Origin of the sequence: Hymenobacter properus, assembly GCF_015694735.1 — a bacterium.
GTDB classification, from domain to species: domain Bacteria; phylum Bacteroidota; class Bacteroidia; order Cytophagales; family Hymenobacteraceae; genus Hymenobacter; species Hymenobacter properus.
In genome coordinates this window covers 1,324,919-1,410,877 of the sequence record NZ_JADQDP010000002.1, presented here as the reverse complement: position 1 = coordinate 1,410,877, position 85,959 = coordinate 1,324,919, and the positions used below count along the sequence as shown (strand labels likewise).

The window sequence follows — 85,959 nt, the reverse complement described above, 5'->3', positions numbered from 1 at the left end:
TCCCTACTGCTGCCTCCCGTAGGAGTCGGGCCCGTATCTCAGTGCCCGTGTGGGGGACCAGCCTCTCAGCTCCCCTAAGCATCGTCGCCTTGGTGGGCCGTTACCCCGCCAACTAGCTAATGCTACGCAACCCCATCCTTGACCAATAAATCTTTCCTAAAGAGACGATGCCGCCACCTTAGATTATGCGGTATTAATCCGCCTTTCGGCGGGCTATCCCCCAGTCAAGGGCAGGTTGGTTACGCGTTACGCACCCGTGCGCCACTATGGTATTGCTACCACCGTTCGACTTGCATGTATTAGGCCTGCCGCTAGCGTTCATCCTGAGCCAGGATCAAACTCTCCATTGTATAAATATTCTACACTCACCCGAAGATGAGCTGATGTCGAGTGCTGACCTTGCTCACATTTTGACGTTATGGTCAAATTCGTTTCGCTTGGTTTGTTTCACTGCGCTTCTTCCGAAGAAGAAGGAGCAAGTGGAACACTTACTATTTTGTCTGTTTCCGTCATTCAAAGAACGTGTAATGCTTCCATTTGAGGCATCAGTGCGGGCTGCTAATTTAGCCCGTGGTTGTCGTTGTCAACCTTTGTTCGTTTTGGGATTGCAAAGGTAAAAACTATTTTTGATTTGTCAACTTGTTTTCGAAAATTTTCTGTTTTTCGATTCGTTTTTCAAATCGGCCGCTTTCACTTAAAGTGGCTTTAGGTTTTGCAAGTCAGCTTGTTAAGACTGGCTTTTGGTTACCTCTGTTCGCTTTGGGAGTGCAAAGGTAGAAGTTTTTTTCGACTTTCAAATCTTTTGGCGAAAAATTTTTAATTCTTTTCGCTTCGATTTTTGAAGGCGGCCGGCTTCCGGTTGAAGCGGGTTGCAAAGGTACGGTGGCTTTTTTCGCTGGTGCAAGCTGTTTGAGAAATAAATCTCGACGCTTGCGGCTGGCTGCGGAGGACAGACAAGTTGTCTTCCGTGGGAGTTCCGAACCTTTCAAGTTTGTGCCTGAGCGAGTGCTTTGGGCTTTTCCGTTGGTACGTTTGACGTTTCGGGACTGCAAAGGTAGGAGGACTTTTCGGGGCGGCAAGGGGCCTTTTACGAAATAGTTGATTTGGGGTTGTAAGTAGTTGATTGATGCGGTCAAAAAAATGAATCGGAAGTGAGTTGGGATGGTGGAGTTAGCGTTTAGAACCGGTTCCTAGCATTGGCGGAAAGGTAACAGTAGAGTGAAAATGCCTACTGAATTGCGTCGGGTTACAGGTGCCAGTGGGGTTTGAATGTATGGATTGGGAACAAAGAACGTTTTGCCCCTACCCTACTGCCTAGGTTGCCGGGTTTGAAGTGAAAAGAAGCTTCGAAATGAGCAATGATTTTTTTCTCATACAAGAAGCCCCACAGCCATCTCCAGATTGGGGTTGGAAAGGGCTGCGGGGCTATATGAAGCTCTTAAAATTGCTGGATGGGCAGAATTACTCCGGCAGAGGAGGCGCTTTGACTGTGCTCGGCATGACGTTCTGCTTGTTCCGTTCTTCTAGCGGTGGAGGGTGCTAACGCGGTCGGGGCCGACGCTGACGATGCTGATGGGAACTTGCAACTCCTTTTCGAGGAATTCGAGGTAGGCGGTGAGGTTGGTAGGGAGTTGGGTGGCGTCGGTGATGGCGGTAAGGTTGGTTTTCCAGCCCGGGAGGGTGATGTATTCGGGGGTGACGGCGGTGAGCTCGCCGGGGTCAGGCAGTTGGGGGGTACTGGTGCCGGTGGCGGTGCGGTAGTGGGTGCAGGCTTGGATTTCGGCGAAATTGTCGAGCACGTCGGCTTTCATGAGGTGGAGCTCGGTTACGCCGTTTAGCATGATGGCGTAGCGCAGGGCGGGCAGGTCTATCCAGCCGCAGCGGCGGGGACGGCCGGTGGTGGAGCCGAATTCACGGCCGGCTTGGCGGATTTGCTCGCCTACTTCGTCGTGGAGCTCGGTGGGGAAAGGGCCGCTGCCGACGCGGGTGCAATAGGCTTTGGTGATGCCGTATACCTTATCGATGTGGCGGGGGGCAATGCCGAGGCCAGTGCAGGCGCCGGCAGCGATGGTGCTGGAGGAGGTAACGTAGGGGTAGGAACCGAAGTCGATATCTAGCAAAGAGCCTTGGGCACCTTCGGCGAGGATGCACTTGCCTTGGGTGAGGAGGTCGTTGAGAAGGAACTCGGTATCGGTGAGTTGGAGCGAGCGCAGGAATTCGACGGCGGAGAAGAAGTCGGCCTCGAGGGCTTCGATTTCAAGCTCTTTGTTGTGATGGGCGGCGATAGCGGCGTGCTGGGCGACGGCTTCTTGGTAGCGTTGCTGGAAATCGGGCAGGAGGATGTGGCCGACGCGGAGGCCGACGCGGCCAATTTTATCCGAATAAGTGGGGCCGATGCCTTTGAGGGTGCTGCCGATTTTGGTGTTGCCGCGGGCTTCTTCGCTGATGCGGTCGAGGGCGCGGTGCGAAGGCAGGATGAGTTGGGCTTTTTTGGAGATGTATAGGTTGTGGGACCAATCGATGCCGCGGTCGGTGAGCTTTTGGAGCTCCTGACGGAAGACGATGGGGTCGAGGACAACGCCGTTGCCGACGATGTTGAGGATGTGGGGGTGGAAAATGCCGCTGGGCACCTGGTGAAGGACGTGCTTGACGCCATCGAAATAGAGGGTGTGGCCGGCGTTGGGGCCGCCCTGGAAGCGGGCTACGGCGTCGTAGGTGGGTGCAAGGACGTCTACGATTTTGCCTTTGCCTTCATCGCCCCATTGGAGGCCTACTAATACATCTACTGGCATGGTGGTTTGGGAGTCGCCCTTGTGGGTCACATCTCATCCCCTGGCCTACTCTCCTGCTGGGAGAGGAGCCTGACGAGGGCTGGGTGATTTTGCGAGGGCTATTATTATGGTTTTGGTATTAGGGTTTGAAATGCTGCGTTGATTTTTGCCTGCTATTGTTTTCCGTGAGAAGGTAGGTCCTTCGCTGCACTCAGTATGACGTGGGATTAACCAAACAGGGCAAAAAAACGGCCGCCTAATTGGCGGCCGGGGTGAGTTGCTGGCGGGCGGTGGCTTCGTCGGGCGAAACGGTGAAGATGTTGTTTAGCTTTGTGACGGCCAGCATCTTCTTGGGGTGGTCGGCGGGGTTGATGAGGACCAATTCGCCGCCGCGGCTGCGGAATTTGGTGAGGAGCGAGACAAGAACGCCGATGCCAGTGCTGTTGATGTAGCGGATTTCAGAAAGGTCGACAGCGCACTGGTTGAGGTCTTCGCCGAGGTGCTGGTTGACGGATTGGAGAAGTTGGTCGGTATCGGGGCTGCCGATGAGGTCGCCGTTGAGGCGGACGAAGAGGATGCCGTTGTCGACGGTGCTAGTGGTGGTCATGCGTGGGTATTTCGGGCGGCGGCCTGGGCGCGGCAGTCGCCGCAGATGCCGTAAAGATTCAAAGAATGGTGCAAGATATGGAAGTTCAGCAGGTCGCCGACCATGGTTTGGATGCCGTGGATACGGGGGTCGCAGAATTCCACCACTTTATGACATTCGGTGCAAATGACGTGGTCGTGCTGGCGGTAGCCGTAGCTCTTTTCGTACTGGGCAAGGTTGCGGCCGAATTGGTGCTTGCTGACGAGGCCTTGCTCGACCAGCAAATCGAGGGTATTGTAGACGGTGGCGCGGCTTACTTGCAGGCCCCGCTCTTTCATGCCGGCATAAAGCTCATCGACATCGAAGTGACCGGAGCGGGCATAGATTTCTTCCAGAATGGCGTAGCGCTCGCCGGTTTTGCGCAGGCCTTTGTTTTCGAGGTGAGCGGTGAAGAGCTTGCGGACTTCATCGAGGCGGTCGGTGTTCAGCGAGGCTTCGGAAGCGGGGCTGGGCGTGTGCTTGGCTGCGTAGCCGGTTTCGGAGGAGCCGCCTCCCCCCTGCCCTGCTTCGTTGATTAAGTCGGTCTGGGATTTACTCACAGTGTATATAAGAGATAAGTAGGCGGGACAAAGGTACGTTCTGGCGGGGGCACCTCCCCCCTGTCCCGAGGTCGCTTGAAGCGCGAAGCCTTTAGGAGAGGAAGAACCACCGCGGGACGAGGCAATAAATTACTGCTCGAAATAGAGGTGGTAATGATTGGCGCAGCCGGGGTTGAAGGCGGCCTGGCAGTGAGGACAGGTACTGTTGCTGCTTAAGTAGCTGGCGATGCTTAAGGTTTGGTGGCAGTGGCCGCAGTAGATGGCTTGGGCTTGAAACTCTGTTTTGGGCCAGACTTGGGCGGGGTGGTCAGCGGCTTCGTTGTGGCACCGGATGCAGGCGTAGAATTCGCCGCAGCACTTGTGCTGGATGGCGATGATGTCGCGCTCGGAGTGATAGTGCGCACATTGGGTGCGCGCGTTCACATTGGTGCCGTGGATGGTGATGGATTCGGTGACTTTCACAGATTACGAATCGAACCGCTCGACTTGCAGCACACCCGATACCTTCTTGAGGCGTTGAATGAGCTTGTTGAGATGGTCGGTATCATTGACGAACACCATAATCTGACCTTCGAAAATGCCGTCGTCGGCGGTAAGGGCGATAGAGCGCATGTTGACCTTGAGGCTGGTGCTGATGATGCGCGTGACGTCGTTGACGAGACCCACGCGGTCGGAGCCCCGGAGGCGGACGCCAGCAAGAAAGGCCAGTTCGAGCTGGTCGGTCCACTTGGCGCGCACGATGCGGTTGCCGTAGTTTGACATGAGGTCGACGGCACGGGGGCAGCTGGTGCGGTGAATGATAAGGCCTTGGTCGGTTTCGAAGCCGAACACGTCATCGCCGGGGATGGGGTTACAGCAGCGGGCGATGCTGTAGTTGAACTTGTCGGTGTGCTCACCCACCACCAGCATATCGGGCCGCACGCCGCGTATTTTCTGCACCTCGTCCTCAAAGGTTTTGGGCTCGAGCACGGCCGGCAGGGGCTTCTCGGAACTGAAAAGCGACTCGCGGATGGTACGCCCGTCAATCTGCCCAACAGCCAGGCGGTAGTAAAATTCCTGGGCCGTGGGCGCGTTGAAATAAGCCAGTAGGCGGTTAAAATTGTCTTGCGTGAAGGGCACACCGATGAGTTCCAGCCGCTTTTCGAGGATGAATCGGCCGTCTTCGGCTTTGGCGCGCTTGTCGTCGCGCAGGAAATCCTTGATTTTGGAGCGAGCCTTGGTGGTGATGACGTAGTTGAGCCACTCCGGCGTGGGGCGCTGCTTGTGCGAGGTCAGAATTTCGACCTGGTCGCCGTTGTGCAGCTGATAGCTGAGCGGCTCCAGCTTCTGGTTCACTTTGGCGCCGAGGCAGTGGATGCCGATTTGGGAGTGGATGTCGAAGGCGAAATCCAGCGCGGTGGCCTTATCGGGCAGAATCACCAGCTTGCCTTTGGGCGTGAAGGCGTATACCTCTTTTACGAACAGGTTCTGACGGAACTCGTCCATGAATTCCAGTGCACTGGAATTGTTGGATTCCAGCATCTCGCGCACCTTGTTCACCCAACCCTCGAGCGAGCTTTCGGGCTGAATGCTGCCGGTATCCTTGTATTTCCAGTGCGCGGCATAGCCTTTCTCGGCGATGTCGTCCATGCGGCGCGAGCGAATTTGCACCTCAACCCATTGGCCGGCGCGCGACATAACGGTGGTGTGCAGGCTCTCATAGCCGTTGGCTTTGGGCGTGCTCACCCAATCACGCAGGCGGTCGGGGTTAGGCTGGTAGAAGTCCGTCACGATGCTGTACACCTGCCAGCAGGCCGCTTTTTCCTGCTCCGGCGGCACATCCAGAATCACGCGGATGGCGAACAGGTCATACACCTCGTCGAAGGTGATGTTCTGCTTCTTAATCTTTTTGAGAATGGAATAGATACTCTTGGGCCGGCCTTTTATCTCGTAGTCGAAGCCCTGCGCCTTCAGTTCCTCGTCAATAGGCTGCACAAACTCCTTGATGAAACGGTTACGCGCGGCCTGGCTTTGGCGGACCTTGGCCTTAAGCTCCGTGTACGTCTCCGTATCGGTGAATTTGAGGTACAAATCCTCCAACTCACTCTTTATAGTATAGAGGCCCAGTCGGTGGGCCAGCGGCGCGTACAGATAAAGTGTCTCGGAGGCAATTTTCAGCTGCTTGTGGCGCGGCATCGAGTCGAGCGTCCGCATGTTGTGCAGACGGTCGGCGATTTTGATGAGAATCACGCGCACGTCCTCGCTCAGGGTGAGCAGCATCTTGCGAAAGTTCTCGGCCTGCTCGCTGGTACCGTACTCGAAAACGCCCGAAATCTTGGTCAGTCCATCGATGATGCGGGCCACCTTGGGACCGAACTCGCGCTCGATGTCCGACAGTTCGGTGGGCGTGTCCTCCACCACGTCGTGCAGCAGCGCAGCCACGATGCTGGTGGTGCCCAGGCCGATTTCCTCTACCGCAATCTGGGCCACGGCCAGCGGGTGCAGGATATAGGGCTCGCCCGACTTGCGGCGCATCTCCTTATGCGCTTCGAGGCTTTGGTTGAAGGCTTTTTTAATCAGCTTGGCGTCGCCGTCTTTCAGGTACGGCTTGGCCGTGCGCAGCAGGCGGCGGTAGTGGCGCAGGATTTCCTGGCGCTCAGCTTGAAGGTCGATAACGGGCGGCATAATGGTAAAGTAACAACGCCGGGGCGGAAAAGGTGGCCTTTCTTGGGTAATACGCACACATGAAAAGAACGTCATGCCGAGCGCAGCCGAGGCATCTCGCGTGGGGAGTAAACCTATCGATTGGATTGCTATTGCACGCGAGATGCCTCGGCTGTGCTCGGCATGACGACCAAATTTGGTTCCTCATGCCCTCCCCTATTGTAAACAAAACCTATCCGTTGCGCGCAAACACTTTACCGAGTACCTTTGCGGCCCGTTGCAACTGGCGACGGGTGCCTTATTATGCGGATATGGCGAAATTGGTAGACGTGCCAGACTTAGGATCTGGTGCCGCAAGGCGTGTGGGTTCGAGTCCCTCTATCCGCACTTTTACGTTTGAGTAGGCCTTCGGTCGTTTAGGCTGGAGGCTTTTTTTTCACCCATTCAACCCGCCGGCAGCAGCTGGCTTCCCTGTTTTGAACATTACCCTCGACAAGAACGACGAGCAGCTGACCGGGCTGCTGACGGTGAACCTGACCGAAGCCGACTACGCGCCCACCGTCGAAAAGCAACTCAAAGACTACAGCAAGCGCGCCCAGATAAAGGGCTTCCGCCCCGGCATGGTGCCCATGGGCATGGTGCGCAAGATGTACGGCAAGGGCATTCTGGCCGAGGAAATCAACAAAATGCTGGGCAAAGCAGTGGACTCCTACATCAAGGAGAACAAAATCAACCTGCTGGGCGAGCCCCTGCCCGTGCCGAGCAACGTGGATTTCGACACCGACAAAGACTTCAGCTTCCAGTTTGAGCTGGGCCTGCTGCCCGATTTCCAGCTGCCCGCCGAGCTGACCGCCGAGCTGCACAAGGTGAGCCTCGACGACGATACGCTGGCCCAGACCAACGAGCAGATTGCCCGCCAGTATGGCGAGACGACCAACCCCGACGAGTCGGAAGCTGGCGACTACCTGTTTGGCAAGTTCAAGAAGGCCGGCGAGGAAGGCGAAGGCCGCACCGTGCTGCTGCCCATCAGCAAAGTGACGGGCGACCAAGCTCAGTTCATCGGCAAGAAGGCTGGCGACGTGATTACGTTCGACCTGCAGGCTGCCTTCGGCAATGACGCCATGGCCATTTCGAACTTCACTGGCCTGAGCAAGAAAGAGGCTGAGGAAGCTACCGGCGACTACGAGTTCAGCGTGGAGAAGGTGAACCGCACAGCGGCGCCCGAAATGAACCAGGAGCTGTTCGACAAAGTGTTTGGCCCCGAGGCAGTTTCTTCGCAAGAAGAGTTTGACGCTAAGGTGCGCGAGACCATTCAGCAGAACTACGACCGTGAGGCCGAGGGCTCGCTGAACAACCGCATTGTGCAGCAACTGGTGGAAAACACCGAGATTAAGGTGCCCACGGAGTTCTTCAAGAAGTGGCTGGTGCGCGCCAACGAGGGCAAACTGACGCCCGAGATGGTGGAAGAGCACTACAGCGACTACGAGAAGGAGCTGAAGTGGAGCATGATTCGCAACAAGGTGGTGGAAGAAGCCGGCCTGAAGGTGAGCAACGACGAGATTGTGGAGCGTACGCTCGACAAAATCATGGGTCAGTTCAACATGCCGAACATGCCCGACGAGATGCGCGAGTCGATGCGTCAGTACGCCGACCAATACCTCAAGCAGGAGAACGGCAAGAACTACGTGAACGAGTACGAGGCCATTCTGGCAGAGAAAGTGCTGGAAAACCTGCGCGGCAAAGTTGTTGTTACGGACAAGCCCGTAACGGCCGAAGAATTCCGGACCCTGCACAGCTAAGCTGAGCAGACCCTTTTTCAAAAAGCCCTTACGGTGACGTAGGGGCTTTTTTGTTGGGGTTCCGACAACATTCCTTTACTTCGCCCGTCTTAGAACCATCACCCGCGCAAGCGCAAGCCGGCGCCACATTTCAACCCAATGCTGAATAAACAAGAGTTTCGCAAGTTTGCGGTGAAGCACCAGGGCCTCAGCGGCCTGGGTGTGGACCAGTACATCCAACACGTGGAAGGCCAGACGCGCGGTGGCCTCATCCTGCCCACGGGTATGACCCGCTCGGTGATTGAGGAGCGCCCCACGCGCTTCGCCGAAATCGACGTGTTTTCGCGTCTCATCATGGACCGGATTGTATTCCTGGGCACGGCCGTGGACGATTACATTGCCAACATCCTGACGGCTCAAATGCTGTTCCTGGAGTCGGCCGATGCCAAGAAAGACATTCTGCTGTATATCAACTCGCCCGGCGGCTCGGTGTATGCCGGCCTGGGTATTTATGATACGATGCAGTACGTGAACCCCGACGTGGCAACCATCTGCACCGGCTTGGCCGCCTCGATGGGTGCTGTGCTGCTGGCTGGCGGTGCGGCCAACAAACGTTCGGCCCTCCCCCACGCCCGGGTGATGATTCACCAGCCCAGCGGCGGCGCGCAAGGCCAGTCGACGGACATTGAAATCACGGCCCGTGAAATCCTGAAGCTGAAGAAGGAATTGTATGACATTCTGGCGCAGCACACCGGCAAAACTTACCAGGAAATCTACGACAACTCGGAGCGCGACTACTGGATGCGTGCCGACGAGGCCAAAGAGTACGGCCTGATTGACGAGGTGCTGGAGAAGAAGAAAGCTTAATCTTCACGGTAGCCTCGCGCTGAAAAGCAAAAAGCCTCTGCTGGAAACAGCAGAGGCTTTTTTGTGGCTTAAGGCGGAGGCGTATTGCCACTGGCTGGTCAGCGCAGGTGCAGCAATTTGGTAATGACCTCGGCGCGTAGGTTAACCAATATCACGCTCCTGAGGCAACTACAGGCATCTGGGGAGAGGTAGCGGACTTTATTTGCGGCGTCTTTAAGCGTGTCTTTGAGAATGCCGTGAAGCGCCTCGGGAGCGGGTGGGAAGAGCTACTTCTGCGCCTGGGCATCCTGACCGAGCAGGCGGGCCAACTGGGTTTGCAGGCCCAGCAGGGCGGCGTGGTCGTTCTGGGCTTGGGCAGCCTGCGTCTGCAGGCGGGCATTTTGTGCCTTCAGGGCTTCCACTTCGGCGCTGAGTTCCTGCACGGAGCGCACCAGCGGTACCACAAACTGGGCATAATTAAGCCCGTATGGGTCGCGGGCAGTAGCTGGGGTGTGCACGCCATCGAAGTCGAAGTCCAAGGCTTGGGCGGTGGCAGCCACTTCCTGGGCCAAGAAGCCCGTGTGCACGGCGGCAGTGGCCGAATCGGCAGCGAGGCGGGGCCCCAACCGGCCAGTGCGCTCGAAGGCCGTCTGCCGTGCCGCGTCGAGGAGGTAGGTTACCGGACGCAGGCGGTTGACGAAGGCCAGTCCGGGCACGTTGGCTTGCACCTGATACTTGAAACGGGCATCGGAAGTGACAGTGAGCCCCACTTGGCAGCGCAGGCTGGTGATGCTGGCGTTGCCGAGCTGGATGGTGTTGCTGGCCGCTGCAGTGGCCCCGCTGCCTAGGCTGAGGGTGTTGTTCAGGTTGGCGGTGGCGGGGCCGCTGAGGTTGCCCAGGGCGGTATTATCGTTGCCACCGGTGTTGAAATAGCCGGCCTGGCTGCCCACAAACACGTTCTGGTCGCCGCCCACGTTGCTGTAACCAGCCGCTTCGCCCAGAAACGCGTTGCGGGCCCCGTCCGTCGTGCTAAAGCCCGCGCTTCGCCCAAAAAAGGCATTGCGAAAGCCGGTGGTATTGGCTACGCCCGCCTGATGGCCTACGAAGGCGTTGTTGGCCCCGCTGGTATTGGCATAGCCCGCCCGGTAACCCATGAACGCATTGTAGCCCCCAGTCTGGTTGGCGTAGCCGGCCTGGCTGCCGCCGAACACGTTCTGGTCACCGGTGGTGTTGCGATAGCCGGCCTGATAGCCTTGAAACACGTTGTCGTCGCCGGTGGTGTTGGATGTACCGCTCTGGTAGCCTGCAAACACATTGTTGCTGCCGGCCGTGTTGGCGTAGCCGCTTCTGCTGCCGCTGAACACGTTGGCGGTGCCGGTGGTGTTCGAATAGCCGCTGATGTCGCCCACGAATACGTTGTTGTCGGCGGTATTGAGCGAACTCGAACCGCTGGAATTTCCAATGAACACGTTGCCCGAAATGGTAGAAGCGCCGTAGCCACTGCCGTTGCCCAAAAACACGTTGCCCACGCCGGTGGTATTGTTGTAACCGCTGCTGGCGCCGGCAAACAGATTGAGCACACCGGTGGTGTTGCTCGAGCCGCTCTGAGCTCCCACGAACACGTTGGCGGTGCCGTTGGTGTTGGCGTAGCCGGCTAAAAAGCCCAGGTACACGTTGGAGCGGCCCGTGCTGTTCGTGAAGCCACTCTGGTAGCCCCCGAATACATTGGAAAAACCGGAGGTGGTGCGGGTGCCAGCCTGGTAGCCCACAAACAGGTTGCCGGTGGTGGTATTGGCCGCACCGGCCTGATAGCCCAGGCTCACACTGTTGCCGGTGGTGTTTTGCCCCAGGTTCAGGCCCCCGTCGGCCCGAATGCCCACGCCCACCGTGGTTCCGATGCTGGCCCCGGTGCCGGTGAGGGCATTGCCCTGCAGGTTGAGGTCCTGCGTGGCGGTGTGGTTGCCTAGATTGTCGCCATTGGGGTTTAGATACACCCAAGTGGCGGGGGCGCCAGCGTAGTACCAAAAGCCGGTTTGGACCCCACCCGAGGCCGAGCCATCGGTTTGGTAGACCATTAGGCCTTGGGGCGGGTTGGTGATGCCCGTGCGCTGGGCAGCGGTGAGGCGCGGGATGAGCAGGCCCTTGTCCGTGGCCCGGATGTCGAGCGCCGACTTAGCGTCGGGCGTGGTGGTGCCCACCCCTACCTGGGCCTGGGCAGTGCTGAACGAACCGCCCAGCAAAGCAGCCGCGAGGTATAGATGCTTCATGATAAACAATGAAAAATCGGGCGCTGCCCGGGGTGGTGCGTTGGGTTAAAAGATGGAGCTGCTGTAGGCAGCATGACTCACATTTTCACCAGCTCGACGCGGCGATTCCTGGCCTTACCGGCATCGGTGGCGTTGTCGGACAGGGGCTTGGTCTGGCCGAAACCGGCGGCTTTGAGGCGGTCGGCGGCAATGCCCTGGGCGGTGAGGGTAGCTACTACGGTGCGGGCGCGGGCCTCGCTGAGCTGCTGGTTGTGCGGGGCGGTGCCGGCGTTGTCGGTGTGGCCCTCCACGCTCAGTTTGAGGTCGGGATTTTGCGATAGCAGGCTGATGATTTGGGCAATGGTGGCCTGGGCGTCGGGCTTGAGGGTGGCCTGGTCGGTGTCGAAGTTGAGGTAGAGGGCCACGTGGCCGGTGGCGTCGAGGGCCTTTTTCATTTCGGCAGCGGGCAGCACGGAAGCCTGCATGGGCAGGGCCTTTTTTTCTGCCACGGTCAGCCAGTAGCCGGCGGGGTCGTTGTAGCGCTGGTACACTTCCACCCAGATTTCGCGGTCAGACGTGCGCACCATGTACACGCCGGCCTTCTCGCTGGTCCACATGCTGTACTGGCCGCGGTGGCGCTCCTCGTCCATCTTCAGCTTGGTGTCCTTGAATTTCTCCATCGGGCCTTCCCACACCGTCACGCCGCCCAGGTCGTGTACCAGCTTCTCGTAGGTTTTCTGCACTTGAAAGAATGAAGCACCCTTGCCAATAGCTTCGAATGTGGTGAGGCGGCCCTCGACGGGAATGAGCTTGACGCCATCGAAAAACTCGTAACGGTCAAAAGCCACGTCTTTGAACAAGTCGTTAAACTTGTCGTGGCTGATTTCGGGGTCTTTGATGGTGCCCTTGTGGTAGCCCTCCAGCAAAGAGAAATAGGGCCAGGCCCCCAACTTGGGGTTGGCGACCGGCGCCGAAGCTGGGTCGAAACCGGCTGGGTCCGCCGGGGCATGGGCCGTATCGACCGGAGCCGCGGGGGCTGGGGCGGGCGCGGTGGGCTCAGCCGGCTTGGCGGGCACTGCTGCCACAGTCGCAGCCGGTGCTTCGTGCGCCATCTCGGTTGTGGTGTCTTTGCGGGATGAGCAGGCAAGGGCGCTGAGGACTAGTGCCAGCAGCGGAATGCGAAGAAATTGCATGATATAAGCGTTGAAAGAGCGAAAAAGCAGTTAGCGGCGGGCGCTGATTTCGGGGGTGCGCGCCGACTCCTGCGCGGCACCCAAGGCCGAAAGCGAGTAGATATAGAGCGTGCCGGGCTTGGCGGTCTGGTCCACGTAGCGCGTTTGGGCCGGGGCGAGGGTGGCCAGGCGGAGCGGCTTGGCTTCCTGGCGGGCGCGGCGGTAGAGGGCGTAGCCCTTGGGCACGGCCACGGCCGGGTGCGTCCAGCTCAGTTCCAGGCCAGTGGACACGGGGCGGGCATTCACACGCGAAGGGGGCAGCAGCGGCGCGGCCGGCACCCGCACTGTGGCCACCGGCGACCAGGCGCTTTCGTTGCCCAGCGCATCCACGGCAGCCACGGCGTATTGATAGGCCTCGCCGGGCTGGCCTTCGTCTTCATAGGAAGTACCACGTACTGCGTTATCGGTCAATGGCTTGAAGCCAGCCTTACCAGTGGCGTCGGCCGAAGCTGGGCGGCGGTAGAGGCGGTAGGCCACCACAGCGGCGTCGCGGCGGGCGGCATCGTCCCAGCTCAGGCGCAGGGCGGTGCCATCGGCGTAGGCTTGCAGGCCTAGGGGGGACACCACCGTCATCGGGCGCCGGGGCTGCACGTCCACCGGCTCGGAAAAAGGGCTGGCCTGGTTGTTCTTATTCACGGCCTGCACCACGTAGGTGTACTGGCGGCGACCGTTGGCGGCGGCGGTGTCGAGGAAGGTGGTGATGTTGCCATGCAGGGCCGGCGAAACCACTACCAATGAGTCCTGCCGCGAGGTGCCCCGGTATACGAAGTAGGCGTCGTGGTTGAGGTCGGGCGCGCCGGGCTGCCAGCGCAGGCGCACATGCCGGCCTTCGGGCTCGCCTGTGAGGGCCACCGGGGCCAGCGGCGGCCGGCCCGCGGTGGGCCGGTGCGAGGCCATGGCTGTGGCCGAGGCCACGTCGGGCGTGCGGCCGCCCAGCAGCAGGGCGCGCAGGCGGTAATGGTAGGCCACGTTGGGCAGCAGGCGGGTATCGAGGTAGCTGGTGGCGCTGGCCGGGATGGTGTCGAAGCGCACGTAACTGCCGCGGGCGTCGCGCGAGCGTTGGATTTCGATGCCGGCCCAATAGCCCTTGGCGGGCAGCGCGGGCCAGGCCAGGGCAATGCCGGCGGCCGTGTCGCGGGCCGAAACGCCAGTCACCAGGGCCGTGCGGCGCGGGTCTACCGACAAGGCGTAAGTGGTATCGGATGCCGGGCCGGGGTTGCCCACGAAGTCGAGCGGCTGCAGGTAGTAGCGGTAGAGGCTTTCGGGCCGCACCCGCTCATCGAAGTTGAAATACAGCGAGTCGCGCTCCCGGCTGGCCAACAGGCGGTCGGCGGCCAGGGTGAAGCCCCGCTCGCCGGGTCCCTGCCGCCACACCCGCCCGTACACGGTGGTAAGCGGGTCGGAAGCGGGCTGGGCGCGGGCCACCCAGCGCACGGTCATCACCGAATCGAGGCCACGCACGTAGCTGGTGCGGGGCCGGGGCAGCGGCGAGAGCCGGCCCATTTCCACTGTTTTTTCGAAGAACTTGCCCTCGGCCGCGCGGTTCAGTTCGGCGGTGGCGTAGAGGGGCTGCACGCGGTAGGCGTAGCGGGTGCCGGGCTTGGCGTCCTTGGCCGAGGCATCCAGAAAAGCCGTGCCCAGGGCCTGCCGGAAGGGCATGTCGAGGGCTTGCAGGCCGTAGTCGCGCACGTTGGGGTGAGCCTGGATGAAGGCCCAGGCTGCTTCATCAGAAGCCAGTTTCTGCGTCGCCTTAAGCGCATCGATGGCCTGCGGGCCGGCAATGGCGCGGAAGTCGGCCAGGGTGGCAGCTTCCCGAATCTGGCCTAATTCTTTATAGCTGTTGCTACCGGCATCGGCCCGGAAAACGCGGGCGCCCACCAAGCGGCCTGAGGGCTTGTCGGGGTTCAGGGCCGAGCCGCTGATGACCACCCACACGCCTTCGGGCGCGGGGTAGATGGGCGGCTCGGGCGCGGGGCCTTTGCTGGCAGCCGGTTTGGTTTGTGCTTGGGCGACTACTGGCAAAGCCAATAGGGCGGCGAAGAGGAAGTATGTGAGTTTCATATTGAAATGCAGAAAGGTGGATGGGCGCGGCTCCAAAACCTCACCTCCTGACCCCCTCTTCATCGGGAGAGGGGGCACCGGTTATGCACCTGACGGAAGTTGCAGCTGGCGTCAGGCTCCCCTCTCTTGAGGAGAGGGGCCGGAGTGAGGTTTAGGATGTCAGTCGAAGTCAGGGATTACAAATCCAGCCCCACGTCCACGGCGCCGGTTTTCGACTTGTAGCTCATGGTGATGCCGGGGTGCACGCACACCTTGCCGCCCACCGGGATGGGGCACACGTCGCAGGCGTCGGCGAAGGGAATGGGCCAGCAGGGGTCGAAGCAGCCGCCCCAGCAGATTTTGTTGGCGCAGGCGTCGCTGCAGCTGCCAAACCAGGCGGTGAGGTGGGCGCCGGCCTTGCCGTCGAAGTTCCAGCCGTCGGTGGTGTTGTAGCCGCCGTGTACGGCGTAGTCGGCGCCCACATCGGCCCCGGCAATGCTCTTGCCGGCGATGCTGATGTCGGCCCCGCCGCCCCAGCCGCTGGCGATGCCCAGGCCGTAGGCGTTGCTCTTGAAGTTGGCGTCGAGGTTCACGCTGGCCTGGTTGTAGAACCACACCTTGCCACTGGCGATGTCGGCAAAGCTGCGGCTCCAGGCATTGTCCTTAGTGCGGCCGTAGAAGGTGCTGCCCAGCAGGTGGGCGCCGTTCACCGTGTTGCCATTGGTGAGGTAGGCGGGGTTGATGAAGTTGGTGTAGGCAGTGTGCTCGGGGTGTTTGTCGCGGTTCAGATTCCAGGCCGTCAGCACGTTGGCGTTTACGTCGAGCAGGCCCAGCATTTTGGCATTTGCATACACGCCCATCATCCAGTAGGTGTCGTTCTGCCGGCCGCTGATGACGACTTTAGCTCCGGCCGTGGCCGTGCTCACCAAGGGCACGGGGCTGTAGTTGGCCTTGATTTCGACGGCGGCCAGTTGGTTGGGAAAGTCAAGCAACAGGCTGGCGTTGGCAAATTTCTGCTGGGCCACCGTCAGGTTGGCCGTGCCACTGATGACCGGGCCGCTGGCCACCGTCACGCTCAGCGGGTTCAGGGCCAGGCCGGCGTCGCCACCCAAGCCGATAATGCCGCTCATCGTCACGGAAGTCACTTTCTTGTACTTGTACTCGAACCCGCCGCCCAGGCCGGTGAGCAGCACGCCCGGCCCGATGGGAATGGGCGGGGTGCTGGCCAGCAGGTAGGTGCTGAACTGCGTGTCGCCCGACACCTTCTGGTACTTGAACTGCGCGTCGGCCTTGAGGGCACCCACCACGTTGAAGCCCAGCTGCCCGGCAAAGCCGCTGTTTAGAAACTCAATCTTGCCGCCCAGCTCGCCGATGCCGGCCAGCGGGAAGTGCAACCCGATTTTATCAACCGAAGGCGACTTGCCGGGGCGGTACTTGATGCCGCCGGCCTCGGCTTTCACCAAGGGCAAATCGAGCTGAATGCCGCCGCCCACGTCGATGCCCAGCTCGCCGATGGTGTTGAACTTGAGGGTGCTGAGCTTTAGAGTGGCGATGCCGGCAAAGCTTACGTCGTAGTCCAGCGGTACCTCGGCCGAGAATTTGCCGGCCGTCGTCACGGCGAAGCTCTTGATGGTTAGCTCCTTTTTCAGCAGCTCCAGGCTGGTTACGGCCCCACCCGAGAGGATGTAGGCCCCGCCGCCAGGCTCCTGCCCGAAGCTGATGGGCGAGCCGGCCACCGGCTTGAACTTGGCCAGCTTCAGTACATCAAGCCCGCCGCTAGGCAGCGTGAATGAGCCGCCGTAGAGCATGCTGGCCCCGATGGAGAGCTTGCTGAACGTCACCTCGGAAGGCGCCGAGCCCGGCACCGCCAGCTTGAGCTTACCGCCCAGGCTGAAGCCCTGCTCCGACAGCGAGCCCGACGAAAGCGTGAGCCCCCACGGCCCCAGCGACACGCTGGGCGCCGGGCTGAAGCTGAGGTCGGCCTTCTTGATTTCGCCACTCGTGGACAGCCACAGCTCGGGCATTCCCACCTTGGTGGTGCCCAGGCCGGGGATGCCGCTGAGCTGCACATCGCCGCTCAGATGCAGGCCATCGGTGCCGACGCTGCTTTTTTGCAGGTCGATGGTGGCCTTGAAGCCGTAGAGCGTGAGGCTGGCCGAGCTGCCCGCCGCCCGCAGGCGCAGGCTGGTGGGCAGCGTGGGCGTGCCCGCAAACAGGGCGGGCATATCGGGCACCGGACCGGTGCCGGCTGCGTCGCTCAGGTACTGCGTGGTGCCGGCCGGGAAGGCCCAGCCCAGGGCGCCATTCAGCGGACCGAAGTCGATTTCGGGCTGGCCCACCAACTGGCCCAGGCTGGGATTATCGGCCAGCATCTGTACGCGCAGGCCGGTGGCGGCTTTCAGGCGGATGGGCAGAAACTTGAAGGCTTTGAATGACAGCTCCGGCGCATCGGTTTGTACGAAGGTTTGGCCCTTGGGCCGCAGCACGCCCGACTTATCGAGTCGCACCGCCACTTTGGTGAAGGCCAGCGTGGCGCCCGGCGCGGCCTCAAATACGGGGTTGCCGGGCAAGGTCACAAAGGCGCCGGTGAGGGTGGTGTCGGCCCCCATTTTCAGCCCGCCCTCTTTGATTTCAATGGGGAAGCCCAGCAGTTTGTCGATGGCGAAGCCCGCGCCGGTGAGGGCGAAGTCGACGGTGGCGTTGGCGCCGGCCTTAAATTTCTGGGTTTTGCTCTGGCCCACGAGGCCCGACTTGGTTGCTTCGAGCGTCCACTGGCCGGCGGGCACGCCCACCAGCTCGTAAGTACCGGCCGCGCCGGTGGTGGCTTCCAGCTCGGGGCGGCCCTGCACCCGGATTTTGGCGCCGGCCACGGCTGTGCCGCCGCTCGTCACGCTGCCGGCCACGCGGGTGCCGCTGGCCAGCTTCACGCTCAGGCGGGTGGTGTCGCCGTTGGTGGCCACGGTCACGTCGGTCAGGCTGGGCACATAGGCCACGGCGCTGCCAGCGGCGCCAGCCACGCGCACCGTCACAGGTCCGCCCGGCGCTTTGCCGAAGAAGGCCCGCCCGCTGGCATTGGCCGTGGCACTCACAGCCGGCGAAGCATCCATAAAGCTCACCTCCGCGCCCGCCAGGGGCTTTTTCGAAGCCGAATCGAGGACGGTCACCAGCAGGCGGCCCACCGATTTGGTGAGGGTGATGAGGCCAAGGTCTTGCCCCTCCCCCACCGGCACGCCCTGGCCTATGCCCGCGCTTTGCAGCAGGTCGACGTAGCTGTTGGTGATGTCGCCGCCGATGCCCAGGCCCGGCATGGGGTTGTAAAGCGTGCCGCCGGTCGTGCCCGTGCCGGGCGCGCTGCTGCCTGCGTCGTTGCCCTTCTTGCCTTTTTTGCCGCTGCCCGCGCCACTTCCACTACCGGAGCTGCTTCCACTGCCCAGGCCGCCCGGCTGCATGCTCGGGAAGCCCTGCACGGTGGTAGCCACGCTATTGGCGGCTTGTGCCATGCCACCAGGAATGCCTAGGTCGATACTGGTAACGCCTTTGCCTTTCTTGCCGGGCTTGGTTTTGCCGTCGCCTTCTACAAATACGGGCACTTTGCGGGGCTGGTAGCCTAGCTTGCTCACGAGCAGTGTGTCGGGGCCCGACTGGTGCAGGGTGAGGAAGCGGCCCTGGTCGTCGGCAGTGAAGGGGGCGCCGCCGGAGCGCCACTGCAGGGCCGCTGCGGCCACGCCGGCGCCGCCCTCGTCGCTCACCACGCGGCCAGCCAGCGGGTACTGAGTGGCATCAATCAGGATGGGGTCGCGGTTGATGATGCCGGCGGGGCCGGTTTTATTCACTTTAATGTGTTTCTCCTCGTAGTTGGAAGCCACGCCGGTGCCAGTCACGAGCAGCGTCCATTCGTATAGGTTCGAGGTTTTCAGGGCGATGCTGAAGTGGCCTTTGGCGTCGGTTTCGGTATTGAACTGCCAGTCGGGCTTGTCCATCGGCCCGCGGTATAGGCGCACGGTGGCGCCCTGAATGGGGCTGTTGTCCTGCTTGCGGAGCACGCGGCCCTGCACCACCGGCGGCATGGGCGTCAGGGTATAGGTTTTGGTCACGGTGAGCACGCCGTTGCTGGGCGGGCCGGCGGGCGGTTGCACCTGTAGCGTCGTCATCGATGCCTGGTAGCCCTCGCCACTGATGCGCACGAGGTAGGTATCATCGGGATTGGCGACGTTGGCCAGCAGGCGCGTCAGGTCGAGGCCCACGCTGGATGTTTCAGTCACCTTGGTCAGGTTCACGAAGAAGTCTTCGGTGGGCCGCTTGCCTTCGGGCAGCTGGCCTTCGGGGCGGGCGTAGGCATTGGTAGCGTACCAGTTGGTGGGGCGCAGCAGCTCGATTTTTACGCCTTTGGTGATGGGGTTCTTGCCATCAGTCAAGTTCACTTTCAGGCGGTAGGAATTGGCCATGCAGGCCACCTCGCCGAGGTCGTACTCACCATTTTTGGGCTCGGGCACGTCGAAGGCCACCGGCTCGGAGTAGAAGCGCGGGTTGTCGACTTCAACCCGGATGGCCGTGATGGTTTTCGCTTTGGAACCCGCCAGCACAGCTAGCCCGCCGGCCTCGTCAAACTGGCCGGGGTTCATGTAGCTAATGTTGAACTCGCCCTCGGCGTTGGTGGTGCCCAGGCCCAGCACAATGCTTTTGGTGGCGTTCAGAATTTGGTCGCTATAGCCCGGCTGGTTGGGCGCAATGGGCTTGTAGTCGAATACCAGCCGCACTTTGGTTTTGCCCAGGGGGTAGCGCTGGCTGCCCATAAACTGGGGCAGCACCTGCTTGGGCGCCGCGCCGAGCGTCACTTGCCCGGGCGTGCTGTAGCTGCCGCTGCCCGAAGCCCCGCCGAAACCCACGCCCGAGGTGACGCCGCCCCCCAGCACCGAGGCCACGCCCCCGGCCGAACCGCCGTTGTTCAGGGCATTCTGCGGGTTGGGAAGGGTAGCCGACAGCAGCCCACCACCGCCCGCGCTGCTGCCGGAGCTACTGCCACCAGAGCCGCCGCTACCCGAGCCGCCGCCGAAAGTGCCAAACGCGCTGTTGCCCATGCCCCCGCCGCTGAAGCCGCCAGTGCCAGTGTTGCCGCTGCTCACCCCACTGCTCACACTACCGCCGCTAACGCCGCTTGCGCCGCCGGACGAGGTGCCCGAGCCGGCCGGACCGTGGCTGCCGGCCTTAGCGTGCGAGGCGCCGCCGGTCAGAATGCCGGCCCCGCCCGGTCCGTAGCTGGGGTCGGCCAGTACGGTAGCAATGGCTCCGTTGCTTTCATCGAAAACGGGCGTGGGCGTCAAATTGGCCCAGGCCCCTCCTGCTTTTTCCTCGCTGGAGCGGAAGCCCCACACCAGCCGACCCTTGATGGTGGTCATCGGCAGCGTCGTTTTCACGTCGACGGGCTTGACGGTTTTCGTCGGTTTGGTGGGGGTGCTGGCCGTGGCGGGCGCGCCGGCCGGCACCGTGCCGTATACAAACGTCTGTACCTCCGAGCGTCCGTTGTTGCGGAACACAGTGCGGTTGCGCGGGTCGCGGGCCGTCACGGCAAAGGCGTAGCGGCGGCCCTGAATAAGGGCGGGTTCGCCCGGGCCGTAGAGCAGCACGGTGGCCCCGCTCACGGTGCGCTCGAACAGCGGCGGCACGGTGCCGGCCAGGAAAGCGTCGTTAGGGTTGCGGCGCGGGTCCGACATTTCCACAATGCGCAGCTCATACTCCGTGGTGACGGGCGCGCCCGCCGGCCGGCTCCAAGTAAACACAATGTTCTGCGGGGCGTTGGGCCGAATGTTCTCATCGGCCAGCGGCCTAATGATGTAGGGCGCCTCCAGGCTGCGCAGCGAGAACGGCCGCGAGCAGCCCACCGGCGCCTCAGCCGACAGCAGCCGGCCCGTGGCGTAGTCCATGGCCTTCACGCAGATGGTGTAGGTGCCCTCGGGCAGCCCGTTGCCGCGCACAATCTCCTGCACCGACACGCCGGTGTAGGTCAGCATGTTCTCATCGAATAGCTGACCCAGCTCGTCGGCGTCGAGCTGCCGGGTTTGCAGGGCGGCCAGGTTCACCGGCCGGGGCGAGCGGGCGTCGGGTTTGGTGCGGGCGCTCACGCCGTTGTCGCCCGTGAGAGTGGCTGCCAACTGCAGGCTCACCGCCTGCCGGCTGGTGTTGCTGAGCGTAATGAGCAGGCGGTTGGGCTGGTCAGCGTAGTCGGACAAATGCGTCGAGTACGGGGGCAGCGGCACCACCGTCACGCGCACCACCGGCGTCTGGGCCCGGGCGCCGACGGCCAGTAGCAGCAGCGGCAGCAGCCAGAGCAGCCCGCGGAAGTTGAGGAGTTGTAGTTTCATATAGTGAAAGGGTTAGGGATTTTGCAGAAGGTGCTGGAAGGCATTTTCAGAGAGGAGCCGAACTATGTAGCGTGGACTCTGCGAGTCCGCGCCTGGGCGAACGCATTGCGAATGCGCGGACTCGCAGAGTCCACGCTACATCGTCCACGCCGCGTCAGAATGTGAAGCCGTAGCCGATTTCGGCCCGGGCTTCGGTGTAGCGGGGGCTGATGGGGGTGTCGCGGTTGGGTTGGTGGGCGGTGTAGGCGGCGTCGAGGCGAAAGCTGTGGTGCTGGCCGGCCCGGTAGGTGGTGCGCAGGCCCGCCCCCGTGATGCGGCCGGGCTCGCCGAAGCGGCGCGCCGCCAGCCAGGAGCCGCGCAAGCCCACGCGCAGGGCATCACGCTTCAGGAAAGGCCGGTCGGCCGAAAGCTGCAGGCCCTGATTAAGGTCGGTGCCCTGCGAGAGGTCCAGCTCGGTGTAGTTGTAGGTGGCGCCGAGGGTGAGGCGCGGGGCCACCAGCGTGAGCTGGTAGTTGAGGAAGGCGTTGAGGGCCGTGAACTCGCCCAGCTTGTCGAGCACGTTGCTGCCCAGGGCGCGCAGTGTCGAGCGGTCCACGCTCAGCAGCACGGCGTGGCCGTAGTGCTCGCCCATCAGCACGTAGCGCGGGGCCACGGAGAAGCTCTGCGTGGTTTGAGCCAGCCGGAACGAGTCGGCCACCTGCACGGCGCCGGCCTGCTGCTGGTCGGTGGTGAAGTTGGTGTAGTTCAAGTCAACTCCGAACCGCTCGGTAAAATCAGCCGAAGCCGAGGCGGAGCCGATGAGGCGCTTGCTGGTAAGCTGCTTCTGGCCACGCAGGTTGTCCTGCTGCACGCCGAAGCTGCCGCTCAGCCGCAGCTTCTGCTTGAACAGCGCGAAGCTGGGCGATACCGTGAGGTTGGCCACGTCGTCCTGGAAAAAGTAGGCGCCCATGCTCTGGTAGCCGGGCGAGATGCGGCGGTAGCGCACCTTCAGGCCGCGGCCGTTTTTCCAGTAGCCGGCCCCGGCCTGCCAGGCGGTGTAGGCCTCCGTCGAGCCGTTTAGGGAGATAAGACGGCCTAGGGTGTTATCCACGGCGCTGGGCAACGTGCTTTCGCCCAGCACCAAGCGGCTGCCCAGGCGGCGGGTGAATAGGCTCACGGCCGCGTCGCCATCGATAAACCAGTACTTGTTTTTGCCGAAGCCCAGGCGCGTGCCCACGCCTAGGGCCAGGTTTTCGGCGGGCTGCACCAGGGTGCCGTTGGCACCGGCGGCCAGGCGGTCTTGGCGGCTCACGCTGCTGCTGTCGTCGCGGCCCTTCACGATGGTGAAGTCGATGAAGGATTTATCGACGGTGCCCACACCCAGCCGGGCGGCAAAGCCCCGGCGCGAAAACGCAAACGGCGCCGTAAGGCCCGTGGTGGCGTCCACGGCGGTGGCGCGGGCAAAGCGGCCCACCATCAGGCCGAAGTGGAACTTGCCGGGGTTCAGCTCCAGGCCGGCGCCCAGCATGGTGTGGCCCGCCAGCGTGAACGGCGACCACGTGAGGTTGCGGTAGCCCAGGTGAGCCGTTGCCCACTTGTAAGTCGGGCTCAGGCCGAACTGGTTGAAGGGCTGGCGCACGGCGCGGTCCTGCTCGCTCACCACGAATTCCAGCGGCACGGCCACGCCGTAAATATTGAGCTTGGGGCGCCCGGCCAGCACGTAGCTCACCGGCTTGCGCCGGGCCGTGATGCTGCCCGAGTACCCGTAAAGCACGGTGCGCAGGTCGAGGGTGCCAGTCAGTGTCACGGGCTTCTGCTGGGCCAGGGTGGCCAGGTCCTGGGCCCCGGCGGCAGGGCTGCCGGCCACCAAGGCAGCGAGCAGCAACGGGCGTAGCAAGTGTTTCATGGTCGGTTGCAGAGAAAAAGGGAGTTGCCGCGACCGAACAGCTCAGCCACTGGTTATCAGCCCGAAAACGATGTAAAACAAGCCCAGCGCCCTGCCGGAGCGCGTTTGTTTTTGCTGCATTTACATTTGATTTTGTACCCGGCCTTGCGGGTTTGTTGCAAATGCGTGCGTCTTTGTGCGGGGACCGTCGCACCAGCTTTGGCAGGTGCCGGCATCGCCTCATTTGTCGCCGGCGATGCCCCGCCCAAGCCGGCGTTGCCGCGCGTCGCCTCCGCCCCTACAGCGTCACGCTGACGTCGAAAGCGCCGTCGGTGAGCTGGCGCGTGTGGCTGGCCGACAGGTTCTGCGGGTTCACGTCGCTGCCCGTGAAACTGAAGGTGCCCTTCACGCGGCGGGTGGTTTCGTCGTAGCCCGTCACCACCACTTGGCCTTGCGACACGCCGCTGCCGGGCATGTAGGCCGAGCGGTAGGTACTAGTACCGTCGGCGTAGGTGCCGGTGTTGTTGGTGGCGAGGGTCGCGCTGTAGTCCGATTTCAGCACGTAGGTGCCGGCGCCGGTGAACTTGGCCAGCGTGAGGGCCACGCCCTGGCCGTTAACGTTGGCAACGATGCGCAGCAGGTAGGGGCCGTAGTTGGGGTCGTTGGATGCAATGCGCGCGGCCGACACCGCCGTGTTCAGCGCCCCGGTGGGCGAGGTGTAGGCCACGGCCGGGTAGCCCGTCACGTTGGCCGACAGCGTGGAAACGGTACCCGGACCAGACGGATTAGACGGACTCGAGGGAACGGCGTCGTCGCTTTTTTTGGAGCAGCCGGCCAGCATCAGCCAACCGGCGCTCAGGCACATAACCAGGGTTTTCATGGGCTTGTACTCAACAGGTTAATGAATCTGTACCTTCTGCCTTTTAGCTTCTAGTGAAACTTGTGAATGCTGAAGCTGCCGTTGGTCACGCTTTGGGTGCCGCTGCCATTGCCCAGGGGCACGGCCCCGGCCGTGAAGGAGAACGTACCGCTGAGTTTCTGGGCGTTTTTGTCAAACTCCGTGACCGTGACGGTGCCATTGCTGGCACTGGGGCCGTAGAGGGTGCTGTAAGTCGCCCCAGACTTGTTGTCGGCCCCGTTCAGGGTAATGGAACCGATGGAATAGTCGTCGAGCACGGAGCCTCTGCGTAGGTCGTACACGCCTTTGCCCTTGGCGTTGATGCCCAGCAGCGGTATCGACAGCACGTTGTTGCGGTCTTTGGAAGAGGCGACAATGAAGATTTTATCGCCGGGGTCCACAATGGCGCCCGCATAGAAATTGTCGGTATAAGTAACGCCGTTGTGCGTCCAGGTGACGGTGCCGTCGCCACTGGGCGAAGGGTCGTCGCCGGCTGTATCTTTTTTACAAGCCGACAGGGCAAGGGTCGCGCCGCAGAGCAGCAACAGGGAGTAGCGGGTGAGCGAAGGGAGCGTTTTCATGGAAAATGAGGAGTGGAAAGGAAGAAAAAATGTGCGCCAGACCAGCCTGCTACTGACAGGATAAGCCTGGCCTGCAATGCTTTATTTGGGGACGTAATTGACCTGGTATTGCACCGTGTTCACGTTCTGCCAGTTCACGCTGCTGCTGCCGGCCACGATGAGCGCCAGCTCGAAGTCGGCCCCGGAGGCACTGGTGAGCACTTTCTGAATAGCAGCCTTGTCGAAGCTGCGGCCAATGGACAGTTTCTGCCCAGTTAGCTCAAACACCTTGCGGGTTTGGGCGGCGCTGCTGCCGTCTTTCAGCACGATTTCGGAGTCGCTGTTCTGCAGTTGCCAGGTGCCGGGACCCGTCGAGCCGTCGCTGTAGGTCACCACCGATTTGCCATCGGTATTGAACTTGTACCCGATTTGGTTGGAAGACGCAATGGCCGCGGTATTGCTCTGGGCATCAACGGCCAGCGTGCTGCTGCTGCCCTTCCAGGTCACGGCCGTGAGCAGGGCCGTTTTGGAGGGCGCGGGGGCGTCTTCTTTGTCTTTTTTGCAGCTGACGGCCACGGCTAGCAAGGTGGGCAGGAGCAGGTAGCGGAAGGTTTTCATGGGGGAAAAGGAAATGTGAAAAGGAAGGGGTTCAATGAAATCAGGCAGGCAAAGCCGGGCTAGCGGGCGGCCTGGGCCACGGGGGCCGGTGCGGCCGGGCGGGTGGCTTGCTCCAGGGCAGCCAGGCGGCTTTCGAGGGTGCTCTGGCCCGTTTGGAGGGCTTGCAGCTGCTGGCGGAGGGCGGTGTTTTCGGCCTCCAGGGCGTCGTTTTGCCGGGCCAGCTCCTGCACGCCCACCAGGGCCACACCGGCGGGGTCGATGGAGCTGATGCTGGTGTTGTTGACGCCGAGATGGAACAGGCGGTAGAAATCCTGCGCCATGGGGCCGAGGTGGGTTTCGCCGGGCACGTTTTTGTACTGCCAGCGCGTGAGGGACAGCTGGCGAATGAGGCCCAGCACCTGGGCGCCTTCCACGGGCTGGATGTTTTCCTTGAGGTTGACGTCGGAGGCGTTGGTCCACACGCCGCCGGTGCTCAGGTAGGCCCCGTTGCCGGCCGTGGGCAGGGTGCCGCCGGTGCCCACGGTGAGCACACCGGGCCCGGGTACCTGGCGGCCAAACATCCAGTGCTCCACGTCATCGTTGCCGAAAACCATGACGTTGCTGTAAGACGATTGCGCGCCGTAGCCAATGAAGGTGCAGTTGGTGAGGCCCGGCTGGCCAAGCGACGTGCCGGCTCCGCTGCCAATGGCCGTGATGCGGCTGCCGGTGAAGTTGCTGCCGCCGGCCCCGGTACCCACGAAGGTGTTGTCGGTACCAGTGGTGGTGGTGTTGCCGGCCTGGTAGCCCACGAAGGTGTTGTTGGCGCCGCTGTTGATGCCGCCGGCCTGGTAGCCCAGGGCGGTAAGCCCATTGCCGCTGTTGCGGTAGCCAGCCTGGTAGCCCACGGCCGTGGTGTTGGCGGCGGCCGTGCTGGGGGCGCTGTTGTTGAAGCCAATGCCGGCCCCGGCCTGGTAGCCCAGCGCCACGTTGCGGCTGCCAGTGGCGCCCTGCCCGGCCTGGCGGCCCACGTACACGCTGGCCGTTCCATTCACATTGTATAGAGCGGCCTCGCTGCCCACAAAGGTGTTGTCGTCGGCCTTGTTGCTGTAGCCAGCGTTGAAGCCCACCACGGTGTTGTCTTCGCTGCTGATGGCGTCGCGGCCGGCGGTGCTGCCCACGGCCACGTTGCGCCGGCCGGTGGTGTTGTAGAGGCCGGCCCCATCGCCCACGTACACGTTGCCCCCGCCAGTGGTGGTAGTGAGGCCGGCCTGCGCCCCCACAAAGGTGTTGTAGCCAGCCGTGGTGCTGGCAGCCCCGGCGTTGTAGCCCAGCAGCGTCACGCTGTTGGCGTTCCGGAAATTCTGGCCGGCGTGGTAGCCCACGGCCGTGTTGCTGCTGCCGCTGCCGCTGCCGTCGCTCTGGCCGGCCGCAATGCCCACGAAGGTGTTGTAGAAACCGGTATTTTTCTGGCCGGCCTGGTAGCCCACGGCCACCAGCCCGTCGCCGGTGTTGAGCTGGCCGGCCTGGGTGCCCACCAGCGTCACATTGTCGGTGCTCACGGTGGTTTGGTAGTTGGTGCTACCCTGGCCGGCCTGAAAGCCCAGGCTCACGTTGTTGCTACCGCTGAGCTGCTTGCCGGCCTCGGCGCCCACGCTCAGGTTGCCGTCGCCGGTGGTGTTTTTCTGGCCCGTGAGGTAGCCCAGCTGCACGTTGTTGTCGCCCGTGGTATTGCCCGAGCCCGCACTGTAGCCGGCCAGGTAGTTGCGGCTGCCGCTGGTGTTGGCCAGGCCCGCTTGGTAGCCCTCAAACTGGTCGTAGATGCCGTTGGTCGACGCCTTGCCGGCCTCGTAGCCTACGAAGTGGTTGCCGCCGGCCGTTGTCACGCTGGAACCCGCATTAAGCCCAATGAACAGGTTGGCCCCGCCCGTGGTATTTCTCACCCCCGCAAACGGCCCGATGAACAGGTTGGAAGGCCCCGTCGTGTTGGCGTATCCCGCGTTGTAGCCGATGAACTGGCTGAAGTTGGTGTTGTTGTGGTAGCCGGCTTGGTAGCCCAGCAGCAGGTTGTAGCTGCCGGTGGTGGTGCCGGCGCCCGCCTGGTAACCGCTGAACTGGTTGTCGGTGCCCGTGGTGAGGGCCCGCCCGGCTTGGTAGCCCACGAGGTGGTTGCCGGAACTCGTGGCGTTCAGCCCGGCCTCGTAGCCTACCATCAGGTTATTGACGGCGGTGGTGAGGCGAAAGCCCGCCGTGAACCCAATGGCCAGGTTGTTGCTGCCCGTAGTGGTGCTAAAGCCGCTTTGGTAGCCGCTGTATTGGTTGTCGCTGCCCGAGGTGGTTTTGTAGCCGCTCTGAAAGCCTTCGTACTGGTTGCCGCTGCCAATGGTGGTGCCGATGCCCGCCTGGTAGCCAATGTACTGGTTGAGGTTGGCGCCATTGGCGGCCGTTTTCTTGCCGGCCTGGTAGCCCACCAGCACGTTTTTAGCGCCGTTGGGGTCGCCCAGCCAGAAGGCGCCGTCCACGTGCAGGCGGGCCTGCTCCCGGCCGGCAATGCCAAAGCGAATGGGCTTGTTGTCGGTAGTGCCGAGGTAGTTGGTCGTGGAATCGGTGGCGGCATTGCCGGTCAGGCTCCAGCCCGCCCCGGCTGGGGCAGTGCCGGTGTTGAGCTTGGTCCAGCTGGGGGCGGCGGCGGTACCGGCGTTGTAGTAGAAACCCACCCCGCCGCTAACTGCGGCGTTGCGGTTGAAGACAAGAAGACCAGTTCCAGGCGTTGGTATGGTGGCTGCATCGCTGAGAGAGGTTAAAGTGACCTGTGGAATGAGCAAACCTTTGTTGGTGGCCCGGATGTCGAGCGCGGCCGACGCATCGGGCGTGGTGGTGCCGATGCCGACCTGCGCGGCCGCCTGGTGCGCGGCCGCTCCCAAGAGCAGGAGAATACTGTAGAAAGCAACTTTCATAAGGCAACTGAATGGAATGGATGGGCTGGACTTGACACGGACGGCGCTCAGACTGCGGCCGCCGGCAGCGGGCCGGTTTAGAACTTGGCCGCAAGGCCCACTTTGAGATAAGTCTGGTCGTAGCCCAGCTCGGCAAAGGCCCCGATGCTTTCGGTGAAGAAGTAGCGCCCGCCCACGAAGAAGCCCGGGATGAATTCGGTGCCGCTGGCCGAGCCCAGCGAGCCGTAGATGCTGCCGCCCGAGTACGACACGCCCGCGCGGCGCACGCCCAGGCCCAGGCCGCCATAGGCATCAAACTTCTCATTGACAGGGTAGTGAAACGCCCCGCGTACCATCACCACGATGTCGGTGTACTTCCACTTGTCGCCTCCGCCGAAGTCGTAGCTGGCGCTCTGGTAGCCCACCAGACCGCCCACGCCCAACACGCCCGGCCCCAGCGGCAGAATGCCCCGCTCGTAGGACAAGCTCAGGGCCGGCGACACCGACGAGCTACCGCCAAAAAAGCCCGCGCCGTAGCTGTAGCGGCTGCCCACGCCAATGCCCAGGTTCACTGCGTTGGTGCCCACACCAAAGGGCCCGACCACTGCGGCGGCCGCAGCCGGTGCGGGTGCAGGCACGGGAGCGGGCGCAGGGGCCGGGGCGGGCTGGGCGGCCACGCGGGGCGCGGGCGCCGGTTTGGGGGCGGGCTTGGCAGCAGGTTTGGCAGCGGGTCTGGCCGCTGGCTTGGCCAGGGTTTTGGGCGCCGGCTTGGCAGCGGGCTTGGCGGCCTGGGCCAGCGCATTAGTAAAAGGCAGGGCTGAGAGGCAGCCGGCAGCGAACAGGAAGCGGAAGGAAGTAGTCATTTTTTTATCAGAAAAAGTGAGAGGTGTTTCTTAAAAGGGGCGGTTTATTGCGGCGGCGCGGCCCGCATGAGGCCCCAGGTGGTGAGCCAGGGTGCACCAGGCCCCGCTGGGCACTGCCCCGTGAGCTGGAAGCCCAGCCGCTGGTAAAAGGGCAGCTGCTCGGGCACCTGGGTTTCGGCGTAGCAGGCGGTGGCGGCCGTGGCTTGGCTGAGGGCCAGAGTGGCGTGCAGCAGGCGGCGCCCCAGGCCCCGGCCGCGCTGGCTGGGCCGCACAGCCAGGGCCAGCAGGTAGTGGTGGCCGGGGCTGGCCATGCTTTGGTGGCGCAGCCAGGCCGTGGCGGCCAGGTAGTGCTGCACCCGCCGCCAGCAGCTCCAGCTTAGGCGCCATAAGGCACTGGGCAGCACACCGACCCGTAGCAATTGCCACCAGCTGGCCGCCAGCTGGCCCGGGCCCAGCCACACGGCCAGGGCTGTGCGCTCGGCGTTGGCATACACGCGGCCGTAGCGCAGGCCAAAGCGCAGCAGCCGGCCCAGCAGCCAAGCTTTTTGCCCTGCAGCCGCCGGCTCCGGGCAGCAGTGGCGCAGCACCGGGTGGTCGACGCAGGCCTCGGCCAGCAAGGCAGTCGCCCAGCCGAGGTCGCCAACGCCCAGTCGATAAGCCGGCGCAGTGAGAGTAGGAACCATGAGAATGGCGGAATTAGACCGAATGGTTGGCGTTGGAAATGCAGATTGGCGCGGCGGCGCGCTACTCGCGCACCAGCTTCAGCACCTGGCTGGTGCCAGCGGTGGTCACGCGCAGCAGGTACACACCGCTGCTCAAGGCCCCGGTTTCGGTGCCCAGCACCTCCTCGCTCACACGGTCGGTGGTGCGGAACTCGGCCAGGCGGCGGCCGGCGGCATCGGTGAGGGTGGCGGTGAGCGGCCCGGCCGAGGGCTGCTCGATGCGGATGTGCGGCCCGGCCCCGGCCGAGGGGTTGGGCCAGGCGCTCACGAGCAGGGCCGTGGCGCTTTCTACCGCCACCGTGCGCACCGGCGAGTACCGCACCGTGCCGTCCACGTCTACCTGCCGCAGGCGGTAGTAGAGCGTGGGCACTCCGTATTGCGCCACCTTGGCATCGGTTAATTGATAGTCGTGTGCCTGCGTGCTATTGCCCTGCCCGGCTACCCGGCCAGCGCGCTCAAACAGCAGCCCGTCGAGGCTGCGCTCCACATCGAAGTAGGCGTTGTTTTTCTCCGAAGCCGTGCGCCAGTCCAGGCGCGCATCGGGCCCTTGGCGGCGGGCCATGAAATCGACCAGTTCCACCGGCAGCGGGGTGTTGAGGTCCGAGATGGTGAAGCGGCCCGTCACGTCCTCCGTATTGGACGCGGCCGGGTTGTATTGCCGCAGGTTGCTGCCCGACACGTCGGTGGTAGGGCCGGCCGCGCGCCGCCAGATGGCGTAGGGTGCGTCGCTGCGCCAGGGCGTGGCCTGTGCCATGTTGCGGCCGTTATCGAGGGCGCTCAGCCAGCTGAAATACATCCTGCGCTTGGGGTTGCCGTTGGCCGAAGACGCCACCTCCCAGTACACCGCCACCGAAGCGTTGCCGCCCACCGTGGTGGTACCCGCGGGTCCGGTCACGCGCGTCAGCGTGATGTTGCCCACGTTGCCGCCCCCGGCGGGCATGGTCAGGCCCAAAAAGGGCCCGAAGGCGCCCGCCCCCACGCTTCGGGCGGCCATGCTCACGGGCCCCACTAGGCGGGCACTGGCGGTTTCGAGAGGGTCGGCGGCGGTGGGCAGCAGCACTAGCGGCGTGGCCGTGGCAATGGTCACGAGGCCGTTGGTGAGGGTGAGGGTGCCGGCCAGGGTGGCGTTCAGGTTCAGGGCCACGCCGGCGGCATTGTTTACCGTCAGGTTTTGCAGGGGCAGGGTGCCGGTGCCGCTCAGGGTTTGGATGGACGTGCCGTTGGCGCGCAGCAGGGCTGCGGCGGCCGTGGGCGTGCTCACGGTACCGTTGTTGGTGAGGTCGCCGCCCACTTCCAGTTGGCCTTCGTTAGTGAGTGTGGTGCCGGTGCCCACGTTCAGGTAGCCCGGCGTCGTCAGCACGCCCCCGGTCCCGATGTACAAAGTGGAAGTGCCCGTGAGCGACACTTGCGCCCGCACGGCCCCCAGCGGCGAACCGGCCAGCAGGCCCACGGGCAACAGCAGAAAGTAGATGTTTTTCATGGCACGAACCGGGGGTTGGAGGAGTGGCTGATTGACAAGGCCAAAGCAAGCCTATCCCCCTTCCGAACCCCGTTCGGCTGCGTTGCAAATGCGTTGGTGGCCGTTGCACCGCTTTGGCATTTGTTGCAAATGCGTTCGCATTCGTGCCAAAGCCTTAAAATCCTCCCAGAAAATCCACAAAAAACCCGGTGAGCGACGCGCCGCACCGGGTCTTGAATGAGGGAGTATTCGGGTGAGCTTCCCCTTTGCGTCGAGCGCACCCGCAGCCTGTCGTGTCCTTCGTTGAAGCGTGAGACCTTTCCGCTTCTACTCCTCCCCTGCCTGCCGCGCCGCCGCGCTGGGCGGGTAGCCAAACTGCCGCGAGAAAGCCGTGGAGAAAGCGGCCGGGCTGCCGAATCCCACTTGGTACGATACCTCCGCCACCGTGCCCACCCGCGCTTGTAGCAGCGCGTGCGCCCGCTGCAGGCGCGTGCCACGGATGTACTCGCCCGGCGACTGCCCAGTCAGGGCCTTGAGCTTGCGGTGCACCTGCGTGCGGCTCATGCCAATGTCGTTGCCCATCTCATCCACGCCAAAGTTTTCGTCGCCCAGGTGCTGCAGCACCGAGTCGTTCACCCGGCGCAAAAACTCCTGGTCGAGCGAGGGCAGCCCGGCCACGGCCGCTGCGTGCTCGGCCGCTGCCACGCCGCTGGCCGGGCGCACCGTTGGGGCCGGAGAGGTTGGTGCCACGGCGGGCGCCTCCACCGGCGAAGCTTCGGGCCGGGTGGCAAAATGCGTGCGCACGCGCTGGCGCAGAGCCAGCAGGTTGCGCACCTGGGCGCGCAGCTCGCGCGGGTTGAAGGGCTTGGCCAGGAAGGCATCGGCGCCGGTTTCGAGGCCCTCGAGCTTGGCATCGGGCTCCGACTTGGCCGTGAGCAGCACCACCGGCACATGGCTGGTTACGGGGTCGGTTTTGAGCTGCTCGCACACCTGGTAGCCGTTCAGGCCGGGCATCATCACGTCGCTCACCACCAGGTCGGGCACTTCGGCCTGGGCCAGGGCCACGCCGGCCCGGCCGTCGGGGGCCAGCAGCACGCGGTAGCCCGCCGGGGCCAGGGTGGCCCGCACAAATTCGCGCACCTCGTCGTTGTCTTCAATCACCAGCACTACCTCGGCCTCGGCCGGAGGCGGCGTTGGTTCTTCTGCCAGCTCCTCAGCCGCAGCGGGTACTGGCGCTACAGCCGGGGGGCTGGGAGCATCACCTCCCAGCGCCACGGCCACGGGCCGCAGGCCGCGCGGCAGCTGCACCGTGAATGTGGCACCCGCGCCGGGCTCGCTGGCCACCGCCACGCTGCCGCCGTGCAGGGCCGTGAGTTCGCGCACCAGCGCCAGGCCAATGCCTGTGCCCGTGCGCAGGTGCTCGGCGGCAGGGTTGCTGGCCTGATAAAAGCGGTCGAACAAGTGCGGCAGGTCCTCGGCGGCAATGCCGGGGCCACTGTCGCGCACCTCGATGACAACGCTCCCGGCAACGGCAGCGGCTGTAGGCGGCGCTTCAGCTACCGTCACGGCCACGGTGCCGCCAGGCGGGGTAAAGCGCAAGGCATTGGCCAGCAGATTGGTTAGAATTTCTTCGAGCTTGGCGGCATCGAACACCAACGGCACCGGGCCGGGCGGCGTGTGGCAGGTTAGGGCAATCTGCCGGCTGTCGGCCAAGGACGAAAACGAGGCTACCAGTTGGCGCACCGCGGCGGCCGCATCGCCGGAGGTGGGCAGCAGGCGCAGGGCACCGGCTTCGAGCTTGCTCAAATCGAGCAGCTGGTTGATGAGGCTGAGCAGCTTGCGAGCGTTGCGCAGCACCAGGCCGCCCTGCTGGCGCACGGCCGCGTCGGCCGGCTCGGTGGCCAGCACTTCGGCCGGCCCCAAAATGAGGGTGAGCGGGGTGCGCAGCTCGTGGCTGACGTTGGTGAAGAAATCGGTCTTGACCCGGTCCATCTCCTGCAGGTGGGCCAGCGCCTGGTATTCGAGTCGGCGGTTGGCCCGGTCCCGCTCGCGGGCCTTGGTGTAGGCTCGCACCCCATAAAGCATCAAGCCGAAGCCGCTGGCATAAAGCAAGTAAGCCCACCACGTGCGCCACCACGGCGGCCTGATGCTAAACGAAAACCGCGCCGGCTGGGGGCTCCACACGCCCGCTTCGTTGGCGGCCTTCACCTCGAAGGTGTAGTGGCCGGGCCCCAGGTTGGTATAAGTGGCCGAGGTAGCCGTGAGCGGCCCGGCACAGTCGTCCTCAAAGCCCAGCAGGCGGTACTGGTAGCGCACCTGGTCGGGGTTGGTAAGGCTGGCCCCGATGTAGTCGAAGGTGAGGTAGTTGAGGCGCGCGGGCAGTTCCATGCCGGGCGCGGCCGTGGTGTCTTTCAGGAAGATGCGCAGGCCGGTGAGCTGGGGCACGGGCGCCACGCGGTTGGCGTGGGCACGGGCGGGGTCGTAGTGCATCAGGCCGTTCATGGTGCCCACCCACAGCTGGCGCCCCCCTTCCAGGTACACGGCGTTCTGGTTGGTTTCCTGGCCCAGAAAGCCTTCGTGCAGGCCATAACTCACGGTGCGCTGCTGGCGCGGGTCGAAGCAGTCGAGGCCGCGGTTGGTGCCGGCCCACACCCGGCCGGCGCTGTCGCACTGCACGAAGAAGGGGTTGCTCGACTGCAGCCCCACCTCGGGCCCGAAGGCGCGCACTTTTTTAGTAGCGGGCGAAAAGCGCAGCACGCCCCGCCCAATGGTGCCCAGCCACAGCTGCCCACTTGGGTCTTCCGATATGGAGCCCAGGCTCAGTGCCCCGGCCTGCCCATCTACCCGCCGAAACGTGTCGTGCTCGGTATCCACCTGAATCAGCCCTTGGTCGTCGCTGGCCAGCCAGAGGCCGCCTGCGTGGTCGCGGAACACCTGCCAAAAAGCATCCGAAATCATGCCGTCCTTCTTCGCGCTAAGCGTCTTGAATTGCTGGGTGCTCGGGTCGAAAATAAAAGCCCCATAACCAAGCGTGACCAGCCACAGCCTCCCGCGCCGGTCTTCGGCCATGCTCATCACGTGGCCGCTGGCTTTGCCCAGGGCTTGGTCGAAATACGTCCAGCGGCCCGTGGCGGGCGTGTAGCGAGCCACTTCGCGGTGGCTGCTCATCCACAAGTCGCCGCGCTGGTCGCGCCAGAGGCTGCGGATGTAGCGGTTGTCGGCTCCACCGCGCAACGGCACGGGGTGAGCCAGCTGGCTGGGGTCGGCCGCAGCGGGGTTCAGCTCGGCAATGCCGTTGCGAGTGCCTATCCAGTAGCGGCCGTTGCCGATGGGCTGCACTGCCGTCACCTCGTTGTCGGGCAGGCCTTCGGGCTTGCCGTATTGTCGGAAACGTTCGTCGGCCGGGTGCTGGGCAATGCCGTCGTCGTACACAAACCAGATGTTGCCCTCGCGGTCTTCCAGCAGGTCGTTGTTCACATTGCTGTCGAGGAAACCCCGGCTGGCCCGGCAGCGGAAGCGGCTGGCCCCGGCCGGCAGCTGGGCCAGGCCAGCGGCGGTGGTAGCCCACACGTTGCCGCCCCGGTCCTGCACCACGCGCATGGCTGGGGCCGCGCATAGGCCCTCGGCCGGGCCGTAGCGGCGCACGCGCCAGGGCTGGGCGGCCGTGCCGGCCCCGCTCAGGCGCAGCAGCCCGTTGGCCGTGGCGCACCAGGTCAGCGTGTCGCTCATGCGCTGCACGTGGTTGATGGACACATTCTGAACATCGGGCGGCAGCACCGGGGCGGGGCCGCCGCGCGGGTCGAGCAGCACCAGCCCAGCGCCGGTGCCCACCCACACCCGGCCGCCCGGCCCCGGTGCCACCCGGTGCACGGCGCGCGAGGGCAGTCCCTGGGCGGTTCCGTAGTGCGTCACGACAGTATCGGTGGGGCCGCACACGAGGCGAAACAGGCCGTCGCCGGGCGTGCCCACCCACACCACCTGCCGGCTGGCGGGCCACACGCAGGCCACGCTGGCCGGAATGCCCAGCCCGCGCGGGCGGCAGCGCCGCACCTGCCCATCGGGCCGAATGAAAGACACGCCGCCGTAGCTGTGGCCCATCCAGAGAGTGCCATCGGGGCCGGCGGCCACGGCGCGCACGTGGTTGTCGGGCAGGCCCTGGGCGGTGGTGCGGGTACGAAACTTCTGACCGTCGAACACGCACACCCCGCCCTGGGTGCCGGCCCACAGGCGCCCCTGCCCGTCCTGGCAGATGGCGTACACCATGCTTTGAGGCAGGCCATTGTCGAGGGTGTAGTCGCGCAGGGCCAGGGTTTGGGCGGCGGCCGTTTGGGCGCCAAGCAACCAAACGCTCAGCCACAGCATCCTCCAGCGCATGCGTACCATATCCAGCGGGCGTTTCAGCGACCTAACAATTTCGCTACAAGCGGTTAACTTGCCCAACCTGCAGCTTTAAAACCTTCGCAATATAGAGGCAAGCACGTATTTAAACCTTTTCGTGATGGCACCATTTTTCTGGTTGCCGACGTTGGGCGTGTCGTATCTTTGAACTTGCTTGGGCCAAAGTCAGCCCCCTCCCACCCTCTTCTATTCTCTCTCCGTGGCCGAAATATCCTGTTCCTTTTGCAATAAGAGCAAGCGCGAAGTCGCCGTTATGATTTCGGGCATCAACGCCCACATTTGCGAAAAATGCGTGGGCCAGGCCCAGCACATCCTCGATGAGGAGGCCAAAGCCCAGGACGCCAGCCGCCAGCCCAAGTTCAACCTCATCAAGCCCCGCGCCATCAAGGAGCACCTCGACCAGTACGTGGTGGGCCAGGACGAAGCCAAGCGCGTGATGGCCGTGGCCGTGTACAACCACTACAAGCGCCTGATGCAGAAGCCCTCCGACGACGAGGTGCAGATTGAGAAGTCGAACATCATCATGGTGGGCGAAACCGGTACCGGCAAAACCTTCCTGGCCCGCATGCTGGCCAAAATCCTGCAGGTGCCCTTCTGCATCGCCGACGCCACCGTGCTGACGGAGGCCGGCTACGTGGGCGAAGACGTGGAAAGCATCCTCACCCGCCTGCTGCAAGCTGCTGACTATAACCTCGAAGCGGCCGAACGCGGCATCGTGTACATCGACGAAATCGATAAGATTGCCCGCAAGAGCGACAACCCCAGCATCACGCGCGACGTGAGCGGCGAGGGCGTGCAGCAGGCCCTGCTCAAGCTCCTCGAAGGCACCAACATCAACGTGCCCCCGCAAGGTGGTCGCAAGCACCCCGAGCAAAAGATGATTTCGGTGAACACCGAGAACATCCTCTTCATCTGCGGTGGTGCCTTCTCGGGCATCGACCGCATCATCAAGAGCCGCCTGAACACCAAGCCGCTGGGGTTCGCCAAAACCAACCTCGAAGAGCAGGTTGATACGCAGAACTTTCTGCGCTACGTGTCGGCGCAGGATATCAAGAGCTTCGGCCTCATCCCCGAACTCATCGGCCGCCTGCCCGTGCTCACCCACCTCAACCCCCTGGACAAGAGCACGCTGCGCATGATTCTGACCGAGCCCAAAAACTCGCTCGTGCGCCAGTACAAGCGCCTGTTCGGCATGGAAAACATCGAGCTCAGCTTCACCGAAGACGCCCTCGAGTACATCGTGGAAAAGGCCGACGAGTACCGCCTCGGCGCGCGCGGCCTGCGCTCCATCTGCGAGAGCATCATGACTGATGCCATGTTTGAGATGCCTTCGGAAGAAGATGCCAACCACTTGCAAATCAACCTAAACTATTGCCGCAGCAAGTTCGAGAAGTCGACCTTGCGCCACATGCGGGCGGCGTAAGTTTCGCCATTTAGGTTTTGAATGGGAAGTTCGGTTTCGGTCGGGCTTCCCATTTTTATTGCCTCACGTTGTAGCATCAGCCTCATGGGTTTCTTCTCGTTTCTGTTTCGGCGGCCAATTTTCATTGGTGACGCAGTATTCGGCCGGCTTCGGCAAGAAGATGCAGACAAGCAAACTGGCAAAGCTTGGTTTATTACCGAGGATTTAGTTTTCCCGCCAACCGGCTACGCCATTAGCTGCGACATAGATGCAACGGCAGACGGACCAAGTTCCGCTCAGCAAGCTTTCTACCAGCACATCGAGCAGAACTATAATAAGCTGACCGCGAGCCTGATTCCTATCATTGAGGATGGGTTTCGCAATTGGGAGTTTCCGCATCGCATTCAAGACTTTGCAACGGAGTTTCAGCTCTTGGGCCTTTCCATTCCGGAAATAGACCCGCAATGCACATCCCCCGTTGAGTGGTATTGGTCTTTTGATACTGTCCACGACGCCAACCACATGCTGACGATATACATGAGCGGCGACACTCCCTTGCCCGGCGTGCAGTTTGACGGTTAATGTCATTGCAGCGAACACAAAAAAGGCCCGCCAATTGGCGGGCCTTTCTCATTTACAACCGGAAAGCTCCGGTCAAATTCAACCTATTCTACCACCACGCGCTGGATGCTGGGCGCGTGGCCCGGCGTCTGCACGCTCAGCAGGTAGGTGCCCGAGGCCAGGCCGGCCGTGGGCACCTCGGTGCCGCTGCCGCCGAAGCTGCGGGTGCTCACCGCCTGGCCCAGCACGTTGTAGAGCGTGAGAGTGGCCGAAGCAGCCGGCACGGCCAGCTTCACGTGCAAGGCGCCTTTGCCCGCCACCGGGTTGGGCCACACGCTGAACTCGCTCTTGGCAGCATTGGTCGTAGCCGAAACCACCGTCACGGTGAAGGCGCTACCGGCGCTGGCACCGGCGGGCGACGTCAGCACCACGTTGCCGGAAGTAGCACCGGCGGGGATGGTGAAGGTGATGGTGGTGCCGTTCACCACGGTGAAGTTGGTGATGGCTACACCGTTCAGGGTCAGGGATGTTACGCCCGACAAGCCCGTGCCCGTGAGGGTAACGGTGGTGCCAACCGGGCCGCTGGCGGGGCTCATCGACGTAATGGCCGGGGGCACCACCGTGAACAGCGTGCCGTTGCTGGCACCGCCGGGGGTGGTTACCACCACGTTGCCGGTGCTGGCGCTGGCCGGTACGGTGAAGGTGATGGTGGTGGCATTCACCACTACCAGGTTGTTCACGTTCTGGCCATTCAGCGTAACGCCCGTGGCACCCGTGAAGTCCGTGCCCGTCACGGTAACCGTAGTACCTACAGGGCCGCTCACAGGGCTCAGGCTAGTGATGACCGGCGCGGGCGGCACGCAGCTTATGCTCAGCGCAAACGCGCCGGTAGCCACCGGCACGGTAGCTGTGCCGTAGCCACTCACCATAATGTAGTAGGTAGTGCCCAGGGTCGAGTTGAACGTGACCGCCGAGGCAAACTGACGGGCGGCGCAGGTAACGTCGTCGTTAGCGGCCACGCAGATGAACGAGCCACAAGCGCCCCGGTAAACGAAGAGCTTGGTATCGAAGCTGGTGGCAGTCGCGCAAGTCGATACCGTAATGGCCCGGCCCGTGCCCACAATGCTGTAGAACACCCCGCCACCGTCGACGGTAACGGCCGAGCAGCTGCCTGTTGGGTCGGTGACGTTGGTAGCGCCCACGGTCGTACCATTCACGGTCTGGCCACAGTTGACGGGAATGGCATCGGTGCAGAGGTCGTTGGCCAGTACGGGCACCGTGAACACGGTGGTCGAAGTGGCCGTGCCGCCCGGGCCGGTCACACTAATGAAGCCGGTAGTGGCGCCCGCGGGCACCGTCACCGTAATCTCCGTGGCCGAGTTCACGGTGAACGTCGGAGCTGTAACGCCGTTGAACAGCACCGCTGTAACGCCCGTGAAGTTAGTACCCGTGATGGTCACCACCGTGCCCGGCCGGCCAAAGGAAGGTGTGAACGAGGTGATGGTCGGGGCCGGAATCACCGTGAATACGGTGGTCGAAGTGGCCGTGCCCGTGGGGGCCGTCAGGCCGATGAAGCCGGTGGTGGCGCCCGCGGGCACCGTCACCGTAATCTGCGTAGCCGAGTTCACGGTGAACGTCGGGGCTATCGTGCCATTAAAAGTCACTTGCGTAGCGCCCGTGAAGTTGGTGCCCGTGATAATGACCGTGCCGCCAACGGCGCCGCTAGTGGGCGAAAAGCTGGTGATGGTGGGCGGCGCGCCCACGATGAACGGCATGGCCGAAGTGGCTGTGCCCAGCGGCGTGGTGATGGTGATGGTGCCCGTGGTAGTGCCCGCGGCTACCGTGGCCGTCAGTTGCGTGGCCGAAACCACCGTGAAGCTGGCCGCAGCCGTGCCGTTGAATGCCACGGCCGTAGCGCCCGTGAAGTTCGAGCCCAGTACCGTCACCACCGTGCCGGGCAGGCCGCCCGTGGGCGTGAAGCTGGTGATGGTGGGGCCTACTGCGGCCGGGGTAATGGTGAAGTTGGTATTCGAAATGTCGAAGAAGTAGTTATCAGCAGCTTCCACCATGATGCGCGCCTGGGTTTGGGCGGTGGCAGGGCTAGGAGCTACTACCACGGCCGAACCGTTGTTGGGCACGTTCGTAGCCAGCACGGTGGGATAAGTCAGGCCACCATCGAGGCTGAGCAGAATGTTGACCGTGGCACAGCTCACGGGCGCGGCCACGGTATTGGCCACGTCCCAGGTCACGGTTTGGGCGGCGCCACCAATCCAGCTCACGGCCGTGTTGGGGTACTGCACCACAAAGGGGCCAGCCGCGGAAGTCGTGTTCAGAGTTACGGTGGAGCTATAGTTCACGCCGCCAATCACGCCCACCGGGCCACTGTGCTCGTCGCGCACGGTGCAGCGGAACGACAACGGACGCGTCACCGTGGGCAGGCGCTCGCCGATGACGGTGGTGTTGTTCACTAGGTCGTTGAGGCGCGGGAAGTAGCGCGTGCTGCTGGTCAGGGGCACAAAGGAGCGGAACAGCGGGAAGGTCTGACCGGCGGCCTGGGCGTCGTTGGGCGTGCCTGCAGCGCCGAGGTCCATTTCCTCCCACATGTAAGTCAGGGCGTCGTTTTCGGCGTCGGTGGCCGTAGCCGTCAGCTTGAAGGGCGTGCTGATGGGCAGCACCTTGCCGCTGGCCGGGGGCGTCACCACGGGGGCCGTGTTGCCGGTGGCCGAGTTCACGCTGCAGCTCGTGCCGTCGATGAAGGCGCGCATTTCCTGGTAGTTACCCGTGTGGAACGTGGGGTCGGAGTGCGGCTGCAGGTCGTTGGCCGAGCCGCAGATGCCGGCGTAGGCCATGATGGTCGTGCCCGAGCCGGGCTCGAAGGCCGTGGTGGTGTTGCGGTTGCCCTGGCAGCTGCCGGCCGAGTTGTTGTTGAAGGTGTGGTTGCCCGAGAACTGGTGGCCCATTTCGTGCGCCACATAGTCAATATCGAAGGCATCGCCCACGGGGCTGGGCGAACCCGTCACGCCGCCCGCCTTGCGCGCGCCGCACACCACGCCGAGGTAGGCCACCCCGCCGCCGCCGGTGCTCACCACGTGGCCAATGTCGTAGTTGGCATTGCCGATGAGGGCGTCCACGTTGGTTTGGTTCTGGGTCAGCATGGCGCTGCCGTTGGCGTTGCTGTAGGTGGTGGGCGGCTGGGGGCCGCTACCGCTCAGGAACGTAATCAGGTCGTTGTTGGCAATGAGCACCAGGCGCACGGCCAGTTCTTTCTCATACACACCCACCACGCGGTTCACGGTGGTCACTTTGGCCGACGTCACGCTGGCGGTGGTGTTGCCACGGGCCACGGCATACTCCGGGGTGTTGGCCAGGGCCAGGCGGTAGGTGCGCAGCTGCGGGCCGCTCGACAGCGCCGAAGTGCTGCGGCTGGCCGCAGCGGCTACGCGGGTGTCGCTGGCAGCCAGTTCCGCTTTGGTCGGCGCAAAGTCACAGGTCGGCACCTTGCCAGCGGCGGCCCGGTTCATGTCTTTCTGGTAAAACGCCAGGTAGTGGCGCGTGTCGGTGCGCGTCACCGGGTCGATGTAGAAGCTCTGGCCGCCGGCGGCCAGCACCTGACCGTGGAAGCCCTGCGGCGTCAGGTCGAGGCGCACCGAGGCGGACTTGTCATCCAGGCCCACGCCGGCGTAGGTTTTGATGTCGGGGTGGCGGGCCGCCAGGGCGGGCTCCATCACGGGCGCTTCGTGAATGGCGAAGCGGCCGGTGCCGCCGTTGGGCAGCGGCAGGGCCAGTACCAGCGGCGCGGCACCCACCTGGGTTTCGGCCGGGGCGGTGGCCAGCGCAGCGCGCAAGCCGCTCACGTCCAGCGTCAGGGCCTGCGAGTGGTACAATGCGGCCGACAGCGGCGATGCCGCTGCAGCCCCTTGGGCCTCGCCATCGGGCCGGAAAAATTGCGGCGCTTGCTGCGCTTGCGCGCCCAGCGAAAGACCCAACGACAGCAGCAGGGTGCTGCCGAGGCGACGCAGGCGGGAAGAAGTGTCTGACCGCTGGGTGGCCGGCCGGGACGGGTAACGATATGTCATTAAAAGAAAGTGATTGAGGTGGAGGCAGTAAATATAACTTCCCCCGCATGTTTCCGGGATGAAAATCGACCAATCCTGCCCATTAATCGGCCGGCGGAAGCCCGCAGGTAGCTTTTTATTTTTTTGCAGCCGCCTCCGGCACGCTGGCGCAGCCGCTGGTACTGGATTAAATCCTGATAGAAGCTAAAAACGAGCAAGGCACGCCGGTGGGCCGGCGCGCCTTGCTCGTTTGCTTTTGTAAAGCCTAAGGGGCTTTAGCTGGCCCGTAGGTACTGCACCATGAGCTCGGCAGTTTTCTTGGCGGCCTGCTGCTGCCCAAGCTTTTCGCGCAGCTCGGCGTAGCCCGCCTTGATGCGCGCCTGGTAATCGGCATCGTTCAGCAGGCTGCGCAACTCGTCGAGCAGGTTGCGGGCGTTGAAGTCGCCCTGAATCAGTTCTTTCACCACTTCGCGGCCTGCAATCAGGTTCACGAGCGAGATGTAGGGCACCTTGATGACCATTTTGCCGATGGTGTAGCTCAGCAGGCTGGTGCGGTAGCACACTATCTGGGGCACGCCAAACAGGGCAGTTTCAAGGGTGGCTGTGCCGCTGGTGACGAGCGCGGCCGTGGCGTGGCTCAGCAGGTCGAAGGTTTGGTCGAAGACGAAACGGATGCCGTTGCGGTGGAAATGCTTGTAGTAGTTAGGGTCGAGGTTGGTGACGCCGGCCACCACGAACTGATATTCCTGGAAACCTGGCAGGATGGCAATCATCTCGTGCAGCATTTCCTCAATTTCCTGCTTGCGCGAGCCCGGCAGCACGGCAATAATGGGCCGGTCGGGCTCAAGGCGGTTGCGCTCGAAGAAGTCGGCCGTGGGCTGGAACTCGGCCACGGCGTCGGCCGTGGGGTTGCCGGTATAGTCCACCTCGTAGCCAAACTTTTGGTAGAACTCGCGCTCGAAAGGCAGAATGGCGAACATCTTGTCGACGTAGGCCTTCACCTTCTCGACGCGGCCCTGATTCCAAGCCCAGATTTTGGGCGAGATGTAGTAAAACACCTTGATGCCTTGCTCCTTGGCAAAGCGGGCCATGCGCAGGTTGAAGCCGGCGTAGTCCACCAGTATCAGCACGTCGGGCTTGAAGGCGAGGATGTCCTGCTGGCACTGCTTGAGGTAGCCACGGAACTTTAGCACGCTGGTGGCTGCCTCCACAAATCCCATGATGGCCAGCTCTTTGTAGTGACGCACCAGTTCGCCGCCCTCGGCCTCCATCATGTCGCCGCCCCAAAAGCGAAACTGCGCGGCGGTGTCCTGCTGCTTGAGCTCGCGCATGAGGTGCGCGGCGTGGAAATCGCCCGACCGTTCGCCGGCTATCAAATAATATTTCAAGGTATTACGTCATCCTGAGCGCAGCGAAGGACCTTATCACGTCCGCGCCGCTGGGGTTAGTATTTCTGACAAAAGCGCCCGTGATAGGATGCTTCCTTCGTCAGCATGACAGCCGGCCTAATTGCCGTAGTATTCCACGAAGTTGCGCGGCGTTTCGTAGAGCTTTACGCAATGCAGGCGGGCCTGGGTGATGGCGGGCAGTTCGCGCTCCAGAATTTGCCAGAAGGCAATGGCCAGATTTTCGGTGCTGGCCATCTGGCCGGCCATGAAGGGCACGTCGAGGTTGAGGTTTTTGTGGTCGACCTGTTCGGTGATGTGCGTGCGCAGCAGGTCGGACAGGGCTTTGAGGTCGACCACGAAGCCGGTTTCGGGGTCGGGCTCGCCCTTCACCGTCACGATGAGGTCGTAGTTGTGGCCGTGCCAATTGGTGTTGGCACAGGGGCCGAACACTTCGCGGTTGCGCTCCTCGCTCCACTTGGGGTTGTAGAGCTTGTGGGCGGCGTTGAAATGTTCCTGGCGGCTGATGTATATCATTCTTCTTGTTGTCAGTTGTTAGTTGTTAGTTGTCAGTTCCAAACGGCGTTTTTATGGCCTACCAACTGACAACAAGCAACTGACAACTATGAGTTTTTCCGCAGCAAATATACGAAGAAGGGTACCCCGAACAGGGCCGTGACCAGGCCCACCGGCAGCCCGGCCGGGGGGTAGAGCAGCCGCGCCAGCAGGTCGCAGGCCAGCAAAAAGCCCCCGCCCAGCACCGCGCAGAACAGCAGGTTGAAGCGCCCCGTGGTGCCCAGCAGGCCGCGCGTGAGGTGCGGCACCAGCAGCCCCACAAAGCCCACCGGCCCACACAGCGCCACCACGCCCCCCGTGAGGCCGGCCGCCAGCCCCACCAGCAGCCAGCGCACCCTCGCCACGGGCAGGCCCAGGGCGGCGGCCCGCTCCTCTCCCAGCAGCAGCAGGTTCAGGTCTTTTTGCAGGAAGCCCAGCACAAACAGGCTGACAACCAGCGCTGCCGCCGGATAGGGCAGCGCACTCCACCCGGCCCGCTCGAAGCTGCCAAATGCCCAGAACACCACGCTGCGCAAGCTGCCTTCGGGCGAGGCCATGAAGGTGAGCAGGCTGCCCAAAGCCGCTGCCAGCGCCCCCACCGCCACGCCCGCCAGCAACAGCGGCGCCGGCAAAATGCGCCCGCGCCGGGTGCCCAGCGCCACTACCAGCAGTGTGGCTCCGAACGCGCCCGCCAGTGCCGCCACCGGCGGCAGATACACGCCCATCACCGTGAGTGAGGGCACCAATACATAAGACGCAATGGCACCCAGCGACGCGCCCGAAGCCGTGCCCAGCAAGTAGGGGTCGGCCAGGGGGTTGGTGACGAGGGTTTGGAGCAGGTAGCCGCTCAGGGCCAGGCTGGCGCCGGCCAGTAGCGCCAGCAGCAGGCGTGGCAGCCGCAGCTGCACCAGCACCAGCTGGGCCGGGTCGGCCGAGTTGTAGTGCAGGAAGGTATCCAGAATGAAGCTGTATGAGGTACTGTAGCTGCCCACGCGCAGCCCCAGCACCAGCAAGGCTAGCGTAAGCAGCAGGCCGAGCGTGAGCCAGAGCAGGGGGCGGCGAGCAGGCATCAGTGAACGGCAGTTGATGCCGTGGACGCCGGCTGCTGCAGCAGCCCCTGCAGCTCACGCACCGACTCTACCACGCGGGGGCCGGGCCGCTCCATCAGGTTGCCGGTGATGGCGAAGACACGATGGGTTTTATAGGCGTTGATGCGCTTTAGCTCGGGGTAATTCTTAAAAAAGGTTCTGTCCAGCTTCTCGAAGCTGCCGCCGAGCAGCACGTCGGGGTTCAGCTTGAGAATGTATTCGCGGGTGAGGGCCGGATAAGGCTGCGGGAAGGTTTCCGTCACGGCATTCTGGCCACTGGCGAGGCTGATTTCGTCGGTAAAGAGCGTGTTCTGGCCGTAGCAGTAGATGGGGTCTTGCCAGGTGATGGCCAACACTTTTGGTGGGTTGGCGGATTGGTGGGTTGGTGAGTTGACGAGGGTATTGAGGCTTTGGCGCAGCGAGTCGGCCACGCGGTGGCCCTGCGCCGGACGGCCGAGCAGACGGCCCAACTTTTCCATGCCCGCAAATACATCTTCTACTTTGCGAAAGCGCATATAATACACCGGAATGCCCAGGTCCTGCAGGCGCTTGGCATCATCAACCGACGTGATGCCTTCGACGGTGAACACAACCTCGGGCTTGAGCGTGACAAGGCGCTCCAGGTCGAGCGGATAGTTGTTGACGACGGGCTTGCGGAGTACGGCGGCGGGGAAATTGTCTTGTGGGCACCGGGCCACGATGGTGGCGGTATCGGCCACGGCGTAAAGCATTTCGGTCATGCTGGGGGCCAGGGCCAGCACGCGGCGCGGGTGCGCGGGCAGGGTGAGGGCCCGGCCCAGGCCGTCGTGCACGGCCACGGGGGCAGCGGGTTTCGATTCGGACTGGCAACTTGCCAGCCACGCCAGCGGTAAAAGCAGCAACAGAAAACGCATGCGGCAAAGGTAGGCGTGCTACCCGGCGCGACGGTTTACCTTTGCCCCGTTCCAACCCCCGCCCCCATGATAGTAGTCACCGGCGCGGCCGGCTTCATTGCCAGCTGCCTTGTTTCCCGCCTCAACGCCGCCAATTTCAACGACATCGTGGTGGTGGACAATTTTTCCATCGCGAAGAAGCTGCCCAACATCGAAGGCAAGAAGCTGCGCGAGTACGTCGACCGCGAAACATTCTTCGAGTGGCTTGATGCCAACCACGAGCAGGTGGAGTTCATCTTCCACCTTGGCGCCCGCACCGACACCACAGAGATGGACCCGGCCGTGTTCGACCTGCTCAACCTCAACTATTCCAAGCAGATGTGGCGGGCCTGCGTGCAGTACAACCTGCCATTGGTGTACGCCTCCTCGGCCGCAACCTACGGCGACGGCACCCTGGGCTACACCGATACCGACGAGGCCCTGTTCCCGCTCTACCGCCCGCTGAACCCCTACGGCGACTCGAAAAACGACTTCGACAACTGGGCCTTGCAGCAGGAAGAGAAGCCCTATTTCTGGGCCGGGCTGAAATTTTTTAACGTGTATGGCCCCAACGAGTACCACAAGGGCCGCATGGCCTCGGTGATATTCCACGCCTTCCACCAGATTCAGCAAACCGGCTCGATGATGCTGTTCCGGTCGCACAACCCCGACTACACCGACGGCGGCCAGATGCGCGACTTTGTGTACGTGAAGGATGTGGTGGAAGTGTGCCTTTTCCTGCTGAATCACCGCACGCACTCCGGCATCTACAACCTGGGCAGCGGCCAGGCCCGCACCTTCCTGGATTTGGCCCTGAACACATTCCAGGCGCTGGGCCGCACGGCTGATATTCAGTTTAAGGACACGCCCGAGGACATTCGGGACAAGTACCAATACTTCACCGAGGCCGACATGAGCAAGCTTAAAAGCATTGGCTACGCTCAGCCGTTTACCCGACTGGAAGATGGCATTCAAGACTACGTACAGAATTACCTGCTGCCGGGCCGTTACCTGTAACATATTGATGCCAAGCTATGCAGAACGTCATGCTGAGCGCAGCCGAAGCATCTCTACTGCGCAAGTATTCATTTACTATTGCGGTAGAGATGCTTGGGCTCCGCTCAGCATGACGTTCTTCTTTTACTATTCGCTTTCCCGCCCGTGCCTGTGACCCAGCCCGCCTCTCCCGTCATCACCGTTGTAGGCGGCGGCTTCGCGGGCACAGCGCTGGTGCTGCAACTGCGAAAGCAGCCCGCCCTGGCTGGGGCCGAAATTCATCTCATCGAGCCGCGCGACGTGCCGGGCCCCGGCTTGGCTTACACCGCCCGGCGGCCCGAATACTTGCTCAACGTGCGCCCTGGCGGCCTGAGCCTTTACCCCGACGCGCCCGCGCATTTTGCCAACTGGCTGCAAACCCAGCCCGAAAGTGCCACCGGAGTACCGGAGTTTGCCTCCCGTGCCACCTACGGCCGCTACCTGCGTGAGGAACTGGCCGCCGTTCTGACCACCGCTCCGCCGAATTTGCAGTGGCACCGCAGCACGGCCGTCACGGCCCCGCTCCTGCCCTCGGGCCAGCGCAACATGGTGCTGGCCGACGGCACCCAACTTCGCAGCGATTACGTGGTGCTGGCTTTGGGCAACTTCCCGCCCCCGCCCCCGGCCGGGCCCGACCACCGCTACCTGCACCACCCCGGCTACCACGCCGACCCCTGGGCCACCGGCAACCTGCGTCGCATCGGGCCCGATGACTCGGTGCTGCTCATCGGCTCGGGCCTGACGGCGGTAGACGTGCTGCTGGCCCTGCACCACGACGACCACCGCGCCCCCGTGACGGTGGTGGCCCGCCACGGCCGCTGGCCCAGCGCCCACGGCCCCGTCGTGGCCCCCTATCCGAACTTTTATCCTGAATTGGCTGCCGAAACCACCGTAGCGGGCATGCTGGCTATTTTTAAAAGGCACTTGCGGGCCGCCGCGGCGCAGGGCATCGACTGGCGACCGGTGCTGGATGCGCTGCGGCCCGATTTGGGCCGCATCTGGGCGGCGTGGCCGCTGGTGGAACAGCGGCGTTTTCTGCGGCACTTGGCAAGCGTGTGGGCCGTGGCCCGGCACCGCAGCCCGCCGCAAAATGCGGCCGCCCTGGCCGACCTCACGGCGAATGGCCTGGTGCAGCTGCGGGCAGGGTCGGTGCGGGAAATACTGCCCGACGGCGACTTGCTGCGCGTGCGCATCGGCCCCCGAAATGAGGTTAATGATTGGCACACAGCCCAACACGTGGTGTGCTGCGCCGGCCCCCTGCTCGACTACGGCCGCATCACCGACCCACTGGTGATGAGCCTGCGCGACAAGGGCCACCTGGCGGCCGACCCGCTGGGCTTGGGCATGCAGACGGACCCGCACGGCGCCTTGCGCGGGGCCGACGGCCGGGTGTCGACCACGCTGTTTACCCTGGGCCCCAGCCGGCGGCCGGCGTATTTTGAATCGACAGCCGTTCCGGAAATCCGGCAGCAAGCGGCCGACCTGGCCCAGGAACTGGCGCGGCGGGTGGCAGGGCAGTAATGCTCGTTTCTAACCAAAGCAGACGTAGCACACTTTAGCGCAGGCTAAGGCGGCAGCTATAAAAAAAGCCGCTCCAGATGGAGCGGCTTCGTTTTGTAATGGAAATCAGCTTACGCTGCCAGCGCGGGATACATGGGCAACACCGGCGCCTCGGTAGTGGGGAATGCAGGGCGGATGTCGGCCAGGCGCGAAGGGGCGGCAGTGGTTTCCGCAGCGTCGTGGTGGCGCAGGGCGCGCATCAGTAGGTAACGGTATTTTTCGGCGTCGGCCAGGGCTTGCTCGATGGCTTGCACGGCGTCGGCGTGGGCTACCACCGGCTGCAGTTCGCGGCGCGGGCGGCGGGCTTCAAACACATGACCTTTCAGGTATTCGGCGGCAGATTTCATAATAAAAACAAGCTGTCTTTTAGCGGAATATCAGCGTAGTAGAATAACCGAAAAAGGCCCGTTTTCATTCCCTTAGACACATAATTTACCTCTTGATTACAAGCGCGTTAAAGCAGGCGTTTTTACCCGAGTACCGCAGCCTCGCCTATTCAATTTTCAGCACGATTTTGCCGAACTGAGCGCCGGCTTCCATGCGGCGCAGGGCAGCCTCTCCTTCAGCCAGCGGAAATACCTGGTCGACGACGGGCACAATGTTTTTTTCCGTCACCAAGGCCAGCATGTTGTCAAAATCCTGCAGGGAGCCCATGGTGGAACCCAGCACGCTGAGTTGCTTCCAGAATACCTTAGCGGGCGGCAGGTCGGGGATATTGCCCAGCGTGCCGCCGTAGAAAACGATGCGGCCGCCCGGCGCGGCGGCGTCGAGCAGGGCGTTGAAGGCCGGCCCGGCAGCGCTGTCGATGATGACGTCGAACGGCCCGCCGGCCTGCTGGATAAGGGTTTTCACCCAGTTGTCGACCTTATAGTTGATGCCGCCTTTCGCGCCCAGCTGCTGCGCCCGGGCAATTTTCTCTTCTGAGCTGGACGTCACCCACACCTCGGCCCCGCGGGCGGCGCAAAACTGCGCGGCCAGCAGCGCCACCCCGCCGCCAATGCCCGTCACCAGCACCCGCTCGCCGGGCTGTACCTGGGCGCGCGTGAAGGAGGCGCGGTAGGCGGTGAGGCCACCCAGCGGCAGCGCCGCCCCCTGCTCGAAGCTGAGGTGGGCGGGCAGGGGCCGCACGTACTCGGCGGGCAAGCTGGTGTATTCGGCAAAGGTGCCGGGGTCTGGCATGCCCCGGACTACGAAGTCTTTAGCCTGCACCTTGGGGTTGGAACCCCAACGCAGGCCGGGGTAGAGCAGCACGCGGGCACCCACAGCCGGCGCATCGGCGGGCACATTGGGGCCGTGTGCGGCTACCTCGCCGGCGCCGTCGGCCCCGAGGGTGCAGGGCAGCTTGATGCCGGCGTACTGGCCTTTTTGAATCCAGACGTCGCGATGATTAAGGGCGGCGGCGTGGAGCCGGACCAGGATTTCGCCCGGGCCGGGCGTGGGAGTGGGCACGTCGCAGACAGTTGCGGGCTGATGGATGGCATCGAGTTGGAGGGCGCGCATGGGAAATTGAGAATAAATGGACGAACAGCGACGGACTGAACAGCTTCAGAGCGTTGCGAATAAGGGTTGCTGATGGTAGCAACAAGTTGGCAGCGTGGCAAAAAGCCACTTCACAGGCTGCAGAATGGCCAAAGCTTCTCTCCAACCTTCCGCGCAAGATATCGTTCAGAACAAGCACCGGGCTACTTTCCTGCCCGGCCACTCCATTTCTAACCTTCTCAATCCCATGGCCGAGACCCACTCCCTCGAAGAAGTATTGAACACGCCGCAAAAGAAGCTGGCCTTCTTCCAGAACCTGGTTTTGGTGGCTGCCGCCGATGGGCAGCTGAGTTCGGAGGAAAGCGACTTCCTCCTGCAAATTGGCAACCGCCTGGGGCTAACGGCCGATGAAGTAATGCCCATTGCCGACAACCTGGGCGTACTCAGCTTCATCATGCCCGCCGAGGGCATACAGCGCACCCTGGAGCTGCAAACCCTGGTACAAATGATGCTGCAGGACGGCCAGCTCGACGCCCGCGAGTACGGCCTGTGCCAGGAATACGCCATGCGCATTGGCTACGGCAAGGCCATTCTCGACGACATGGTGAGCCAACTGGCTGGCGGCGCGCCCAACCCCTACCCCATGCCGCCCACGGTGAGCTAGTGGCTGCTTTCTTCGTGCTTGGCCAGCCCGGCAATGGCCACCGGACCCGCCACCAGCAGGCCCGTCACCAGGCCGCCGAGGTGGGCAGCGTTGTCGATATTGCCGGTGATGCCCGACAGCAGGTTGCTGAGCACCAGGTACAGCACCAGCCCCAGCATGGCGCGGCGGTCGGACTTGCCCAGCACCAGCCGCTTGCCGATGAGCAGCACCAGCAGCAGGCCATAGAGGCCGAAAATGGCGCCGCTAGCCCCCACTGAGTTCACGCCGTCGGTGTGCCACCACAGGCTGGCCAGCCCGCCGCCCACGCCGCAGGCCAAGTAGCCCAGTAGCAGGCGCACCGGTCCCAGCCGGTCTTCCACCAGCAGGCCCAGCAGCCAGAGCGAAAACATGTTTAGCAGCAGGTGTGATAGACCAGCATGCACAAACAGGCAGGTGAGCAGTCGCCACGGTTGCCCGTGCAGGGTGAGGTCGGAAATATTGGAGCCCCAAAGCACCAGCTGGTGCCCGGTGGGCTGCGATGCCGACACGCCGCTGAGCACCATCAGCCCAAACACCAGCACGTTGAGGTCGAGCAGCAGCGGCGTGGCCCAGAAGCGGCGCGATGGGATGAACAGCCCCCGCAGCAGCTGGCCTACGAGTTGCGGCCAGGTTTCGGACTCTTCGGCGGGCGGGGCCGGCGCGGGCGCCGGGGCCTCGGGCAGCAGCCCGCGCCGCTTGAGCTCGGCCACAGCAGCTGCCCCCACGGCAGGCGGGTAGCGGGCCGCGTTCTGGGCCAGGTACAGGAGCTCGGCTTCGGGCTTCTGGGCGAACAGCTGGGCGGCCAGGGCGGCCGTGGAGCCGGGCGCAGCGGAGGGGGTGGCTTCTTCCATCGAAACGGCACGCGCAAGGAGCGCGCCAGATGGTAACAACCGGCCACTTTGCCAGGTGTTCGGGGTTGGGATTTTGTGATGCCCTACCCTATCATCCTGAGCGCAGCGAAGGACCTACTCACGCTAGAAGTTTCCTACGTGAAAAGGTCCTTCGCTGCGCTCAGGATGACAGCAACGTCCAACGCCTAAAACCTAGTACTTGATAGTCAGCACCGTGGCTTTGTAGGGCTTACCGGTGACGGGCGAGGCGGGCAGCACGTCCTTGAGCCAGTCCTGCACATCGGCTTCGCGGGATACCAGCTCTTTATCGGTAAGGAATTTTTTGCCATCTAGCAGGCCTGGAAACTGCTCCAGGATGTGCTGCTGGCTACTGGCGGCCTCGCGCATGCGGCCGTACACGTTGGCCGTTTTCGGGCCGAAGCGGTAGCTGTACGCGGCGCCTTTGTTGAACTCCGACCAGGTTTGGCGCACCACGGTGGTTTGCTCCGCGAACATGGGGCCGGCCTTGCCGGCGTGGGCCAGGCCGGTGAGGTATTCGGTTTGCATCTCGGCCGTCCAGAAGCGGCGGGCCAGCTCCCGGAACTGGCGCAAAGCCTGCGGGTCTTTCTTTTCAGCAGCAGGCATGCGGGCCACCAGTTGGTCGGCCACGGACGAACCGTCGTAAGTGGGGATGGCCGAGGTGGGCACTTCCACCAGACGCGGCGGCACATGGGGCTTGGCGGTCGCGGCCACGGCTTTCACGCCCCCGCCCCGCTGCTTGGAGTAATAGAAGTAGCCCATGCCCAACAAGAGCACGGCGGCCAGGGCCAGGTTCAGGAAATTGACACCCCGGCCCGCCCGGGCCACGTGGGCGGGCGCATCGAGGTTCACGGCCATCGGCTCGGGGAGCGGCGGCGCCCACGCCCCCCCCCGGCGGCGCAGCTCGCGCCGGGCCGAGTCAATCAAATCGGGCTGGTAATACTCGGGGTGCTCAATGAAAAACCGCAGCTCGTCGTCGGTTTTTTGGTGGTAGAAATCAGTAGAATAGTCGGACACAGCTTGCGGACGGCGGGTTGATGAAGAAAAGCACTGGCAAGATGGCGACGGGCGGCCAATTTGCCACGCCCAACCGTGGCGCTTCCGGCCCGTACAGCCATACAGGGCGCCTAAGCAGTTGCCCTTATCCCCTGTTCCTTACTCCCCATCTCCCTTTCCCATGCCAGACCCCACGCAGAACCCCACCGACCCGCAGCCCGACCGCGCCCCCGCTTCCTCCACCCCCGACCAAACGTCGGAGCAGGACGCCACCGTGAACCCCACGCCCGACACGGCCTCTAACGAGCAGCCCCGCACCGGCACCAACATCCCCAGCAGCACCCAGCAAAATATGGGCGACGGCGCCGGCATCCGCGGCGACTACGGCGACGCCAGCCAAACCAATGGCCTCGAAGGCGGCCCCGACACGCCCGACAACCCACAGACAGATACGGAGCTGACTGGTTCTTAGTATACATTTCTGTCATCCTGAGCGCAGCGAAGGACCTTTTCACGTTAGAACAATTGGCGTTCAAGCGTGAGAAGGTCCTTCGCTGCGCTCAGGATGACAGAAATGAACGGTGCCTCGCGGCCCCATGCCGTAATTTGCGGCTTCTATTGCCGTTGCTAAGTTTTTGTTGATGCCCCGTTTCCTCGCCGCTGGCCGATTCCTTTTTTTCCTATTAATCAGCGCCTGCGCCTGGTTCAGTACCCTGGCCCAAAACACCGCTGAACCAGCTGAAACGCTACCCCCGCCCAAGCGCGAGCTACGCGCCATGTGGATTGCCACCGTCGAAAATATTGACTGGCCCAACCAACGGGGCGAAACACCCGAGCAGTACCGCCGCGACTACCGCCGCCTGCTCGACGCCGGCCAGAAAGCCGGTCTTAACGCGGTGTTCGTGCAAATCCGGCCCGCCTCGGATGCCTTCTACAAATCGAACCTGGAGCCCTGGAGTAAGTGGCTGACCGGCACCCAGGGCAAAGCCCCGGCCGGTGATGACGACCCCCTGCCCTTTCTCATCAATGAGGCGCACCGGCGTGGCATTGAATTTCACGCCTGGTTCAACCCCTACCGCGCCAGCATGGACTCGGTGACGCGCCGCCTGGCGCCGAACCACCCGTTTCGGCAGCACCCGGAGTGGTTTCTGCGCTTTACGGGCAAGCTGCTGTATAACCCTGGCCTACCGGAGGTGCGCGCCCACATCACCCGTGTCATTCTGGACGTGGTGCGGCGCTATGATATTGACGCGGTGCACTTCGACGACTACTTCTACCCCTACCCCGAGCCCGGCCAGGTGCTGCACGACGAAGCCGCCTTCCGCGCCTACAACCCCGACAGCCTGAAGCTGGCCGACTGGCGCCGCCAAAACGTGAACATTCTGATTCGGGATTTGCACGACAGCATTCAGGTGGCCAAACGCTGGGTGAAGTTTGGCATCTCTCCGTTTGGGGTGTGGATGAACAAGTCGAAAGACTTCCCGCAGGGCTCCGACACGCGCGCCGGGCAGCCCAGCTATTCCAACCTGTATGCCGACACGCGCGGCTGGCTTGAAAAGGGCTGGATTGACTACATCGTGCCGCAGCTGTACTGGAGTTCGAACTTCCGTCTCTGCCCTTACCCCGTGCTGGTGAAATGGTGGGCCGAAAACAAGTTTGACCGCCACCTCTACATCGGCCACGGCACCTACCGCATGCTGGAAAGCACCCGCTCCGACACCACCTGGCGCAACCCGCGCGAGTTGCCCCGCCAGATTCGCCTCAACCGCAGCTACGAGGGCGAGGTGGCCGGCAGCGTGTTTTTCTCGGCCAAATCGGTGCTGCGCAACCCCCTGCATACTACCGACACGCTTACGCAGGACCTGTTCCGCTACCCCGCGCTGGTGCCCGCCATGCCTTGGAAAGACGACCTGCCGCCCCTGCCCGTGGCCAACCTGGTGCTGCGCCGCACCGGCCCCACGGTCACGCTGAGCTGGCAGAGCGGCCCGCCCGCCGCCGACGGCGACGCCGCTACCTACTACGTGCTCTACCGCTTCGGCGCCAACGAGCGCAGCACCCCCAACGACCCCAGCCGCATCCTGGCGTTGCCGCGCCCGGCTCCCGGCTACCCCGCCACCTACGTGGACACCACTGCCGTGCCCGGCCAGGCCTATGCCTACTACGTCACGGCCGTCGACCGCCTACACAACGAGGGCCGGCCCATGCGCGTCGTCACCACCGGCCAGGCCGGGCCGGAACTGGCCCAGGGCCAGGCGCCCGGCGGCACCAAGCCGGTGGCCTCTGCCCCCGCGCCGGCACCTACTGCTACCCAGCCCGACCCACGTTTTAGCCTGCCCAATGGCGAGAGCCCGGACAAGGCCGCTCCTCTCATCAAAGTGAAGGTGAAGGAAAAAGAAAAGCCCAAGAAGCGCGGCTTCTTCGGGCGGCTGTTTGGGGGGAAGTAAATGCAGAGCCTTTCTTAGGGCTTAGCAGGGCTGAGGTCCAAAAGGAACTTGCAGCACCGGAAGAAACCATCCTTTTCCGACGGGCTATGCCGCATAACTACTTTGTAGCGCTGGAGCTCATGTGCTTCGAGGGTGTAGTATGCGCCGTCTAAAAGAAATGTTGGCTTGCAGCTGGGCAGTTGCCAAAAGTCAGCTTGGTTCAGCAATTGAACAAATTGCCGCACTTGGCTTTGACTAAGAACCACGTTTTTTTCGGTTATAATCAACGGGGTACCGGAGAGTTTTATATAGTCTAACCTACTCAGCGCCGAAGCTAGACGCTCCTGATTATCGGCCACTTGCTGGCAGGTTTTAATCAAGGCTTTCAGCTGATTGATACGTTCTATTTCCGGCCGCGACTCCGCTTCTACCTGACGGGCCGAGGCCATGGGCTCGGGATATCGGTTCACGCATTGGGTTTTCAACACCGCTTTAGATTCGGTCAAGTCCAGCGTTAATAAGACCGGAAGTCGGAATGCAGGCCACCACAAAAACCGGTAGATAGAATGGCCGAAATAGTAATTCGACAGCACGGGCGCTTTGAATCGGAATAAGAGTTCAGAAGCGCCCTGGAATTCACCCTGGCAATCGCCCATGCGTTTTGCCAGCGAATCCTGGCTGGGATTCACACTAGCGCTGGCCGGGAAATAGCTGGTAGCGGAGTCGCGGGGCACACCCGCCGGTGTTGAAATGCGCGGGTCTTGCGGATAGGTGCCCGACGCGGGCCGGCCCGGCGACGAACAGCTGCCCAACCAATTAATTAGCCCCAAAATAAAAATGATGGGAATAATGCGTGCCATAGTGCCAAACAGGTTGAGCCCGTAACGCCGCTCTGGGTCATTTGATATAAAACCATTCTTCCTACTGGCGTGACAACGCAACAAAAAGGCCTTCCCCAACCGAGGAAGGCCTTTTTGTTGCAAAAACAGCTTAAGCCGCTACAGCGACCGGTACTCGAACCGGACCCTGGCGGGGGTACCGGCCGAGCCGGCCCGCACGCTCAGGATGCGCAACAGCATCACCTCGGCACCGCGCACGCGCACGGCGAATACATCGCCAGCGGCCACCGTGCCGGCGTCGGCCACGGTCGTGTTCTGGTAGAGGGTGGTGGCCACGAGGTTGGCGTTGGGCGAGGTGTAGAAGCCGGCGGCTACCTGGGCCGGCGTAGCGCGATAGAAGCGCGTGGTGTTGGCGGCCGAGAGGGTCACGTTGTTGCCCGTGCCGCTCAGGAACAGGTCCTTGGCGGTGGCGGGGTTGGCGGCGGGCTCAATGGTGCCGGTGCGCAGGTTGAACGCCAGGGAGTCGAGCGTCACGTTGGGGCCACCCGCGATGCGGCCGGTGCGCAGCGTGGCCAGCGGCGTGGGGTTGGTCACGTTGATGGCCGGGGCCGTGATGGTGAGCGTCTGCACGGCGGCGTAGGCTTCGAAGATGAAGGTGACGGCCTGGCCGTTGGCACCGCGCGGAATGGTGGCGTCCACGGTGCGGGTGTTGGCCGCGCCGGTAGTGGGGTTGCGCACCACACCGGCCCGCACCCGCGGCTGGTTGCCGATGCGGTAGAAAGTGGTCAGGCTATCGATGCCCTTAAACAGCAGGCCCGTGGCCGGTGGCACCGGCACAGCGCCCAGGCCGCCTTTGTTGAGAATGAGCGAATACCCCACAATGTCGCCTTCGCTCTGGGCGTTGCCGGCAAGGCCGTTGCGGTAGGTGGGCACCGGCGGGGTGGTGGCAAATTCCAGCGTGGCCGGCGCGGCAATGGTATAAGTGAAGCGGCGCAGGCGCGAGCTGCCGTTCTGGAAGTTCAGCGTCACGTCCACGCGCACCAATAGGCCGTTGGCACGGTTGGGCACGGTGTAGGGCACGGGCGTCACCTGCAAGCCGCCGGTGGTGCTGTAGGTGCCATTGGCGGGGTAAGTGCCCAGCGTGGCCGAGTCGAGCTTGGCCACCACCTGGTACACGGTCACGTCGCGGAGCTGGTCGACTTCGGCGTACGACACGAAGAGCGGTATGGTCTCGCCGGGGGCGTAGCGGGCCGCCAGCGCCACGCGGGGCTGGCCCAGGCCCGCAAAGCCGGGCTCGGAAACGACGGTGTAATAGTCGTCGATTTCCTTTTTGCAGCCGCCGAGCAGCAGGCCCAGCAGCGGCAGCACCAGCAGCAGGGTGCGGAAAGAAAAATGCTTCATATAACGGGTTGTTAAAATCGGGGGATGGATGGGGTTGGCTCCATCTGTCATCCTGAGCGCAGCGAAGGACCTTATCACGCATGCAATGGTCACTGCAAATAGTTCTTCGGTGAGAAGGTCCTTCGCTGCGCTCAGGATGACAGACTAGCGCACAGCAAGACAGCCTGTTACGGACGGTCAAACCACAGCGGGGCCGTGATGTAGTCGTTGTCGGTGGTGGCACCGGCATCGGCGTAGAGGGCGGCCACGGCGTTCGGGTTCACGGTCACTTCGGTAGCGCCGGGCAACAGGCGGCGCGGGTAGCGGCGCAGCGAATCGGTGACGGGGCGGGAGGCCAGGGCGGGGTTGGCGTTGGTGGGGTACAGGAAGTTGACGTACACCGAGGGGCGGTAGTTGAGGCGGCGCAGGTCCGACCACGAATCCGGGTTCAGGAACATGGCGATGTACTTCTGCTCCATGATGCTGCGCAGCGTCACCTGGGCCTCCGTTTGGGGCACGGCGGCGCTGGCCAGGTAGGCGTTAATCTGCGCGTCGGAGATGATGGGGAACGTGACCGTGGGGGCCGTGTAGGTGCCGCCCGCGCCCACTTTCTTCATGTGCGCCGTGATGCCGGCCCGCAGCGCAGCCAGGGCGCGGGTGCGGTTGTTGGCCCGCAGAGCGGCCTCGGCCTCGATGAACTTCAGCTCGTGGTAGGTAATGGCCTCGAAGTAGCCCAGGTCGCGGGCGTACCAGCCGCCGTAAAAGTCCGTGACCGTGGAGCCGGGCGTGAGGTTGGTGGTGGTGCCGCGGCCGGGGTCGGCGCCGGTGCTGGTGCTGGGCACCAGCACGCCAAAGCGTGGGTCGACCACGCCCGGAAAGGTGGTGCCGTTGAGGTACTTCACCACGTTCGAAGAGAAGGCGGCCGTGCCAAAGTTGGCCCGCGTTACCCCAAAAATGTTGGTGGTGTTGGACAGCGGCGCTACGGCCACCTGGAAGTTAATCTGCGCATCATCGGCCGACGACGTAAAAGCCTTGTCGCACAAGGCCAGCACGGCGTTGGGGTCGTAGCTGCTTTTCTTGGTGAGGTGCTGGGCCTGGCGGGCCTTCAGGGCGTAGGCCAGGCGCAGCCACTTGCCGGGGTCGCCTTTATAGAGGATGTCGCCGCTTTCGCTGGGCGCCGTGCTGTATAGGGGGCGGAAGTTGGCGCTGGCGGGTTTGGCCATTTCCACGGCGCCTTCGTCGCACAGCCGGTTGATGGTGGCGTAAATCTGCTCCTGCGGGTCGTACTTGGGCGTGAAGTTAGCCCCGCCCTGGTAGGCCTCGGAGTAAGGAATGTCGCCCAGCATGTCGGTGGCGTGGGCCAGAATCATGGCCTGCATGATTTTGCCGGCCCCTACGTAGTACACCGAGCCTTCGGCCTCTGCCGCCTTCTGCATCACCGGAATGTTGCCGCCGGCCTGGAAGTAGGAGTAGTTGAAGGTGTTGGTGCTTTGCGCGTTGGTGAAGTAGTACTGGTCATTGCCGCCGCTGTTGGCGGTGCGGCTCACCACGTACTGCGTGATGTAGGGCGTGCGCAGCGCGGTGAACATCTGCGTCTGAATGCCATTAGAGATGATGCCCGGCAGCAGGAAGTTGGGCGTGGAGGCGACGGGGTTGTTGGGGTTGTTGTTCACGTCGAGAAACTTCTCGCACGACGTGAGGGCGGCAGTGCCCAGCAGCAGGCCCAAGCCCATTATATAGCGGTTCAAATTCATGAGTTGAAGACGTTGGGTAGTCAGTAGTTGGTAGTCAGCAGTCAGACTGCGGTTTTGGTCTGACTTCCGACTTCCCTATACCGAATACTGTAATTAAAAATTCACGCGCAGGGCCATGTCCACGCCGCGGGTGGCGGGCACGTTGCCGTAGTCGAAGCCGTTGGCACCGCCGCCGCGCACACCGGCACCGGCCGACGACGTTTCGGGGTCGGCGCCGCTGTACTTGGTCAGCAGCACCAGGTTGCGGCCCGTCACGCTCAGTTCGGCGCCTTTGATGAAGCCGGTGCGCGAGAGCAATGAGGCCGGCAGGGCGTAGCTCAGCGTCACGTAGCGCAGGCGGGCCCACGAGCCGTCTTCCACGAAGGCCGTGCCGGCCGCGCCCAGGATGCTGGTGTAATAGGTCTGGGTCAGTTCCACCGGGCGGGTGTTCTTCGAATACGTGCCGTCGGTGTTGCGAATCACGCCGTCGAACACCACCTGCTTGTAGCGGTCGGCGGTGCGCTCCGAGGTGCCCACGCGGGTCTGGTACCAGTCGTTGCCGTTAATCACCACGCCGCCCACGCGGAAGTCCATCAGCGAAGTCAACGACAGGCCTTTGTAAGTGAAGGTGTTGGTGAGCTGGGTGGTGAAGCGCGGGGCGCGGTTGCCGGCGTACACAAACAGCGGGTTCACCGTGGGATAGCCGGTGGCCGAGTTGATAATCATCTGGCCATAGAACTCGCTGCTGGGGTCGGTTACGCGGTTGAAGTCGCTGGCGCCCAGGCCCGAGATGGGGCGGCCGGGGAAGGCACCGCCCTCGTGCACGTCGGTAATAAAGGCATCGGACTGGTACACCACGGTGAGCGGGAAAGGCAGCTCCTCCACGCGGTTGGTGTTGTGGTAGAAGTTGGCCACAATGTCCCAGGTGAAGTTTTTAGCCTTCACGGGCGTGCCGGTCAGCGACACTTCCTGGCCTTCGTTGGTCACGATGCCGCCATTGATGTACTGCAGGATGAAACCGGCCGCCTGGCTCACGCGGGGCGCAATAATCTGGTCTTTGGTGCGCGAGTAGTAGTAGTTGAAGTCCAGGCCCAGGCGGTTTTTGAGGAACTGCAGGTTGATGCCGGCCTCGTAAGTGCGGGTGTTTTCGGGCCGCAGGTTGGGGTTCGAGCCGAAGAAGTCGTTGCGGAAGCCGCCACCGATGTAGGTGTTCTGCGTGAGGGGCGCCAGCACGCGGTAGGGCGGCGCGTCTTTGCCCACGCCGGCCACGGAGGCCCGCAGCTTGCCGTAGTTCACGATGTTGCTGTTTTCCAGGCCCAGCGTCTTGGTGAATTCGTAGCCCGCGCCCACCGAGCCGTAGAAGAAGCCCTTGCCGAAAATCTTGCCCTCGTCGGGGCGCGGCAGGGTCGAAGATTGGTCGTAGCGGCCCTGCAATTCGAGGAACACCTGGTTGAACAGCGACAGGTTCACGCGGGCAAAGTTGCCGATGAGGTGGCGCTTGCTGTCACGCTGCAAGGCACTGCGGTTCACCGTGTTGTTGAGGCCCACGAAGTTGGGGTTCTGGAAAATCAGGCCGATGTAGTCCACAGCCTCGTCGCGGTTTTCTTCCAGCGTGTTGCCCAGCACCAGCGAGCCGCCGATGTTGTCGCTGAAATTGTGGCTGAAGCTGGCCAGCGTGGTGGCCGTGGTGAGGCGGAACTGGTCCACCGTCTCGGCAATGCCGCCGTTCTGGTTGCCCACCTGCGAGGTGCCCACGGCCCGCACCGACGTAATGCGCGAGGTGTACACGTCGGTACCCAGGTTGTGGCTCAACGTCAGCCAGTTTGCCACCTTAAAGCTCAGGCGCACGTTGCCGATGAAGCGGTTGGTGCGGTCGGTCTGGGGGTTGTTGTTCACCGTCCAGAAGGGGTTGTCGGCGTCGGAATCGGTGCCGTTGCCCAGGGCCAGCAGGCGGCGGCGGGTGCCGTCGGGGTTCAGGTAGTTCGTGGCATCGTCGTCGCGCGGCCAGTTCAAGAGGCTCAGCAAAAAGCCGCCCGACGAGCCAAACAAGCCGGGTCCCTGAATGGGACGCTCGGCGCCCGAAGTCAGGTACTGGGCCGAGCCACTTACCTGCAGGCGCGAGGAAATTTCGGCCGTGCCCGAGAGGCGCACCGTGCTTTTGTCGTACTTGCTGCCCGGCGTCACGCCCTGCTGCTGCAGGTTGGAGGCCGACACGAAGAAGCTGGCCTTCTCCGAGCCGCCCGACAGGTTCAGGAAGTTCTGCCAGGTGTTGCCCTTGCGGAAGAAGGCGTTCACGTTGTCGTACACGGTTTCGTCGGGCGCGAAGCGCGGGCCGAACGAAATGCGGGTGGTGGGGTCGGCCAGGCCGTTGCTGCCGCGCTTGTAGAGGCTCTGCATTTTGGGCAAGCGGCTCACCTCGTCCACCGAATACTGGGTGCGGTAGTTGAGGGTGGTGGTGCCGGCCTTGCCTTTCTTGGTGGTGATGACCACGGCACCGCCCGCCGCGCGCAGGCCGTAGAGGGCCGCCGCGGCCGGGCCTTTCAGCACCGTAATGCTCTCAATGTCTTCAGGGTTGAGGTCGCCGGCGCGGTTGGCCGAGCCCACCGAACGGCCCAGCAGGCCGTTGAAGGCCGAGCCGCCGCCCGGCGCGGTGCTCTCCTGAAACGAGCCGTTGTCCATAATCATCCCGTCGATGACGAACAGCGGCTGGTTGTCGCCGTCGAGCGAGGTGCCGCCCCGGATAACAATGCTGGCGCCCTCACCCGGCGAGCCGCCCGAGGAGGTGATGTTCACGCCCGCGATTTTGCCCTGCAGGGCGTTCACCACGTTGGTTTGGCGCGAGTCGATGATGTCCTTGCTTTTTACTTCCTGCACGGCCGTCACGAGCTCGCGCTTGGCCTGCGGAATGCCGTAGGACGTCACCACCACCTCGTTGAGGTCGGTGGTGCTTTCCTTCAGGGCCACGTCCACGGCGCCGTCGGCGGGCACGGTGCGCTCCTGCGAGGCGTAGCCGATGAAACTAAACACCAGCGTGGTGCCCGGCGCGGCCTGCACCGAGTAGCGGCCGTCGGCGCCGGTGGTGCTGCCGTTGGTGGTGCCCTTCACCAGCACCGTCACGCCCGGCAGCGGGCTTTGGTCGGTGCTCGAGGTGACGATGCCCGACACGGCGCGGGCCGTCGTCTGGGCCCAGCTGGGCGGCGCCAGCAGCACGCCCAGCAGGAGCATCAATAGCCAGTAGGTTTTTTTCATGGGAAACAGGTTTTGGTGGAAATGGGAAAATGAAAAGCTGAACAAGTGGCGAATATTTCGCTGGATGAGGGTAAAATGAAGTTGGGGCGTCAAATGTGCGAAATATTCGGGTAATATTGCCCCAATCGATTGCAGAAAAAGGCGAACTAGCAACCACAGCCATAGGTATGTTACTTTATTAGCATTTAGCCATCATACCGACAAATATTTTGGCTACCAATCGGTTTTTGTCAATTTTCTGCTCACCTTTTCCGCTGATTCTGGTCTCACTCCCACCCCACTTTTTATGACTGCCGAACCTGTTCAGCTGCCTGCCATGCCGGGCGCTCACCTGCCCGTTAGCATTTATTCGGATTCGGAACTGGCGTCCGCCGCCGTCGCCGCCCAGATTGCCGACCTCATCCGCACCCGCGCCGCCGAAGGCCGGCCCTGCGTGCTGGGCCTGGCCACGGGCTCCTCCCCCACCCGCGTGTACGAGGAGCTGGTGCGCCTGCACCGCGAGGAGGGCCTGAGCTTTCAGAACGTCATCAGCTTCAACCTCGACGAATATTACCCCATGCAGCCCGACTCGCTGCAGAGCTACGTGCGCTTCATGCGGGAGTATCTGTTCGACCATGTTGACATAAAGCCGGAAAACGTGCACATCCCCGACGGCACCGTGCCGCCCGAACAGGTGGCCGAGTATTGCCGCCGCTACGAGGAGCAGATTCAACAGGCCGGGGGCATCGACTTGCAGCTGCTGGGCATCGGGCGCACCGGCCACATCGGCTTCAACGAGCCCGGCTCCGGCCCAGCCTCCCGCACCCGGATGATTACCCTCGACCACGTGACGCGCACCGACGCGGCCTCCGACTTCTACGGAGAGGAGAACGTGCCGCGCCGGGCCCTGACCATGGGTGTGGGCACCATCCTCGAAGCCCGGCAGATTGTGCTCATGGCCTGGGGCGAGGGCAAGGCCGCCGTGGTGAAGCGCATGGTGGAAGGCGAGGTAACCGACACGGTGCCGGCCACTTACCTGCAGCGCCACCCCGCCGTGCAAGTGGTGCTGGACGAGGCCGCCGGCGCCGAGCTCACTCCGCGCAAAACGCCTTGGCTGCTGCACCTGCCCTGCAACTGGCACGATGCCGCTCTGGTGCGCAAGGCCGTGACCTGGCTGGCCCGCACCGTGGGCAAGCCCATCCTCAAGCTCACCGAAGAAGCCTACAACGAAAACGGCCTTTCGGAGCTGCTGGCGCAGTCGGGCCCGGCGTATGATATCAACATTCGGGTCTTCAACGAGCTGCAGCACACCATCACCGGCTGGCCCGGTGGCAAGCCTGATGCCGACGACACCTACCGGCCGGAGCGCGCCGAGCCGTTTCCGAAGCGCGTGCTCATCTTCTCGCCGCACCCCGACGACGACGTGATTTCGATGGGCGGCACCCTGCTGCGGCTCGTGGACCAGGGCCACGAGGTGCACGTAGCCTACCAGACCTCCGGCAACATTGCCGTGTTTGATGACGAGGCCATTCGCTTCGCTGATTTTGTGGCCGACTACGACCAGGCGTTTCATTTTTCGAGTAACGAGCCGGCCGACAACCTTTACCACCGCGTGGCCAATTTCCTGAGGACCAAGCAGCCCGGCCAGGTCGACTCGGAGGAGGTGCAGCAGATAAAAGGCCTCATCCGCAGCGGCGAGGCCAAAAGCGCCCTGCGCTACGCCGGCCTCGACCCCGACGAGCGCGCCCACTTCCTGAACCTGCCCTTCTACGAAACCGGCCGCGTGCGCAAGAAGCCGCTGGGCGACGAGGACATCCGCCTCACCATGGAGCTGCTGAACCGCATTCAGCCCCAGCAGATTTATGCCGCCGGCGACCTGAGCGACCCGCACGGCACGCACCGCGTGTGTTTGGCGGCCATTTTCGAGAGCATCCACCGCCTCAAAGCTTCGGGCACGGCGTGGTTGGACGACTGTTGGGTTTGGCTTTACCGCGGCGCCTGGCAGGAATGGGACATCGACCAGATTGAGATGGCCGTGCCCCTCTCGCCCGCCGAACTCACGCGCAAGCGCCGCGCCATCTTCAAGCACCAGAGCCAGAAGGACCGGCCGCTGTTTCCCGGCGCCGACCAGCGCGAGTTCTGGCAGCGCAGCGAGGCGCGCAACCGGACCACGGCTAAGATTTACGACGAGTTGGGGCTGCCGGAGTACGAAGGCATTGAAGCCTTCGTGCGCTGGGAGTTCTAACCCTCTCTGTCATCCTGAGCGCAGCGAAGGACCTTCTCACGGTGGCTTCGTCTGAGTTGCTGCAAATCGCCCTTACATGAAAAGGTCCTTCGCTGCGCTCAGGATGACAGGCAATTTCTACGGATACAAAACCACCATTTTCCCACCACTAACCCTTTTTCTGTATGCCAAACCTTTTCCGAGACAAGCTGGCCCGGCACTTGAACGGGCTACTATTAATCCTGCTCCTAATCGGGCCGCTGCTGGCCCAGGCGCAGGAACGGCGCTACACCCTGCAGGGCCGCGTAGCCGACGCGGGCGGCCAGGGGCTGCCGGGCGCCACGGTACTGCTGGGCGGCACCACGGTGGGCGCCACCTCCAACGCTGACGGTACTTACACCCTGAGCGCCAACCTGGCGCCCGGCAGCTACACCCTCACGGTGTCGCTGGTGGGCTACAAGACCGAGACGCGCCCCCTCACGCTGGGCAGCGCCGAAACCGTGACCACCGACCTGACGCTGGCCGAAGCCAAGCAGAAGCTAGACGAAGTGGTGGTGGTGGGCTCGACGGTGAGCGTGAACAAGCGCGAGCTGGGCAACGCCATCAGCACCGTGACGGCGCAGGAGCTGACGCAAAGCGGCTCGGGCGGGGTGCTGAACTCGCTGCAAGGCAAGATTCCGGGCGCGCAGATTACCCAGAACTCGGGCGACCCCGCCGGTTCGCTGTCGGTGCGCCTGCGGGGCGTGCACTCGCTTACAGGCTCGTCGGACCCGTTGTATGTCATTGACGGTGTGATAGTGAGCAACGCCAGCACCAACGTGTCGCAGTTGGCGCTGGCCAACGATATTGGGGCGGCCAACGCCGGCCAAAACCGCCTGGCCGACCTCAACCCCAACGACATTGCCAGCATCAACGTCATCAACGGCGCGGCGGCGGCGGCCCAGTATGGCTCGCGTGCAGCCAACGGCGTGGTGCTCATCACCACCAAGCGCGGAGCAGCCGGCGCGGCGCGCGTGAGCGTGAGCACCAGCTTCAACATGAACGAGCTGCGGAAGTCGGTGCCGGTGAACACCTACGGCAAGCAGTTTGGCTTCGCCGGGCTGCGCCTTTATACCATTGGCGGCATCTCGGCGGCCCAGATTGCGGCCAACCCGGGCACGACAACCACCAACATCACCCGCGCCGGGGCCGTCACGCCGCTGGCCACCAACTTGGTGGACGTGACGCGCTACAACTACTTTGACCAGATTTTCCGGAAGGGCTACGGCACCGACGACGGGGTGTCCATCACGGGCGGCTCGGAGCGCACGCAGTACTACGTGTCGGCCAACTACCTGAAGAACCAGGGCATCATCAAGGGCACCGATTTCACGCGCTACAACCTGCGGGCCCGCGTGGACCAGCGCCTGACCGACTGGGCCAAGGTGTCGGCTGGGGTGAGCTACATCAACAGCTTCTCCAACGAGAAAGCCAACGGCAACGTGTTCTACAGCCCCATCAACTCCATCAACATCACCAACAATATCTACGACATCACCCAGCGTGATGCCAGCGGCAACCTGCTGGCCGTGGAGCCCACCCGCGTGAACCCGCTCTCCACCATCGAGGACATGAAGTTTACGCAGGGCGTGAACCGCACCGTGAGCGACGTGCAGGTGAACCTGAACCCGGCGAAGGGACTGTCCGTCGACTACGTGCTGGGCGTGGACGCTTACTCACAAGTAGGCCAGGGCTACATCCGGCCCTACCCTTACCAGGCCACGGCCGGCCTGCCCGCTGCCCGCTACCCGCTGGGCTATGCCTCCAACGCCAACAACGTGGCCCTGCAGCTGAACTCCGACGTGAACGTAGGCTACGAGCGGCAGCTCAGCGAGGATTTCAAGCTGAACCTGCTGGCCGGCTACAGCTACCAGTTTAGCCAACAGGAGATTACCTCTACCCAGGGCCAGAACCTGAGCCCATTCATCACGACGGTGAGCGGGGCGGCAACCAGCACCGTCACGTCGGGCTACAACCTGGACCGCTACGATTTGAGCGGCATCTACGGCCAGGCCACGGTGGGCTTCCGCAACCTGGCTTTCGTGACCGGGGCCGTGCGGCGCGACCGGTCGTCGAAGTTCTCGGCTTCGGAAACCAACCAGTACTACCCCAAAGTCAGCGCCTCGCTGGTGGTGTCGGAACTGGGTTTCTGGCAGAACGCGGCCTATGCCAACGCCTTCAACACCCTGAAGCTGCGGGCCAGCTACGGCGAGGCCGGCAACCTGACCGGCATTCGCAGCTACGACCGGTTTTACCAGTTCAACCCGGTGCCGTTCCTGAAAAACGCCATTGTGCCGGGCTCGCAGCTGGCCAACAACGCCGTGCGCCCCGAGCGCATGGGTGAGCTGGAAGGCGGCGCCGACCTGGCTTTCCTGCGCGACCGCCTCACGCTGGGCATCACGGCCTACTACCAGAAAATCACCGACCTGGTGGTGCAGCGCAACCTGGCCCCCAGCACCGGCGGCTCCAGCATTGTAACCAACGTGGGCACTATGGAAAACCGCGGCCTGGAACTGCAGCTGGGCGCCGTGCCCGTGAAAACCAGCGCCATCACCTGGGACATCTCGCTGATTTTTGCCCGCAATCGCAACAAGGTGCTGGAGCTGCCCGGCTCGAACGGCCTGAACCAGGCCATTTCCATCGACAACGCGGCCGGGGCGCCGGTGTACCTGCTGGCCGGGCAGCCGGCGGGCGTGTTCTACGGCTCGGGCTATGCCCGCAACGCCGACGGCTCGCTGCTGCTCACGCCGCAGGGCTTCCCGCAAGATGAGCGCGCCAATGGCCAGGCCGTGGGCTCGGTGGCCTACACGCCGGCCCGCGAAGCCAACGGCCAGCCCAGCTACGGCACCGGCTCGGCCATTGCCAACGTCATCATCGGCAACCCCAACCCGAAGTGGTCGGGCTCGGCCAGCACCACGCTGGCCTACAAGAAGCTGGCGCTGCACCTGCTGTTTGATGCCGTGCAGGGCAACAGCGTGTTCAACGCCGACAAGCGCACCCGCCAGGGCGTGGGCCTCGGCGATTTGGCCGAGCAGGAGCTGCGCGGCACGCTGCCCCGCGGCTACATCTTCGCCATCTACAACACCCAGGAATTCCGGGTGGACGACGGCTCCTACGTGAAGCTGCGCGAGGCCTCGCTGAGCTACACGCTGCCCACCTTCAGCAAGTTCATCAGCTCGATGAACCTGAGCCTGGTGGGCCGCAACTTGTATTCGTGGGACAGCTACAACGGCTTCGACCCCGAAACCAGCGCCGGCGGCGCCTCCGACCTGCTCCGCGCCATCGACTTCGGCAACGTGCCCATTCCGCGCACCTATCAGCTCAAACTCTCGGCTACGTTCTAGCCCCTAGCCTCGCTTTCGTCATGAAAAAATATACCATCCTCGCGGCGTTGCTGGCCCTGTCGCTCGGCAGCTGCAATAAAGATTACCTGAACCCCAGCACGGCCAGCCAGCAGCAGGTCGTCAATTCTTCCGATGGCCTGATTACGCTCTGCAACGGCTTGCAGGCCCGCTACACCACGGGCGGCCTGCTGAGCGTGATTTATAATTCGGTAGCCGTCGGCGGCCTCACCACCAAGGAATTAACCATTCTGAACGTGGGCAACATCGAGGAATACAATGTGAGCCTGGGCGCCGGCAACGTGACCAACAGCAACGGCGTGGTGCGCAACCTCTGGACGCAGGCCAACCTGGTGAAAGCCAACGCCGACCTGGTGCTGGCCAACGCCGGCAACGCGCCCGACGCCGGCACCCGCAGCGGCATTGTGGCCTACGCCAGCATTTTCCGGGCGCTGTCGCTGGGCACGCTGGCGCAGTTTTTTGAGAAGGCGCCCCTGGCGGCGCAAGAAAACGCGCCGTTTGTAGACCGCGTGCAGGTGCTGCAAAGCGCCGTGGCCCAACTCGAAACCGCTGCCGCCCAGCTGGCCGCCACGCCCGTTTCGGCCGATTTCAACGCCAAGATTGTGCCCGGCATCGACCTGCCCAATACTCTGCAGGCCCTGATTGCGCGCTACAGCCTCGAAGCCGGCGACTACGACAAGGCCATTGCCGCCGCCGGCCGCGTGGACCTCACCAAACGCTCGGTGTTCAACTTCGACGACAACACCCGCAACCCCATTTTCGAGGTGGCTTTCGGCAACCGCAACGTGTTTGAGCCCTTCAACGCCAACCTGGGCCTGACCGGCGCGCTGGCCCCCAACTCAGCCGACCGCCGTCTGCCGTTCTTCATCCGCACCAACCCCACGGCCACCCAGAACCTGGGCACCGGCTTCTACACGGCCAACAACGCGCCCATTCCGGTGTACGTGCCCGGCGAAATGCTCCTGATTCGGGCCGAAGCTTACGCCCGCAAAGGCGACGTGCCCAACGCTATTATCGAGTTGAACCGGGTGCTGACCAAGACCCCGGCCAATGACGTGTACGGCCTCGGCGCCAGCCTGCCGCCCTACAGCGGCCCCGCCACGGCGGCCGACGTGCTGACGGAAATTCTGCGCAACCGCGACATCGAGCTGGCCTTCCAGGGCTTCCGCCTGAGCGACAGCCGCCGCTTCGGCCGCCCCGGCCCCGGCACCACCGGCGCCGAGCGCAACCGCAACTTCCTTCCCTACCCCCGCACCGAGCGCGAAAACAACCCCGCCACTCCGGCCGACCCGGTGATTTAGGGTAGGTTCTGGAAGAACGTCATGCTGAGCGTAGCCGAAGCATCTCTGCCGCAGTAGTAAATCCTGTCGATTGGATTGCGTTGCGCGGTAAAGATGCTTCGACAAGCTCAGCATGACGTTCTTTTGCGTTCACCCTTCCCTTTTACCCGCTTCCTACCCTCCCACATCCATACCCTACTGCCCTAACGAATGAACCCTCATCTTGCCCGCCTCTGCCACCTGGCTGCCCAGCCCAGCCGCCGCATCATTGGGCTGATGTCAGGCACCTCGCTCGATGGGCTCGACGTGGCGCTCTGCCGCCTCAGCGGGCATGGCCCCGGCACGCAGCTGGAGTTGGAGCAGTTCCGGACGGTGCCGTATGACGACGACACGAAGGCCCGCATCCGCCAGGTGTTTGCGCGCGACACGGTGAGCCTTGAGTACCTCACGCTGCTGAATCCCTGGCTGGGCCAACTGCACGCCACGGCCGTGCTGGACTGCCTGCGCGAGTGGGGCATCAGTCCCGATGAGGTCGACCTCATTGCCAGCCACGGCCAGACCATCTACCACGCCCCGCGCCACCAGCACCAGCGCACCGACTTCACCCTAAACGCCACCCTGCAGCTCGGCGACGGCGACCACGTAGCTGTGGGCACGGGCATTATCACGCTCAGCGACTTCCGCCAGAAGCACATCGCGGCTGGCGGCGAAGGCGCTCCTTTGGCCGCCTACGGCGACTTCCTGCTACTAAGCAGCCCCGACGAGGAACGGCTGCTGCTCAACCTCGGAGGCATTGCCAATTTCACCTACCTGCCTCGTACGGACGGCGATACCCGCGCCGCCTTCAGCACCGACACCGGGCCGGGCAATACCCTGCTCGACGCCACCGTGCGCGCCCACCGCCCCGGCCTGGCCTACGACGAGGACGGCCGCCTGGCCCTGGCCGGTCGTGCGCACGAGGGCCTACTCACAGCTCTGCTCGACCATCCCTTCTTCGCTGCGCCCTTACCCAAAACCACCGGTCCCGAGCTATTCAGCCCCGCTTATCTGGCCGAGGCGCAGCAGCGCAGCAACACCGAAAGCATTGGCTTGGAAGACCTGCTCGCTACCCTGGCCGAGCTGAGCGCCGTGGGTGTGGCTCGGGCCGTGCAGGCTGCGTTTCCTGACCGGCCGGCGCCCACTGCCGTGTACGCCAGCGGCGGCGGCGCCCACAACCCGGCCCTGCTAGCCGCTTTGCAGCGGCGGTTGCCAACGGCTCGCTTTGCCAGCACCGATGTACTGGGCGTGTCCGGCGATGCCAAAGAAGCCATTCTATTTGCGGTGCTGGCCAACGAGGCCGTGGCGGGCCAGCCAGTGGCCATTGGCGCGGGGCGGCAGCGCGTGCCGGCCGTGGGCATGGGCAAAGTATCGTTTCCGGGCTGAGCAGAACGGTCATGCCGAGCGCAGCCGAGGCATCTTGCATGCAGCAGTAATTAGTTTTCAGAGGCGAGATGCCTCGGCTGCGCTCGGCATGACGTTCTTTAGCATCGTTTTCTCTCAATTCCCACCCATGCAAACGACCACCCAAGCCGCCCTCAATACCACCGGCGCCCCGCCCCTGGCCGAAGCCTCGCAGCCGGGCCGCCTCATCAGCCTCGACGTGTTTCGGGGCCTCACAGTGATGGCCATGATACTGGTGAATAACCCCGGCGACTGGGGCCACATCTACCCGCCGCTGGAGCACGCCGAGTGGAACGGCTGCACACCAACGGACCTGATTTTTCCGTTTTTTCTGTTCATCGTGGGTGTGAGCCTGGTATATGCGCTCGATGGCGTGAAGCGCCAGGGCGGACCGCAGGGCGCCGTGTTGCTGCGGGTGCTGCGCCGGGCAGCGGTGCTGTTTGGGCTGGGCCTGCTGCTGTCGCTATACCCGAAATTCAACTTCCCGGTGGTGCGCATCATGGGTGTGCTGCAGCGCATTGCGCTGGTGTTTCTGGGGTGCAGCTTCATTTTCCTCAAAACCAGCTGGCGCACGCAGGTCTGGCTCATTGTCGGCTTCCTCATTGGCTACGCGGTGCTGATGCAACTGGTGCCGGTGCCCGGCTTCGGCCCCGCCAACCTGGAGCCCGCCACCAACCTCGGCGCCTGGCTCGACCGCACGGTTTTCACCGAAGCTCACCTCTGGAAGCAAAGCAAAACCTGGGACCCCGAAGGCCTGCTTGGCACCTTGCCGGCCCTCGGCACCGGCCTGTTAGGCTGCCTCACCGCCCAATGGCTGCGCCGCAAAGACCAGGAGCCGGCGGCTAAAGTGGCCTGGCTGTTCGTGGCGGCAGGCGGGCTCATCATCCTTGGGCTATGTTGGTCGCCGTGGTTCCCCATCAATAAAGCGTTGTGGAGCAGCTCCTACGTGCTCTACTGCGGCGGACTGGCCATGGCCGGCCTGGCCGCACTCTACTGGATTTGCGACGTGCAGGGGTACCGCGCCTGGACGCGGCCGGCGCTGGTCTACGGCGTCAACGCCATCCTGGTGTTCTGCCTCTCAGCGCTGCTCTCGCGCACGTTCGGGTTGTTCAAACTGGCGCTGCCCGGCGGCAAAACCGGCGGCTTGAAGGAGTGGCTGTACGAGTGGGGCATCGTGCCTTTTTTCTCCGACCCGCGCAATGCCTCGCTGGTGGGTGCAGTCACGCTCATCGTCATCTGGTACTTCATTCTGAGTTGGATGTATAAAAAGGGCGTGGTGCTGAAGGTGTGAGTTTGTCGTCTGTCATCCTGAGCGTAGCGAAGGACCTTCTCACGCTTGAACAGCTTGTAGTAAATATTGCTCTGGGCGTGAGAAGGTCCTTCGCTGCGCTCAGGATGACAGGCGATAACGTTCTTTGCTCATTCAGAAGCAATTCAACGGCATGAAAATCCTCATCATCGGCGGCGGCAACATGGGCCTGACTTATGCCCGCAGCTTTGCCCGCACCCACGTCACCTCCCGGCTCGACCTGCGCCTGCTGGCGCGCTCGCCCGAGCGGGTGCCGGTTCTGGCGGCGCACGAGGTGGGCACCGTGTGGGGCACCCCGCAGGAGTGCGTGCCGGGCGCCGACATCCTCATCCTGGCCGTGAAGCCGCAGGATTCGGCCGAGCTGTTCGATACCCTCAAAGGGCTGGTGCAGCCGCAGCAGCTGGTGCTCAGCATCATGGCGGGCGTGCGCATTGCCACTATCCGGGAGGCGCTGGGCACGCCCAAAGTCATCAGGGCCATGCCCAACCTGCCCGCTCAGATTGGCATGGGCATGACGGCCTTCACCGGCACCGACGAGGTGACCCGCGCCGAGCTGGTGCAGGTGCAAAACCTGCTCAGCACCACCGGCAAAACCGTGTATGTAGAGCAGGAAAGCGCCATCGACGCCAGCACGGCCATCTCGGGCAGTGGCCCGGCCTACGTGTACTACTGCATGGGCGCCCTCATGGACGCCGCCGCTCACATGGGCTTCTCGCCCGCCGAAGCCGAGCTGCTGGTGAGCCAGACCTTCCGCGGCGCCGTGGAGTTGTACTCGCAATCGGGCCTGAGCTGCCAGGACTGGATTGCCAAGGTGGCCTCCAAGGGCGGCACCACCGAGGCAGCCCTACGGGCCTTCGGGGCCGGTGCGGTGCGCGAAGGGCTGATGGCCGGGGCCGGCGCGGCGCGGGACCGGGCCGAAGAGCTGGGGAAATAAAAGGTGCGGACCCGAAGCGGGGACAGCCACCGGCAGTTCCGGGGCGCGTATCCCGCTTATTTGGCGCCAGGGCGAGTATTTTACTAACTTCAAGGGCTCTTTCTTCTCAACCGCAAATGCGTCCCTTTCTTTTTCTGATGCTCGCGCTGCTCGGCAGCCAGGCCGCCCTGGGCCAGGATTACCGCACGCCCCCGGGCGGCGGCGCGCCAGCCAAAGTAGTGCCCATCGACGTGCCGAAATACATGGCCAGCGGCCAGCCCCAGGCTGCCCCCGCCCTTATTGGCAACAGCAAACCCGTAATTCCCACCTCCAACCTATACCTTTTTCCGCTGTGGACGATGGGTGTGCTTCGGCCCTACAGCGGTGCCCCAACACGAACCTGGTTGAAGTACAATGCTGTTGACCGGCAGCTTATTACTTACACCACAGTTAAAGGCGTGGAGGTAGTCAAGGTGGTGGATACCGATTTGCTGCGCGAGTTTTCTGTGGGTGATTCGCTGCTGGGCCAGCGCCTTACTTTTCGCCGCTACCTCAACGCCCGCGTGAACAAGCCCTCCCTGCGCAAGGCGTTTTTTGAAGTGCATTACGATGCGGGCCGCACGGCCCTGCTTTGCCGGCGCACCCACATGGTTTCGCTGGTGCAGGCAGATTTAAAGACCTCCTCGACGGCGCGCGACGTACTCGCCTATTTCCTCAAAACGCCGGACAACCAAATCAAGCCCGTGCACTTGGCCCCCGAGCCGCTGCTGGCCGCCCTGGGCCCCGAGCACGCCGACGTTTTGGCCGCTTATGCCCAGCAGCAGCAGCTGGACCTGCGCCGCGAAGCCGACGTAGTGCGCCTACTGGCTTATTGCGACACGCTCTAGCTTGGGCTACGCCACCGAGTACCCCGCAAAATCCTTCCGCAGCTGCGTTTTCAGCAGCTTGCCCGTGGCGGTGTGCGGCAGCGCATCCACAAATTCTACCGCGTCGGGCTCCCAGAATTTGGCCACCTTGCCCCGGAAGAAACCGAGCATTTCTTCCCGTGACACGTCCATGCCGGGGCGGCGCACCACCACCAGCAAGGGCCGTTCGCTCCATCGGGCGCTGGGCACGCCGATGACAGCGGCCTCGGCCACTGCGGGATGGGACACGGCCAGGTTTTCGAGGTCGATGCTCGAAATCCACTCGCCGCCCGACTTGATGACGTCCTTCGAACGGTCGGTGATTTGCATGAAGCCGTCGGCGTCAATGGTGGCCACGTCGCCGGTGCGGAACCAGCCGTCGGCCGTGAGTTCGCCGGGCGTGGGCGTGCGGAAGTACTCGCGCACCACCCAGGGCCCGCGCACCAGCAGGTCGCCGAAGGCCACGCCGTCGTGCGGCAGCTCCTGCCCATCGTCGCCCACTATCTTCATGTCGACGCCGAACACGGCCCGGCCCTGCTTGGCCAGCACGTCCGCTTTTTCTTCCGGGCTTAGGCTTAGCTGATTGGCTTTGAGGCGCCCGGCGGTGCCCAGGGGACTGGTTTCGGTCATGCCCCAGGCGTGGGTGATGGTGACGTGCAGCTCGTCCTCGAAGGCCCGCATCAGCGCCGGCGGGCACGAGGAGCCGCCCACCACCGTGCGCCGCAGCGTGCGGAACTGGCGCTGCCCGTCGCGCATAAACTGCAGCAGCGCCAGCCAGATGGTGGGCACCCCGGCCGAAAACGTGACTCCCTCCGTTTCCATTAATTCATACAGGCTGGCGCTGTCCATGCCCGCGCCGGGCAGCACCAGTTTGGCACCGGTGAGCGGGGCCGCGTAGGGCAAGCCCCAGGCGTTGACGTGGAACATGGGAACCACGGGCATAATCACATCGAGGGCCGAGCAGCCCAACGAATCGGGCAAGGAAATGCCCAGCGCGTGCAGCAGCGTGGAGCGATGCGAGTAGAGCACGCCTTTGGGCTGGTCGGTGGTGCCGGAGGTGTAGCACAGCGAGCAGGCCGTGTTTTCATCGAAGCTTGGCCACGCGTAGTCACCCGTTTCGGCGGCCAGCAACTCCTCGTAGCTGCACAGGCCGGGCAGGGCCGACTGTGCGGGCAAGTGCTCAGGTCTGGCCAGCAGCACCCACTTCTCCACGGTGGGGCACACCGGGGCCAGCCGCTCCACCAGCGGCAGAAAGGTCAGGTCGAAAAACAACAGCCGGTCTTCGGCGTGGTTGATGATGTATACCAGTTGCTCCGGAAACAGCCGCGGGTTGATGGTGTGGCAAACCGCGCCGATGCCCGCCACGCCGAAGTAGAGCTCGAAGTGGCGGTGCGTGTTCCAGGCCAGGGTGCCCACCCGGTCGCCGTTTTCGATGCCGAGCTTGAGCAGGGCCTGAGCCAATTGCCGGCTGCGCCGGTTGGCATCGGCGTAGGTGTAGCGGTGGATGCCACCTTCGGGCAGCCGCGATACAATTTCGGTAGCGGAATGCCACTTGGCGGCGTGCTCAATAATTGTAGCCACGCGCAGCGGCTCGGCCATCATCAGTCCTAACATAAACGGGCGGGAGTAGGTGAAGGCCGGTAAGGTAGCCGGTAGGCAGCACTTATCCTTTCAACCCACCCTTCGCCCCTACCGCGCCGCCTCGATGGCCAGCTGCAGCAAGGAGCTGCGCACGCTCAGCTCCGTCAGCTTGTTGTTGCGCCGCGTGGGGTGCACCCGGTTGGTGAGCAGAATCACCACCAAGTCCTTCTCCGGCTCCACCCAGAAGTAGGTGCCCGTGAAGCCCGTGTGCCCGTAGCTGCGTTGCGAGGCCGACTTGGCTGAGTTCACCATGGGGTTGGCCGCCGGGCGGTCGAACGCCAGGGCGCGGCGGTTGTCCGGGCAAAACTGGCAGCGCGTCCACTCGTCCATAATGGTTTTATCGAAGAGCTGCTGGCCGCCGTAGCGGCCGCCCCAGGCGTAGGTCTGGGCCAGCTTGGCTACGTCGTTGGCGTCGCCAAACAGGCCGGCGTGGCCCGAGAGGCCGCCGAGCAGGGCCGCGCCTTCGTCGTGCACGGTGCCGTGCAATAGTTGGCGGCGGAAGGCCGAATCCACTTCCGTGGGCACAATGCGGGCAAGCGGAAAGCGGTTGGTGGGCCGGAAGCCCAACGTGGTGGCACCCAGCGGCCGGTACACCTGCTGCTGCAAATACGCGTCGAAGGTCTGCCCCGTCCGAGCCTTCACCAGCTCGGGGTAGAGAATAAACGACAAGTCGGAATACACGTAGCCCGGCTTCTCATTCAGCGGCGACTCCCCTATTTCCTTGTAGATGCGGGCCGGCAAATTCTTGCGCGCCCACAGCCCGGCCGCCACCGGCAGCGGAAACCGCGCCGACGAATCGGCCCGGAAGTAGCGGCGACGCATTTCGCCGTTCTTTTTGCGCAGCTCCTGCCAGAAAGGAATCCATGCCTTGAGCCGGGCCTGGTGAGCCAGCACGTCGCGCATCTTCAAATCGGCCTTGTTGGTACCGCGCAAAAAGCCGAAGTAGTTGCCCATCGTGCTATCGGGGCTGAATTTGCCCGCGCCTTGCAGCTTGAGCAGCGCCGGCGTGGCAGCCATCAGCTTGGTCATCGAGGCCAGGTCGTAAAGGTCATCGTTGCGCACCGGGCGCGGCACGGTAAGTGATAAGGAAGAGGGTATAGGGGATACGACTTTGTTACCCTTATTCCCTATCACCTTTTCCTTATCCCCTATCCCCTCGCCCGCATACGTCTGGTTGCCGTAGCTTTTGCGCAGCACCACGGTGCCGCGTCGGGCGATGAGCACCTGCCCGCCCGGAAACGCCTGGGCCGCCAGCGCCCGGCCCACGAGGCTGTCCACGCGGGCTTCGAGGCGTGGGTCCATGCTAACGTCTTCGGGGTTGGCATAGCGCAGGCGGAAGCCCGGGGCCGTGCGCAGCCCAAAGCCGCGCGGGTACCGGTCGCTCACCGTCACGGGCAGCCGGCCGCTGGCCCCGATGCCACCAAAAATGGCCTGCGCGGCCAGGTTCTGGGCATTAGGGCTTTCCTGATAAGCCAGCACCACGGCGGCAGCACGGTCCAAGTCGCGCACCTTGGCCACGGCGTAGGCCGAGCCAAACACGCTGAGCACCAGCGTTTGCTTCTGGTTCACTAGCTCGCGCAGCAGCAGGTTGGTTTCGGGCGTGATGCCGAAGCTGGTGGCGGGCAGGCGGCCCAGGTTTTGCAGCGACACCAGAATAAGGTTGTAGGGCTTGAGCGCCGTGCGCAGCTGGGCCAGCTCGTCGAGCGTGGGCGTGGCGGCGGCGCGGAAGTGGGCCGTGGGCGCGTAGTCGGCCACGGCTTTCTGGAAGTCAGTAGTGTCAGGGCTGGTGCTGCCCAGCACCAGCGTGGCCACGCGCAGGGTATCGAGGCGCTGCAGCGGCAAAAGGTTCTTTTGGTTACGCAGCAGCGTGATGCTCAGCTCGGTGAGGCGGTGGCTGAGGTATTGCGCATGCGGCGCGTTGAGGTCCTGGTAAAGATTCTGAAGCTTGATGGGACGGTAGCGGTTCAGGCCGGCCCACTGCTTGAGGGCCAGCACACGGCGGCAGTGCACGTCAATTTCCTGCTGGGTGAGGCGGCCGCTGTCCACAGCCGCCCGCACCATGCGCAGAGCCAACGGAATGTTCTTGCTGAACTCCAGGATGTCGTTGCCGGCGATGAGGGCGCGCACATCGGCCTCGCCGGGCGGAAACTTGCTGATGACGCCCTTCATGTTCATGGCATCGGTAAAAATCAACCCCTTAAAGCCCATCTCATCGCGCAGCAAGCTCGTGATGATAGGCTTCGACAAGGTGCTCGGGCCGCTCACCGTGTCCAGGGCGGGCACGTTGAGGTGGGCCACCATCATGCCGCCCAAGCCGCCGGCCATCAGGCTGCGGAAGGGCGGCAGTTCCAGCGTATCGAGCCGGCGGCGGTCGACGCGCACCGTAGGAAGGGCCAGGTGCGAGTCGGCGTCCACGTCGCCGTGGCCGGGGAAATGTTTGGCTACGGCCAGGATGCCGGCGTCCTGCATGCCGCGCATGTACTGGCGGCCGTCGCGGGCCACGGCCGCCGGGTTCTCGCCCCAGCTCCGAAAGCCGATGACGGGGTTGGCGGGGTTGTTGTTAACGTCCACCACCGGAGCAAAGTTGACGTGCATGCCCAGGCGTTTGAACTGGTAAGCCACCTCGCGGCCCATGTCGTAAAGCAGGGTTGTGTCGGTTTCGCCGCCCAAGCTCATTTGATAGGGGAATTTCACCACGCTATCCAAGCGCATGCCCACGCCCCATTCACCATCCAGCGCCACTAGCAGCGGCACGCGGCTTTGGCTTTGGTAGCGATTCAGCAGCTTGGACTGCCGCACCGGCCCGCCCTGAAAGAAAATGAGCCCGCCGATGCCATACTGCTGAATAAGCGTCGAAATCGAGTCTTCGTCGATGCGCTTGCGGTTGGAATACGCGGCCACCATGAACAGCTGCGCGGCGCGCTGGTCGGGCGTAAGTACGCGCATCACGCTATCGACCCAGGGCGAGTGCAAGTAGCGAGTGAAAGCAGGGGCTTTGGCGACACTCGGCTGCAGCTGCGCTTTTGCAGCCGGAAACCTTCTGGCCACTGGGTTTTTCCGTAGCGTTTTAACCGCCGGCTGAGAATTGGGCTTGGAAGACTTCGAGCGTTGCGCCTGAGCCCCAAAGGAACAGACAACTAATAAGAGTGAAACAAGGCGGGTGGGAAAGGACAAAGCAGTAGCGTAAGGAAGATGAACAAACGAGTGGCTTGACCGAAACACAAAGTCAAGCCGCAATTTATTCCCGCTACGCCACAATCTCTTTTAATGGGAATTTTGCACAACCTTCAGGGATAATCAACGACTTCTACTAATGGCTTCTAAATTAATAATTTGTAAACAATATTAAAACAATCTAACTAACATACATGAGCTAAGTCCCCTCGCCCATCAATATTGCTATGGCTGGAATCCCTTTTTATGAGCTTACTGTCGGGCTTACCAGCGCGTGCCACTACGAGGTTGACTTTTGTTTAGTTTCATTTTTAATTCAACAATAGTAACTTGCGGGCTCATTTGGAAACTACTGACCAACTTATGGCAAATTCTACAGAATCATTGCGGCCTTCCTCGCAACCTGCCACGGGCTTATACCTTGTTAAAATGGCTTTACTCGTTCTCTGCGGGCTGCTGTTTTTCTCGGTGGCATCCCAAGCGCAGACTACATATTATTGGCGCGGAAAAACGAACAATGCCTGGTCCACCGCAAACAACTGGAATACCAATACCGCGGGCACTGGCTCGGCCCGAACCACCCCTCGAACCGATGATATCCTAATTTTTGACGGCAGCATTGGTGCCACTTTCCCCACCTTTATTGTGGTGGACTACGGCAACGGCCAAGCTCCAACTTCGCAAACGATTAATCAGCTGCGGTTTGTAAACAATGCCCAGGTAACATTCGCCGGCCCTACCAATTCCAACGATGGCAGCATTCTAACCATCGGGGGCGGCACACCTTCTCCGGATGCCGACGATTTCTTTGTGCAGGCGGGTTCCAGCCTCACGGTAGTAGCTTCCGGCAACACCTCCAACCGCTTTCTGCTAATGAAAATCGGCGCGGGCAACAAGGGTCTAGTAAATGGCGCTATTACGTTTAATGCCGGCGCGAATACTTTTACCCGTCTTGTGCCGGCCGATGCCGGTGCGCTGGTATTCGGTTCTACGGGCTCATTTACCTCTACGACTGTTAATGGCAGCCCTTTCGGTACAACGGGCTCCAACACTATTGTGGGCGGCAACGGAGGTGCACTAGCCCCCGAATTCACTGAAGTAACGGTTAGCAACTCGGTCGTTTTCAACTCTGGTGCTACTTATACGCAGCAAGGCGGCCTGAGCCCTTTCAGCACGGGCCCGTCGCCGGTTTCGGTGTTTAACAGCGGCAGCTTCTATGTGTACAGTGGCGGCACGTTCTCGCAGAGCGGCCAGACGTACGGCAACTTAGAGTTCACGGGCGGCACTGCCACTTCGAGCGGCTCGCAGACACTGACCATAGTTAATGACCTAAAGATGACGGGCGGCGTGTTCAACGACAATATCACGGGCTACGGCACCGGCACCGGCACCGTGCTGCAGGGCAACCTGCTGGCCAACGGCGGCACGCTGAATTTCACGCCCAACGGCGGTGCGGGCCGCGTGGGGTTCAGCGGCACTTCGCTGCAAACCATCAGCGGCGCCGGCGCCCTGAACTTTAACGTCAATGCCCACGTGCAAGTAAACAACGGAGCTGGTTTGACGCTTCAGCGCGGCGTTCAGGTGGATGGCCTGCTCATCCTCACCAATGGCCTCATTAACACTACAGCAACATCCCTGCTCACCTTGGGCAACAACGTTACCGCTCAAGGTGGCGGCTCCAACTCATATGTTAATGGCCCGGTAGCTCACCTGACCACTTCAGGCAACAGCTCGGACGTACTGTTCCCAGTAGGCAAGAGCGGCAACTACCGCCCGCTATTCCTGAACACAACCGGCCAGACCACAGCCGCTACGTACATTGGTGAGCAGATTGAAAGCGCCCCCAACCAGACCCTGACGGCCCCCCTGACCCGGGTTTCTTTCCGCCGGTATTTCAAGTTGGCGCCTACGGCGGCCGTTTCGCTCACCAACGCTACGGTGACTATCACTTTCGGTGTGGATGATTTTGTCAACTACCCAGCCGACCCCACTTTCGTGATGGCCATCCGCAATGCGGCCAACACGTGGTCCAGCATTGGCCGTTCGACGGCTACTGGCACGGCCACCAACGGGGCGCCGGTTAGCGGCTCGCTGACGTCGGGTCCTTTCACTTCTTTCCCCACCACCACGACGGGCTTCTCGCTGGCCAGCACCAGCACGGCAATCGGCTACCCAGGCGTGAACCCCTTGCCTGTTGCGCTGACGAAATTCAGCGCAACCACCAAAGCCAGCGGCATTGCCCTGGATTGGGCCACGGCTTCGGAAAAGAACAGTGCTTCGTTTGAAGTACAGCGCAGCGCCGACGGCGAGTCGTTCGAAACCATCATGAAGGTAGCCGCGCAGGGCAACAGCGCCGTTGCGCACAGCTACGCCGCCCTCGACCGTACGCCCCTCCAAGGCCTTTCCCACTACCGCCTGCGCCAAACCGACCTCGACGGTACGGTGGCTTACTCGCCGGTGGTGACGGCCCGCTGGACCGTGGGCAGCGAAGCCAGTGTGTACCCCAACCCCACGACGGGTACGCTCTACTTCGGCCTCGCTACCGAGTCCGCGAAATTCCGGGTGCTGAATGGTCAGGGCCGCGCCCTGCTGAGCGGCCAAACCTCGGCCGCCGGCCTAGACGTGAAAGCACTGCCGGCCGGTATCTACCTGCTGGAAATCGTGACCGAAAGCGGCCGCAGCTTGCAGCGCTTCGTGCGCGAGTAGGTACTGGCGCCAACTACTAAGAAAGGCCCTGTTTCAGCCGAAACAGGGCCTTTTTGCGTTTGGCTCTGCCAGGTGTGTAGCGGGCCAATGTTGCTATTTTTGGCTTGCTGTCGTAGTAAAGGCGTAAGGAGCAGCTTCTTTCTCTGCGCCTGTCCGGTATTTATGGCTTTTATGACGAAAGAAGGGTGCGGAGCACGGTGGCTGGCCCTGGCGGCGCTGGGCACTTGGCTGGGCGCCTGCAGCAGCAACGCGCCGCTGGAACAGTCGAGCGGTGGCTCGGGACGCGCCACCACCGTGCAGCTCGACACCACGGCCACGCTGCCCACCGAAACCTGCCGCCTGCTCACGCCCCGCGAGGTAGGCGACCTCACCGGGCAGCCCGTACGGCAGCAGGCCGGCGGCGAGGCCTGCCGCTTTGTGCAAGCCGACCAGCCCGGCAGCCCCGATGCCGTGGTGGTGGTATCGTACCGGCCGGCCTCGGCCTTCGCCATCGTGCAAACTGGCAACCGACTGAAACGGCGCAATATTCTGGCAGTGAACGGCCTGGGGCACGAGGCGTACTATGACGACTTCCACGGCGACCTGTACGTGGGCCTGCCCGACCGCACGCTCGTCATCGGCCTGCCGCGGGCCGACCGCAGCTACTCGCGGTGGCAGGTAGCCAAGGCACTGGGCCGGTTGGCCGTGGCGCGCCTGGCGGCCCCGCCTGCGCCGGCGGCGCAGTAGCAACGCAGGGGTATGGGAGCGTAGGGAGCGGCTTCGTAGCTTGCGGCACATTCCCATTCGCTCATGAAAAAAATTGCCCTCGCCGGCCTCGTTGCCGTGGCGCTCACAACGGCCTGCAACCAAACCAAAACCTCCGAAACGGCATCCGCCGGCAATGGCACGGCCGCTGACTCCACCAAAGGCCTCAACGGGCTGTTTGCCAGCTTCTGGGAGCGGCAGTCGCGCCTCGACCCGCTTTCGGCCACAGCGCAGGGCGACAACCGCTACAACAACCTGCTGCCCAACGACCAGACGCAGGCGTTTCGCGACACGCTGCGAACGTTTTACCAGGATTACCTAACGCGGCTGGGGCAGTTCGACCGCGCTAAGCTGGATGAGAACGATAAAATCAGCTACGACATATTCCAGTATGACCTCAAGCAGCGAGTGGAGGGGCTGAAGCTGAACACCTGGATGATTCCGTTTCAGCAGTTTTGGGGGCTGCCCATCAGCATGGGGCAGTACGGCTCGGGGCAGGGCAACCAGCCGTTTAAGACGGTGAAGGACTACGACAACTGGCTGGGCCGCGTGCAGGGCTTCACGGTGTGGGCCGACTCGGCCATCGGCAACTTCCGGCGCGGCATGAAGGCCGGCGTGGTGCTGCCCCGGGCGCTGGTGGTGAAGATGCTGCCCCAGATGCGCGCCAAGGACATGCAGGTGACGGACCCTACCAAGTCGCTGTTTTACAGCCCCATCAACAACTTCCCGAAAGACTTTTCCGACGCTGATAAGCAGCGCCTGACCGAGGCATACAAGAAGGCCATTCAGACCCAGGTAGTGCCGACTTACAAGAAAATGGGGGACTTCCTGGCCAACGAGTACCTGCCCAAGTCGCGCGCCACCAGCGGCATCAACGCCGTGCCGGGCGGGCCGGAAATCTACCGCTACTACGTGAGCTACTGGACCACCACGGCGAAAACTCCGGCCGAAATCCACGAGCTGGGGCTGCGCGAGGTGGCTCGCCTGCGCGCCGAGATGGAGCGCATGAAAACCGAACTGGTCTTCAAGGGCACGCTGCGGCAGTTCTTCGAGAGCCTGAAAACCAACCCCAAGGCCATGCCCTTTAAGACGGCCGAGGAGGTACTGGCAGGTTTCCGCAAGATTCAGGAAACCATCGACCCAAACCTGAAAAAGATGTTTGGCCGCACGCCTAAAACGCCGTTTGAGATTCGGCGCACCGAGGCGTTCCGGGAGGCGTCGGCTTCGGCCGAGTACAACCAGGGCTCGCCGGACGGCTCGCGGCCGGGCATTTTCTACGTGCCCCTGCCCAAGCCCGCCGAGTACAACGTGACGCAGGGCATGGAATCGCTGTTTCTGCACGAGGCCATCCCCGGGCACCACTACCAGATTTCCTTGCAGCAGGAAAACACCAGCCTGCCCAAGTTTCGCCAGTTTGCCGGCTACGGCGCCATGACCGAAGGCTGGGCCCTCTACTGCGAAAGCCTGGGCAAGGAGTTGGGCCTCTACAAAGACCCCTACCAATACATCGGCGCCCTAAGCGACGAGATGCTGCGCGCCGTGCGCCTGGTGGTGGACACCGGCCTGCACACCGGCCAGATGACCCGCGAGCAAGCCATTGACTACATGCTCGATAACACACCCGACAACCGCGAAAACGACACGGCCGCCATCGAGCGCTACATGGCCATTCCGGGCCAGGCGCTGGCCTACAAAATCGGCCAGCTGAAAATTCAGGAGCTGCGCGCCCGCTACGAAAAGCAGCTAGGCAGCAAATTCTCCCTCAGCAACTTCCACGACGAACTGCTGAAAGACGGCGTGATGCCGCTGAGCGTGCTTGAAACCAAGATGGACGCCTGGGCAGCGAAGCAGCAGTGAGAAGTGAGAAAAGGAACGTCATGCTGAGCGCAGCCGAAGCATGTCGCGTGCTGAAGTAGATAATTACTCCTGCGGTAGAGATGCTTCGGCTGCGCTCAGCATGACGTGCTAATATCTAACGGAGTCCCTGCTCCTACCCCACTCCAAAACCCCGCCCCGGAACCAATCCGGGCGGGGCTTTTGCTGTACAAAAGCGGGGCAAGCGTAGGCCGGTGGGCCAAATCAACGTAGATTGCCAGCTTAATCGATTTTTGATGCGGAAGTTGATTTTCGTTTTGCTGGCGGCGCTGGGGCTGCTCGGGCGGCCGGCCCGGGCCCAGGCGCCCCCGGCCAGCCGGGCCAGCGCAGCGTCGGTGCTGCTGGCCAATTTGTTTACCACTTACTGGGAAGACCGCGCCCGGCTGTTTCCGCTGGCGGCCATGGCCCAGGGCGACAACCGCTACAACGACCGCCTGCCCAACGACCAGACGCAGGCCTTCCGGCAACAGCAGCAGCGCCTCTACCGCCGCTACCTCAACGACCTGCTGAACATTGACCGGGCCCGCCTCCCGGCCGAGGACAAGCTCAGCTACGACATCTTTCAATACGAAATGCGCACCCGCCTCGACGGGCTGAAGCTGAACACCTGGATGATGCCGCTCGACCCGTTTTTCAGCGTGCCCAATACGCTGGCGCAGCTGGGCACGGGCACCGGGGCCCAGCCTTTTCGCACGGTGCGCGACTACGACAACTGGCTGGCGCGGGTGGGCCGCTTTCCGGCGTGGGCCGATTCGGCCGTGGCCAACTTCCGGCTGGGCATGAAAGCGGCCGTGGTGCTGCCGCGCGTGGTGGTGCAACGCATGGTGCCCCAGCTGCAGGCCCAGGTAACCGCCGACGTTATTCGCAGCCCTTTTTACGGGCCGGCGCTGCACTTTCCCCCCGGCTTTCCCGACGCCGACAAGGTGCGACTGGCCGCGGCCTACCAGCAAGCCATTGCCACCGATTTGGTGCCCACCTACCGCCGGCTGGCCGATTTCCTGCAAAACGAATACCTGCCCCAGACCAGGAGCAGCACCGGCCTGAGCGACGTGCCCGGCGGCGCCGACATGTACCGCTACGACGTGCGCCTGATGACCACCACCGACCGCACGCCCGATGCCATCTACCAAACCGGGCTGGCCGAGGTGAAGCGCATCCGGGCCGAGATGGAGGCCATTCGGAAGCGCGTGGGCTACCGGGGCTCGCTGACGGGCTTTTTTAACTACCTCGACAGCAACCCTAGGTTCAGCCCCTACCAAACGCCCGAGCAGGTGCTCAATGCCTTCCGCGGCATCCAGGCCCGCGTGGCGCCTAACCTGGCCCGGCTGTTTGGGCGAGTGCCCCGCTCGCCGTTTGAGATTCGCGAAACCGAGAAGTTCCGCGAAGCCTCGGCCGTGGCCGAGTACAACCGCGGGGCGCCTGACGGCTCGCGGCCGGGCATTTTCTACGTGCCCATTGCCGACGCCTCCAAGTTCAACGTGACCTCGGGCATGGAGTCGCTGTTTCTGCACGAGGCCATCCCCGGGCACCACTACCAGATTTCCTTGCAGCAGGAAAACACCAGCTTGCCCAAGTTCCGCCGCTTTGCGGTGTACCCCGCGTTCAGCGAGGGCTGGGGCTTGTACTGCGAGAGCCTGGGCCGCGAACTGGGCCTGTATGCCGACCCCTACCAGCGCATGGGCGCTTTGGGCGACGAAATGCACCGCGCCCTGCGCCTGGTGGTAGACGTGGGCCTGCACGCCAAGGGCCTGACGCCCGAGCAGGCCATTGCCTACCTCATGGCTAACGAGCCCATTAGCGAGGCCGCGGCCACTGCCGAGGTGGAACGCTACCTGGCCCTGCCGGGCCAGGCGTTGGCCTACAAAGTAGGCGCCCTGAAAATGAGCGAGCTGCGCGCCCGCTACGAGAAGCAGCTGGGGGCAAAATTCAACCTGCGCGCCTTCCACGACGAGATTCTGGCGGGCGGCGCCATGCCTCTGGCCATTCTGGAAAGGCGCATGGACGCCTGGGCCGGCCGGCAACGGTAACCGGGCCGTTGGCTCGCAAGGGCTTTGGAAATTATGGGAGTTGAAATCAAATTACCTGGCTTAACTTGGCAGGCCAATCTTGTTTTAACCCAAATTTTCTTCCGAATGGTTTTATTCTCTACTTCACTTGGCCGATTTGCGTCTGTGCTGGGCCTCGGCATTGCCCTGGCAGTGCTTCCCACCGCCACACGTGCCCAAATGGCCCCGCCCGTAACGGCCCCGCTCGACGTGGCGGCCGTGGACGCCGCGGTGGCCCGCACCCTCTAGGGCTTCGACGTGCCGGGCATGGCCGTGGCTGTGGTGAAGGACGGCAAGGTGGTGATGAGCAAGGGCTACGGCGTGAGCTCCCTGAAAACCAAGGCGCCGATGGACGCCAACACGCTGGTGGGCATCGCCTCCAATACCAAGGCCTTCACCACGGCCGCGCTGGGGCTGCTGGTGGACGAGGGCAAGCTGCGCTGGGACGACAAGGTGACGGATTACATCCCCGAGTTCAAGATGTACGACCCCTACGTGACGGCCGAGTTCACGGTGCGCGACCTGCTCTGCCACCGCAGCGGCCTGGGCCTAGGCGCGGGCGACCTGATGCGGTATCCGGATTCAACCAATTTCACCGTTCACGACTTAATTCACAACCTGCGCTATTTCAAGCCAGCGTCGTCGTTTCGCAGCGAGTATGCCTATGATAACACCTTGTATATAGTAGCAGGTGAGGTAGTAGCCCGAATAGCGAAGCAGCCTTGGA

General features: G+C 63.2%; 55 protein-coding genes, 1 tRNA gene and 1 rRNA gene (1 of these 57 running past the window's edge). 23 read left to right on the top strand and 34 right to left on the bottom strand.

Translation table 11 applies throughout. From position 1 onward, the window contains the following. The 6 genes from I2I01_RS12030 to I2I01_RS12005 all read right to left on the bottom strand — a co-directional run. Positions 1-350: ribosomal RNA gene (locus tag I2I01_RS12030) — 16S ribosomal RNA — on the bottom strand; the annotation flags it as partial. A 1,173-nt stretch (positions 351-1,523) separates the two neighbouring features. Next, a complete protein-coding gene (locus tag I2I01_RS12025) occupies positions 1,524-2,792 on the bottom strand; it encodes an adenylosuccinate synthase (RefSeq protein ID WP_196286679.1) in 1,269 nt (422 codons plus the stop codon). 235 nt (positions 2,793-3,027) lie between these two features. After that, positions 3,028-3,378: an STAS domain-containing protein gene (locus I2I01_RS12020; RefSeq protein WP_196286678.1), complete on the bottom strand. Its 351-nt coding sequence runs from the start codon at positions 3,376-3,378 to the stop codon at positions 3,028-3,030. Next, positions 3,375-3,845 carry a Fur family transcriptional regulator gene (locus tag I2I01_RS12015; protein ID WP_196286735.1) on the bottom strand — a complete coding sequence of 157 codons (471 nt, stop codon included), beginning with the start codon at positions 3,843-3,845 and terminating at the stop codon, positions 3,375-3,377. Before I2I01_RS12015 ends, I2I01_RS12020 begins: the two co-directional genes overlap by 4 nt. Positions 3,846-4,085: 240 nt before the next feature. Then, positions 4,086-4,418 (bottom strand): CHY zinc finger protein, encoded by a 333-nt coding sequence (locus I2I01_RS12010; protein WP_211537921.1) that lies wholly within the window; start codon positions 4,416-4,418, stop codon positions 4,086-4,088. A gap of 3 nt (positions 4,419-4,421) precedes the next feature. Then, positions 4,422-6,620, bottom strand: a complete 2,199-nt coding sequence (locus I2I01_RS12005) for a RelA/SpoT family protein (protein ID WP_196286677.1) — start codon at positions 6,618-6,620, stop codon at positions 4,422-4,424. Positions 6,621-6,904: 284 nt separating this feature from the next. Between I2I01_RS12005 and I2I01_RS12000 the strand changes: the two genes are divergently transcribed. The 3 genes from I2I01_RS12000 to I2I01_RS11990 all read left to right on the top strand — a co-directional run bounded on the left by I2I01_RS12000 (position 6,905) and on the right by I2I01_RS11990 (position 9,244). After that, a tRNA-Leu gene (locus I2I01_RS12000) sits at positions 6,905-6,986 on the top strand. A gap of 89 nt (positions 6,987-7,075) precedes the next feature. Next, positions 7,076-8,398: a trigger factor gene (tig, locus tag I2I01_RS11995; protein ID WP_196286676.1), complete on the top strand. Its 1,323-nt coding sequence runs from the start codon at positions 7,076-7,078 to the stop codon at positions 8,396-8,398. A 138-nt stretch (positions 8,399-8,536) separates the two neighbouring features. Beyond that, positions 8,537-9,244, top strand: a complete 708-nt coding sequence (locus I2I01_RS11990; protein ID WP_262895439.1) for a ClpP family protease — start codon at positions 8,537-8,539, stop codon at positions 9,242-9,244. 266 nt (positions 9,245-9,510) lie between these two features. On the opposite strand, the gene I2I01_RS11985 is transcribed toward I2I01_RS11990, so the two are convergent. From I2I01_RS11985 to I2I01_RS11925, 13 genes are all read right to left on the bottom strand, one after another. Next, the gene (locus tag I2I01_RS11985; protein WP_196286675.1) at positions 9,511-11,490 is read right to left on the bottom strand and encodes a tail fiber domain-containing protein; all 1,980 of its coding nucleotides are present in this window, start codon (positions 11,488-11,490) and stop codon (positions 9,511-9,513) included. Positions 11,491-11,567: 77 nt separating this feature from the next. Continuing rightward, positions 11,568-12,662, bottom strand: a complete 1,095-nt coding sequence (locus tag I2I01_RS11980) for an OmpA family protein (protein WP_196286674.1) — start codon at positions 12,660-12,662, stop codon at positions 11,568-11,570. Positions 12,663-12,692: 30 nt separating this feature from the next. Continuing rightward, complete coding sequence (locus I2I01_RS11975) at positions 12,693-14,762, bottom strand: fibronectin type III domain-containing protein (RefSeq protein WP_196286673.1); 2,070 nt, start codon at positions 14,760-14,762, stop codon at positions 12,693-12,695. A 176-nt stretch (positions 14,763-14,938) separates the two neighbouring features. Beyond that, positions 14,939-21,100: a carboxypeptidase regulatory-like domain-containing protein gene (locus I2I01_RS11970; RefSeq protein WP_196286672.1), complete on the bottom strand. Its 6,162-nt coding sequence runs from the start codon at positions 21,098-21,100 to the stop codon at positions 14,939-14,941. Positions 21,101-21,254: 154 nt separating this feature from the next. Continuing rightward, positions 21,255-22,985 carry a hypothetical protein gene (locus I2I01_RS11965; RefSeq protein ID WP_196286671.1) on the bottom strand — a complete coding sequence of 577 codons (1,731 nt, stop codon included), beginning with the start codon at positions 22,983-22,985 and terminating at the stop codon, positions 21,255-21,257. Positions 22,986-23,262: 277 nt separating this feature from the next. Further along, entirely contained in the window at positions 23,263-23,844 is a 582-nt protein-coding gene (locus tag I2I01_RS11960; protein ID WP_196286670.1) for a DUF6252 family protein, read from the bottom strand. 50 nt (positions 23,845-23,894) lie between these two features. Further along, positions 23,895-24,443, bottom strand: a complete 549-nt coding sequence (locus I2I01_RS11955; protein ID WP_196286669.1) for a DUF6252 family protein — start codon at positions 24,441-24,443, stop codon at positions 23,895-23,897. Between the two features lie 81 nt (positions 24,444-24,524). Continuing rightward, positions 24,525-25,040 (bottom strand): lipocalin-like domain-containing protein, encoded by a 516-nt coding sequence (locus I2I01_RS11950; RefSeq protein WP_196286668.1) that lies wholly within the window; start codon positions 25,038-25,040, stop codon positions 24,525-24,527. A gap of 59 nt (positions 25,041-25,099) precedes the next feature. Next, positions 25,100-27,973, bottom strand: a complete 2,874-nt coding sequence (locus I2I01_RS11945; RefSeq protein ID WP_196286667.1) for a tail fiber domain-containing protein — start codon at positions 27,971-27,973, stop codon at positions 25,100-25,102. A gap of 77 nt (positions 27,974-28,050) precedes the next feature. Continuing rightward, on the bottom strand, positions 28,051-28,815 hold the full coding sequence (locus I2I01_RS11940; RefSeq protein WP_196286666.1) for an outer membrane beta-barrel protein: 765 nt from the start codon (positions 28,813-28,815) through the stop codon (positions 28,051-28,053). Positions 28,816-28,859: 44 nt separating this feature from the next. Then, complete coding sequence (locus I2I01_RS11935; protein WP_196286665.1) at positions 28,860-29,498, bottom strand: GNAT family N-acetyltransferase; 639 nt, start codon at positions 29,496-29,498, stop codon at positions 28,860-28,862. Positions 29,499-29,559: 61 nt separating this feature from the next. Continuing rightward, positions 29,560-31,017 carry a T9SS type A sorting domain-containing protein gene (locus I2I01_RS11930; RefSeq protein ID WP_196286664.1) on the bottom strand — a complete coding sequence of 486 codons (1,458 nt, stop codon included), beginning with the start codon at positions 31,015-31,017 and terminating at the stop codon, positions 29,560-29,562. A gap of 306 nt (positions 31,018-31,323) precedes the next feature. Then, entirely contained in the window at positions 31,324-35,379 is a 4,056-nt protein-coding gene (locus tag I2I01_RS11925; protein WP_196286663.1) for a hybrid sensor histidine kinase/response regulator transcription factor, read from the bottom strand. A 214-nt stretch (positions 35,380-35,593) separates the two neighbouring features. Between I2I01_RS11925 and clpX the strand changes: the two genes are divergently transcribed. Both clpX and I2I01_RS11915 read left to right on the top strand, forming a co-directional pair. Continuing rightward, a complete protein-coding gene (gene clpX / locus I2I01_RS11920) occupies positions 35,594-36,817 on the top strand; it encodes an ATP-dependent Clp protease ATP-binding subunit ClpX (protein WP_196286662.1) in 1,224 nt (407 codons plus the stop codon). 84 nt (positions 36,818-36,901) lie between these two features. After that, positions 36,902-37,378, top strand: coding sequence for a VHS/ENTH/ANTH domain-containing protein (locus tag I2I01_RS11915; RefSeq protein ID WP_196286661.1), 477 nt, complete (start codon positions 36,902-36,904; stop codon positions 37,376-37,378). Positions 37,379-37,461: 83 nt separating this feature from the next. On the opposite strand, the gene I2I01_RS11910 is transcribed toward I2I01_RS11915, so the two are convergent. The 5 genes from I2I01_RS11910 to I2I01_RS11890 all read right to left on the bottom strand — a co-directional run bounded on the left by I2I01_RS11910 (position 37,462) and on the right by I2I01_RS11890 (position 45,333). Then, on the bottom strand, positions 37,462-41,433 hold the full coding sequence (locus I2I01_RS11910; RefSeq protein WP_196286660.1) for an IPT/TIG domain-containing protein: 3,972 nt from the start codon (positions 41,431-41,433) through the stop codon (positions 37,462-37,464). 254 nt (positions 41,434-41,687) lie between these two features. Further along, positions 41,688-42,788: a lipid-A-disaccharide synthase gene (gene lpxB / locus I2I01_RS11905; protein WP_317196889.1), complete on the bottom strand. Its 1,101-nt coding sequence runs from the start codon at positions 42,786-42,788 to the stop codon at positions 41,688-41,690. A gap of 129 nt (positions 42,789-42,917) precedes the next feature. After that, positions 42,918-43,334, bottom strand: coding sequence for a 6-pyruvoyl trahydropterin synthase family protein (locus tag I2I01_RS11900; RefSeq protein ID WP_196286658.1), 417 nt, complete (start codon positions 43,332-43,334; stop codon positions 42,918-42,920). A gap of 86 nt (positions 43,335-43,420) precedes the next feature. Further along, positions 43,421-44,422, bottom strand: a complete 1,002-nt coding sequence (locus I2I01_RS11895; RefSeq protein WP_196286657.1) for a FecCD family ABC transporter permease — start codon at positions 44,420-44,422, stop codon at positions 43,421-43,423. Next, entirely contained in the window at positions 44,422-45,333 is a 912-nt protein-coding gene (locus tag I2I01_RS11890) for an ABC transporter substrate-binding protein (protein ID WP_196286656.1), read from the bottom strand. Before I2I01_RS11890 ends, I2I01_RS11895 begins: the two co-directional genes overlap by 1 nt. Positions 45,334-45,399: 66 nt before the next feature. Here I2I01_RS11890 and rfaD point away from each other — a divergent pair, with 66 nt between their 5' ends. Next, positions 45,400-46,368 carry an ADP-glyceromanno-heptose 6-epimerase gene (gene rfaD / locus I2I01_RS11885; RefSeq protein WP_196286655.1) on the top strand — a complete coding sequence of 323 codons (969 nt, stop codon included), beginning with the start codon at positions 45,400-45,402 and terminating at the stop codon, positions 46,366-46,368. A 144-nt stretch (positions 46,369-46,512) separates the two neighbouring features. Beyond that, positions 46,513-47,907, top strand: a complete 1,395-nt coding sequence (locus I2I01_RS11880; protein ID WP_196286654.1) for an FAD/NAD(P)-binding protein — start codon at positions 46,513-46,515, stop codon at positions 47,905-47,907. Positions 47,908-48,017: 110 nt separating this feature from the next. On the opposite strand, the gene I2I01_RS11875 is transcribed toward I2I01_RS11880, so the two are convergent. Together I2I01_RS11875 and I2I01_RS11870 are read right to left on the bottom strand one after the other, a co-directional pair. Then, positions 48,018-48,293 carry a hypothetical protein gene (locus tag I2I01_RS11875; RefSeq protein ID WP_196286653.1) on the bottom strand — a complete coding sequence of 92 codons (276 nt, stop codon included), beginning with the start codon at positions 48,291-48,293 and terminating at the stop codon, positions 48,018-48,020. Between the two features lie 145 nt (positions 48,294-48,438). Beyond that, on the bottom strand, positions 48,439-49,446 hold the full coding sequence (locus I2I01_RS11870) for a zinc-binding dehydrogenase (RefSeq protein WP_196286652.1): 1,008 nt from the start codon (positions 49,444-49,446) through the stop codon (positions 48,439-48,441). A gap of 226 nt (positions 49,447-49,672) precedes the next feature. Between I2I01_RS11870 and I2I01_RS11865 the strand changes: the two genes are divergently transcribed. Further along, complete coding sequence (locus I2I01_RS11865; protein WP_196286651.1) at positions 49,673-50,089, top strand: TerB family tellurite resistance protein; 417 nt, start codon at positions 49,673-49,675, stop codon at positions 50,087-50,089. Here I2I01_RS11865 and I2I01_RS11860 read toward each other — a convergent pair. Both I2I01_RS11860 and I2I01_RS11855 read right to left on the bottom strand, forming a co-directional pair. Beyond that, a complete protein-coding gene (locus I2I01_RS11860) occupies positions 50,086-50,958 on the bottom strand; it encodes a rhomboid family intramembrane serine protease (protein ID WP_196286650.1) in 873 nt (290 codons plus the stop codon). The two genes, I2I01_RS11865 and I2I01_RS11860, sit on opposite strands and share 4 nt — an antisense overlap. 192 nt (positions 50,959-51,150) lie before the next feature. After that, on the bottom strand, positions 51,151-51,993 hold the full coding sequence (locus tag I2I01_RS11855; protein WP_196286649.1) for a hypothetical protein: 843 nt from the start codon (positions 51,991-51,993) through the stop codon (positions 51,151-51,153). Positions 51,994-52,153: 160 nt separating this feature from the next. On the opposite strand from I2I01_RS11855, the gene I2I01_RS11850 reads away from it, so the two are divergent. Together I2I01_RS11850 and I2I01_RS11845 are read left to right on the top strand one after the other, a co-directional pair. After that, positions 52,154-52,444: a hypothetical protein gene (locus I2I01_RS11850; RefSeq protein WP_196286648.1), complete on the top strand. Its 291-nt coding sequence runs from the start codon at positions 52,154-52,156 to the stop codon at positions 52,442-52,444. A 169-nt stretch (positions 52,445-52,613) separates the two neighbouring features. Next, positions 52,614-54,416, top strand: a complete 1,803-nt coding sequence (locus I2I01_RS11845; RefSeq protein ID WP_196286647.1) for a glycoside hydrolase family 10 protein — start codon at positions 52,614-52,616, stop codon at positions 54,414-54,416. 14 nt (positions 54,417-54,430) lie between these two features. On the opposite strand, the gene I2I01_RS11840 is transcribed toward I2I01_RS11845, so the two are convergent. From I2I01_RS11840 to I2I01_RS11825, 4 genes are all read right to left on the bottom strand, one after another. After that, the gene (locus tag I2I01_RS11840; protein WP_196286646.1) at positions 54,431-55,255 is read right to left on the bottom strand and encodes a hypothetical protein; all 825 of its coding nucleotides are present in this window, start codon (positions 55,253-55,255) and stop codon (positions 54,431-54,433) included. A gap of 138 nt (positions 55,256-55,393) precedes the next feature. After that, complete coding sequence (locus tag I2I01_RS11835) at positions 55,394-56,635, bottom strand: hypothetical protein (protein ID WP_196286645.1); 1,242 nt, start codon at positions 56,633-56,635, stop codon at positions 55,394-55,396. A 167-nt stretch (positions 56,636-56,802) separates the two neighbouring features. Further along, the gene (locus I2I01_RS11830) at positions 56,803-58,368 is read right to left on the bottom strand and encodes a SusD/RagB family nutrient-binding outer membrane lipoprotein (RefSeq protein WP_196286644.1); all 1,566 of its coding nucleotides are present in this window, start codon (positions 58,366-58,368) and stop codon (positions 56,803-56,805) included. 93 nt (positions 58,369-58,461) lie between these two features. After that, the gene (locus I2I01_RS11825; RefSeq protein WP_196286643.1) at positions 58,462-61,596 is read right to left on the bottom strand and encodes a SusC/RagA family TonB-linked outer membrane protein; all 3,135 of its coding nucleotides are present in this window, start codon (positions 61,594-61,596) and stop codon (positions 58,462-58,464) included. Positions 61,597-61,882: 286 nt separating this feature from the next. Between I2I01_RS11825 and nagB the strand changes: the two genes are divergently transcribed. The 7 genes from nagB (at position 61,883) to I2I01_RS11790 (ending at position 73,029) form a co-directional block, all read left to right on the top strand. Then, positions 61,883-63,820 carry a glucosamine-6-phosphate deaminase gene (nagB, locus tag I2I01_RS11820; protein ID WP_196286642.1) on the top strand — a complete coding sequence of 646 codons (1,938 nt, stop codon included), beginning with the start codon at positions 61,883-61,885 and terminating at the stop codon, positions 63,818-63,820. Positions 63,821-63,984: 164 nt separating this feature from the next. Then, positions 63,985-67,182: a SusC/RagA family TonB-linked outer membrane protein gene (locus tag I2I01_RS11815; protein ID WP_196286641.1), complete on the top strand. Its 3,198-nt coding sequence runs from the start codon at positions 63,985-63,987 to the stop codon at positions 67,180-67,182. Between the two features lie 20 nt (positions 67,183-67,202). After that, positions 67,203-68,501: a RagB/SusD family nutrient uptake outer membrane protein gene (locus I2I01_RS11810; RefSeq protein WP_196286640.1), complete on the top strand. Its 1,299-nt coding sequence runs from the start codon at positions 67,203-67,205 to the stop codon at positions 68,499-68,501. A gap of 189 nt (positions 68,502-68,690) precedes the next feature. Beyond that, a complete protein-coding gene (locus I2I01_RS11805; protein ID WP_196286639.1) occupies positions 68,691-69,902 on the top strand; it encodes an anhydro-N-acetylmuramic acid kinase in 1,212 nt (403 codons plus the stop codon). A 127-nt stretch (positions 69,903-70,029) separates the two neighbouring features. Next, entirely contained in the window at positions 70,030-71,211 is a 1,182-nt protein-coding gene (locus I2I01_RS11800; RefSeq protein WP_196286638.1) for an acyltransferase family protein, read from the top strand. Between the two features lie 151 nt (positions 71,212-71,362). Further along, a complete protein-coding gene (gene proC, locus I2I01_RS11795) occupies positions 71,363-72,163 on the top strand; it encodes a pyrroline-5-carboxylate reductase (protein ID WP_196286637.1) in 801 nt (266 codons plus the stop codon). Between the two features lie 116 nt (positions 72,164-72,279). Continuing rightward, positions 72,280-73,029, top strand: a complete 750-nt coding sequence (locus I2I01_RS11790) for a hypothetical protein (RefSeq protein WP_196286636.1) — start codon at positions 72,280-72,282, stop codon at positions 73,027-73,029. A 6-nt stretch (positions 73,030-73,035) separates the two neighbouring features. On the opposite strand, the gene I2I01_RS11785 is transcribed toward I2I01_RS11790, so the two are convergent. Next, positions 73,036-74,661: a 3-(methylthio)propionyl-CoA ligase gene (locus tag I2I01_RS11785; RefSeq protein WP_196286635.1), complete on the bottom strand. Its 1,626-nt coding sequence runs from the start codon at positions 74,659-74,661 to the stop codon at positions 73,036-73,038. Positions 74,662-74,736: 75 nt separating this feature from the next. Beyond that, complete coding sequence (locus I2I01_RS11780) at positions 74,737-77,661, bottom strand: glycoside hydrolase family 3 N-terminal domain-containing protein (protein ID WP_211537920.1); 2,925 nt, start codon at positions 77,659-77,661, stop codon at positions 74,737-74,739. 630 nt (positions 77,662-78,291) lie between these two features. On the opposite strand from I2I01_RS11780, the gene I2I01_RS11775 reads away from it, so the two are divergent. The 6 genes from I2I01_RS11775 to I2I01_RS11750 form a co-directional block, all read left to right on the top strand. Continuing rightward, positions 78,292-80,568 carry a T9SS type A sorting domain-containing protein gene (locus I2I01_RS11775; protein ID WP_196286633.1) on the top strand — a complete coding sequence of 759 codons (2,277 nt, stop codon included), beginning with the start codon at positions 78,292-78,294 and terminating at the stop codon, positions 80,566-80,568. A 171-nt stretch (positions 80,569-80,739) separates the two neighbouring features. After that, complete coding sequence (locus tag I2I01_RS11770) at positions 80,740-81,294, top strand: hypothetical protein (RefSeq protein WP_196286632.1); 555 nt, start codon at positions 80,740-80,742, stop codon at positions 81,292-81,294. 63 nt (positions 81,295-81,357) lie between these two features. Beyond that, entirely contained in the window at positions 81,358-83,169 is a 1,812-nt protein-coding gene (locus I2I01_RS11765; protein WP_196286631.1) for a DUF885 domain-containing protein, read from the top strand. 254 nt (positions 83,170-83,423) lie between these two features. Next, positions 83,424-85,214: a DUF885 domain-containing protein gene (locus I2I01_RS11760; RefSeq protein WP_196286630.1), complete on the top strand. Its 1,791-nt coding sequence runs from the start codon at positions 83,424-83,426 to the stop codon at positions 85,212-85,214. A 105-nt stretch (positions 85,215-85,319) separates the two neighbouring features. Then, positions 85,320-85,481, top strand: coding sequence for a hypothetical protein (locus I2I01_RS11755; protein ID WP_196286629.1), 162 nt, complete (start codon positions 85,320-85,322; stop codon positions 85,479-85,481). A gap of 18 nt (positions 85,482-85,499) precedes the next feature. Beyond that, positions 85,500-85,959: the start of a serine hydrolase gene (locus I2I01_RS11750; RefSeq protein ID WP_196286628.1), read on the top strand. 1,004 nt of this gene lie beyond the right edge of the window; the window shows 460 of its 1,464 coding nt (coding positions 1-460); the start codon lies at positions 85,500-85,502; the stop codon falls past the right edge of the window.

Bases quoted from the DNA above. Each gene is read 5' to 3' on its own strand.
- I2I01_RS12025 (WP_196286679.1), bottom strand. From the start codon at position 2,792: ATGCCAGTAGATGTATTAGTAGGCCTCCAATGGGGCGATGAAGGCAAA.
- I2I01_RS12020 (WP_196286678.1), bottom strand. From the start codon at position 3,378: ATGACCACCACTAGCACCGTCGACAACGGCATCCTCTTCGTCCGCCTC.
- I2I01_RS12005 (WP_196286677.1), bottom strand. From the start codon at position 6,620: ATGCCGCCCGTTATCGACCTTCAAGCTGAGCGCCAGGAAATCCTGCGC.
- I2I01_RS11990 (WP_262895439.1), top strand. From the start codon at position 8,537: ATGCTGAATAAACAAGAGTTTCGCAAGTTTGCGGTGAAGCACCAGGGC.
- I2I01_RS11985 (WP_196286675.1), bottom strand. From the start codon at position 11,490: ATGAAGCATCTATACCTCGCGGCTGCTTTGCTGGGCGGTTCGTTCAGC.
- I2I01_RS11980 (WP_196286674.1), bottom strand. From the start codon at position 12,662: ATGCAATTTCTTCGCATTCCGCTGCTGGCACTAGTCCTCAGCGCCCTT.
- I2I01_RS11975 (WP_196286673.1), bottom strand. From the start codon at position 14,762: ATGAAACTCACATACTTCCTCTTCGCCGCCCTATTGGCTTTGCCAGTA.
- I2I01_RS11970 (WP_196286672.1), bottom strand. From the start codon at position 21,100: ATGAAACTACAACTCCTCAACTTCCGCGGGCTGCTCTGGCTGCTGCCG.
- I2I01_RS11965 (WP_196286671.1), bottom strand. From the start codon at position 22,985: ATGAAACACTTGCTACGCCCGTTGCTGCTCGCTGCCTTGGTGGCCGGC.
- I2I01_RS11960 (WP_196286670.1), bottom strand. From the start codon at position 23,844: ATGAAAACCCTGGTTATGTGCCTGAGCGCCGGTTGGCTGATGCTGGCC.
- I2I01_RS11955 (WP_196286669.1), bottom strand. From the start codon at position 24,443: ATGAAAACGCTCCCTTCGCTCACCCGCTACTCCCTGTTGCTGCTCTGC.
- I2I01_RS11950 (WP_196286668.1), bottom strand. From the start codon at position 25,040: ATGAAAACCTTCCGCTACCTGCTCCTGCCCACCTTGCTAGCCGTGGCC.
- I2I01_RS11945 (WP_196286667.1), bottom strand. From the start codon at position 27,973: ATGAAAGTTGCTTTCTACAGTATTCTCCTGCTCTTGGGAGCGGCCGCG.
- I2I01_RS11940 (WP_196286666.1), bottom strand. From the start codon at position 28,815: ATGACTACTTCCTTCCGCTTCCTGTTCGCTGCCGGCTGCCTCTCAGCC.
- I2I01_RS11935 (WP_196286665.1), bottom strand. From the start codon at position 29,498: ATGGTTCCTACTCTCACTGCGCCGGCTTATCGACTGGGCGTTGGCGAC.
- I2I01_RS11930 (WP_196286664.1), bottom strand. From the start codon at position 31,017: ATGAAAAACATCTACTTTCTGCTGTTGCCCGTGGGCCTGCTGGCCGGT.
- I2I01_RS11925 (WP_196286663.1), bottom strand. From the start codon at position 35,379: ATGGTACGCATGCGCTGGAGGATGCTGTGGCTGAGCGTTTGGTTGCTT.
- I2I01_RS11915 (WP_196286661.1), top strand. From the start codon at position 36,902: ATGGGTTTCTTCTCGTTTCTGTTTCGGCGGCCAATTTTCATTGGTGAC.
- I2I01_RS11910 (WP_196286660.1), bottom strand. From the start codon at position 41,433: ATGACATATCGTTACCCGTCCCGGCCGGCCACCCAGCGGTCAGACACT.
- I2I01_RS11900 (WP_196286658.1), bottom strand. From the start codon at position 43,334: ATGATATACATCAGCCGCCAGGAACATTTCAACGCCGCCCACAAGCTC.
- I2I01_RS11895 (WP_196286657.1), bottom strand. From the start codon at position 44,422: ATGCCTGCTCGCCGCCCCCTGCTCTGGCTCACGCTCGGCCTGCTGCTT.
- I2I01_RS11890 (WP_196286656.1), bottom strand. From the start codon at position 45,333: ATGCGTTTTCTGTTGCTGCTTTTACCGCTGGCGTGGCTGGCAAGTTGC.
- rfaD (WP_196286655.1), top strand. From the start codon at position 45,400: ATGATAGTAGTCACCGGCGCGGCCGGCTTCATTGCCAGCTGCCTTGTT.
- I2I01_RS11875 (WP_196286653.1), bottom strand. From the start codon at position 48,293: ATGAAATCTGCCGCCGAATACCTGAAAGGTCATGTGTTTGAAGCCCGC.
- I2I01_RS11870 (WP_196286652.1), bottom strand. From the start codon at position 49,446: ATGCGCGCCCTCCAACTCGATGCCATCCATCAGCCCGCAACTGTCTGC.
- I2I01_RS11865 (WP_196286651.1), top strand. From the start codon at position 49,673: ATGGCCGAGACCCACTCCCTCGAAGAAGTATTGAACACGCCGCAAAAG.
- I2I01_RS11860 (WP_196286650.1), bottom strand. From the start codon at position 50,958: ATGGAAGAAGCCACCCCCTCCGCTGCGCCCGGCTCCACGGCCGCCCTG.
- I2I01_RS11850 (WP_196286648.1), top strand. From the start codon at position 52,154: ATGCCAGACCCCACGCAGAACCCCACCGACCCGCAGCCCGACCGCGCC.
- I2I01_RS11845 (WP_196286647.1), top strand. From the start codon at position 52,614: ATGCCCCGTTTCCTCGCCGCTGGCCGATTCCTTTTTTTCCTATTAATC.
- I2I01_RS11840 (WP_196286646.1), bottom strand. From the start codon at position 55,255: ATGGCACGCATTATTCCCATCATTTTTATTTTGGGGCTAATTAATTGG.
- I2I01_RS11835 (WP_196286645.1), bottom strand. From the start codon at position 56,635: ATGAAGCATTTTTCTTTCCGCACCCTGCTGCTGGTGCTGCCGCTGCTG.
- I2I01_RS11830 (WP_196286644.1), bottom strand. From the start codon at position 58,368: ATGAATTTGAACCGCTATATAATGGGCTTGGGCCTGCTGCTGGGCACT.
- I2I01_RS11825 (WP_196286643.1), bottom strand. From the start codon at position 61,596: ATGAAAAAAACCTACTGGCTATTGATGCTCCTGCTGGGCGTGCTGCTG.
- nagB (WP_196286642.1), top strand. From the start codon at position 61,883: ATGACTGCCGAACCTGTTCAGCTGCCTGCCATGCCGGGCGCTCACCTG.
- I2I01_RS11815 (WP_196286641.1), top strand. From the start codon at position 63,985: ATGCCAAACCTTTTCCGAGACAAGCTGGCCCGGCACTTGAACGGGCTA.
- I2I01_RS11810 (WP_196286640.1), top strand. From the start codon at position 67,203: ATGAAAAAATATACCATCCTCGCGGCGTTGCTGGCCCTGTCGCTCGGC.
- I2I01_RS11805 (WP_196286639.1), top strand. From the start codon at position 68,691: ATGAACCCTCATCTTGCCCGCCTCTGCCACCTGGCTGCCCAGCCCAGC.
- I2I01_RS11800 (WP_196286638.1), top strand. From the start codon at position 70,030: ATGCAAACGACCACCCAAGCCGCCCTCAATACCACCGGCGCCCCGCCC.
- proC (WP_196286637.1), top strand. From the start codon at position 71,363: ATGAAAATCCTCATCATCGGCGGCGGCAACATGGGCCTGACTTATGCC.
- I2I01_RS11790 (WP_196286636.1), top strand. From the start codon at position 72,280: ATGCGTCCCTTTCTTTTTCTGATGCTCGCGCTGCTCGGCAGCCAGGCC.
- I2I01_RS11785 (WP_196286635.1), bottom strand. From the start codon at position 74,661: ATGTTAGGACTGATGATGGCCGAGCCGCTGCGCGTGGCTACAATTATT.
- I2I01_RS11775 (WP_196286633.1), top strand. From the start codon at position 78,292: ATGGCTTTACTCGTTCTCTGCGGGCTGCTGTTTTTCTCGGTGGCATCC.
- I2I01_RS11770 (WP_196286632.1), top strand. From the start codon at position 80,740: ATGACGAAAGAAGGGTGCGGAGCACGGTGGCTGGCCCTGGCGGCGCTG.
- I2I01_RS11765 (WP_196286631.1), top strand. From the start codon at position 81,358: ATGAAAAAAATTGCCCTCGCCGGCCTCGTTGCCGTGGCGCTCACAACG.
- I2I01_RS11760 (WP_196286630.1), top strand. From the start codon at position 83,424: ATGCGGAAGTTGATTTTCGTTTTGCTGGCGGCGCTGGGGCTGCTCGGG.
- I2I01_RS11755 (WP_196286629.1), top strand. From the start codon at position 85,320: ATGGTTTTATTCTCTACTTCACTTGGCCGATTTGCGTCTGTGCTGGGC.